Source organism: Cupriavidus necator, from assembly GCF_013141915.1.
Classification (GTDB): Bacteria; Pseudomonadota; Gammaproteobacteria; order Burkholderiales; family Burkholderiaceae; genus Cupriavidus; species Cupriavidus necator_B.
Genome location: NZ_SROX01000009.1, coordinates 111,536 through 222,505, shown reverse-complemented (window position 1 = coordinate 222,505; position 110,970 = coordinate 111,536). Strand labels below are relative to the sequence as shown.

Annotated in this window: 103 protein-coding genes, 1 tRNA gene and 1 riboswitch (2 of these 105 only partly in view); of the genes, 50 read left to right on the top strand and 54 right to left on the bottom strand. The window is 68.3% G+C overall.

Annotation, left to right across the window (positions count from 1 at the left end):
- Positions 1 to 156: the start of a PilW family protein gene (locus E5S69_RS18505; protein ID WP_171516095.1), read on the bottom strand. 783 nt of this gene lie to the left of the window's left edge; 156 of the gene's 939 nt are visible here — the first part of the coding sequence; its start codon is at positions 154 to 156; its stop codon lies off the left edge, out of view.
- Positions 153 to 473, bottom strand: a complete 321-nt coding sequence (locus E5S69_RS18500; RefSeq protein ID WP_171516094.1) for a hypothetical protein — start codon at positions 471 to 473, stop codon at positions 153 to 155. Before E5S69_RS18500 ends, E5S69_RS18505 begins: the two co-directional genes overlap by 4 nt.
- Positions 474 to 987: 514 nt before the next feature.
- On the opposite strand from E5S69_RS18500, the gene E5S69_RS18495 reads away from it, so the two are divergent.
- The 6 genes from E5S69_RS18495 to E5S69_RS18470 are packed head-to-tail and all read left to right on the top strand — an operon-like array spanning position 988 to position 7,351.
- Positions 988 to 1,632, top strand: coding sequence for a GspH/FimT family pseudopilin (locus E5S69_RS18495; RefSeq protein ID WP_171516093.1), 645 nt, complete (start codon positions 988 to 990; stop codon positions 1,630 to 1,632).
- The gene (gene pilV, locus E5S69_RS18490; RefSeq protein WP_171516092.1) at positions 1,623 to 2,183 is read left to right on the top strand and encodes a type IV pilus modification protein PilV; all 561 of its coding nucleotides are present in this window, start codon (positions 1,623 to 1,625) and stop codon (positions 2,181 to 2,183) included. Before E5S69_RS18495 ends, pilV begins: the two co-directional genes overlap by 10 nt.
- 5 nt (positions 2,184 to 2,188) lie before the next feature.
- Positions 2,189 to 2,923, top strand: a complete 735-nt coding sequence (locus E5S69_RS18485) for a PilW family protein (protein ID WP_236901377.1) — start codon at positions 2,189 to 2,191, stop codon at positions 2,921 to 2,923.
- The gene (locus E5S69_RS18480; protein ID WP_171516090.1) at positions 2,920 to 3,507 is read left to right on the top strand and encodes a pilus assembly PilX family protein; all 588 of its coding nucleotides are present in this window, start codon (positions 2,920 to 2,922) and stop codon (positions 3,505 to 3,507) included. The genes E5S69_RS18485 and E5S69_RS18480 overlap by 4 nt, the downstream gene beginning before the upstream one ends.
- Positions 3,504 to 6,881 carry a pilus assembly protein gene (locus E5S69_RS18475; protein WP_171516089.1) on the top strand — a complete coding sequence of 1,126 codons (3,378 nt, stop codon included), beginning with the start codon at positions 3,504 to 3,506 and terminating at the stop codon, positions 6,879 to 6,881. The genes E5S69_RS18480 and E5S69_RS18475 overlap by 4 nt, the downstream gene beginning before the upstream one ends.
- 5 nt (positions 6,882 to 6,886) lie before the next feature.
- A complete protein-coding gene (locus tag E5S69_RS18470; protein ID WP_171516088.1) occupies positions 6,887 to 7,351 on the top strand; it encodes a type IV pilin protein in 465 nt (154 codons plus the stop codon).
- A gap of 21 nt (positions 7,352 to 7,372) precedes the next feature.
- Here E5S69_RS18470 and nrdR read toward each other — a convergent pair whose 3' ends face one another.
- Positions 7,373 to 7,837, bottom strand: coding sequence for a transcriptional regulator NrdR (nrdR, locus tag E5S69_RS18465; protein ID WP_012353559.1), 465 nt, complete (start codon positions 7,835 to 7,837; stop codon positions 7,373 to 7,375).
- Between the two features lie 150 nt (positions 7,838 to 7,987).
- The gene (gene glyA, locus E5S69_RS18460; RefSeq protein ID WP_171516087.1) at positions 7,988 to 9,235 is read right to left on the bottom strand and encodes a serine hydroxymethyltransferase; all 1,248 of its coding nucleotides are present in this window, start codon (positions 9,233 to 9,235) and stop codon (positions 7,988 to 7,990) included.
- Positions 9,236 to 9,362: 127 nt separating this feature from the next.
- A riboswitch (ZMP/ZTP riboswitch) is annotated at positions 9,363 to 9,486 on the bottom strand.
- A gap of 165 nt (positions 9,487 to 9,651) precedes the next feature.
- Here glyA and ybgC point away from each other — a divergent pair.
- From ybgC to E5S69_RS18405, 11 genes are all read left to right on the top strand, one after another.
- Positions 9,652 to 10,056, top strand: a complete 405-nt coding sequence (ybgC, locus tag E5S69_RS18455; protein ID WP_171516086.1) for a tol-pal system-associated acyl-CoA thioesterase — start codon at positions 9,652 to 9,654, stop codon at positions 10,054 to 10,056.
- Positions 10,053 to 10,736, top strand: a complete 684-nt coding sequence (gene tolQ / locus E5S69_RS18450) for a protein TolQ (RefSeq protein ID WP_012353556.1) — start codon at positions 10,053 to 10,055, stop codon at positions 10,734 to 10,736. The genes ybgC and tolQ overlap by 4 nt, the downstream gene beginning before the upstream one ends.
- A gap of 60 nt (positions 10,737 to 10,796) precedes the next feature.
- Complete coding sequence (tolR, locus tag E5S69_RS18445) at positions 10,797 to 11,240, top strand: protein TolR (protein WP_171516085.1); 444 nt, start codon at positions 10,797 to 10,799, stop codon at positions 11,238 to 11,240.
- Between the two features lie 36 nt (positions 11,241 to 11,276).
- The gene (tolA, locus tag E5S69_RS18440; protein ID WP_171516084.1) at positions 11,277 to 12,323 is read left to right on the top strand and encodes a cell envelope integrity protein TolA; all 1,047 of its coding nucleotides are present in this window, start codon (positions 11,277 to 11,279) and stop codon (positions 12,321 to 12,323) included.
- Between the two features lie 205 nt (positions 12,324 to 12,528).
- Positions 12,529 to 13,902 (top strand): Tol-Pal system beta propeller repeat protein TolB, encoded by a 1,374-nt coding sequence (gene tolB, locus E5S69_RS18435; protein ID WP_171516083.1) that lies wholly within the window; start codon positions 12,529 to 12,531, stop codon positions 13,900 to 13,902.
- A 15-nt stretch (positions 13,903 to 13,917) separates the two neighbouring features.
- The gene (gene pal, locus E5S69_RS18430) at positions 13,918 to 14,427 is read left to right on the top strand and encodes a peptidoglycan-associated lipoprotein Pal (protein WP_171516082.1); all 510 of its coding nucleotides are present in this window, start codon (positions 13,918 to 13,920) and stop codon (positions 14,425 to 14,427) included.
- A gap of 15 nt (positions 14,428 to 14,442) precedes the next feature.
- Positions 14,443 to 15,201 (top strand): tol-pal system protein YbgF, encoded by a 759-nt coding sequence (gene ybgF / locus E5S69_RS18425; protein WP_171516081.1) that lies wholly within the window; start codon positions 14,443 to 14,445, stop codon positions 15,199 to 15,201.
- Positions 15,202 to 15,334: 133 nt separating this feature from the next.
- On the top strand, positions 15,335 to 16,018 hold the full coding sequence (gene queC / locus E5S69_RS18420; RefSeq protein ID WP_171516080.1) for a 7-cyano-7-deazaguanine synthase QueC: 684 nt from the start codon (positions 15,335 to 15,337) through the stop codon (positions 16,016 to 16,018).
- 25 nt (positions 16,019 to 16,043) lie between these two features.
- On the top strand, positions 16,044 to 17,159 hold the full coding sequence (locus tag E5S69_RS18415; RefSeq protein WP_171516079.1) for a YeeE/YedE family protein: 1,116 nt from the start codon (positions 16,044 to 16,046) through the stop codon (positions 17,157 to 17,159).
- Positions 17,160 to 17,229: 70 nt separating this feature from the next.
- Positions 17,230 to 17,305, top strand: a tRNA-Lys gene (locus E5S69_RS18410).
- 119 nt (positions 17,306 to 17,424) lie between these two features.
- Entirely contained in the window at positions 17,425 to 20,325 is a 2,901-nt protein-coding gene (locus E5S69_RS18405) for an EAL domain-containing protein (protein WP_171516078.1), read from the top strand.
- A 31-nt stretch (positions 20,326 to 20,356) separates the two neighbouring features.
- Here E5S69_RS18405 and E5S69_RS18400 read toward each other — a convergent pair whose 3' ends face one another.
- From E5S69_RS18400 to E5S69_RS18385, 4 genes are all read right to left on the bottom strand, one after another.
- Positions 20,357 to 20,863: a DUF3318 domain-containing protein gene (locus tag E5S69_RS18400; RefSeq protein ID WP_171516077.1), complete on the bottom strand. Its 507-nt coding sequence runs from the start codon at positions 20,861 to 20,863 to the stop codon at positions 20,357 to 20,359.
- Positions 20,860 to 21,240 carry a phage holin family protein gene (locus E5S69_RS18395; protein WP_171516076.1) on the bottom strand — a complete coding sequence of 127 codons (381 nt, stop codon included), beginning with the start codon at positions 21,238 to 21,240 and terminating at the stop codon, positions 20,860 to 20,862. Before E5S69_RS18395 ends, E5S69_RS18400 begins: the two co-directional genes overlap by 4 nt.
- A gap of 193 nt (positions 21,241 to 21,433) precedes the next feature.
- Entirely contained in the window at positions 21,434 to 21,760 is a 327-nt protein-coding gene (locus E5S69_RS18390) for a DUF883 family protein (protein ID WP_010813729.1), read from the bottom strand.
- Between the two features lie 364 nt (positions 21,761 to 22,124).
- Positions 22,125 to 23,318, bottom strand: coding sequence for an acyl-CoA dehydrogenase (locus E5S69_RS18385; RefSeq protein WP_171516075.1), 1,194 nt, complete (start codon positions 23,316 to 23,318; stop codon positions 22,125 to 22,127).
- A 255-nt stretch (positions 23,319 to 23,573) separates the two neighbouring features.
- On the opposite strand from E5S69_RS18385, the gene E5S69_RS18380 reads away from it, so the two are divergent.
- Positions 23,574 to 24,395 (top strand): IclR family transcriptional regulator, encoded by an 822-nt coding sequence (locus E5S69_RS18380; protein ID WP_171516074.1) that lies wholly within the window; start codon positions 23,574 to 23,576, stop codon positions 24,393 to 24,395.
- Between the two features lie 37 nt (positions 24,396 to 24,432).
- On the opposite strand, the gene kynA is transcribed toward E5S69_RS18380, so the two are convergent.
- Genes kynA through kynB form a run of 3 tightly spaced genes read right to left on the bottom strand, consistent with a single transcriptional unit; the run spans position 24,433 to position 27,264 of the window.
- Entirely contained in the window at positions 24,433 to 25,311 is an 879-nt protein-coding gene (gene kynA, locus E5S69_RS18375; protein ID WP_171516073.1) for a tryptophan 2,3-dioxygenase, read from the bottom strand.
- 13 nt (positions 25,312 to 25,324) lie between these two features.
- Positions 25,325 to 26,581 carry a kynureninase gene (kynU, locus tag E5S69_RS18370; RefSeq protein WP_171516072.1) on the bottom strand — a complete coding sequence of 419 codons (1,257 nt, stop codon included), beginning with the start codon at positions 26,579 to 26,581 and terminating at the stop codon, positions 25,325 to 25,327.
- 32 nt (positions 26,582 to 26,613) lie between these two features.
- Positions 26,614 to 27,264, bottom strand: a complete 651-nt coding sequence (kynB, locus tag E5S69_RS18365; protein ID WP_171516071.1) for an arylformamidase — start codon at positions 27,262 to 27,264, stop codon at positions 26,614 to 26,616.
- Positions 27,265 to 27,420: 156 nt separating this feature from the next.
- Between kynB and E5S69_RS18360 the strand changes: the two genes are divergently transcribed.
- Entirely contained in the window at positions 27,421 to 27,897 is a 477-nt protein-coding gene (locus tag E5S69_RS18360; RefSeq protein ID WP_171516070.1) for an Lrp/AsnC family transcriptional regulator, read from the top strand.
- Here the strand turns inward: E5S69_RS18360 and E5S69_RS18355 are convergent.
- The gene (locus tag E5S69_RS18355) at positions 27,894 to 28,352 is read right to left on the bottom strand and encodes a MarR family winged helix-turn-helix transcriptional regulator (RefSeq protein ID WP_171516069.1); all 459 of its coding nucleotides are present in this window, start codon (positions 28,350 to 28,352) and stop codon (positions 27,894 to 27,896) included. The genes E5S69_RS18360 and E5S69_RS18355 overlap by 4 nt on opposite strands.
- 16 nt (positions 28,353 to 28,368) lie before the next feature.
- The gene (locus E5S69_RS18350) at positions 28,369 to 28,929 is read right to left on the bottom strand and encodes a flavin reductase family protein (protein ID WP_171516068.1); all 561 of its coding nucleotides are present in this window, start codon (positions 28,927 to 28,929) and stop codon (positions 28,369 to 28,371) included.
- Between the two features lie 170 nt (positions 28,930 to 29,099).
- On the opposite strand from E5S69_RS18350, the gene E5S69_RS18345 reads away from it, so the two are divergent.
- From E5S69_RS18345 to msrA, 5 genes are all read left to right on the top strand, one after another.
- Positions 29,100 to 30,170 (top strand): peptidase M29, encoded by a 1,071-nt coding sequence (locus E5S69_RS18345; RefSeq protein WP_171516067.1) that lies wholly within the window; start codon positions 29,100 to 29,102, stop codon positions 30,168 to 30,170.
- Positions 30,167 to 30,988, top strand: coding sequence for an alpha/beta fold hydrolase (locus tag E5S69_RS18340; RefSeq protein WP_171516066.1), 822 nt, complete (start codon positions 30,167 to 30,169; stop codon positions 30,986 to 30,988). The genes E5S69_RS18345 and E5S69_RS18340 overlap by 4 nt, the downstream gene beginning before the upstream one ends.
- A gap of 90 nt (positions 30,989 to 31,078) precedes the next feature.
- Positions 31,079 to 32,332, top strand: a complete 1,254-nt coding sequence (locus E5S69_RS18335; RefSeq protein WP_171516065.1) for an acyl-CoA dehydrogenase family protein — start codon at positions 31,079 to 31,081, stop codon at positions 32,330 to 32,332.
- Positions 32,329 to 33,864, top strand: a complete 1,536-nt coding sequence (locus E5S69_RS18330) for a class I adenylate-forming enzyme family protein (protein WP_171516064.1) — start codon at positions 32,329 to 32,331, stop codon at positions 33,862 to 33,864. The genes E5S69_RS18335 and E5S69_RS18330 overlap by 4 nt, the downstream gene beginning before the upstream one ends.
- A 78-nt stretch (positions 33,865 to 33,942) precedes the next feature.
- Complete coding sequence (msrA, locus tag E5S69_RS18325; RefSeq protein ID WP_171516063.1) at positions 33,943 to 34,485, top strand: peptide-methionine (S)-S-oxide reductase MsrA; 543 nt, start codon at positions 33,943 to 33,945, stop codon at positions 34,483 to 34,485.
- A 33-nt stretch (positions 34,486 to 34,518) separates the two neighbouring features.
- Here msrA and E5S69_RS18320 read toward each other — a convergent pair whose 3' ends face one another.
- The 5 genes from E5S69_RS18320 to E5S69_RS18300 form a co-directional block, all read right to left on the bottom strand.
- The gene (locus E5S69_RS18320; RefSeq protein ID WP_171516062.1) at positions 34,519 to 35,583 is read right to left on the bottom strand and encodes a DUF72 domain-containing protein; all 1,065 of its coding nucleotides are present in this window, start codon (positions 35,581 to 35,583) and stop codon (positions 34,519 to 34,521) included.
- Between the two features lie 15 nt (positions 35,584 to 35,598).
- The gene (locus E5S69_RS18315) at positions 35,599 to 36,840 is read right to left on the bottom strand and encodes an SAM-dependent methyltransferase (protein ID WP_171516061.1); all 1,242 of its coding nucleotides are present in this window, start codon (positions 36,838 to 36,840) and stop codon (positions 35,599 to 35,601) included.
- Positions 36,841 to 37,073: 233 nt separating this feature from the next.
- Complete coding sequence (pdxH, locus tag E5S69_RS18310; protein WP_171516060.1) at positions 37,074 to 37,712, bottom strand: pyridoxamine 5'-phosphate oxidase; 639 nt, start codon at positions 37,710 to 37,712, stop codon at positions 37,074 to 37,076.
- 144 nt (positions 37,713 to 37,856) lie between these two features.
- Positions 37,857 to 39,068 (bottom strand): MFS transporter, encoded by a 1,212-nt coding sequence (locus E5S69_RS18305; protein WP_171516059.1) that lies wholly within the window; start codon positions 39,066 to 39,068, stop codon positions 37,857 to 37,859.
- A gap of 338 nt (positions 39,069 to 39,406) precedes the next feature.
- The gene (locus E5S69_RS18300) at positions 39,407 to 41,749 is read right to left on the bottom strand and encodes an AsmA family protein (RefSeq protein WP_171516058.1); all 2,343 of its coding nucleotides are present in this window, start codon (positions 41,747 to 41,749) and stop codon (positions 39,407 to 39,409) included.
- A gap of 176 nt (positions 41,750 to 41,925) precedes the next feature.
- Between E5S69_RS18300 and tcdA the strand changes: the two genes are divergently transcribed.
- Entirely contained in the window at positions 41,926 to 42,792 is an 867-nt protein-coding gene (gene tcdA / locus E5S69_RS18295) for a tRNA cyclic N6-threonylcarbamoyladenosine(37) synthase TcdA (RefSeq protein ID WP_171516057.1), read from the top strand.
- Between the two features lie 21 nt (positions 42,793 to 42,813).
- Here the strand turns inward: tcdA and E5S69_RS18290 are convergent, their stop codons facing one another.
- Complete coding sequence (locus E5S69_RS18290; RefSeq protein ID WP_171516056.1) at positions 42,814 to 43,392, bottom strand: AAA family ATPase; 579 nt, start codon at positions 43,390 to 43,392, stop codon at positions 42,814 to 42,816.
- Positions 43,393 to 43,530: 138 nt separating this feature from the next.
- Between E5S69_RS18290 and E5S69_RS18285 the strand changes: the two genes are divergently transcribed.
- The gene (locus E5S69_RS18285; protein ID WP_171516055.1) at positions 43,531 to 43,971 is read left to right on the top strand and encodes a bacteriohemerythrin; all 441 of its coding nucleotides are present in this window, start codon (positions 43,531 to 43,533) and stop codon (positions 43,969 to 43,971) included.
- A gap of 18 nt (positions 43,972 to 43,989) precedes the next feature.
- On the opposite strand, the gene E5S69_RS18280 is transcribed toward E5S69_RS18285, so the two are convergent.
- Together E5S69_RS18280 and trxA are read right to left on the bottom strand one after the other, a co-directional pair.
- The gene (locus tag E5S69_RS18280; RefSeq protein WP_171516054.1) at positions 43,990 to 44,367 is read right to left on the bottom strand and encodes a cupin domain-containing protein; all 378 of its coding nucleotides are present in this window, start codon (positions 44,365 to 44,367) and stop codon (positions 43,990 to 43,992) included.
- Between the two features lie 17 nt (positions 44,368 to 44,384).
- Positions 44,385 to 45,230 (bottom strand): thioredoxin, encoded by an 846-nt coding sequence (gene trxA / locus E5S69_RS18275; protein ID WP_171516053.1) that lies wholly within the window; start codon positions 45,228 to 45,230, stop codon positions 44,385 to 44,387.
- Between the two features lie 195 nt (positions 45,231 to 45,425).
- Here trxA and E5S69_RS18270 point away from each other — a divergent pair, with 195 nt between their 5' ends.
- A complete protein-coding gene (locus E5S69_RS18270) occupies positions 45,426 to 47,120 on the top strand; it encodes a long-chain fatty acid--CoA ligase (RefSeq protein ID WP_171516052.1) in 1,695 nt (564 codons plus the stop codon).
- Between the two features lie 77 nt (positions 47,121 to 47,197).
- Here the strand turns inward: E5S69_RS18270 and E5S69_RS18265 are convergent, their stop codons facing one another.
- Both E5S69_RS18265 and E5S69_RS18260 read right to left on the bottom strand, forming a co-directional pair.
- On the bottom strand, positions 47,198 to 47,998 hold the full coding sequence (locus tag E5S69_RS18265; protein WP_171516051.1) for an ankyrin repeat domain-containing protein: 801 nt from the start codon (positions 47,996 to 47,998) through the stop codon (positions 47,198 to 47,200).
- 17 nt (positions 47,999 to 48,015) lie between these two features.
- Positions 48,016 to 48,744 (bottom strand): gamma-glutamylcyclotransferase, encoded by a 729-nt coding sequence (locus tag E5S69_RS18260; protein ID WP_171516050.1) that lies wholly within the window; start codon positions 48,742 to 48,744, stop codon positions 48,016 to 48,018.
- Positions 48,745 to 48,999: 255 nt separating this feature from the next.
- On the opposite strand from E5S69_RS18260, the gene E5S69_RS18255 reads away from it, so the two are divergent.
- Positions 49,000 to 49,320 (top strand): hypothetical protein, encoded by a 321-nt coding sequence (locus tag E5S69_RS18255; protein ID WP_171516049.1) that lies wholly within the window; start codon positions 49,000 to 49,002, stop codon positions 49,318 to 49,320.
- A gap of 81 nt (positions 49,321 to 49,401) precedes the next feature.
- Here E5S69_RS18255 and E5S69_RS18250 read toward each other — a convergent pair whose 3' ends face one another.
- From E5S69_RS18250 to E5S69_RS18220, 7 genes are all read right to left on the bottom strand, one after another.
- Entirely contained in the window at positions 49,402 to 49,749 is a 348-nt protein-coding gene (locus E5S69_RS18250) for an FKBP-type peptidyl-prolyl cis-trans isomerase (protein WP_010813699.1), read from the bottom strand.
- Positions 49,750 to 49,808: 59 nt separating this feature from the next.
- Positions 49,809 to 50,357, bottom strand: a complete 549-nt coding sequence (locus E5S69_RS18245; RefSeq protein WP_171516048.1) for a YaeQ family protein — start codon at positions 50,355 to 50,357, stop codon at positions 49,809 to 49,811.
- Between the two features lie 127 nt (positions 50,358 to 50,484).
- Complete coding sequence (locus E5S69_RS18240; protein WP_171516047.1) at positions 50,485 to 50,793, bottom strand: hypothetical protein; 309 nt, start codon at positions 50,791 to 50,793, stop codon at positions 50,485 to 50,487.
- A 112-nt stretch (positions 50,794 to 50,905) separates the two neighbouring features.
- Entirely contained in the window at positions 50,906 to 51,493 is a 588-nt protein-coding gene (locus tag E5S69_RS18235; RefSeq protein ID WP_171516046.1) for a YceI family protein, read from the bottom strand.
- A 5-nt stretch (positions 51,494 to 51,498) separates the two neighbouring features.
- Positions 51,499 to 51,882, bottom strand: a complete 384-nt coding sequence (locus E5S69_RS18230) for an MAPEG family protein (RefSeq protein ID WP_171516045.1) — start codon at positions 51,880 to 51,882, stop codon at positions 51,499 to 51,501.
- 63 nt (positions 51,883 to 51,945) lie between these two features.
- On the bottom strand, positions 51,946 to 52,188 hold the full coding sequence (locus E5S69_RS18225) for an RNA-binding S4 domain-containing protein (RefSeq protein ID WP_010813694.1): 243 nt from the start codon (positions 52,186 to 52,188) through the stop codon (positions 51,946 to 51,948).
- Complete coding sequence (locus tag E5S69_RS18220) at positions 52,188 to 53,945, bottom strand: glutamine--tRNA ligase/YqeY domain fusion protein (protein ID WP_171516044.1); 1,758 nt, start codon at positions 53,943 to 53,945, stop codon at positions 52,188 to 52,190. Before E5S69_RS18220 ends, E5S69_RS18225 begins: the two co-directional genes overlap by 1 nt.
- A gap of 245 nt (positions 53,946 to 54,190) precedes the next feature.
- Between E5S69_RS18220 and E5S69_RS18215 the strand changes: the two genes are divergently transcribed.
- A complete protein-coding gene (locus E5S69_RS18215) occupies positions 54,191 to 55,627 on the top strand; it encodes a CoA transferase (protein ID WP_171516043.1) in 1,437 nt (478 codons plus the stop codon).
- On the opposite strand, the gene E5S69_RS18210 is transcribed toward E5S69_RS18215, so the two are convergent.
- The 3 genes from E5S69_RS18210 to E5S69_RS18200 form a co-directional block, all read right to left on the bottom strand.
- Entirely contained in the window at positions 55,624 to 56,241 is a 618-nt protein-coding gene (locus tag E5S69_RS18210; RefSeq protein WP_171516042.1) for a pyridoxamine 5'-phosphate oxidase family protein, read from the bottom strand. The genes E5S69_RS18215 and E5S69_RS18210 overlap by 4 nt on opposite strands.
- Before the next feature lie 421 nt (positions 56,242 to 56,662).
- On the bottom strand, positions 56,663 to 58,288 hold the full coding sequence (ggt, locus tag E5S69_RS18205) for a gamma-glutamyltransferase (RefSeq protein ID WP_171516041.1): 1,626 nt from the start codon (positions 58,286 to 58,288) through the stop codon (positions 56,663 to 56,665).
- Between the two features lie 35 nt (positions 58,289 to 58,323).
- Positions 58,324 to 59,301 carry a Bug family tripartite tricarboxylate transporter substrate binding protein gene (locus E5S69_RS18200; protein ID WP_171516040.1) on the bottom strand — a complete coding sequence of 326 codons (978 nt, stop codon included), beginning with the start codon at positions 59,299 to 59,301 and terminating at the stop codon, positions 58,324 to 58,326.
- Positions 59,302 to 59,465: 164 nt separating this feature from the next.
- On the opposite strand from E5S69_RS18200, the gene E5S69_RS18195 reads away from it, so the two are divergent.
- The gene (locus tag E5S69_RS18195) at positions 59,466 to 60,350 is read left to right on the top strand and encodes a LysR substrate-binding domain-containing protein (RefSeq protein ID WP_171516039.1); all 885 of its coding nucleotides are present in this window, start codon (positions 59,466 to 59,468) and stop codon (positions 60,348 to 60,350) included.
- 89 nt (positions 60,351 to 60,439) lie between these two features.
- Here E5S69_RS18195 and E5S69_RS18190 read toward each other — a convergent pair whose 3' ends face one another.
- Entirely contained in the window at positions 60,440 to 61,942 is a 1,503-nt protein-coding gene (locus E5S69_RS18190) for a tripartite tricarboxylate transporter permease (RefSeq protein ID WP_171516038.1), read from the bottom strand.
- A 13-nt stretch (positions 61,943 to 61,955) separates the two neighbouring features.
- Complete coding sequence (locus E5S69_RS18185; protein ID WP_171516037.1) at positions 61,956 to 62,417, bottom strand: tripartite tricarboxylate transporter TctB family protein; 462 nt, start codon at positions 62,415 to 62,417, stop codon at positions 61,956 to 61,958.
- Positions 62,418 to 62,795: 378 nt separating this feature from the next.
- Here E5S69_RS18185 and E5S69_RS18180 point away from each other — a divergent pair, with 378 nt between their 5' ends.
- Positions 62,796 to 64,577 (top strand): potassium/proton antiporter, encoded by a 1,782-nt coding sequence (locus E5S69_RS18180; RefSeq protein WP_171516036.1) that lies wholly within the window; start codon positions 62,796 to 62,798, stop codon positions 64,575 to 64,577.
- A gap of 232 nt (positions 64,578 to 64,809) precedes the next feature.
- Here E5S69_RS18180 and E5S69_RS18175 read toward each other — a convergent pair whose 3' ends face one another.
- The 3 genes from E5S69_RS18175 to E5S69_RS18165 all read right to left on the bottom strand — a co-directional run bounded on the left by E5S69_RS18175 (position 64,810) and on the right by E5S69_RS18165 (position 67,630).
- Positions 64,810 to 65,799: a Bug family tripartite tricarboxylate transporter substrate binding protein gene (locus tag E5S69_RS18175; protein ID WP_171516035.1), complete on the bottom strand. Its 990-nt coding sequence runs from the start codon at positions 65,797 to 65,799 to the stop codon at positions 64,810 to 64,812.
- 28 nt (positions 65,800 to 65,827) lie between these two features.
- Positions 65,828 to 66,283, bottom strand: a complete 456-nt coding sequence (locus E5S69_RS18170) for a DUF2214 family protein (protein WP_171516034.1) — start codon at positions 66,281 to 66,283, stop codon at positions 65,828 to 65,830.
- A gap of 126 nt (positions 66,284 to 66,409) precedes the next feature.
- Positions 66,410 to 67,630, bottom strand: a complete 1,221-nt coding sequence (locus tag E5S69_RS18165) for a CaiB/BaiF CoA transferase family protein (RefSeq protein ID WP_171516033.1) — start codon at positions 67,628 to 67,630, stop codon at positions 66,410 to 66,412.
- A 297-nt stretch (positions 67,631 to 67,927) separates the two neighbouring features.
- Here E5S69_RS18165 and alaS point away from each other — a divergent pair, with 297 nt between their 5' ends.
- Positions 67,928 to 70,552, top strand: coding sequence for an alanine--tRNA ligase (alaS, locus tag E5S69_RS18160; RefSeq protein WP_171516032.1), 2,625 nt, complete (start codon positions 67,928 to 67,930; stop codon positions 70,550 to 70,552).
- A gap of 112 nt (positions 70,553 to 70,664) precedes the next feature.
- On the opposite strand, the gene E5S69_RS18155 is transcribed toward alaS, so the two are convergent.
- The 3 genes from E5S69_RS18155 to E5S69_RS18145 form a co-directional block, all read right to left on the bottom strand.
- Entirely contained in the window at positions 70,665 to 71,429 is a 765-nt protein-coding gene (locus E5S69_RS18155; protein WP_171516031.1) for a slipin family protein, read from the bottom strand.
- Between the two features lie 2 nt (positions 71,430 to 71,431).
- Entirely contained in the window at positions 71,432 to 72,889 is a 1,458-nt protein-coding gene (locus E5S69_RS18150; protein ID WP_171516030.1) for an NfeD family protein, read from the bottom strand.
- A gap of 91 nt (positions 72,890 to 72,980) precedes the next feature.
- Positions 72,981 to 73,880, bottom strand: a complete 900-nt coding sequence (locus E5S69_RS18145) for a LysR family transcriptional regulator (RefSeq protein ID WP_171516029.1) — start codon at positions 73,878 to 73,880, stop codon at positions 72,981 to 72,983.
- A 129-nt stretch (positions 73,881 to 74,009) separates the two neighbouring features.
- Between E5S69_RS18145 and E5S69_RS18140 the strand changes: the two genes are divergently transcribed.
- From E5S69_RS18140 to E5S69_RS18115, 6 genes are all read left to right on the top strand, one after another.
- The gene (locus tag E5S69_RS18140; RefSeq protein WP_171516028.1) at positions 74,010 to 75,257 is read left to right on the top strand and encodes a YbfB/YjiJ family MFS transporter; all 1,248 of its coding nucleotides are present in this window, start codon (positions 74,010 to 74,012) and stop codon (positions 75,255 to 75,257) included.
- A gap of 158 nt (positions 75,258 to 75,415) precedes the next feature.
- Positions 75,416 to 76,189: a class II aldolase/adducin family protein gene (locus E5S69_RS18135; protein ID WP_171516027.1), complete on the top strand. Its 774-nt coding sequence runs from the start codon at positions 75,416 to 75,418 to the stop codon at positions 76,187 to 76,189.
- 57 nt (positions 76,190 to 76,246) lie between these two features.
- Positions 76,247 to 76,435, top strand: coding sequence for a 4-oxalocrotonate tautomerase (locus E5S69_RS18130; RefSeq protein WP_111521985.1), 189 nt, complete (start codon positions 76,247 to 76,249; stop codon positions 76,433 to 76,435).
- Between the two features lie 28 nt (positions 76,436 to 76,463).
- Positions 76,464 to 77,495, top strand: a complete 1,032-nt coding sequence (locus E5S69_RS18125; protein ID WP_171516026.1) for a threonine aldolase family protein — start codon at positions 76,464 to 76,466, stop codon at positions 77,493 to 77,495.
- Between the two features lie 45 nt (positions 77,496 to 77,540).
- Positions 77,541 to 78,125, top strand: a complete 585-nt coding sequence (locus E5S69_RS18120) for an NUDIX domain-containing protein (RefSeq protein WP_171516025.1) — start codon at positions 77,541 to 77,543, stop codon at positions 78,123 to 78,125.
- A gap of 51 nt (positions 78,126 to 78,176) precedes the next feature.
- The gene (locus E5S69_RS18115; RefSeq protein ID WP_010813669.1) at positions 78,177 to 78,404 is read left to right on the top strand and encodes a sulfurtransferase TusA family protein; all 228 of its coding nucleotides are present in this window, start codon (positions 78,177 to 78,179) and stop codon (positions 78,402 to 78,404) included.
- Positions 78,405 to 78,502: 98 nt separating this feature from the next.
- On the opposite strand, the gene galU is transcribed toward E5S69_RS18115, so the two are convergent.
- Positions 78,503 to 79,393, bottom strand: a complete 891-nt coding sequence (galU, locus tag E5S69_RS18110; protein ID WP_171516024.1) for a UTP--glucose-1-phosphate uridylyltransferase GalU — start codon at positions 79,391 to 79,393, stop codon at positions 78,503 to 78,505.
- 138 nt (positions 79,394 to 79,531) lie between these two features.
- Positions 79,532 to 82,399: a valine--tRNA ligase gene (locus E5S69_RS18105; protein ID WP_171516023.1), complete on the bottom strand. Its 2,868-nt coding sequence runs from the start codon at positions 82,397 to 82,399 to the stop codon at positions 79,532 to 79,534.
- A 232-nt stretch (positions 82,400 to 82,631) separates the two neighbouring features.
- Here E5S69_RS18105 and E5S69_RS18100 point away from each other — a divergent pair, with 232 nt between their 5' ends.
- The gene (locus E5S69_RS18100; RefSeq protein ID WP_171516022.1) at positions 82,632 to 84,980 is read left to right on the top strand and encodes a UvrD-helicase domain-containing protein; all 2,349 of its coding nucleotides are present in this window, start codon (positions 82,632 to 82,634) and stop codon (positions 84,978 to 84,980) included.
- A 45-nt stretch (positions 84,981 to 85,025) separates the two neighbouring features.
- Here the strand turns inward: E5S69_RS18100 and E5S69_RS18095 are convergent, their stop codons facing one another.
- From E5S69_RS18095 to sauS, 3 genes are all read right to left on the bottom strand, one after another.
- The gene (locus tag E5S69_RS18095) at positions 85,026 to 86,318 is read right to left on the bottom strand and encodes an MFS transporter (RefSeq protein ID WP_171516021.1); all 1,293 of its coding nucleotides are present in this window, start codon (positions 86,316 to 86,318) and stop codon (positions 85,026 to 85,028) included.
- Between the two features lie 210 nt (positions 86,319 to 86,528).
- Complete coding sequence (locus E5S69_RS18090; RefSeq protein ID WP_171516020.1) at positions 86,529 to 88,055, bottom strand: acyl--CoA ligase; 1,527 nt, start codon at positions 88,053 to 88,055, stop codon at positions 86,529 to 86,531.
- Complete coding sequence (gene sauS, locus E5S69_RS18085) at positions 88,052 to 89,536, bottom strand: acylating sulfoacetaldehyde dehydrogenase (protein ID WP_171516019.1); 1,485 nt, start codon at positions 89,534 to 89,536, stop codon at positions 88,052 to 88,054. Before sauS ends, E5S69_RS18090 begins: the two co-directional genes overlap by 4 nt.
- 208 nt (positions 89,537 to 89,744) lie before the next feature.
- On the opposite strand from sauS, the gene E5S69_RS18080 reads away from it, so the two are divergent.
- Complete coding sequence (locus E5S69_RS18080; protein WP_171516018.1) at positions 89,745 to 90,503, top strand: IclR family transcriptional regulator; 759 nt, start codon at positions 89,745 to 89,747, stop codon at positions 90,501 to 90,503.
- A 69-nt stretch (positions 90,504 to 90,572) separates the two neighbouring features.
- Here E5S69_RS18080 and E5S69_RS18075 read toward each other — a convergent pair whose 3' ends face one another.
- The 4 genes from E5S69_RS18075 to E5S69_RS18060 all read right to left on the bottom strand — a co-directional run bounded on the left by E5S69_RS18075 (position 90,573) and on the right by E5S69_RS18060 (position 94,109).
- Entirely contained in the window at positions 90,573 to 91,385 is an 813-nt protein-coding gene (locus E5S69_RS18075; protein WP_171516017.1) for a BPSS1780 family membrane protein, read from the bottom strand.
- A gap of 5 nt (positions 91,386 to 91,390) precedes the next feature.
- Positions 91,391 to 92,395: a homoserine kinase gene (locus E5S69_RS18070; protein WP_171516016.1), complete on the bottom strand. Its 1,005-nt coding sequence runs from the start codon at positions 92,393 to 92,395 to the stop codon at positions 91,391 to 91,393.
- Between the two features lie 129 nt (positions 92,396 to 92,524).
- Complete coding sequence (locus tag E5S69_RS18065) at positions 92,525 to 92,953, bottom strand: hypothetical protein (RefSeq protein WP_171516015.1); 429 nt, start codon at positions 92,951 to 92,953, stop codon at positions 92,525 to 92,527.
- Between the two features lie 208 nt (positions 92,954 to 93,161).
- On the bottom strand, positions 93,162 to 94,109 hold the full coding sequence (locus E5S69_RS18060; protein ID WP_236901376.1) for a TIGR00730 family Rossman fold protein: 948 nt from the start codon (positions 94,107 to 94,109) through the stop codon (positions 93,162 to 93,164).
- 4 nt (positions 94,110 to 94,113) lie between these two features.
- Between E5S69_RS18060 and polA the strand changes: the two genes are divergently transcribed.
- From polA to E5S69_RS18040, 4 genes are all read left to right on the top strand, one after another.
- Positions 94,114 to 96,942, top strand: coding sequence for a DNA polymerase I (gene polA / locus E5S69_RS18055; protein ID WP_171516014.1), 2,829 nt, complete (start codon positions 94,114 to 94,116; stop codon positions 96,940 to 96,942).
- Positions 96,943 to 97,108: 166 nt separating this feature from the next.
- Positions 97,109 to 98,434, top strand: a complete 1,326-nt coding sequence (locus E5S69_RS18050; protein ID WP_171516013.1) for an NAD(P)/FAD-dependent oxidoreductase — start codon at positions 97,109 to 97,111, stop codon at positions 98,432 to 98,434.
- A gap of 117 nt (positions 98,435 to 98,551) precedes the next feature.
- Positions 98,552 to 99,430, top strand: coding sequence for a dienelactone hydrolase family protein (locus E5S69_RS18045; RefSeq protein WP_171516012.1), 879 nt, complete (start codon positions 98,552 to 98,554; stop codon positions 99,428 to 99,430).
- Between the two features lie 119 nt (positions 99,431 to 99,549).
- On the top strand, positions 99,550 to 100,431 hold the full coding sequence (locus E5S69_RS18040; protein ID WP_171516121.1) for a ZIP family metal transporter: 882 nt from the start codon (positions 99,550 to 99,552) through the stop codon (positions 100,429 to 100,431).
- 5 nt (positions 100,432 to 100,436) lie between these two features.
- Here E5S69_RS18040 and E5S69_RS18035 read toward each other — a convergent pair whose 3' ends face one another.
- From E5S69_RS18035 to E5S69_RS18025, 3 genes are all read right to left on the bottom strand, one after another.
- Positions 100,437 to 101,294: a sulfurtransferase gene (locus tag E5S69_RS18035; protein ID WP_171516011.1), complete on the bottom strand. Its 858-nt coding sequence runs from the start codon at positions 101,292 to 101,294 to the stop codon at positions 100,437 to 100,439.
- A gap of 65 nt (positions 101,295 to 101,359) precedes the next feature.
- Positions 101,360 to 102,283: a DMT family transporter gene (locus E5S69_RS18030; protein WP_171516010.1), complete on the bottom strand. Its 924-nt coding sequence runs from the start codon at positions 102,281 to 102,283 to the stop codon at positions 101,360 to 101,362.
- A gap of 176 nt (positions 102,284 to 102,459) precedes the next feature.
- Entirely contained in the window at positions 102,460 to 103,563 is a 1,104-nt protein-coding gene (locus E5S69_RS18025; protein ID WP_171516009.1) for an aromatic ring-hydroxylating oxygenase subunit alpha, read from the bottom strand.
- 374 nt (positions 103,564 to 103,937) lie between these two features.
- On the opposite strand from E5S69_RS18025, the gene E5S69_RS18020 reads away from it, so the two are divergent.
- From E5S69_RS18020 to folE2, 4 genes are all read left to right on the top strand, one after another.
- On the top strand, positions 103,938 to 104,243 hold the full coding sequence (locus tag E5S69_RS18020) for an exodeoxyribonuclease VII small subunit (RefSeq protein WP_171516008.1): 306 nt from the start codon (positions 103,938 to 103,940) through the stop codon (positions 104,241 to 104,243).
- Positions 104,240 to 105,124, top strand: a complete 885-nt coding sequence (locus E5S69_RS18015; protein WP_171516007.1) for a polyprenyl synthetase family protein — start codon at positions 104,240 to 104,242, stop codon at positions 105,122 to 105,124. Before E5S69_RS18020 ends, E5S69_RS18015 begins: the two co-directional genes overlap by 4 nt.
- Before the next feature lie 25 nt (positions 105,125 to 105,149).
- A complete protein-coding gene (gene dxs, locus E5S69_RS18010) occupies positions 105,150 to 107,066 on the top strand; it encodes a 1-deoxy-D-xylulose-5-phosphate synthase (protein ID WP_171516006.1) in 1,917 nt (638 codons plus the stop codon).
- A gap of 210 nt (positions 107,067 to 107,276) precedes the next feature.
- The gene (gene folE2 / locus E5S69_RS18005; protein WP_171516005.1) at positions 107,277 to 108,080 is read left to right on the top strand and encodes a GTP cyclohydrolase FolE2; all 804 of its coding nucleotides are present in this window, start codon (positions 107,277 to 107,279) and stop codon (positions 108,078 to 108,080) included.
- A gap of 144 nt (positions 108,081 to 108,224) precedes the next feature.
- Here the strand turns inward: folE2 and tsaD are convergent, their stop codons facing one another.
- Positions 108,225 to 109,259, bottom strand: a complete 1,035-nt coding sequence (gene tsaD / locus E5S69_RS18000) for a tRNA (adenosine(37)-N6)-threonylcarbamoyltransferase complex transferase subunit TsaD (protein WP_171516004.1) — start codon at positions 109,257 to 109,259, stop codon at positions 108,225 to 108,227.
- Between the two features lie 157 nt (positions 109,260 to 109,416).
- On the opposite strand from tsaD, the gene E5S69_RS17995 reads away from it, so the two are divergent.
- Positions 109,417 to 110,676: an NAD(P)/FAD-dependent oxidoreductase gene (locus E5S69_RS17995; protein WP_171516003.1), complete on the top strand. Its 1,260-nt coding sequence runs from the start codon at positions 109,417 to 109,419 to the stop codon at positions 110,674 to 110,676.
- Positions 110,677 to 110,818: 142 nt separating this feature from the next.
- On the top strand, positions 110,819 to 110,970 hold the 5' portion of the coding sequence (gene rpsU / locus E5S69_RS17990) for a 30S ribosomal protein S21 (RefSeq protein WP_171516120.1). The gene runs 61 nt beyond the window's last position; only the first 152 of its 213 coding nucleotides appear in the window; it begins with the start codon at positions 110,819 to 110,821; its stop codon lies off the right edge, out of view.

The window sequence follows — 110,970 nt, the reverse complement described above, 5'->3', positions numbered from 1 at the left end:
GTCAGTGGTGGCCAGATACGCCGCGTGTGCGGCCAGCAAGGCGGCGCCGGCCGCGGCAGCGGCGATCAGGCCCAGCGTCATGCCGACCATCAGCTCGACCAGTGAGAAGCCGCGCGTGCGGGCCCACGAGATCCGTGTGCCAATGGGCGCGTTCATAGGGCACCCCCGGTTGCGCCGGCCGGCGGGCAGCCGCCGGCATCCGGCATCGGCACCATGGCGGCGACCACGGTTGCCAGGGACGCCGCGCAGCCGCCCAGTTCGGCATCGTCGGCCGCGCTGCGCGTGGCTTGCGCCAGGCGCTCCAGCTGGCGCAGCCAGCCCAGGCCGGTGGTGCCGATCACCGTCATCGGCAGCAGTCCGGCAAGCACGATCGACAAGGCGCCAAGCGCCTCGATCAAGGCGTAGGCGCGCTGGAGCCGCGGTTGCGGGGTGGTTGGCGGCGGCGTTCGGCGCGGGGTTGCAGGTGAGGGCATGGCACGGGCTGTGAAGGCGACGGACCAAGGTTAGCGAGCCGTCCCGGCCGCGAACGTGCCGAAACGTAAAGCGGGGAAATCCGCACCATTGTGTTAAGCGGGGGCATGCCGCGCCCGATTGCCACGCTTGCTTGCGGGCAGTTGCGGCGGCCCAACGCAGCGCCGCCCGACCGCCGAACCCTGCGCGATGTAATTGACAGGAATTATCAAATTCCCCACTATCGCGGGTGTTGCAAAGTCGTAACGATTTCGCTATTCGCGGCATCCCGTTGCCCGTCTTCTCAGCCGGCAGCGAGGCATAGAACAAGAATTTTCGGGTGCGGGCTGGCCTTTCCGCCGTCAGAGCGGGGTGCCTTGCCCAGGTAACAAAGCCATTTATCGGGGGTCAACATGCATCGGGTCATCCTGGCAGTTCCTTGTCCATCGGCGGCGGCACCTCTGCCCGCGCGCTGACATGCCGGCGACGGTTCGCCTTCGCGAAACCGCGCCCCCCCGCCTTCACCACGATATGGCCATGTCCGGCCCGGGCATGCCTGTGCGCGTGGCTTGCAGCGGCAGCGGCATTCGCGGCAACCTGCATCGGGCCCGGCGCGGCGCGAGCGTCAGCCCGCGGGCATCGCGCCGGCACTGCCGCGGGCTGACGCTGGTCGAGCTGATGGCGGTGGTGGTGATGGTGGCGATCCTCGCCGCGATCGGCACGCCTTCGTTCGTCTCGCTGCTGCGCACCAGCCGGGTGGACAGCGAAATCCAGTCGATGGTCGGCAGCCTGCAGCTTGCGCGCAGCGAGGCCATCAAGCGCGGCTTGCCGGTCAGCGTGTGCCCGTCTGTCAATGGCACCGCCTGCCTGGGGGCCGGCAACTGGGCGCGCGGCTGGATCGCGTTCGTCGACCGCAATGCGTCGGGAACGGTGGACGCGGCGGCGCCGGCCGACGAAGTGCTGCACTACCGCGCCGGCTGGTCCGCCACCGACACCTTCACCACGCCTGCCAACGCGACCTTCCTGACATATAACCGCGATGGCTTCGCCGTGCTGCCCGGCGGCGCGCTGACCATGACCTTGCACACCACTCCGGTGGCCGCCGAAGCCACGCGCTGCATCGCCATCAACATTGCCGGCCGGCAGACGATACAGCGCGCGGGGGAGGGCGCATGCCAGTGACCCGTCACCAAGGCCTGCGCTTGCGGCGCGTGGCACGCGGATTCTCGCTGATCGAGGTGCTGATCACGCTGGTCATCACCTCGGTAGGGCTGCTCGGCCTGGCCAAGATGCAGGCGGCGGCGCTAGCCAATACGCAGATTGCGCGCGGGCGTTCGCTGGTGGCGCTGCAGCTGGAAAGCCTGGCCGCGGCGATGCACGGCAACCGCGGCTTCTGGGCGGCGGGCACGGCGCCGGCGACGTTCACGCTGTCCGGCGCCACGGTGACGGACAGCTCCGGCGCGCTTAGCACCGCTGCACCCGACTGCGCCAGCGTAGCCTGCACGCCAATCCAGGTGGCCGCCTACGACGTGCAGCAGTGGGCCGCGGATATGGCGGCGCACTTTCCCACCTACGCGGCCACGGTCAACTGCACCAACGACATCAGCCGCCCGATCCGTTGCAGCCTGACCGCGACCTGGAGCGAGCATTACGTGGCCTACAACCAGACCACCGCGGCGCAGACCGCAGCCATGGCCGCCACGCAAAGCCTGACGCTGCACGTCCAGCCATGAGAGCCATGCTTCGAACTCCGCGCGGCTTGCCTCGCCGCAGGCAGACCGGTGTCTCGCTGGTCGAGGTGCTGGTGGCGATGGTCATCGCGCTGTTCATGCTGGCGGCGCTGATGACGGCGTTCCTCAACCTGCGCGGCACGGTGCGCGACCAGGAGCGGCTGGCCGCGCTGCAGGACAGCGAGCGCCTGGTGATGACGATGCTGGCCAACACGGTGCAGTCGGCGGGGTACTTCCCCGATCCGCTGAACCAGGTGGCGGCGGACGCTTTGCCGGCGCTGGCGGGCAACGCCTTTGGCGATTTCGCCGCGGGCCAGGCCATTGTCGGGCAGTCCGGCGCCGACGGTGCGAGCGATACGCTGACGGCGCGCTTCGTCACCGCCAGCGGCGACGGCATCATGAACTGCCAGGGCGCGGCCAATGCCTCGGGGGCCAGCGTCGCCTACCTCAATACCTTTGCCGTCAATGCCGCCAACGAGCTGACCTGCGCGGTCAACGGCGGTGCGGCGGTGCCGCTGGCCGGCGGCATCACGGCGCTGCGGGTGCGCTACGGCACCGACACCGGCAATGGCGGCAACGTCGACACCTACCTGAGCGCGAGCGCGGTCGCCGCCGGCGCACTGTGGGGCCAGGTGCGCACCGCGCGCGTGACGCTGACGTTTGCCAATCCCTTTGCGGGGCAGCCCGGCCAGCCGGCCACGCTCGGCTGGACCCAGACCATCAGCCTGATGAACCGCCCATGACCCGCGCCATGCCAGCCAGTTGCCGCGCCGGCGCCGCGCCGCGCGGCTATGTCCTGATCATCGGCCTGCTGTTTCTGCTGATCCTGTCGCTGCTGTCGGTGACGATGTTCCGCGGCTTCGGCCTGCAGGAGAAGATCGCCGGCAACACGCGCGAGAAGCAGCGTGCGTTCGAAGCCGCGCAGGGCGCGCTGCAGTTCGGCGAATGGTGGCTGGGGCAGGGCAACGGCTCGGCCGGCGCCGCCTGCAACACGGTGATCGACGCCAACGATCCGGCCAATCTGCAGGTCTGCGCCAATGCGCTGGCAGACCCGGCCAACCTGCCATGGATGCCGGCGCGGGCCGACTATGTGCCGCCGTCGATGAACGTCGCGAGCGCCGGCCGCCCGGGCGGCATGACTGGCGATGATGTCAATTACACGCGCGCCCCCAGCCTCTACATCCACTATCTGGGCCTGTCGCCGGATGGGCTGTCGATGCTGTTCCGCGTGACCGGCGCCGGCTATGGCGGCAGCGACGGCACCGCCGCGGTGGTGCAGAGCACCTACCAGCTTGGTGCGGGCACCAAGGACCTCGGGAAAGAATGATGAGCCGACCTCTACGCCTTGCCTGCCTTGCCGCCGCCGTAAGCGCCGTCGTGAACGCGGTCCTGGCCGGGCAGGCGCATGCACTGGTGATCCAGGACAACCTGAACGGGGCTTCGTCCTCGTATGACTGGGTGGCGCTGAATGGCGCGTGCCTGACCGCAGGCAACGGCACCGGGTCGATTCCGGGCTGCGCCACGTCGAGTTTCACCTACTATCGGGACCGCAACTCGAAGCTGGTCGGCGGTGCAAGCGGTACCGTGCCGGACGCCGCGGGCTACGGCGCGCTGCGCCTGACCAATGGCGACACGGCCGAGGGCGCCAACGGCGACAACCAGACCGGCGCGGTGGTGTCGAGGTTCACCTTCGGCATGCAGGAAGGGCTGCAGGTGACGTTTTCCACCGTCACCTATGGCGGCGACAACCTGCGCGGCACCGGCGCCGACGGCATCAGCTTCTACCTGGCCGATGGCAGCAGGAGCCCTACGGTGGGCGGACTGGGCGGCAGCCTGGGCTACAGCTGCTCGAACGCCAATGCCGCGTACGACGGCGTGGCGGGCGGCTATATCGGCATCGGCATCGACGAGTTCGGCAATTTCTCGAACAAGGCGGACAACACCGACTCGGGCCCGGCATTCCAGGCCAACCGGATCAGCGTGCGCGGCTCGGGCGACACCAACTGGGCCGGCCTGCGCGCCGCCTATCCGGCCTATTACCCCGACACCCTAAGCAGCAGCAAGCGCGCGCAGGCCGTGCAGAACACCTGTGCGCGCGGCTACGTGCAGGACTGGAGCAGCGGCAAGGACGGCGGCGATATCAAGGCGCGGCGGCTGGCCTACAACTACCGCATCCTCGGCATCAGCGACCTGCCGGACAAGATCGCCAACCAGCAGGCGGTGTCCAGGCCAACGCGGGCCAAGGGCATCCCCATCGTCTATTCGCTCAAGCTGACCCAGAACGGGCTGCTGAGCATGTCCTACAGCTATAACGGCGGCGCGGCCACGCCGGTGATCACCGACCAGGACATCATCCAGGCCAACGGACCGGTGCCGGCAGCGCTGCGCTTCGGCTTCGCGGCCGGCACCGGTAGCGGCAGCAACGTCCACGAGATCACCTGCTTCAAGGCCGAGCCGGTGGGCCAGTCCAGCAGTTCGGCCGGCACCAACGTGCAGCAGTCCGCGCGGGTCGAAGCGGGCTCGCAGGTGTACCTGGCCTACTACCATCCGACCAACTGGTGGGGCGAGCTGAGCGCGCAGAACCTGCTCTACGATCCCGCCACCGATTCGGTGTCGATTGCCACCGTGGCCAACTGGAACGCCCATTGCACCCTGACCGGCGGCAGCTGCGTGGCTACCGGCACCGCGGTGGTAGCGCAGGCGCCGGACAGCCGCAAGATCCTGACCTGGAGCGGCAGCACCGGTATCCCGCTGCGCTGGGATGCCAACCTGCCCGCTGCGCTGAAGTCCAGGCTGACCGCGGGCGATGCCGCACCGGCCGGCGACCGCCTTGACTACCTGCGTGGGGACCGCAGCAAGGAGCTGGCCGCATCCGGTGCCGGCCTGTTCCGCAAGCGCACCGGCGTGCTGGGCGACATCATCGATTCCAGCCCGGCCTGGGTCGGCGCACCATCATCGCCGTACAGCGGGCCCTGGACCGATGCGCTGTACAAGAGCGCCAGCGCGCCCGAGCCGGCCGGCAGCTATGACGCCTTCCGGCAGGCCAGGGCGCAGCGGCTGAACGTGGTCTACGTGGGCGCCAATGATGGACTGCTGCATGGCTTCCGTTCCGGCTACTACAACGCGGCGGGCGCCTTCGTCGGCAACGACGCCAGCAAGCCTAACGACGGCCGAGAGGTGCTGGCGTACATGCCCGGAGCGGTGCTCGACACCATCCATTCGACCAATGCGGCGCTCGCCTACAGTTCGCCGCAATACGTGCACAACCTGTTTGTCGATGCCACGCCCGGCACCGGCGACCTCTATTACGCCGACGCCTGGCATACCTGGCTCGTCGGCGGCCTCGGGCCTGGGGCGAACCGCGGCGGCCCGCTCGCCAGCAAGACCGCAACGGCGACCGGCGGCGCACTCTACGTGCTGGACGTGACCGACCCGGAGCGCTTCAGCGATACCCCGGCAGCGGCCAGCGCCACGGTGATTGGCGAGTGGAACAACACGCTGCAGTGCGCCGGCGATACCGCCTGCGGCGACAACCTTGGCAACACCTATGGCACGCCCGTGATCCGCCGCCTGCACAACGGCCAGTGGGCCGTGCTATTCGGCAACGGGCTGGGCAGCAAGAGCGGTTCGGCCGGCCTGTTCATCATGCTGGTCAACCCGGCCGACGGCTCGCGCACCTTCCGCTATCTTGGCACCGGCTACGGGCCCCAGGAGGATCCTGCGGGCGCCAGCGGCAAGAACGGCATTGCCTATGTCACCCCGGCAGACCTCGACGGCGACCACATCACCGACTATGTCTACGCCGGCGACGTGTTCGGCAACCTGTGGCGCTTCGACCTGACCTCGGACAATCCGGACCACTGGCGCGCCGGCAGCCGCCCGCTGGTGCAGACCGGTGGCAAGCCCATCTCCACGAAGGTGGCGGTGGGCTCGGTGCCGGGCACCGGCACCGGCGCTGCGGCGATGCCGCGCGTGGTGGTGGCGTTCGGCACGGGCCGCCGGCTGGAGCAGACCCAGGGCAGCGAAGCAGTGTTCGAGCCGGGCGGGCAGGCGCTATATGGCGTGTGGGACTGGGACATGGCGGGGTGGAACGCGATCGCCGGCGCCCAGGCCCGCTATGCGTCGCTGGCCAGCGCCACGCGGCCGCTTGCCGGCGCCCACCTGACGCAGCAATCGATTACCGCCGAAGGGCGCGCGGCCGGCAGCACGGTGATGGTGCGCACGGTCAGCGCGAACAAGGTGTGCTGGCAAGGCTCGAACGCCTGCGCGAGCGGCAACAACAAGTACGGCTGGCAATTGCCGCTGCCGTCGGCCACGCGCGAGCAGGTGATCTACAACCCGGTGGTCGCCTACGGCATGGTGATCGTGAACACCACCATCCCGCCAGGTTCGGCCCTATCGCAGGCACTGTCGTGCAATGCCGAGGTGCCGTCCGGCTTCACCATGGGCGTGTCGATGGCCTCCGGCGGCGCGGCCGCGCAGTCGTTCTTCAGCAGCACCAACAGCAGCACCTTCCCGCTGCTGAACAACGGCATCGTCAGCGGCATCGGCCTGAGCGGTACTGGCACGCCGTCGGTGGTGACGGCGAAGAAGCGGCCCTACCTGGTGCAGCAGACCGTGGGCGGCAGCGGCGCTATCACGCAGATCAATCCCGGCGCCAACGGCGCCGGCGCCCGCCTCAACTGGATACGCCTGCGCTGATGACCATGAACCTGCCCCTGCCTGGCTTTGCCCGTACGCGGCGTGCCGCCGCCGGCTTCACGCTGATCGAGCTGATGATCGCGGTGGCGATCGCCGCGGTGCTGGCCGCGATTGCCTATCCGTCATACACCGAGCATGTGCGCAAGTCGCGCCGCACCGACGCCAAGACGGCCTTGCTCGACCTTGCGGCGCGCCAGGAGCGACTATTCAGCACGCAGAACGTGTATGGCGGCACGCCCGCGGCGCTGGGCTATGCCGGCGCGGCGTTCCCCGTGGCGATCCAGTCGGGCGGCCAGGCGTACTACCAACTGACCGTGGTGGCGGGCAATCCGGCGACCAGCTATACCGCGACGGCGACGCCGGTCGGCGTGCAGCTGGGGGACGACTGCGGCAGCTACACCATCAACCACCTGGGGGTGCAGGGAAACACCGGGATGCGCGCCGGCGTGGCCTCGGCCCAGTGCTGGTAGCGCAGGGCTGGCGCGAGAGCGTCAGCGCTTGCCGCTGCCCGCGGTGACTTCCGCGAGCACGTCCGAGAATTCGGACACATCCTCAAAGCTGCGGTACACCGAGGCAAAGCGGATATAGGCGATCTTGTCGAGCTTGCGCAGCTCGCGCATCACCAGTTCGCCGACCTGGCTGCTGGGGATTTCTTTCTCGCCCAGGGCCAGCAGCTTTTCTTCGATGCGGGTGATGGCTTCATCGATGGCCTCGGCCGAGACCGGGCGCTTGCGCAGCGCCAGGCGCATCGAATCCTTCAGCTTGGCGCGAGCGTAGTCCACGCGCGAGCCGTTTTTCTTGACGATGGCGGGGAAGAACAGCTCGATCCGCTCATAGGTGGTGAAGCGGCGGTCGCAGGCTTCGCAGCGGCGGCGCCGGCGCACGGCATCGCCGTCTTCCGACATGCGTGTGTCGAGCACCTGGGTATTGGAATGACCGCAAAAGGGGCATTTCATGCCGGACCACCTTCAGTTGAACCCCATCGCCTTGTCCGTGTTGTGGTTCTGCGGCGGCGGGGCGGGTTGGCGAGGCCCGCAGCCCGCGCCGAGGCGCTGGCTTGCGGAGCCGCCGGCCGCCCATGCACGCGCACGGGCGGCCTCGTACCATCAGCCGTAGACCGGGAAACGCTTGGTCAGGGCCGACACCTGCTCGCGCACCGCGGCGATGTTGGCGGCGTCGTGCGGGTTGTCCAGCACGTCGGCGATCAGGTTGCCGACGATGCGGGCTTCTTCTTCCTTGAAGCCGCGCGTGGTCATGGCCGGTGAGCCGACGCGGATGCCCGAGGTCACGAACGGCTTTTCCGGGTCGTTCGGGATCGCGTTCTTGTTCACGGTCAGGTGTGCCTCGCCCAGGATGCGCTCGGCTTCCTTGCCGGTGATGTTCTTGGCGCGCAGGTCGACCAGCATCACGTGGCTCTCGGTGCGGCCCGAGACGATGCGCAGGCCGCGCGCGATCAGGGTCTCGGCCAGCACGGCGGCGTTCTTCACCACCTGTTGCTGGTATTCCTTGAACTCGGGCGTCAGCGCTTCCTTGAAGGCCACCGCCTTGCCGGCGATCACGTGCATCAGCGGGCCGCCCTGGATGCCAGGGAAGATCGACGAGTTGATCGCCTTCTCGTGCTCGGCCTTCATCAGGATCACGCCGCCGCGCGGGCCGCGCAGGCTCTTGTGCGTGGTGGTGGTGACGAAGTCGGCGTGCGGCACCGGGTTCGGGTAGACGCCCGCGGCGATCAGGCCGGCGTAGTGCGCCATGTCGACCATGAAGTAGGCGCCGATGGAGCGGGCCACCTTGCCGATGCGCTCGAAGTCGATGCGCAGCGCGAACGCCGAGGCGCCGGCGATGATCAGCTTGGGCTTCTTCTCTTGCGCCAGCTTTTCCAGCGCGTCGTAGTCGATGTCTTCCTGGGCGTTAAGGCCGTAGCTGACCACGTTGAACCACTTGCCGCTCATGTTCAGCGCCATGCCATGGGTCAGGTGGCCGCCTTCGGCCAGGCTCATGCCCATGATGGTGTCGCCTGGCTTGAGCACGGCGAAGTACACGCCCTGGTTGGCCTGCGAGCCCGAGTTGGGCTGCACGTTGGCGGCCTCGGCGCCGAACAGCTGCTTGACGCGGTCAATGGCCAGCTGCTCGACGATGTCGACGTACTCGCAACCGCCGTAGTAGCGCTTGCCGGGATAGCCCTCGGCGTACTTGTTGGTCAGTTGCGAACCCTGCGCGGCCATCACGGCCGGCGAGGTGTAGTTCTCGGAGGCGATCAGCTCGATATGGTCTTCCTGGCGCTGGTTTTCCTGCTGGATGGCGGCAAAGACTTCGGGGTCGATCTGGTCGATCGTAAAACGGCTGCGTTCGAACATGGCGAAACTCGTCTGAAAAAAGCGAATCCGATGCGGGCATCGGGGGTAGGGCGCGCGGGGAAGGCTAGCGGCGACCGGCACCGGCGGCGGGTAGGAGCCGTCCGGCGCAGGGCGCACCCTGCTTCCCATTCGCTGCCCAGGCGAGCGGCAGGCATGACTCGCGTCAACGCCATGGCGTGAGGAAATCACGCCAGAGAACTTGCGCTTCCTCGTGGTAGTACCCACTGACTTCGCCAGTCGCGCAAGATGGAATGGTTGCGCGCAGTGTAGCGCGAGGCGGCCGCCCGCCGCAAGCCGTGGACCCGCCAGCCAAGCCCTGGCAAGGGCTGGCGCGGCCCTGGCCAGCAACTTGCTGTTGCAAAGTCGTCCTGCGGGTTTACACGAAACGGGTATCGCTCTCCGTTACAATCGCGGCCATGACAAACTTTGTCTGGACCCTGCGGGTGTACTGGGAAGACACCGATGCAGGCGGCGTAGTGTTCTACGCCAACTACCTCAAGTTCTTCGAGCGGGCCCGCACCGAGTGGCTGCGCTCGCTCGGCATCGAACAGCAGGCGCTCGCCGAGCAGGCCGGCGTGGTCTTTATCGTCCGCAGCACGGCGGTCGACTACAATGCGCCCGCCCGGCTGGACGACCAGCTTGAGATCCGCACGCGCATCGACCGGGTCGGCCCGGCTTCGGTGCAGTTCACCCAGGAAGCCTGGCGTGGCGAGCTGCTGCTCGCGACCGGCGCCATCCGCGTTGGCTGCGTCGACCAAAGCACTTTCCGTCCCGCCCCGATCCCCGACCCCGTTCTAGCCACCATCAAGTCAGCACGATGAATCCCGTGACCGTCACGCAAGACATGTCGATCGTAACGCTGGTGCTCCACGCCAGCGTGCTGGCACAGGCCGTCATGGCGCTGTTGCTCGTCATGTCGCTGTTTTCGTGGACCTATATCTTCCGCAAGCACCTGGCGGTGCGTTCGGCGCGCACCCAGACCGAAGGCTTCGAGCGCGACTTCTGGGCGGGCGGCGACCTGCAGGCGCTATATAACAGTGCCGTCAACAACCGCCACAACACCGGTGCGCTGGAACGGATCTTCGAATCCGGCATGGGTGAATTCCTGAAAGCGCGCGAGCGCGGCAACGAGGCCGGCGCGCTGCTCGACGCCGCCCGCCGCGCCATGCGCGCGGCTTACCAGCGCGAGATGGACGTACTCGAGTCGCACCTGCCGTTCCTGGCGTCGGTCGGCTCGGTGAGCCCCTATATCGGCCTGTTCGGCACGGTGTGGGGGATCATGAACGCCTTCCGCGGTCTGTCCAATGTGCAGCAGGCGACGCTTGCATCGGTGGCACCCGGCATTGCTGAAGCGCTGGTGGCGACCGCGATCGGCCTGTTCGCGGCGATTCCGGCGGTGATCGCCTACAACCGCTATGCGACCGAAATCGATCGCCTCGCGATCCGCTTCGAGAGCTTCATGGAAGAGTTCCTGAACATCCTGCAGCGGCAGACCCGCTAACCGTATTCCCTATCAACGGTCCGGGCGCAAGCCCGGGCCGGTGTCTCCAGGAGTCCTGCAATGGCAGCCATTCAGCGCCGCGGCGGCTCGCGCCGCCGGGCCAGCGCCGAGATCAATGTCGTGCCGTATATCGACGTCATGCTCGTGCTGCTGGTCATCTTCATGGTGGCCGCGCCGATCGTGAGCCCCGCCACCGTCGACCTGCCCACCGTGGCCAATGCCACGCCGCAGCAGAAGGCGCCGCCGATCGTCGTCACCGTGCATGAAAGCGGCCAGCTGACCGCGCGCGGCAAGGACAACGCCGGCAATGCCTTCGAGCGCAAGCTCGACAAGCAGGGCCTGCTGGACTTTGTCCACCAGCGCCAGAACGAGAACCCGGACCAGCCGGTGGTGATCGCCGCCGACCGCGCGGTCAAGTACGAAGCGGTGCTGGACGTGATGTCCATCCTCAAGGCCGATGGCGTCAAGCGCGTGGGCCTGATGGTCAAGTCCAAGACCTCCTGACGCGTTGAAGCGCCTATCCGATTGCCGTTGCGCCTGATGACGACCGCCGCCGCCTATCCCTACCAGCCGGTCAAGGAGCGGGGAACCCTGCGTTCCTTCCTGCTCGCGCTCCTCATGCACCTGATGCTGGCGATCGTGCTGTACTACGGCGTGAGCTGGCAGAGCAGCACCCCGGTCGGGGCCGAGGCCGAACTGTGGGAGGAAATCCCCGCCGCTACCGCACCCCCGCCGCCCCCGCGGCCGGAGCCGGAGCCGGTGGTGCAGCCGCGTCCGGCGCCGCCGCCGCCCCAGGTGAAGAGCAAGGTCGAGGACGACGCCGATATTGCGCTGGAGCAGAAGAAGCGCCGGGCCGAAGCGGCCGCGCGTGAAGAAGCCGAGCGCAAGGAAGCGGCACGCAAGGAGGCCGAGCGCAAGGAGGCCGAGCGCAAGGAAGAAGCGCGCAAGGAAGAAGCGCGCAAGGAAGCCCTGCGCAAGGACGCTGACCGCAAGGAAACCGAGCGGCGCGAGGCCGAGCGCAAGGAAGACGCGAAGAAGAAGGCCGCGCAGCAGGAGCAGGATCGCAAGGAACAGGCCGAGCGGGAGCGCAAGGAAGCCGCCGAGGCCAAGGCCAAGGCCCAGGCGGATGCCAAGGCGAAGGCCCAGGCCGATGCCAAGGCCAAGGCGGACGCCGATGCCAAGGCCAAGCGCGAAGCCGCCGCCAATGCCCAGCGCAAGAGCGAGTTGGCGCGCCTGCAGGCGCTGGCTGGCGGCTCTGGCGCCGGCGGTGGCGGCGTGGGCAATGCGGCCGGCGCCGGTGCCGGCGGTGGCGGCAAGGCTTCGCCTGGCTATGCCGACCGCGTGCGCCGCCGGGTCAAGCCGAACATCGTCTTTACCGAGGACGTGCCGGGCAACCCGACCGCGGTGGTATCGGTGCAGCTGGCGCCGGACGGTTCGCTGCTGTCGGCGCGGCTGTCCAAGTCCAGCGGCAACTCCGGCTGGGATAATGCCGTGCTGCGCGCGGTGGAGCGTTCCGATCCGCTGCCGCGCGACGAGAACGGCAAGGCGCCGGCCAGCTTCACCATTACCTTCCGACCGAAGGACTGAGTGACCGGCACGGCATGATTTGCAACATAATGCAACCTTCATCGCCGGGTTCTGGTCCCAGCGCTAGCATGACAGGTTGCCTGACGCAGCCGACGGTGCGGTACGCACGCGGACGGGGCATGCGCCACGCGCTGCAATGCCGCATTTCCCGTGTTGCCGATTGCCTGTCGTGCCCGACGAAACTTGAAATCGACTGAGGAGCAGCATGCGAAAGCTTTGGGCCCCCAACTGGCTGTCCGCAAGGCGGCACAACGCAAATTCACCCGCATCCCCCCGCGCCAGCCGGCCGGTGCCGCTGGCGGGCCGGCGCGCGCTGATGGCGTGGCTGGCCGCGGCCATGACCATGGCAGCCGGCGCCGCGCACGCGCAGCTCAACGTTGAAATCTCCGGGGTCGGCGCCAGCCAGATCCCGGTGGCTACCGCCAACTTCCAGGGCGAGGCCCAGGCCCCGCAGAACCTGACCGCGATCATCCGCGCGGACCTGGCGCGCAGCGGCCGTCTTCGCAATGTCGACCCCGGCGGCGCCACCGTGGCGGAGTCCGCCAATGTCGACCTGGGCAGCTGGAAGACCCGCGGCGCCGACGCCTTTGTCGCCGGCAGCGTGACCCCGGCCGCGGGCGGCAAGTACGAAGTGCGCTTCCGCCTGTATGACACCGTCAAGGGCCAGAGCCTGGGCGGGCTGGCCTTCACCGTCACCCAGTCGCAGTTGCGCGTGACCGCGCACAAGATCGCCGACTACATCTATGAGAAGCTGCTGGGTGAGCGTGGCGTGTTTGCCACGCGCTTGTCCTACGTGTCGAAGGTGGGCGGCCGCTACCAGCTGCTGATCTCCGATTCGGATGGCCAGAACGCGCAGGTGGCGCTGACCAGCAACGAGCCCATCATCTCGCCGTCGTGGTCGCCGGACGGCGCGCGCGTGGCCTATGTCTCGTTCGAGGCCAAGAAACCGGTGGTGTATGTGCACGACCTGGCCAGCGGCAAGCGCACGCTGGTGTCGAACCAGAAGGGCAACAACAGCGCGCCGTCGTGGTCCCCGGACGGCCGGCACCTGGCGCTGGCGCTGTCGCGCGACGGCAATACCCAGGTCTACCAGGTCAACGCCGATGGCTCGGGCATCCGCCGCCTGTCGCGCAGCAGCGCCATCGACACCGAACCGCAGTATTCGCCCGACGGCAAGAGCATCTACTTCACCAGCGACCGCGGCGGTGCGCCGCAGGTCTACCGCATGCCCGCCTCCGGCGAGGAAGGCGGCGGCGCGCAACGCGTCACCTTCAAGGGCAGCTACAACGTAAGCCCGCGCATTTCGCCGGACGGCAAGTACCTGGCGTACATCTCGCGCGCGGGCGGCTTCAAGCTGCAGCTGCAGGACCTGACCAACGGCGACGTGACGTCGCTGACCGATACCGCCAACGACGAAGCGCCGAGCTTCGCCGCCAACGGCAAGTACATCCTTTATGCCACCCGCGTGGGCGGTCGCGCGGTGCTGGCGGCGGTGTCCACTGACGGGCGTACCCGGCAGGTTCTGTCCCTCCAGTCCGGCGATGTTCGCGAGCCGTCCTGGGGTCCTTTCATGCAATAACAGGAGTCATTCACCATGCCTCAACTGATGACCAAAACCCTTGCCGTTGCCGCACTGCTTGCCCTTGGCGCCTGCAGCTCCGGCGTCAAGCTTGACGATACCGCCAATGCCGGCGCCGGCACCGGCGGCACGGGTGCCGATCCGCGCGCCGTCACCCCGGTGACCGCCGCCGATCCGCTGAACGACCCGAACGGCCCGCTGGCCAAGCGCAGCGTCTACTTCGACTTCGACAGCTACAGCGTCAAGGCCGACTACCAGGGCATGCTGGGCGCGCACGCCAAGTACCTGGGCACCAACCAGGGCCGCAAGATCCTGATCCAGGGCAACACCGACGAGCGCGGCACCAGCGAGTACAACCTCGCGCTGGGGCAGAAGCGCGCCGAAGCCGTGCGCCGCTCGCTGGCCTCGATGGGCGTGCCCGACGCGCAGATGGAAGCCGTCAGCCTGGGCAAGGAAAAGCCCAAGGCCACCGGCCATGATGAAGCCTCTTGGGCCGAGAACCGCCGCGCGGACATCAACTACTGATCTGGACCGCCTTCCATGAAAGCACGCGTTTCCACCCTGTTGTGGCTCGCCGCCGTGGCCGGCGGCGGCATGCTGCCGCTGTCGCAGGCGCATGCCGGAGTGTTCGACGATGACGAGGCCCGCAAGGCCGTCATCGGCCTGCGCGACCAGTTCAATGGTTTCCAGGCGACCGCGACCCAGCGCATCGAGCAAAACAGCCGCACCACGCTCGAGATGCAGAACCAGCTCGAAGGCCTGCGCCAGGAAGTGGCGCGGCTGCGCGGCCAGAACGAAGTGCTGCAGAACACGGTGGACACGCTGCAGAAGCAGCAGAAGGACTACTACGCCGACCTCGATGCGCGCCTGAAGAAATTCGAGCCGCAGCAGGTCACGGTCGAAGGCCGCGAAGGTGTGTCGCAGCCGGGCGAAAAGCCCGAATACGATGCCGCGCTCAAGCAGTTCCAGGCGGGCGATTTCAAGACCGCCGGGAATTCGTTCTCGGCGTTCGTGAAAAAGTACCCGCAGAGCCCGTACCTGCCGCTGGCGCAGTACTGGCTGGGCAACTCGCTATACGCGCAGCGCGACTACAAGGGCTCGACCTTCGTGCTGCAGAACATGGTCAACGCCAACCCGACGCACCCCAAGGTGCCGGACGCGATGATCGCCATCGCCAACAACCAGCTCGAGTCCGGCCAGAAGGCGGCCGCGCGCAAGACGCTGGAGCAGGTGGTGGCCAAGTATCCGGGCACCGAAGGCGCGCAGGCGGCGAGCAACCGGCTCAAGACGCTGAAGTAAGCGTCGGCGGCGACACCGCCCGCCATGTCAGGGCCCGCTTCGGCGGGCCTTTCTCGTTTGTCGCGATAGAATATGCGATTCGCCTGAATTTCTTGCGCGCCGCCCCCGGCACGCCCCCCCCCCCCCCCGCACCATGACCCAACGCGCCATCGTCCTGCTGTCCGGCGGACTCGACTCCGCCACCGTACTTGCCATGGCCCGCGCCCAGGGCTTCGAGACCTATGCGCTGTCGATGCGCTATGGCCAGCGCCATTCCTCGGAACTGGAGGCCGCCAAACGCGTGGCCGCTGCCCTCGGCGCCGTCCGCCACGAGATCGTCGACCTCGACCTGCGCCGCTTCGGCGGCTCGGCGCTGACCGACGACGCGCTCGAAGTGCCGACCGACGGCGCCACCGGCGGCATCCCGGTCACCTATGTGCCGGCGCGCAACACCATCATGCTGTCGCTGGCGCTCGGCTGGGCCGAGGCGGTGGGCGGGCGCGACCTGTTCTTCGGCGCCAACGCGGTCGACTATTCCGGCTACCCGGACTGCCGCCCGGAATACGTCGCGGCCTACGAGACCCTGGCCAACCTGGCCACCAAGGCCGGTGTCGAGGGCGACCGCTTCCGCGTGCATGCGCCCATCATCGACATGACCAAGGGCGAGATCATCCGCGCCGGCATCGCGCTGGGCGTGGACTACAGCCTGACGGTGTCGTGCTACCAGGCCGACGACGAGGGCCGCGCTTGCGGCGTGTGCGATTCCTGTCGCATCCGCCGTGCCGGCTTCGAAGCCGCCGGCGTGCCCGATCCGACCCGCTACCAGGCCGCCGCCTGATCCTGAGCCCGCCGTTCCCGCCCCCATGCCTGAAATCGATCTTGCCGCGCTGTCGCGTTCGGTGCTGCTGAGCACCTTTGTCCTGACCTTCCTGTTCGGAGCCCTGCTGCAACGCACCCACTTCTGCACCATGGGGGCGGTCTCGGACATCGTCAACATGGGCGACTGGAGCCGCATGCGCATGTGGGTGCTGGCGATCGGCGTGGCCATGATCGGCACCGGCGTGCTGGCCTGGAGCGGCGCGATCGACCCGACCAAGACCATCTATGCGGCCAGCAAGCTGGCCTGGCTGTCGGCGCTGGCCGGCGGGCTGATGTTCGGCTTCGGCATGGTGCTGGCCTCCGGCTGCGGCAGCAAGACGCTGGTGCGCATCGGTGCGGGCAACCTCAAGTCGCTGGTGGTGTTCGTGTTCCTGGGGCTGTCGGCCTACATGACGCTGCGCGGGCTGTTCGGCGTGGTACGCGTCAATACCGTCGATGCGGTGGCGCTGGCGCTGCCCACCACGCAGGACCTGCCATCGGTGCTGGCGCAGGGCACCGGCGCCGCGCGCGGCGTGCTGCAGCTGGGCCTGGGTCTGGCGCTGGGCGGCGTGCTGGCAGCGTGGGCGCTGGCGGGCCGCGGCTTCCGTACCTTCGATAACCTGCTGGGCGGCATCGGCGTCGGCCTGATCATCGTGGCGATGTGGTACGTGTCCGGCCACCTGGGCTACGTGGCCGAAGACCCCAACACGCTGGAAGAACTGTTCGTCTCGACCAACAGCGGCCGCATGGAAAGCCTGAGCTTTGTCGCGCCCTATGCCTACACGCTCGACTGGCTGATGCTGTTCAGCGACAAGAGCAAGGTGCTGACCATCGGCATCGTCAGCGTGTTCGGCGTAATCGCCGGCGCCGCCGCGTATGCGCTGGCCACGCGCACATTCCGCTGGGAAGGCTTCGGCAATGCCGAAGACGTGGCCAACCATATGGTCGGCGGCATGCTGATGGGCGCGGGCGGGGTCACCGCGCTGGGCTGCACGGTGGGGCAGGGGCTGTCGGGCGTGTCGACGCTGGCGCTGGGATCATTTATCGCGCTGGCGGGTATCCTGGCCGGGGCCGTGCTGGCATTCCGCTACCAGATGTGGCGCCTGGAACGCATGGTCTGATGGCGATGGCGCGCCCTGCGTCCTTGACACATCGAGAATCGCGTCACTATAATCGCGGTTCTGTTTTTTCGGGTCGTTAGCTCAGTCGGTAGAGCAGCGGACTTTTAATCCGTTGGTCGCGTGTTCGAGTCACGCACGACCCACCAGCATTACGAAGGGCCTGTGGCGCACGCCACAGGCCCTTTTTGCGTCTGGCATGCCCCGATGGTAGGGGGTGGGTTTAACTAGTTCGAGGTAGAGACTTGGGCCCGGCGTGGGCAGCACAATGGCTCAACCGCGGCATGTGGACCGCGGGCCTTCAGAACGGCCGCGAGACACGGCCTTCGAACCAGACCCTATGCGGCAAGCAGGCGTTTCCTTGCCGGCCAGCGGGCACGTGCTGCGCATTATCTGGCCGTTCGTACCGGTGGTCGTTGCGCTGGCGTTGTTCAGCATCGCCAGCCTGGACCTGTTGTCGGCCGCGCGCGCCTTTGTTGCCGGCGAGAGCCAGTGGTCCAAGGGCCAGAAGCACGCCGTGCTGCACCTGCTGCGCTACGGTGCGGACCGTGACCCGGCCGATTTCGACGCCTACCTGTCGTCCATCGGGATCCCGCTGGGGGACCACCGCGCGCGCCTGGAACTGGACCGCGCCGAGCCCGACCTGGAACGCGTGCACGAGGGCCTGCTGGCGGGCGGCAACCACGCGGAAGACATCCCGCGGATGGTGCGCCTGTACCGGAATTTCCGCCGTATCCATGAGGTCGACGCCGCCATCCGCGTGTGGGCGCAGGGGGATCTCGAGATCTTTGCCTTGCATGAGCAGGCGCTGGCGCTGCGGCGGCTGGCCAGCCAGCCTGGCTGCGATGACGCCTGTGTCGCGCCGGTGCTGCGCAATATTGCGCAGATCGACGCCAGGCTGACGCCGCTGGAACGCGCCTTTTCGGGCCACCTGGGCCAGGCGTCGCGCCGGGTCACGCGGCTGCTCACCACCGGCAGCGCGGTGATGGCGGCGGCGCTGCTGATGTCGGCGATCCTGCTGTCGGTGGGGCCGCTGCGGCGCGAGCGCCGGCTGCGCGAGGCCCTCGCGCAGCGCGAAGAGCAGCTGCAGCTGGCGGTCGAAGGCAGCAACGACGGCCTGTGGGACTGGCACCTGGGCCGCGGCGAGCTGTATTTCTCGCCGCGCTGCGCGCAGATGCTGGGCTACCGCGACGACGAGCTGCCGCATGCGCGCGAAACCGTGCTGGGCCTGCTGCATCCGTCCGACCTGTCGGCGTTCGAGGCCAAGCTGGCGCACCACCTGCGCAGCGGCGAACCCTACGATGCCGAATTCCGCTTGCGCAACCGGGCCGGCGACTACCTCTGGGTGCGAGCCCGCGGCCGGCTGGTGCGCGGCGCCGGGCGCCGGCGCGCACGCATGGCGGGCTCGCTGACCGATATTTCCGAGCACAAGCGCTACGAGACCCAGCTGTTTGCGGAAAAGGAGCGTGCCCAGGTCACGCTGCAGGCGATCGGCGACGCGGTGGTGACGGCCGATGTGTGGGGGCGCGTGCAATCGCTCAATCCCGCGGCCGAAGCTCTTACGGGATGGCGCGAAGCCGAAGCCCGGGGCCTGCCGCTGAGCGAGGTCTGCGTGCTGCGCGACGAGGACAGCCTGGCGCCGCTGCCCGATATCGTGACGCTGGCGCTGCGCCAGCGCTGGCACAGCCGCTCGGCGCAACTGGTGCAGCGTGACGGCGCCGGGGAGCCCGGACAGGCGCTGGCGGTCAAGCCATCGGTGGCGCTGATCCGCGACCGTGCCGCGCAGGCCATCGGCGTGGTGGTGGTGCTGCACGACATCACCCAGGAGCGCGCGCATGCCGCGCGGCTGGCGTACGAGGCCAGCCATGACGCGCTGACCGGCCTGGTCAACCGCGCCGAGTTTGAGCGCCGGCTGGCCGCGGCGATCGAGCGCGCGCGCGCGCAAGGCACCCCCCACACCTTGATGTACCTGGACCTGGACCAGTTCAAGGTGGTGAACGACACCTGCGGCCACGCCGCCGGCGACGAGCTGATCCGGCAGATGGCGGAGGTCATGCGGGGCCAGTTGCGCCGCAGCGACACGCTGGCGCGGCTGGGCGGCGACGAGTTCGGCGTGCTGCTCGAGCATTGCGGCACGGCCGACGGCGAGCGCGTGGCCGAGGGCTTGCGCCACGCCATTGCAAGCTTCCGCTTTGCGCACCGGCAGCGCACCTTCGCGGTCGGGGTCAGCATCGGCCTGGTCACGCTGGACCGGCACACCGGCAGCGTGGCCGAGGCGCTGAGCGCGGCCGACGCGGCCTGCTACGTGGCCAAGGAGGGCGGGCGCAATCGCGTGCAGGTCTACCATCCGCTGGACAGCGTGGTACAGGCCCGCCATGGCGAGATGGAATGGGTCAGCCGCGTGCACGCGGCGCTGGCCGCTGGCCGCTTCTGCCTGTTCTCTCAGGAGATCGTGCCGGTGCAGCCGGTTGCGCTGCCCCCGCCCGGACGCCACGTGGAACTGTTGCTGCGCATGGTGGACGAGCGCGGCCGGCTGGTGCCGCCGATGGCGTTCGTGCCCGCCTGCGAGCGCTACAACCTGATGCCCATGATCGACCGCTGGGTGGTCGAGACCGCGTTTGCCACGCTGGCGGGACGTCAGGCCGAGATCGCCACCTGCGCGATCAACCTGTCAGGCTCGTCGCTGGCGGACATCCAGTTCCCGGCCTTCGTGCGCGAGCAGGCGCAGCGCTTCGGCATTGCGCTGGACGGCATCTGCTTCGAGATCACCGAGACCGCAGCCATTGCCAATCTGGCGCAGGCGGGCGCGTTCATCATCCAGTTGCAGCAACTGGGCTGCCGGTTCGCACTGGACGACTTTGGCGCCGGCATGTCGTCGTTCACCTACCTGAAGCACCTGCCTGCGACCTACCTGAAGATCGACGGCAGCTTCGTGCGCGACATGCTGGCCGACCCGGTCAACCTGGTGATGGTGGAGGTGATCCAGCGCCTCGGCCACGCCATGGGCAAGCAGACCATTGCGGAATTTGTCGAGAACGAGGCGATGCTCGAGCGGCTGCGCGAACTGGGCGTGGACTTTGCCCAGGGCTATCACATTGCGCCGCCGATACCGTTCGCACCCGCCGGCCCGGATGCCGGGGCGCGGCCGGCGCTTGCGCTCGCCGGCTGAGCCAGCGCCGAAAAGGCTGGCGCCGGCGCCGTCAGGGGATCAGCGGATCGCGGAAGCCGGTGTCGGCGACGGGCGGGGTGCCTGCCGGGGCCGGCGTCGGCACGTTTGCCGGCGGCACCGCCTGGCCCTTGGCGTCACGCCAGGTGTTGTAGGCCCAGTAGGCCGCGCCCGCGACCATGCCGAGCTTGGACAGTTTCCAGGTCCAGCGCAGCACCGGCGCACGCTTGACCAGCGGCAGCGCCAGCGTCACCGCGGTGCTCAGCAGCGGGTAGTCCTTGGTCAGGCCGACCACCTTCATCCACGAGCCCGGCCTTGCGATCCGCGGCAGCCAGGCACTGAGGGTGCTCAGGCGGTGCACGCCGCCGCGCACCGCGTGCAGCGCCTGCAGGCAATCGTGGCGTTCGAGGGCGGCGCGGGTCAGCAACAGTTCCTTGCGCACCGCCAGCGGCAGGCGCACCTCTTGCGTGAAGCGGGGCGCGCGGGGGTATTCGCCGCGTTCGCGTGCGGGCGTGCTGTCGTCAGGGTCTAGTGTGCTCATCGGCGCAGGATCTCCCGGTCTTTGTCGATTTCGGCGAGCGTGGCTTCCAGCATCGGCGGCGCGTCGCGCAGCACGCTGCGGGCGTACCCGAGGCAGATCGCGCACAGCACCAGGTAGAGCCCGGTCAGCGCGCCCAGCGCCTGCCAGCGGTACGTGTCCCAGAACAGGATCGCGATAAGGGCGGTCAGGGTGACCATGCCGAGCCCGAAGAACGCCAGCCCGAACAAGGCCAGCAGGGCGACCTTCAGCAAGCGCGTGCGCTCCTCGGCCAACTCCACGCTGGCAAGCTCCAGGCGGGTCTGGACCATGGCCACGAGCGAGCCGGCCAGGTTGCGCACGGCGTCGAGGAACTTGGGGGAAGGGGTGGCTTCGCTCATGCGGCTCCGGCGTGAAAGAGCGGTGCGCCGGCATGGCCGTACGCACCTATCCAGCGGGCGAGGCCGGATGCGGCGTCAGAATGTGTCAACAACGATCGTGTCACCAACACCCGGGCGCCCCGGCCATTGGCAACCCGCCTACCGGGTTGCCGCGATGGCGCGGCATGGGCGTGCCGCGCCGGATTGCAACCGCTTACTTGCGATTCAGCAGCAGACCGATCAGCAGGCCCACGCCGGCCGCCACGCCCACGGCGCGCCACGGGTGGTCGTGCACGTAGTCGTCGGTGGCGCGCGCGGCGGCCTTGCTCTTGGTTACGACGGCGTCTTGCAGGTCCTGGGCCTTTTCCTTGGCTTGCTTGAGCAGGCCCATGCCACGCTCGCGCAGTTCGGCGGCCTTTTCCCCGGTGGTCGAGGCGGCTTGCTTCAGCAGTTCCTCGGCGTCGGACAGAACGGTCTTGACATCGCTCATCAGTTTCTCCTGTTTGCGGGCGGTTGGTTCGGTTTGTGCGGATTCTGACATTTTCTTCGCTCCGAGGCTAACGGCATTTGTCGGTCTGATACTTAGCATATGTGGCGACACGTCGCCCTTTCAAGGCAACGCGGCCGGAAGCTGGTCGCGCTGCGGGTCGGACCCAAAGTATTGCCAGCATGCACGAAAGCGGGCGTGATGAATGTCAGAGAATGTCTATATGACTGCGAGTGATTTTGTGGTGACTTTATATTCGTTTGGGTTGGATATCAATCCAGTGACGCCGGTTCCACCGTGAAATCTGGACAACCGGCCCGCTTTAACCCACCGGACCAATGCAAACGGCCCCGCCAGGGCGGGGCCGTTTGCAAGACAGGTGTCGTATCGACGCCTGTGCGCAAGCGCTGGATTGCGTTCAGAAGAAGGCTTGCAGGCCGGTCTGGGCGCGACCGAGGATCAGCGCGTGGATGTCATGGGTGCCTTCATAGGTGTTGACCACCTCCAGGTTCACCACATGGCGGATCACGCCGAACTCGTCCGAGATGCCGTTGCCACCCAGCATGTCGCGCGCCACGCGGGCGATGTCGAGCGACTTGCCGCACGAGTTGCGCTTCATGATCGAGGTGATCTCCACCGCGGCGGTGCCTTCATCCTTCATCCGGCCCAGGCGCAGGCAGCCTTGCAGGCCCAGCGTGATCTCGGTCTGCATGTCGGCCAGCTTCTTCTGCACGAGTTGCGTCTGCGCCAGCGGGCGGCCGAACTGCTTGCGGTCCAGCGTGTACTGGCGCGCGGTGTGCCAGCAGAATTCGGCGGCGCCGAGCGCCCCCCAGGCGATGCCGTAGCGCGCCGAGTTCAGGCAGGTGAACGGGCCCTTCAGGCCCTTCACGCCCGGCATGATGTTCTCTTCCGGCACGAACACCTGGTCCAGCACGATCTCGCCGGTGATCGAGGTGCGCAGGCCCACCTTGCCATGGATGGCGGGCGCGCTCAGGCCCTTCCAGCCCTTTTCCAGGATGAAGCCGCGGATCTCTTCCTTGCCGTCTTCGCCCGCCAGCTTGGCCCAGACCACGAACACATCGGCGATCGGCGAGTTGGTGATCCACATCTTGGCGCCGCTCAGCTCGTAGCCGCCGTCGACCTTTTTGGCGCGGGTGACCATCGAGCCCGGGTCGGAGCCGTGGTTCGGCTCGGTCAGGCCGAAGCAGCCGATCCACTCGCCGGTGGCCAGCTTGGGCAGGTACTTCTGCTTTTGCGCCTCAGTGCCGAATTCATAGATGGGAACCATGACCAGCGACGACTGCACGCTCATCATCGAGCGGTAGCCGGAATCGACGCGCTCCACTTCACGCGCGATCAGGCCGTAGCTGACGTAGTTCAGGCCCGGGCCGCCGTATTGCTCGGGGATGGTCGGCCCCAGCAGGCCCAGTTCGCCCATCTCGCGGAAGATCTCGATGTCGGTCTTCTCGTTGCGGAACGACTGCAGCACCCGCGGCATCAGCTTGTCCTGGCAGTACGCGGCGGCGGCGTCACGCACCATGCGCTCGTCGGCGCTCAGTTGCTGGTCGAGCAGCAGGGGGTCGGCCCAGTGGAATTCGGCGTTGGCAGCCATGCAGGTCTCCTTCGGTAGCGCGGGGAAGCGCCGGGCGGGCGGCTGTATGCCGCTGTCCGCGCGGGCGGATCCAAGATTCGTAACAGGTTCGGTGATCGTGCGGAGGATTTTTTCGGGATCCTGATGGTTCCGCATTGCGGAACTGTGTTCCGTTGAATTAGTATATCGCAATGGTCTTGCCACGCAACAGGCGAAACCCTGAACCCCCGCGCCTTTGTGCGATGAACGGACACGCACCGACTGGAGCAGCGAACCTTGGCCCATCCGAATCCCGATCCGTCACTTTCCCAGGACGCTGTCCCCGCGGCGCCCGTGCGCGACAGCGATCCCAACTTTGTCACCGCGCTGGCGCGCGGCCTGGAGCTGCTGCGTTGCTTCCGCACCGGCGAGGCCATGCTCGGCAACCAGGAGTTCGTGCGCCGCACAGGGTTTCCCAAGGCCACGGTAAGCCGGCTGGCGGGCACGCTGGTGCAGCTTGGCTACCTGCGCTATGACGAGAGCCTGGGCAAGTATGCGCTGGATGCCGGCGTGCTAGCGCTGGGCTACGCCTACCTGTCGGCGTCGGACGTGGTGTCGCTGGCGCGCCCGCATATGCTGGCGTTCGCGCAGTCGTACGGGGTCTCGGTGTCGCTCGGCAAGCGCGAGCGCATGGAGGTGATCTACCTGGAGTCGATCCGCAACGACGCCGGCGTGATGCTCGGGCTGGGGGTCGGCTCGCGGCTGTCGCTGGTGTCCAGTTCGATGGGGCGGGCCTACCTGGCGGCCTTGCCAGCGGCGCGCCGCGAGCGCGTGATGGCGGAATTCAGCCAGGCCTTCCCGGAGCAATGGAAGCAGCAGGAGGCCGCTACCCGCGCCGCACTGGCCGAGGCGCAGCAGCGCGGCTATGCGGCATCGTTCCGCGACTGGCATCCGGCCATCCATGCCTGCGCGGTGGCGTTCCGGCCGGTGGGCGAGAAGGAGCTGCACATGCTGAGCTGCAGCGCTTCCTATGGCGCGGTGGACGAGGCGGTGTTCCACCAGACGCTGGCGCCGGCGTTGCGGGCGCTGGCCGCAAGGTTGTCCGAGCCGGCGGGTTGAGGCCACCCGCCGTCCCTGTGCGCAGGGACGGCGCGGATCACAGGTCGGTGCGCAATTTCCACAGTTCGGGGAACAGCACCACGTCCAGCATCCGGCGCAGATAGCTGACCCCTTCGGTGCCGCCCGTCCCGCGCTTGAAGCCGATCACCCGCTCGACCGTGGTCACATGGCGGAAGCGCCATTGCCGGAACGCGTCTTCCAGGTCGACGAACTTTTCGCCCAGTTCATACAGTTCCCAGTGCGCGTCAGGGTTGCGATAGACCTCCAGCCACGCCGCCTCGACCGATGCGTTGTACGCGGTGGGCTGGGTCCAGTCGCGCTCGACGCAATCGGCGTCGATGGCAAAGCCGCGCCGCGCCATCAGCCGGATCGCCTCGTCGTACAGCGACGGGGTCTTCAGCGCGGTCTCGACCAGCGCCAGGTGTTCGGGCCGGTGCGCATGCGGCCTGAGCATGGCGGCGTTCTTGTTGCCCAGGATGAACTCGATCTCGCGGTACTGGTAGGACTGGAAGCCCGACGACATGCCCAGGAAGGGCCGCATCGCCGAGTATTCCGGCGGCGTCATGGTGGCCAGCACGTTCCACGCCTGCACCAGCTGGTCCATGATGCGCGACACGCGGGTCAGCATCTTGAACGCCGGCGGCAGGCTGTCAGCCTTGACCGACTCGCGCGCGGCGCGCAGCTCGTGCAGCATCAGCTTCATCCACAGCTCGGTGGTCTGGTGCTGGACGATGAACAGCATCTCGTTGTGGTCCGGCGACAGCGGATGCTGCGCGCTCAGGATCTGGTCCAGGCCGAGGTAGTCGCCATAGCTCATGTCCCTGGCGAAATCCATCTGCGCGCCATGCCAGTCGTCGCCTTGCGGCGTGGCGGCCGGCGCCGCGCCGGAGAACGGGCATCCCTTGAATTCACTCATGATGCGCTCCCGATCAGGTCACCTGGCCGCGCGTCTGGAAGCGCGCCTCGCGATAGGCGCCGCGGTCCAGTACGTCGCGCAGGATTTCCACAGCATCCCACACCTCGGCGAAGCTGGTGTAGAGCGGCGTGAAGCCGAAGCGGGCGATGCGCGGCTCGCGGTAGTCGCCGATCACGCCGCGCTCGATCAGGGCCTGCACCAGGGCATAGCCCTCGGGGTGCGCCAGGCTGACCTGGCTGCCGCGGCGCGCATGCTCGCGCGGCGTGACCAGCGTCAGCGGGTGGTGGCCGCAGCGGGCTTCCACCAGCTGGATAAACAGGTCGGTCAGCTGCAGCGACTTGGCACGCAGCGCCTGCATGTCGGTCTGCGCGAACACGTCCAGGCCGCACTCGACCATGGCCAGCGACGTGACTGGCTGGGTGCCGCACAGGAAGCGGCGCACGCCATCGACTGGCCGGTACTGCGGCTCCATCGCGAACGGCGCGGCGTGGCCCCACCAGCCCGACAGCGGCTGCCAGAACGCATCGCGCAGCGCGGGCGCGACCCAGACGAAGGCGGGCGAGCCCGGGCCGCCGTTCAGGTATTTGTAGGTGCAGCCGATGGCGTAGTCGGCGCCGGCTGCCTTAAGGCCGACCGGCACGGCGCCGGCCGAGTGGCACAGATCCCACACCGTCAGCGCGCCGCGGGCATGGGCCAGCTCGGTCAGCGCGGCCATGTCGAGCATTTCGCCGGTCTTGTAGTTGACGTGGGTCAGCATCAGCACCGCGGTGTCTGCGCCCACGGCGGCGTCGAGCTCGGCCGGCGAGTTCACCAGGCGCAGCGAATAGCCCTGCTGCAGCAGGTCGGCCAGGCCTTGCGCGATATACAGATCGGTCGGGAAGTTGCTGGCCTCGGACACGATCACCTTGCGCGCCGGGTCGCGTGTGTGCTGCACGCGCAGCGCCGCGGCCAGCACCTTGAACAGGTTGATCGAGGTGGTGTCGGTGACCACCACTTCATCGTGGCCGGCGCCCACCAGCGGCGCCAGCTTGTTGCCAAGGCGCTGCGGCAGGTCGAACCAGCCGGCGGTGTTCCAGCTACGGATCAGGCCGTCGCCCCATTCCTCGGCCACCACCTGGGCGGCGCGCGCGGCGGCGGCGCGCGGGCGCGCGCCGAGTGAATTGCCGTCGAGGTAAATCACGCCCTGGGGCAGCGCGAACTGGTCGCGCAGCGGGCGCAACGGGTCTTGCTGGTCGAGCCGGATACAGTGCTCGCGGTCAAATGTCGTCATGTGGTGGGATAGGAGTGTGGTTCGGCAGGAGTTCAGTCGAGGCTGCGCAGCACCGCGCGCACCGGGCTGGCATCCAGCGCGGCAAAGCGCAGCGGCAGCGCGATCAGCTCATAGTCGCCGGCATCGACCTGGTCCAGCACGATGCCTTCCAGGATCGCCAGGCCGTGGCGGCGCACGGCGTTGTGCGCGTCCATGGTCTTGGAGTCCTGCGGATCCAGCGACGGCGTGTCGATGCCGACCAGCTGCACGCCGTGCGCGGCCAGCAGCGCGATGGTGTCGGGCGCCACGGCACAGAAGGCCGGGTCCCACTGCGCCAGCGGCGCCTGCCGGTAGGTGCGCAGCAGCACCCGCGGCGGCAGGCCTGCCAGCGCGTGCTCGACATGGCGCGGCTGCACCAGCGGCGCGGCGCCGATGCAGTGGATCACGCGGCAGGGACCAAGGTAGGGCGCCAGCGGCACCGCGCCGATCGGCGCGCCGTCGGCGGCGTAGTGCAGCGGCGCGTCCGCATGCGCGCCGGTGTGCGGCGACAGCGTGATGCGGCCGACGTTGACCGGGCAATGCGCGTCGATCTGCCAGGCTGGCTGCTGCTGGAACGGCGTATCGCCGGGCCACACCGGGGTGGCGGGCGAGAGCGGCGGGCTGATGTCCCACAGCCGGCGCGGGTCGGGATTGGGGGCGGTCATGGGTGCGCGGCGCCGTCTGCTGGCGCCGTTTCTGTGTGCCTCGATGTCGGAAATCATAGTCAAAATCGGCGGCAAGAGGCTTGCTAAATGGCCCATTATTCCGGCTGTCTTTCGCATAGAATGCGAAAAAATGCCGATTTCTCGAAGGAAATTCGAATGAACCTCGATCCCACCGATCTGCGTATCCTGACCTGCCTGCAGGAGAACGGCCGCATCAGCAACCAGGACCTGGCTGAACGCGTGGCGCTGTCGCCGTCGGCGTGCCTGCGCCGGGTACGGCTGCTGGAAGAGTCCGGGGTGATCGGTGGGTATCGCGCGTGGTTCGATGCCGAGCAGCTGGGACTGGAGCTGGAGGCGATCGTGCAGGTGTCGATGCGCCATGACGTCGAGGGCTGGCACGACACGTTCATTGCCGCGGTGCAGTCCTGGCCCGAAGTGCTGTCGGCCTACATCATCACCGGCGACAGCAACTACATCCTGCGCGTGCAGGCGCGCAACCTGAAGCACTACTCCGATTTCATCGTGAACCGGCTGTACCGTACCCCGGGCGTGATGGATATCCGCTCGAATATCGTTTTGCAGCGGCTCAAGGTGGACAGTTCGCCGCTGGCGATCCTGAAGTCCGACGCCTAGCGCTGGGTGTGCAGCGCGATCAGCTGCCGCAGCGTTTCCTTGAGCTGCGCGCCCTGCCGCACGCCGAAGTCATTCAGCACGGCGCGCTCGTGCTGCGCGGCGCGCTCCAGCAGCGGCCGGGCCAAGGCCAGGCCGCGCGGCGTGATCGAGATCAGGGCCTGGCGGCGGTCGGCCTTGCCGGCGCGGCGCCTGACCAGGCCATCCTGCGCCATACGGTCGACCAGCTTGGTCAGCGTGGGCTGCTTGGTCAGCGTGATTTCCGCCAGCATGCCGATGGTGCAGTCGGGGCGGTCGGCGAGCGTGGCCAGCACGCGCCATTCCTGCACCGACAGGCCGCTGGCTTCCACTTCGCGATGGAATTCGCCCGAGACCAGATGGCTGGCGCGGGCCAGCAGGTAGGCCAGGTAGCCGTCGACGAAGGGCAGGGGCGAGGGGTCTGCCGGCAGATCAGCCATGATGGGCCAGCCCTGGTCAGAGATCGAGCGGGGCGGTGGTGGTGAACTGGCCGCCCTGGAACACCAGCGGGCCGTCGTCGCCAGCGAGCACGCCGCAGCGCTCCACTTCGCCGACGAAGATGACGTGGTCGCCCTCGTCGTAGCGGCTGCGGTTGTGGCATTCGAACCAGGCCAGCGCATTGGACAGGATCGGCAGGCCGGTCGCCGAGAGCCGGTAGTCCACGCCGGCGAAGCGGTCCCCCTTGAGCGTGGCGAAGCGCTGGCACAGATCCAGTTGCGAGGCCGACAGCACGTTGATGATGTAGTGGGTGCCGTCGCGGAACATCGGCAGGCTGTTGGCGCGCGTGGCCATGCTCCACAGCACCAGCGGCGGCTCCAGCGACACCGAGTTGAACGAGCTCGCGGTGATGCCGATGAACGGCGGCGCGCCGGCGGCGATCGACTGGTTGCTGGCGCGCGTGGTGATCACCGTAACTCCGGTCGCGAACTGCGACAGGGTATGGCGGAAGTGCATCGCGTCGAAGTCAGGGGCGGCGGCTACGCTGGCGATCCGTGGCCGGGCCTCAGGCATGCCCATGGGGGCTCCACTGGAGTTCATGAAATTTCATATATATTATTCGCGCCAGGGGCGGCGAGTTCAAGTCCGGCGCCGCGCATGACACGCCGCAGATGAGGGCTGGCCCACAAAACCCGGGCAGCCCGCCCCATAGCACCAGCAGCGAACAACAAGCAGCAGGAGACAAGCGCATGCTCATCGAGCAGATCGAACACCGCTGGCTGGCGGCGTTCCGCCGCACGCTGGAACTCTGTGCCCTGCGGCACGGGGATGTCGTCGGAATTGTAACGGAGTCCCAATCCCGCCCCGTCAACGTGGCCTTGGCCGAACTGGCGGTGCAGGCGCTCGGCGCCACGCCGGTGCGTATCCAGGTGCCGACGCCGGCGCTTGCCGCTCCGGCACCGGTGCGCTCCACGGGCGCCAGTGATGCCCTGCAGCAACTCGCTCCCGTGCTGGCGGCGCTGTCGCGCTGCCAACTGGTGCTCGACTGCACCGTCGAAGGCCTGCTGCACGCACCGGAATTGCCGCAGATCCTGCGCGGCGCCGACGGCGTGGTGCCGCGCATGCTGATGGTCAGCAACGAGCACCCCGAGATCCTCGAGCGCTGCCAGCCCGACCCGTCGCTGGAGACCACCGTGCGCGGGGCGATGAAGCGCCTGCGCGGCGCGCGCGAGATGCGCGTGCATTCCGCCGCCGGCACCGAGCTGCGCATCGGCCTGGCCGAGGCGCGCGTGGGCGGCGTCTGGGGCTTCTGCAACAAGCCCGGGCAGGTCTCGCACTGGCCCGGCGGGCTGTGCCTGGCGTTCCCGGCCGGCCGCCAGGTCAACGGCACGCTGGTGCTGGCGCCAGGCGACGTCAACCTGACCTTCAAGACCTACTTGCGCGATACCGTGGTCTGCCATATCGAAGACGACTATATCGTCGCTGTCGAGGGGCAGGGCGTCGACGCCGACATGATGCGCGGCTACTACCAGGCCTGGGCCGACCGCGAAGGCACGCGCGACGCCTACGCGGTCTCGCATGTGGGCTGGGGCCTGAACCGGCTGGCGCGCTGGGACGCGATGACGTTCTACGACAAACGCGATTGCAACGGCACCGAACTGCGCGCGTTCGCCGGCAACTTCCTGTTCTCGACCGGCGCCAACGAGGTCGCCGGGCGGCATACGCTGGGCCACTTCGACCTGCCGCTGCGCAACTGCACGATTTCGCTCGATGGCCGCAACGAGGTCGAGGCGGGCACGCTGGCGGAGGTGGCGGCATGAGCGCGACCGCGATCAACCAGCGCCACGCCAACGGCATCGCCACGCTGGCTTGGGGCGACGGACCGGTGGCGGTGGTGATGCTGCATGGTATCGGCGGCGGCAAGGCCGCCTGGCCCGCGCAAGGCGAGGCGCTGGCGCAGGCTGGATACCGCGCGGTGGCGTGGGACATGCCCGGCTATGGCGACAGCGCCATGATCGATCCCTATGACTTCGACGGCCTGGCCCGGGCGCTGGCACCGGTGCTGCTGGCCGAGCGCGGCGACGGCCGGCGCGTGGTGCTGCTGGGCCACAGCATGGGCGGCATGGTCGCGCAGCAGGCCTGCGCAGCCATGCCCGCGCTGATCGACGGCATGGTGCTGTCCGGCACCTCGCCCGCCTTCGGCAAGGGCGATGGCCCGTGGCAACGCGAGTTCGTCGCGGCGCGCACCGCGCCGCTGGACGCGGGCAAGACCATGGCCGAGATGGCGGCCAGCCTGGTGCGCACCATGGTCGCGCCCGCTGCCGACGCGCAGGCCGTGGCCTTCGCCACGGCGGTGATGGCGGCGGTGCCGGCGCCCACGTATCGCGCCGCGCTGGCTGCGCTGGTGCGCTTCAACCAGCGCGACGCGCTGCCCCGTATCGCGGTGCCGGTGCTGGCGCTGGCCGGCCAGCACGACACCAATGCCGCGCCCGAGGTGATGCAGCGCATGGCGCAACGCATTGCCGGCGCCGAGTACCACTGCCTGCCCGACGTGGGCCATCTGGCCTGCATGGAGCGGCCCGACCCGTTCAACCAGGCGGTACTGGACTTCCTGCGCCGGCACTTTCCCGTGCACTGACGCGCGCGCCGTTCCGGCAACGCCGGCATAAGAACCACCGCCGCGCCGCTCCCGTATCCGGCGCGAGCAGCAAAAACAGGAGACCGCGACATGCCATCCGGCCAGCTCGATTTCATTCCCGCCGTCGGTACGGCGGACTTCACCCCGGAACAGGCGCGCCTGCTGACGCTGGCCAACCGCCTGGGCCGCGAGCGCTTCGCGCCGCGCGCGGCCACCTGGGACCGCGAGGCCAGCTTCCCGTTTGCCAACTACGACGACCTGCGCGAGGCCGGCCTGCTGGCGCTGTGCGTGCCGCAGGCGTTCGGCGGCGCGGGCGCGGACTTTGCCACCTATTGCATGGTCGGCGCCGAGATCGGCCGCTTCTGCGGCGCCACCGCGCTCACGTACAACATGCACATCTGCTCGACCATGTGGACCGGTGTGCTGTCCGACGGCATCGACATGACGCCGGCACAGCGCGCCGAGCACCAGGCCCGGCGCGAGCTGCACTTCGCGCGCGTGGTGCGTGAGGGCGCGGTGTACGCGCAGCCGTTCTCCGAAGGCTCGGCCGCCGCCGCGGGCAAGGCGCCGTTCGGCACCACGGCGCGCAAGGTCGACGGCGGCTGGGTGCTGAATGGGCGCAAGATCTTTGCCTCGCTGTCCGGCGCGGCCAACTACTACGGCATCCTGTGCACCGAGGACCGCGGCGACCAGCATCCGGACATGCGCGACACGCTCTACATTGCCGTGCCCGGCCAGGCGGATGGCCTGACCGTGACCGGCGACTGGGACCCGATGGGCATGCGCGGCACGGTGTCGCGCACGCTGCTGCTCCAGGACGTGTTCGTGCCCGACCACGAGCAACTGATGCCGCGCGGGGTCTACTACCGCGCCGCGCAGAACTGGCCGGCGATGTTCTTCACGCTGTCGCCGACCTACCTCGGCGTGGCACAGGCCGCGTACGACTTTACCGTGCAGTACCTGCGCGGCGAGGTGCCGGGGCAGCCGCCGGTCAAGCGCCGCATGTACCCGACCAAGCAGATCGCGGTGGCGCAGATGCGGATCCAGCTTGAGGCCATGCGTTCGCTGTTCTGGCGCGCAATCCATGAGGCCAGGCCCAATCCGTCCAAGGACGAGCGCCTGCGCTTGTACGCCGCGCACTACACCGTGATGGAAGGCGCCAACGATATCGCCCGGCTGGCGATCCGCACCTGCGGCGGCCAGTCGATGCTCAAGGACCTGCCGCTGGAACGGCTCTACCGCGATTCGCGCTGCGGCGCGCTGATGCTGCCCTGGACCGCCGAGCTGATCCTCGACCGCATGGGCCGCGAAACCCTGTACGAATCCGGCGAGCGCGACGAATGAGCACGCCGCCTCGTGCCACGCGGCCTGGTGCAACCGGGCTGGGCGCGCTGCCGGGCATGCTCCATGGCCATGCCGCCGCGGCGCCGGACCGGCCGGCGCTGCACTACCTCGGCCGGACCTTCACCTACGGCAAGCTGTGGCGGCGCGTCGAGCGTGCCAGCGCTCACCTGGCCGCAACCTGGGGCATCCGCGCCGGCGACCGCGTCGGCACGCTGTGCCTGAACCACGAACTGCAGCTGGTGTTGCTGTTCGCCTGCGCCCGCGTCGGGGCGATGTTTGTGCCGCTGAACTACCGGCTGGCGCCGGCCGAGTTGCGGGCGATTGCCGCCCACGGGCAACTGGCCGCGCTGTTCCATGATGCGGCCCATGAAGCGCTGGCGCGCGACGCCGGCGGCGCTGGCCTGGTGGTGCCGCTAACGCGGCTGGTCGACCCTCCGGCGCCGTTCGGCGTGGTCCATGCTCCGGTGCCGGACCATGCGCCGCTGCTGCTAGCCTATACCTCTGGTACCACCGGCAAGCCCAAGGGCGCGGTGCATACCCAGGCCGGCTTGCTGGCCAACGCGCGCGCCAGCTGGTGGGCGCATGGCATGACGCCGGACGACCACGTGCTGTCGGTGCTGCCGATGTTCCATGTCGGCGGGCTGTGTATCCAGACGCTTCCGGCGCTGCTGGCCGGCGCGCAGGTCACGCTGCATGACCGCTTCGCGCCGCAGGCGTGGCTGGACGCGGTGGCCAAGGTGCGGCCAAGCCTGTCGCTGATGGTGCCGGCGACGCTGCGCGCGGTGCTGGAGCATCCGGGCTGGGCCGATGCCGATCTGGCCGCGCTGCGCGGGGTGATGGCGGGATCGTCGACCATCCCGCGCTCGTATATCGAGGCATTCCACGCCCGTGGCGTGCCGCTGGGGCAGGTCTATGGCGCCACCGAGACCGGCCCGGTGTCGGTGGTGCTGAAGCTGGAAGATGCCATGGCGCGTCCCGGCTATGCCGGCTGGCCGCAGCCCGAGGCCGACGTGCGCCTGGCCGGCCCCGACGGCACCGAGGCGCCGCCGGGCGCGGTCGGCGAGCTATGGGTGCGCGGCGCCAATCTCATGGCCGGCTACTGGAACCAGCCCGACCACGGGCTGCCTGGCGGCTGGTTCCATTCCGGCGACCTGGCGCACCGCGATGCCGACGGCTGCATCGAGGTGGTCGGCCGCAGCAAGGACATGATCATCTCCGGCGGCGAGAACATCTATCCCGCCGAGATCGAGAACGTGCTGGTCGGCCTGCCCGGCGTGCAGGAATGCGCGGTGGTCGGCGTGGCCGATGCGCGCTGGGGCGAAGTGCCGGTGGCGGTGATCGTGCCGGCGCCGGGAGCGCCGCACGGTGCGCTCGCGGCCGAACCGCTGCGCGAGCTGCTGGCCGCGCGCATTGCCCGCTTCAAGCTGCCGCGCGAGGTGGTGCTGATGGACGACCTGCCGCGCAGCGCCCTTGGCAAGGTGCTCAAGCCGCAATTGCGCGCCATGCTCGAGGCCCGGCGCCGATCCGGCTGAATCCGCTGCAAACGCGCCGATCTGCGCTTATGCTTGAGGCCGTGGCACGACAGACCACAACCCAAGGGAGCGGCGCAAATGGAACATGGATTGGAAACCGCCACGCTGGGCGGCGGGTGCTTCTGGTGCCTGGAAGCGGTTTACCAGCAGGTCGACGGGGTCGTCGCGGTCGAGTCCGGGTACACCGGCGGGCATGTCGACCACCCGACCTACCAGCAGGTCTGCGAAGGCGCTACCGGCCATGTCGAAGTGGTGCGCGTCAGCTTTGATCCGTCGGTGATCAACTACCGCGAGATCCTCGAGATCTTCTTCGCCATCCACGACCCGACCACGCCGGACCGGCAGGGCAACGACGTAGGGCCGCAATACCGCTCGGCCATCTTTACGCATTCGGAGGCGCAGCGCGCGACGGCCGAGTACGTGATGCGCGAACTGGCCGCCGCCAAGGTGTTCGATGCGCCGATCGTGACGCAGGTCGAGCCGGAGCAGCCTTACTGGCGCGCCGAGGCCAGCCACCAGAACTACTACCAGGACCATCCCAGCCAGGGCTACTGCGCGTTCGTGATTTCGCCCAAGCTGGCCAAGTTTCGCCAGCAGTTCGGCGCGAAGCTGCGCAAGTAAGGGGCAAGGGCGGGCGCCGGCGCGGCGGCGCGGTCAGCGCTCCAGCCGCGCCGCGATGGCCTCGGCCAGCCGCACGCAGCTCAGCGGTGCGCAGCCTTCGGCGTTGTTGCTGACGATGACGATGGCGGTCTGCCCCGCGCGCAGCGTGCGCGCCACTACGTCTGCGATGGCGTGGCGGGTATCGGGATCGTCGTCGACGATGCGATCGAAGGGCGCATAGCGCTTCTCCGCGTAGGCGTAGGGACGGCCCGCATGCAGCATCCAGCGCAGCACCAGCGGGCCCGTCGCGGCTTCATCCATCAGGGCCTGCGCTGCCGCCTGCCGCGGCACCGGCGGCAGCCGGTCGCGCGCGGACAGGCAGAAGCGCACGCCGTGGCGGCGCAACAAGCGGATGTAGCGCGGCGTCAGCAGGGCCGGATCGCGCAGCTCGACGGCATAGGCGGCGTGCGGGGTCAGCGCGGGATCCAGCGCCGGCAGCGCGCCCAGGAAGGCATCGAGCCGCTCCAGGAATACCGCGCTGTCGGCCAGCGCGCCCATCGGCGACAGCTGGAACAGCAACGGCCCGCACTTGTGGCCCAAGCCGCTGGTGGCCGGCACGATGAAGTCGCGTGCCGCGATCTCTGCGTCCAGGAAGGCGGCGTTGGCCAGCCGGCCTTCGCCGTCGGGGCCGCGCAGCCAGGCGTCGCAGACGCTGGCCGGGGCCTTGACCAGGAAACGGAAGCCCTCCGGCACCTGCGCCGCATAGGACAGGTAGTCGGCCAGCGGGATCGGCCCGTAAAAGCCGCGGTCGATGCCGGCGGCGCGCAGCAGCGGGTGGCGCGAATAGGCGGCAAGGCCCTTGCGCGAGAGCAGGCTGTCGCCGTACTCGCCGTCATAGACCAGCCCGTTCCAGCCGGGATAGGCCCATGACGAGGTGCCGAAATACAGGTGCGGCGGCAGCCGCGCGGCGAGCGCCTGCAGCGCCGGCGATGCCGGCAACGGCTGCACGCTCTTGCCGCGCGCCGGTTTGCCCGGGGATTCGGGTGGGGCGGCCACGCCGCCAGCGGGTGTGGCGGCCGGGGCGGGCAGGGACAGCCCGCCAAAGAGATCTTCAGTCAAGCGCCTGGGTTGCCTTCAGTCGGTGCGGCCGATGGGCTGCTCGTAGATATAGCGGCGCGACCATGGCAGCGAGTCGGCCTGCAGCCCGGACTTGTGGCACACCACTTGGTAGATCGACATCTTCTCGGTCTCGAAGGCGTGCGCGCAGCCGGCCAGGTAGACGCGCCAGATGCGGTATTTCTTCTCGCCGACCAGGCTGCGGATGATGTCGCCGCGCGCTTCGAAGTTGTCGGCCCAGTGGTGCAGCGTGCGCGCGTAGTGGCGGCGCAGCAGCTCGACGTCAAACGCTTCCAGGCCGCCCTGCTGCAGCGTGCGCAGCACCAGCCCGATATGCGGCAGTTCGCCCTGCGGGAACACGTAGCGGTCCATGAACTCGGCGCCATCCATCGGCGTCGCGCCGTTGTCCGGGTCGGGCGAGGTGATGCCGTGGTTCATGGCAAAGCCGTCGTCGGTCAGCAGCTCGCGGATGCGGCTGAAATAGCCCGGCAGGTTGTCCTTGCCCACATGCTCGAACATGCCGACGCTGGTGATGCGGTCGAAGGTGCCGGCGGTGTCGCGGTAGTCCTGCAGCCGGATCTCGATGCGGTCGGACAGGCCCGCGGCCCGGACGCGCTCGGTGGCCAGCTCGAACTGGTTCTGCGACAGCGTGATGCCGACGCAGCGCGCGCCGAACTTCTGCGCCGCGCGCATCACCAGCGCGCCCCAGCCGCAGCCGATATCGAGCAGCGTCTGGCCGGGCTGCAGCCGGATCTTGGTCAGGATGTGGTCGATCTTCTTGAGCTGGGCGGTGGCCAGGTCTTCGTCACCGTGCTCGAAGTAGGCACAGGAGTAGACCATGTTGGGATCCAGCCAAAGCTGGTAGAAGTCGTTGGAGACGTCGTAGTGGTACTGGATCGACTCCTTGTCTTTCTGCTTGGTATGGGTGAAGTGCTGCGCCACCTTGTACAGCGCCCCGCCGGCGCGCCGCGTGGCCGCGGCCGAGAAGCCGTAGCCCACCTTGATGATGTCCGCCAGCCGGCCCTCGAAGTCGATCTTGCCCTGGACGTACGCTTCGCCCAGGTTGTCCAGGCTTGGTGTCAGCAACAGCGGCAGGGCCGCCGCTTCGCGCACGGTCAGCGTCACCACCGGCTTGTCGAATTGCCCGAGCGGGTATTCGGCGCCATTCCACAGCCGCAGGCTGACCGGGAGATTGGCGTTCTCTCGCAGGTCGGCGATCCAGTTGTCGAGTTGCTTTTCCAGGGTTTGCTTGAAAAACATGCGCTTTACCTCCCGATGGTTGCGGCACACGCTTCGGCGGACGCATCAGGCAAGGCGGGAACTGCGCGCAAACCTTGCACGATCCGTCGCGAGCGCTGCAAGAAAAGAGTAGCCAAGCGACGCCTGTCTCACTTTAATCCAATTCCGCAGCCTGTGCAGCGCACCGTCCGGAAGACCCTGCCGGCGTCCCGGCAGGGCGGTAGTGCGGACGCGCGAGGCGTCCGCCGGCCGGCTCAGGGCGACAGCCGCACGATCTGCCAGCCCGTGCCGGGCTGGATCCGGTAGGCGATGCGGTCGTGCAGTCGCGACGGCCGGCCCTGCCAGAATTCCAGTGCGGTCGGCACCAGGCGGTAGCCGCCCCAGTGGGGCGGGCGCGGCGGGTTTTCGCCGAACTTGCTGCGGTATTCCTGCTCGCGCTGTTCCAGAACGTCGCGGCCGGGCACTTCCCGGCTCTGCGCGGAAGCCCAGGCGCCCACCCGCGAGCCCAGCGGCCGCGTGGCGAAATAGGCGTCGCTTTCGTCCTCGGAGACCTTTTCGACGCGACCTTCGACGCGCACCTGGCGTTCCAGCTGCACCCAGTGGAACAGCAGCGCGGCGCGCGGGTTAGCCGCCAGGTCCAGGCCCTTGCGGCTTTCATAGTTGGTGAAGAAGGTGAAGCCGCGCTCGTCGATGCCCTTGAGCAGCACGATGCGCGCCGAAGGCTGGCCATCGGCGTCGACCGTGGCCAGGGTCATGGCGTTGGGTTCGGGCAGCTTGGCCGTGACCGCTTCGTCAAACCAGCGTTTGAACTGGCTCATCGGGTCGGGGGCCACGTCGGATTCGGACAGGGCGCCCAGCACATAGGTTCGGCGCAGGTCGGCAAGTTGGGTCATGTCGCAATCATCTGGGAATCGGTCCGGAAGCGCGGTGCGCCCGGGGGGCGGCGGCCGCAGGTCCAGCTGATTCGAGTATAGCGAATGCGCCGGGGGCCGCATTTGCGCGGCGACAAGCGGTACCGGGCGCAGCATCCGCAGGAATCACCCGCCGGCGCTCGGCTGTGCCGGCGGCGCCAGCGCCTTGCGTCCCTGGCGCCGCGAATAGTAGCCGGCCGCGCCCATCGCGCCCGCCATCGACAGGAAAATCGGCAGCATGCCCAGCGCCGTGCCGACCACGCCGAAGGTAAGCGGCCAGACCACCTGGCTGGTGTTCAGTACCGCCGAGCGCAGTCCCAGCGCCTCGCCCGCGCGGCCGTGCGGCGACGCGCTGTGCAGGATATTCATGACATTGGGCTGGGCGCTGCCCAGCGCCAGGCCCAGCACGAAGGCCAGTCCGCACATCAGCCAGAAGTGCGCGACAAAGGGGTAGGCCAGGTAGGCCAGCGCGCCGACCAGCAAGGCGGCGCGGATGATCTTCCATTCCGATAGCCGGCGCGACACCGCCGGCATCGCCACCCGGATGGCGAAGGTGGCGATGGCGAAGGCACCCAGCACCCAGCCGATCGAAGACGGCGACAGCCCGATGCGCGAGCCCTGGATCGGGATCAGGAACGCGTGCAGGTCCCATGCGGCCGACAGCACCGCGCTGGCGATGAAGACCGCGCGCAGTTCGGGATGCTGCAGCAGGTCCAGGGTGGAGTGGCGGGTGCCGTCCTCGATGGCGATGCGTCCGGCGTTGCCGCCGTGCGCGGGCAGCCGCGGCCGCACCCATTGCAGGCCCGCCTGCCCGGCCAGCGCCACCGCCGCCAGCACCGCGAAGGCAGGGCGGAAGCCCGCATGCTCGATCATGTAGCCCATGGCCACCGGCCCGAGCGTGCCGGACACCGACAGCCCCAGCGCATGCCAGGTGTAGTTGCGCAGCCGGGTGGCATCGGTAGAGACCTGCCCGATCAGCAGCTGCATCGCCACCTGGACCAGCATGAAGCCAACCCCGATCAGCGCGCACGACAGGTACAGCGCGCCCAGCTCGTGCCACAGCGCCGGCAGCAGCGTGCCTGCCACCACCATCAGCGAGCCCGCCGTCATCGGCTTGCGCGGGCCGATCCGGTCGATGCGCTTGCCGGCGCGGATTGCCAGCAGCATCGGCAGCAGCGCGTACAGCGACATCAGCACGCCCAGCGTAATGGTGGAAGCCTTGAGCGAAATCGCGAACAGCGACACCACCACGCGGCTGGCATTGAAAGCCACGTGGTTGCACACCGTCAGTGCGATCAGCCAGGTGATCGGCGGGACGGCGGCATGCGTCAGCGTCATGGGGGCGGGCGAAGGACGTTGGTGGGACCGTTCTCGGTGCCGGCGGAGCGCCGTGCCAAGGCGGCGAATCAGGAAAATGGCCGCAGACCTGCGGCGAAAACAAAGGGCGGCCGCAGCCGCGCCTTTCGAAGGACGCGTACGGGCGAGCCCGCGCCGCGTCCAATGCTTGCCATGCTTAAACTTCTTGTAAATGGCCGTTTAATTATGCGCCTGAGCGCGGCTCGGTACAACGGCAACGTGCGTCAACTTGTCGCAGCAGGGCGAAGTGTTGCGATTTTGTTTAATCCTCGGGCCGTGCGCGCCTTTGCGCGGGGCGGGGGGGCGCGTGGCGAGGCGGTTTATCCGCCCTGGTAGAACGACCGGTCGTTGCCCGGGCGCTGTGGCTGGCGCTGCCCCTGGCCCGCCGGCCGGGTCGGCTCACGCTGGCCGGTGGTGGAAGGCTTGCCGGTGCCGGCCGCAGCGGCCGGCGCACCGGGCCGGCTGGCCGCGGTCGCTGCGCCGCGGGTGTCGGCAGGCGCCGCCGCTGCCTTGGGATCCTGGTAGGTCTTGCCAGGCGGCGGCGCGGTCGGGCGCTTGCGCAGATCGGCCAGCAGCCTGGCGCACTGCGAGTCGTCGCCGCCCGGGGAGATGTCAAGCAGCGGCAGCACCGCGGTGGCCACCGGGGCCAGCAGCGCCAGCGACAGCGCGCCGCCGGCGCGCAGGGCCAGCACGCCGATATCGGGGCTGACCCGCGGGTGCTTCATGGTGCCGCCGACATACAGCGGCGAGCGCAGCGAGAAGATGCGCAGGCCCTTGGAGTCGGGGTGGATGGTCAGCGCCAGCCGCTCGCTGCGCAGGTCGATGCCGCCGGTGGTCTCGATCACCGCGTCGTGCGTGTCCAGCACGAAGGTGCGCGCACGCGCCACACCGTCGGTCATGGCGAAGTCGCTGACGCCGCAGTTGATCTGGACCGGCTTGTCGCCGAACAGCTTCGAGACTACCAGGCTGCCGACGTTCAGGCCGATCGCCTCGAGCAGGAACTTGCTGACCGTGCCGTTCTCGACCAGCAGCCGCGCCTCGCCGTTGGACGAGCCCAGCAGCGCAGCCACCGAATTGCCGGTGGCCGACAGCTTGGCGCTGCCGTTAAGCTCGCCGATGCTGGCGCGCATCAGGTCGACGGTCGGGAACAGTTGCTTGAGCTTCATGCGCCGCGCCGTCATGTCGATCATCGCGCCCATCGGCTCGCGCTTGCCGTCGAGGCGCACGGTCGAAACCAGGTTGCCGCCCGCCACGCCGAAGTTGAGCGGGTCGAGCAGCAGCACGCCGTCCTGCAGCTTCAGGTGCGTGACCAGGTCGGTGATCGGCAGCTCGGCATCGCGGATGATGCGCTTGCCGGTGAAATGCACGTCGGCGTCGATCTCGTCCCAGCGCTCGGTGCGGAACGGCGCCACCGGCAGCGCCTTGTCCGCCGGCTGGGCCACCGGGCTGTCCTTGGCCGGGCGGCCGGGCTTGGCGTCGGCGCCGATCAGCGGGGCCAGGTCGACAAAGCGCAACTGGTTCGACACCAGGTTGCCGGCCAGCAGCGGGCGCGGCTCGCGCTTGGTGAAGGTCAGCGTGCCGGACAGATCGCTGCCGCCGACCCGGCCGGTGAACTTCTGATATTCGTAGATCGAGCCTTCCTTGCGCAGCGTCGCCATCAGCCGGCCGCGGGTCTGGTACGGCGGTGTCGACGGCAACACGACGCCGGTCAGCGCATAGAGCTTGGCCATGCTGTCGCCGGCCAGGGTCAGGTGCACGTCGAGCGCAGCCAGGTGGGCCGGGTTGGTGACGGTGCCTTCGATCTGCGCGCGCGTGGTCCCCACGCGTACATCGGCCTGGATCGGGAAGGGCACGTCGGTATTGCGCAGGCTCAGCACGGTGCCGGCGCGGCCGTTGGCGTTGATGGTGGCGTCGTTGTAGCGTCCGGTGGCTTTCCAGCGCACGCCGTAGCGGCCGTCCGCGCCAGTGGCGGCGGCAGCGGATGCCGCGCTCGGCGCGGGCGCCGATGCCGCCTGCGGCGCGCTGCCCGGCGGCCCGGGCGGCACCGCCGAGGCCTGCGGCCCGACCAGCGCACCGTCGCGCGCCTTCTCGTAGAGCGGCGCATTGCCGATGGTATCGAGTTCGGCCTGCAGCTCGATCTTCTTGAGCTGGTCGGTCAGTGCCAGGTTGCCGCGCGCCAGCACCACCTCGCCGACATCCAGCTGCCATTTGGAGGCGCCTTTCTTCGGACCGGTTTCGAAGGTCCAGTTGTTGCGGGCGTCGGGCAGGCGCTCGAGCCATACCGCGGGGCTGTCGATGACGATCGAGGGCACGGCGATCTCGTGCGCCAGCAGCGGCAGCGGCCGCAGCACGAAGATCAATTCCTGCACCGTCGCCATGTTGGGCTGCTTGGCCCAGTCCGGGTTGCCGACGGTGATGTCGCGCGCCGACAGGCGCGGCCATGGCACCAGCGTACGCCAGCCCCTCTCGCCCTCGCCGCGGCGCCAGGTCACGGTCAGGTCGCCATTGATGGCAAAGGGACGGCCGATGGCTTCGGAGACGCGCTCGTTGAGCCAGGGCTTGATGCGGTTCCAGTCGAAGGTCAGGATCACGATCACCAGCAGCGCGATCAGCGCGACCGGTGTCAGGACACTCCACAGAACGACCTTGCGGCGCACGGGCATGAGGCGGGCTCTCCTGGCTGGCGGGGCGAACGGACCACTGCAGGTCTATTGTATAGTTGCGCGCTTCCCGTCCTTGTCGGGGACTGGCTGACATCGCCGCCGGAAAACGCCGGATTTTTTGCCCTGGCGTGGCCGTGCCCGGCGCGGCCGGCGTCCCGCGATCCAAGCTTTTCCTTATGAACGATGCCGCACACGAGCTGGCCAGCCTGCCTGAACCGCTGACCCATGAAAGCCCGGCCGACGACGATTACCACCGCCGCTTCGGCGGCGTGGCGCGGCTGTACGGCGCCGCTGGCCTGGCCCGCCTGGAGGCGGCGAGCGTGTGCGTGGTCGGCATCGGCGGGGTCGGCAGCTGGGCCGCCGAGGCGCTGGCGCGCAATGCGGTGGGCCGCATCGCGCTGATCGACCTGGACCATATCGCGCTGTCCAACACCAATCGCCAGATCCATGCCCTGGGCGACGCCTACGGGCGTGCCAAGGTCGAGGCCATGGCCGAGCGCATCGTCGCCATCAACCCGCGTTGCCGCGTAACGCAGATCGACGACTTCGTCACCGCCGACAACGTGCCGGACCTGCTTGGCGCCGGCCATGACTATGTGATCGACGCCATCGACGCGGTCCGGGTCAAGATCGCCATGCTCGGCTGGGCACGGCGCCAGGGCGTGCCGGTGATCACCTGCGGCGGCGCCGGTGGCCAGCTCGACCCGACCCGCGTGCGCATTGACGACCTCGCGCGCACGATCCAGGATCCGCTGCTGGCCAAGGTGCGCGCCGGCCTGCGCAAGCAGTGGGGCTTTACCCGCGACCCGAAAAAGAAGTTTGGCATCGCCGCGGTCTATTCGGATGAGCCGCTGCAATACCCGGAGCCCGAGCAGCAGGCCTGCGAGCTCGACGAGGCGCCGCCGGAGGCCACGGCCGGCGAGCCCGCCGCGCGCGGCCCTCATGGGCTGGCCTGCGCGGGCTTCGGCTCGTCGGTGGCGGTGACGGCGGTGTTCGGCTTTGTCGCGGCGTCGGCAGTGATCGGCGCGATCGCGCGCGGCTGAGGCCTTGCGCCACGGGGCCGTTCAGGCGGCCAGCGCGCGCAGCAGCGCGTCGACCTGGGCATCCCCCGGTGCCTGGTTATCAAAAAAGATCAGTTCCGGATAGTCATCGGGCGTGGGCATGAAGCGCCGGGTCCGGTACGCGTCCCAGTGGGCCAGCTTGTACGCGTCGTTGGGGTTGCCGCGCCGGATGATGCGCGCGTGGGCCTCGTCCTCGGGCAGGTGGACCCAGACCGTGCGCACCGTGGTGCCGGCGGGGACGTGCAGCCAGTCCGGGTCGTTCAGCAGGTGGGCCCGGATCTCGCGCGACAGCGGGCCGATCACGATCGCGCTGATGCCCAGCGCCAGGTTCTCGCGCGCGGTGTCGAGCAGGCCCTGGTATTCGGGGTCGCGCAGGTGGTCAAGGTAGGCCGGGCTGTCGCGGTCGTTGGGGTCGCCGGTGATGGCGGCCATGGCCGCGGCGCTGTAGCGGCCGTACAGCGTGTCCTTGTCGAGCAGGCAGAACGGCTCGCCGGTGGCCTGCATCAGCGGGCCGATCAGGCGATGGGCGAGGGTGGTCTTGCCGGTGCCGGCATGGCCGCAGAAGAAGATCAGTCGTGGCATGAGCGAAAGCGGTGGCGCTACGGGTGATGGACGGGGCGCATGGTCCACAGCATACCCCCTCGCTTGCGCCAGATCAGGCCCCGCACGCGCTGATTGGGTATCCTTGCCGTTTTTCTCCCACGCTTGCCGCCGCCTCCCATGGACGCCAAAGACCAGCTTTCCTCCGCCGGCCTGCCGGATCACCTGCATCTGGGCGAACCAGTCACCGATGCCACCCACGCCGAGTTCGTGCAGCTGCTGGCCGCCGTGGCCGGCGCCAGCGATGACGCTTTCCTGCCGGCGATGGACGCCTGGATCGACCACACGCGCCATCATTTCGCCCAGGAAGAGCAGTGGATGGAGGCCATGGCCTTCGGCCCGCGCCATTGCCACGCGGGCGAGCACCAGCAGGTGCTGGCGGTCGCCGTGGCGGTGCGCGACAAGGTGCACAGCGACGCCGAGTTCCAGCTTGGCCGCCGGCTGGTGGCTGAGCTGTCAGGCTGGTTCGACCATCACGTCAAGTCGATGGACGCGATGATGGTGGAGCAAATGCGCGAGCACGGCTTCACGCTGGTCGAGGGCCCCGCCACGGCGGCGTGATCGTGGCGGGCGCGGCGCTCAGGCCTGCCGCGCCGCGTCGCGGTCGATCACCACGAAGTATTTGCGCACCGGGGCCAGCACTTCGAACAGCCCCGTAAAACCGCCCGGTATCACGCAGGCATCGCCGGGGCCGAATTCCCTGGCCTCGCCGCTGTCGTCGCTGATGCGGATGCGGCCGCTGAGCACGTGGAAGAACTCTTCCTTGCCGGCCGGGAAGGCGATGCGCCAGGCGCCCGGCTCGCACGCCCAGATGCCGCAATCGAAATCGCCGTGCTGCGCGCTGTAGTGGGTCCAGGTGGTGCGGTCCGGATTGCCCGATACCAGCCGGTCGGCGCGCGGACGGTCGTGGGTCGGGGCGGGCGCTGACTTGAAATCGATCAGGCGGGGTGCAGACATGGCGATCGGCTTCCCGCTCAGTTCAGCGACGTGCTGAGTTGCCGGCGCCAGCGCGACACCACGTCCGGCCGGTCGGCCAGCATCTCGAACACTGACAGCATGGTCTTGCGGCCGATATCGTCCTCGAAGCCGCGGTCGGCGCGCACGATTTCCAGCAATTGCGCCAGCGCGGGCTCATATTGCTGGCGCGCGATCATCAGCCGCGCCAAGTCCCTGCGCGCGGCGAGGTCGCGCGGATCGTTGTCGATGCGGCTGGCCAGGGTGGCCTCGTCGGGCAGGCCGGCGGCATTCTCCATGGCTTCGATGCGGGTGCGCAGCGCGCCGTAGCCATCTTCCTGCTCGGCGCGCGGCGACAGCGCCGCGAATTCGGCCGTGGCCCGGTCAACGGCGTTGCCGTCCAGCAGGAAGCCGATATAGGCCAGCCGCGCCACGTCGGATTCCGGATCGGCCGCGATCGCATCGGCGAACAGGGTCTCGGCGCCGTCGCGGTTGCCGGCGGCGGCCAGTGCCTGTGCCTCGGCCAGCGGCGAGGGGGCCTGGCCCGGCGCCAGCCGGCCCAGGAACTCGCGCAGGCCCGACTCCGGCAGCACGCCGACGAACTGGTCCACCGCCTGGCCGTCGGCGATTGCCACCACATGCGGGATGCTGCGCACGCCGAAGTGCGCGGCCAGCTCCTGGTTCTCGTCGACATTGACCTTGACCAGCTTCCACTGGCCGTCCGACTCGGCCTCCAGCCGTTCCAGCATAGGGCCCAGCGTGCGGCACGGGCCGCACCACGGGGCCCAGAAATCGACCAGCACAGGCGCCTGGCGCGAGGCGTCGATCACTTCGGTTTCGAAATTCTGCAGGGTGACGTCGCTCATGGGGAATCCTGGACGGGAGAAAGGTGGGGATCAATACCCCTATTGTGAGGGCGAAGGCGCCGAATGCAACGCCCGTTGCCATGGGCCGACCGCGGCGGTTCGGGAAGTCCCCGGTTGAAAATAGAACGATCGTTCGGATATAGTCCTTGACCATACCGAAACACCCGGTCCGCGAGACCGCACAGGAGACCATCCATGCCGACCCCCGCCCGCCCGCATTTCCAGTTCTGGCCAAAGCGCCTGCCGACCGCCATCGTGCTGCCGGAAACGTCGCTGTGGGCCAACCTGGAGGTGTCGGCGCTGCGCTATGCCGACAAGGCCGCGATCCGCTATTTCGGCAACGCCACCAGCTTCCGTGCGCTGCACGAACAGGCCACCGCGCTGGCAGGCTGGCTGCAGCAAAAGGCGGGCGTTAAGAAGGGCGACCGGGTGCTGCTGTACATGCAGAATTGCCCACAGTTCATCGTCAGCTACTACGCCATCCTGCGCGCCGACGCGGTGGTGGTGCCGGTCAACCCGATGAACCGCGCCGAGGAATTCAAGCACTACGTCACCGATGCCCAGGCGCGCGTGGCGATCTTCACCGCCGACCTCGCCGCCGGGGTCGAGCAGGCTCAGGCCGAGCTGGCGCCGGCGGAGCGCCTGCAGCACCTGCTGGTGACGCAATATGCCGACGCGTTGCCGCCGGCCCACGAACATCCCGAAGACGCACCGCCGGCGTGGCTGACCACGCCGCATCCGTTGCCGGCCGGCGCCACCGCATGGGCCGACGCGCTGGGCGCTGGCCTGCAGCCCGGCCCGCATACCGCCGGCCCCGACGACATGGCGGTGATGCCCTACACCTCGGGCACCACTGGCTTCCCCAAGGGCTGCATCCATACCCACCGCTCGGTGATGCACAACATTGTTGGCGGCGCGACCTGGTCGGGTTCGGGCGCGGAATCGGTGGTGCTGTCGGTGCTGCCGCTGTTCCACGTCACCGGCATGCAATACGGCATGAACGGCCCGATCTACAGCGGCGCCACCGTGGTGATGCTGCCGCGCTGGGACCGCGAAGTGGCGGGGCGCCTGATCTCGCGCTACCAGGTCACGCACTGGACCAATATCCCGACCATGGTGATCGACTTCCTGGCCAGCCCCAACCTGGCCGAATTTGACCTGTCGAGCCTGCGCTATATCGGCGGCGGCGGCGCGGCCATGCCGCAGGCGGTGGCCGAGCGCCTGCGCGAGCAGTTCGGGCTGAACTACCTGGAAGGCTACGGCCTGTCCGAGACCATGGCGCCGACCCACAGCAACCCGTCGGACCGGCCCAAGCTGCAGTGCCTGGGCGTGCCGACCTTCAACACCGACGCGCGCGTGGTCGACCCGGTCACGCTCAAGGAGCTGCCGCCCAACGAGATCGGCGAGATCATCGTCAGCGGTCCGCAGGTATTCAAGGGATACTGGGGCAAGGAGGATGCCACCCGCGACGCCTTCATCGAGTTCGAGGGCAAGACCTTTTTCCGCACCGGCGACCTCGGCCGCATGGACGAGGAGGGCTATTACTTCATCACCGACCGCCTCAAGCGCATGATCAATGCGTCGGGCTTCAAGGTCTGGCCGGCCGAGGTGGAGAACCTGCTGTACAAGCACCCGGATGTGCAGGAGGCCTGCATCATCGGTACGCGCGACCCGTACCGCGGCGAAACCGTCAAGGCGGTGGTGGTGCTGCGCGCCCATGCCAAAGGCAAGACCACGCCCGAGCAGATCATCGAATGGGCCAAGGACAACATGGCCGCCTACAAGTATCCGCGCGTGGTCGAGTTCGTCGACGCGCTACCCAAGTCGGGCACCGGCAAGGTGATGTGGCGCCAACTGCAGGAAAGCGAGAACGCGCGCGCGGCAGTCTAAGGCAGAAGACGAAGCCAACGGTTTCGCCCAACCCCTCCCGCGAAACGCGAAGGGGCCCCCCTCGGCAGGCGGGTCGCTCAGTGCCCGCGCACCCGCATCAGCATCTTCACCATGGTCTTGTAGCCGCGCTCGCGCGCATGGCGCGTGGGCGTCACGCCTTCGCGGTCGGCCAGGTTGGCGTCCGCGCCCGCATCCAGCAGCAGCTGTACGGTATCCTCGTAGCGTGCGCTGCCGTCGCCGAGGATCACCGCCTCGAGCAGGGCGGTCCAGCCCAGGTCGTTGACGTGGTCGACGGCGATGCCGGCCTTCAGCAACAGCTTCACCACTTCGACATGGCCGTGCTGGCTGGCGACGATCAGCGCGGTGCCGTCGTAGCGGTCGGTGCTGGCGAGGTCGGCGCCATGCGCCAGCGCCAGCCGCACCACGTCGGCCTGGCCGGTGGCGGCGGCCAGCAGGAATGGGCTGTTGGCATCGGCATCCTTCAGGTTGACGTCGGCGCCGGCCAGCAGCAGCGTGCGCGCGACCTCGGTGCGGCGGTTCTGCACCGCCGCCAGCAGCGCGCTGCGGCCACGTTCATCGGCCGCGCGCGCCGAGGCGCCGGCAGCCAGCAGGCGCACCACCAGTTCCTGGTCGCCGGCGCTGGCGGCCGTGATCAGGTTGCGGTCGAGGGTGCCGATGGCATCGCGGCGGGTCGAGGCGTGGTTGGCCGTGCCGTGCGCGGGGCGCGTGGCGGGCTGGCTGGCGGCACCGCCGGCGGGCCGTGCCGCCAGCGTCTGGCTGCCTTGCGCTGCCAGCAGGCCACCGCCCATCAGCAAGCCCACCAGGCCCAGCAACTCATTGAGTGCTTGTCTGCGGGTGCGGGCGGCGGGGCGCGTCATGGCGGCAGCTCCTGGGCTCAGACAGTTTCGTGAAGGCTGGCCAGCCGCGCGGCGCGTTCGGCGTCGGCGGCATCATCGGCCTGCAACTGGCGCCACAACCGCCCGAGGTAGGGATCGTCGACGCCGTTGGTGGCCAGCCCCAGCAGGGTTTGCTGGAGGTATTCGCGCGCCGGGCCGTAAAGCCCGGCGGCATGGCGCAGCCGTTCCACCACGCTGGCGTCTGGCAGCCGGCCGGCGTAGGCCTCGTGGGAACGGTTCATGACGAAGGCCAGCGCGCGCTGCTCGGGCGCGCCGGCCGCGCCGACGCGCAGGCGCAGCCAGCGCGGATGGTAAGCGCCGGTCAGCATCTCGCGGCGCCACAGCACGCGAAACTCCTGCTCGACCACGTGGCAGGGCACGCGGAACACCATGCCATGGCAGCAGCCGCCGCGGTCCAGGCCCAGCACCAGGCCGGGATTGTCCCAAGTGCCGCGGTTGATGCGGGAATAGAGATAGAAGCCGCGGTGATAGCCGTGCACCGTGGCGCGCTGGCGCTCGGTATGCACCACCATCGGGTTCCAGATCAGCGAGCCGTAGCCGAAAACCCAGACATCGCCGCCCAGCGCGGGATCGTTGGGGCGACGCGCCAGCGTATCGGCCAGCGACTGTTCCAGCGCCGCCTCGGGCAACAGCGAGGACGCGACCGGGGTGCTGCACAGCGAGGTGCGCAGCCGGTCGGATTCGAGGTCCTGTCGCGTGATGGCCATGCTGCAAGCATAAATCAAAGCAGCGTCCCGGGCGGGCAGGGGAAATGCCACAAGTGGCAGTTTGGCTCGGAAATGTCCGAGTCAGCGGGCCGGGTGTGGGTGCCTGACAACGGTCAGGGCCGTGTGCCGCCGCTGCCACGCGCCATGGCCGGGCTGCGCCGCCCTTTGTCGGCGGTCAGGCCGGCGCGAAATGCGCGCCGCTGGCGGCGCCGAGTCCTTACAATGGGATCTCAATCCAACCAGGGGGAACCCGCGATGGCACGTACGCTTACGGTGGTGTTCGGCAGCGGCAAGGCGTTTGACTTCACGATCGGCACGGACGAGCTGGCCGCGGTCACCGAGGATGCCGCCTGGCGCTGGTTCGACCGGGAATACACCGAGCTGGACTGTCAGGCATCGAGCCCGGTGGGCAAGGTGCTGGTGATCGACAAGATCCTGAATGTCGCCAAGTTTTCGGGAGAAGCGCGCTTTTCCGGCGATGCTGCCTGGGCGCAGGATTATGCGCGCCATGCGGCGCGGCTGCTGGACCGCGACAAGGTCCGCGTCGATGTCGGCAACGCCGCCATCGGCTTCTGAGGCGCCCCGGGGCAGGGCGCCGGCACTGAAGACTTCAGCCGGACGCTGCCCCCGCGTGTACGGGAGCAGCGTCGCGCCGTCTTAGACCGCCAGCAGTTCCACTTCAAACAGCAGCGTGGCGTTCGGCGGAATCACGCCGCCTGCGCCGCGCGCGCCGTAGCCCAGGTCGGCCGGGATCACCAGGCGGCGCACGCCGCCCACCTTCATGCCCTGCACGCCCTCGTCCCAGCCGCGAATCACGTGGCCGGCCCCCAGCGGGAACACGAACGGGTCGTTGCGGTCCTTGCTCGAATCGAACTTGCGGCCAGCCTGGCCGTTCTCGTACAGCCAGCCGGTGTAGTGCACGGTGACGTGCTTGCCGGCGGTGGCTTCGGCGCCGGCGCCGACGGTGGTGTCTTCGTATTGCAGGCCAGAGGGCGTGGTTTGCATGGCGTATTTCCTTCCGATGGGAACAGACGTGGAGAGAAGTGAACGCAGCGCGGCTGCGTTCAGGCTTGGGCGCGCTGGAGCACATCCAGCGTCAGTTGCACGTTATGGTCGTCGTCGGCCACCCAGATATCGCCGTCCTGGATGGTCACCGACAGGCGCATGGCGCGCTGCGCCAGCCCGGCCAGCGCGTCGACAGCCTCTGCCGGGACATTGTAGACGGTGACGTTGCGCAGCTTGCCGGCCTTGCCCGCCATGCCCTTCCACCATTCGCGCGCGCTGGCGGCGTTGTAGGTGTAGACGGTCACGCGCTCGGCACGGGACGCGGCGCGTTTCAGGCGGGCTTCGTCGGGCTGGCCCAGCTCGACCCAATGGGCGATGTCGCCGGTCAGGCGCTTGTCCCACAGGTCGGGCTCGTCGGGCTCGTCCAGGCCGCGGGTGAAGGCCAGGGTTTCAGTGGCTTCGCAGGCAAAGGCCAGCAGGCGCACCATCATGCGCGCATCGTTCTCGGACGGGTGCTGGGCAATGGTCAGGCTGTGGCTGCCGTAGTAGGGGCGGTCCATGTCCGAGACGGACAGTTCGGCCTTGAAGATGGTGGATTTGAGCGCCATGAGGTGAAGTGAGCGGCAGGCGCCCCGGGCTGGGGTGCGTACGACGCAAAAGGCCGCATCATACGCGATTCAAAGCGGGCGATTCAAAGCGGGCGATTCAAAGCACGCCATGCTTAAGCCTGGCGGCTCAGCGCTTGCGGTATTCCTTCAGGTAGAAGCGCAGCAGCGCCGAGACCAGCAGGGTGCCGAGGAAGGCCGCGGCCACCAGCAGCGCCTGGCCGGGCGCGGTATCGAGCTGGCCCGCCAGGCCGAGACGGAACAGCCAGGTGGCGACCATCATCGCCAGGAACGGCATCAGCAGCGCGCCGCGCCCGTAGCTACGCACGGCCCACAGCGGGAAGCGGCGCAAAAAGTCGCCCGGAATGCTGCAGGCCAGGCAGGCGCCGGCCGCCGCCAGCGCGGCCGCCACGATGTCGCCGGTATGGATATCGAACATGGTCTCTGTCTCGCGTCGCCGCACACGCGGACGAGCGTGGCAGGAATTTGGCAAAGCGCTGATTCTACAAGAGAAATTTGTGGCGCAGGTGACGAGTAGGGTAAGCGCGGGGTTAGCGCGGAGCGCGCTCGGCGGGCGATGCCTCGACCGCCACTTGCAGCGTCACGGTGTCGCCGACCTCGGGCAGGAAGCGGGTCATGCCAAAGGCACTGCGCGGCACTTCAGCGCGGAAATCGCCACCGCACACCTGACGGCGCACGCCGAACAGCGTGACCTCGCCGCAGCTGAAGCGCTCGGCCACCAGGCGCACGGGCCGGGTCGCGCCATGCAGCGTCAGCTCGCCCTCCACCGCGGCAAGGCGGCCGGATTCCATCGAGAACCGGTCGGCGCGCAGCCGCGCCACCGGGTACTGGGCAATATCGAAGAACTGGGCCGAGCGCAGCACGCCGTCCAGCGTGCGGTTGCCGGTATCGACGGAACCCAGGTCCACGGTCACATCGAGCGCGCCGGCGCCGCTGTCCGCGTCATAGAGCAGGCGCCCGTCGATCTTGCCGAAGCGCCCGCGCACCGAACTGCGCTCGAAATGGCTGGCGGAAAAATAGACGGTGGTATGGGCCGGATCCAGGGTGTATTCAACCGGTGCCGCGTAGGCCCCGGCGGTGCCGGCGGCCGCCAGCAGAGCGAGCACGCGCAGGGCCATGACGCTCAGGGGACGAACACAGGCAGCAGGAAGATCCCCACCACCGTCAGGTAGCCGATGGTCCAGCACAGCGTGCGCAGCGTGGCGCGGTCGGTGATGTAGCACAGGGTGTAGAGCAGGCGTACCGCGATAAAGGCCATCGCCAGTTCGTCGATGCGGGCCTGCGGCGCCTGCAGGTAGGTGGCGCTCAGGACCGCGGCGGCAAAGAAGGGAAAAGCCTCGAAATGGTTGCGGTGCGCCATGTCGGCGCGGCGCGCGCGGCCGGACTGCCGTTCCAGCCAGCCGCGCGGGTCATGGTTGTCGAAACCCGGCGCACCGGCCTTGGCGATGGCGACCGTCGCCACCGGCAGGATGCCGGCCAGCAGCATGCACCAGAAAGCGATCGGCATGGTTTTCCTTTCGGTAGCGGTGCCGGCGCACGCCACACGGGCGGCGCCGGCCGGACCGCATGGTCAGGCCGCGACCACGCGGATCTCGATGCCCGCCAGGCCCACCACCTGCCCGGCGCGGATCTTCGCAGTCTTGCGCGATTCGGGCGCGCCGTCCACCGACACTTCGCCGGCCGCGACCAGCGCCTTGCCGGCGCCACCGCTGTCGCACACGCCCGCCAGCTTGAGCAGGTCGTTGAGGGCGATGAACTCGCCCTCGAGTGGGAAGGTGATGGTCTGCACGGCTGCCTTGCCAGGTTTGGCCATCACTTGCCCCAGCTGTCTTTCAGGCCGACGGTGCGGTTGAACACCGGCTTGCCCGGCGTCGAATCGCTGCGGTCGGCGACAAAGTAGCCATGGCGCTCGAACTGGAAGCGGTCTTCCGGCTGCGCCTCGCGCAGGCCCGGCTCAAGGTAGGCGGTGATCACCTGCTTGGAGTGCGGGTTGAGCGCATCGAGGAAGTTCTTGCCGCCGGCATCCGGATTGGGATCGTTGAACAGGCGGTCGTACAGCCGGACCTCGGCTTCATACGCGTGCGCCGCGCTGACCCAGTGGATCACACCCTTGACCTTGACGCTGTCGGCGCCCGGCGTGCCGCTCTTGGTGTCGGGCAGGTAGCTGGCATGCACGGCCACTACGTTGCCGTCGGCATCCTTGTCCACGCCGGTGCACTCGATTACGTAGCCGTACTTGAGCCGCACCTTGTTGCCCGGGAACAGGCGGAAATAGCCCTTGGGCGGGGTCTCGTTGAAGTCTTCGCGCTCGATCCACAGCTCGCGCGACAACGGGAACACCCGCTTGCCCAGTTCCGGCTTCTTCGGATGGACCGGGGCCGAGCATTCCTCGCTCTGGCCTGCGGGGTAGTTGTCGAGGATCAGCTTGAGCGGGTCGAGCACCGCCACGCCCCGCGCGGCGCGGCCGTCGAGGTCGTCGCGCACCGAGCCTTCGAGCGTGCTCATGTCGATCCAGCTGTCGGCCTTGGCCACGCCGACGCGGTCGCAGAACAGCTGGATCGATTCGGGCGTATAGCCGCGGCGGCGCACGCCCACCAGCGTGGGCATGCGCGGATCGTCCCAGCCGTCGACACGCTGTTCGTCGACCAGTTGCTTCAGCTTGCGCTTGCTGGTGATGGCGTAGGTCAGGTTCAGCCGCGCGAACTCATACTGGTGCGGCAGCGGGTCGCGGAACACGCCGCTGTCGCGCAGGTGCTCCAGCACCCAGTCGTACAGCGGGCGGTTGTTCTCGAACTCCAGCGTGCACAGCGAGTGGGTGATGTTCTCCAGCGCGTCCGAGATGCAGTGCGTGAAGTCGTACATCGGGTAGATGCACCACTTGTCGCCGGTGCGGTGATGGTGCGCGTGGCGGATGCGGTAGAGCACCGGGTCGCGCATGACGATATTGGGTGCGGCCATGTCGATCTTCGCGCGCAGCACGTGCTCGCCGTCGGCGTACTTGCCGGCGCGCATGTCGCGGAACAGCTGCAGGTTTTCCTCGACAGTACGGTCGCGGTACGGCGACGGCTTGCCCGGCTCGGAGAAGTTGCCGCGGCTGGCGGCGATCTGCTCGGCCGACTGGCTGTCGACATAGGCCGCGCCGCGCTCGATCAGGGTTTCGGCAAAGGCGTAGAGCTGGTCGAAGTAGTCGCTGGCGTAGTACAGGTGCGGCTGCTTCTGGCCGTCCTTGCCTGCGCTGTCCCAGGAGAAGCCGAGCCAGTGCACCGCGTCGATGATGGAATCGACGTATTCAGTGTCTTCCTTGACCGGGTTGGTGTCGTCGAAGCGCAGGTGGCAGCGGCCGCCGTAGTCGCGCGCCAGCCCGAAGTTCAGGCAGATGCTCTTGGCATGGCCGATATGCAGGTAGCCGTTGGGCTCCGGCGGGAAGCGGGTGATGACGGTTGGCAGCGGCTCGCCGGCCTTGTCCTGGCGGCCGGCGTAGGTGCCGGCGGCGAGATCCTGGTCAATGATGCTGCGCAGGAAGTTGGAAGCGGCGGGGGTGCTGTCGGTAGGCTTGTTGTCGTGGCTCATGATGGCGCCGGTTGGCCGGCCGCAAGCGCCTGGAGGCGTCGGGCCGGGTCGTCAGATTGCGTGGCGGAATGCCAATAGCGGGATTTTACCGTGCCGGCGGCGCCGCATGCCGTGCGCGCCGGTGCATTTGTGGACTTGTCCGTTGCCGACGCCGCCGGGCGCAGCGGAAAGTGATGTGCCGGAGTAGCATGGAGGCCCGTGCCGGCCGGCCGCGGCCGCGCGTCATCCATTGCAGCAGGAACGCCATGAACGCCCCCACCGAAGCGGCACAAGTGCCGCCCATGCCCCACGATGTCGTTGCCGCGCTGTGGCGCGATGCCGGCCTGCCGGCCGAGGCGCTGGCCCACCTGCGCCTGGACGGTGCCGAACCGGTACTGCCGTCGAGCTTTGCCGTGGGCACCGCGGCGCAGGCCAGCCTGGCCGCCTCGGCGCTGGCCGCCGCCGCGCTGTGGCAAGCGCGCGGCGGCGCCTGGCAGGAGGTCAACGTCGACATGCGCCACGCCATCACCGAGTTCCGCAGCGAGCGCTACCTGCGCGTCGACGGCGGCCCGGCGCCCGAGCTATGGGACCAGATCGCCGGCGTCTACCGTTGCGGCGATGGCCGCTGGATCCGCCTGCACACCAATTTCCCGCATCACCGCGACGGCGTGCTGCGCCTGCTGGGATGCGCCTATGACAAGGCGGCGGTGCAGGCGGCGCTGGAAAAATGGGAGGCCGAGGCGTTCGAAGCGGCGGCGTCCGACGCCGGCCTGGTGGTGGCCGCGCTGCGCAGCTTCGACGAATGGGACCGCCATGCGCAAGCCGCGGCGCTGCGCGGCCTGCCGCCGGTAACGCTGGAGCGGATCGGCGACGCCCCGCCGCAGCCGCTGCCGGCGCCGGTGTCCGCGCAGGCGCAGCCGCTGTCGGGCGTGCGCGTGCTCGATTTCACCCGCATCATCGCCGGCCCGGTGGCGGGCCGCACGCTGGCCGCGCATGGCGCCGACGTGCTGCTGGTCACCGCGTCGCACCTGCCCTCGATCGCACCGCTGGTGATCGACACCGGCCGCGGCAAGCGCAGTTGCCAACTGGACCTGCGCGATCCGGACGACAAGCGCACGCTGCACAAGCTGCTGCACGGCGCCGACGTGCTGGTGCAAGGCTACCGCCCCGGCGGCCTGTCCGATCTTGGCGTGGGCCCCGAGGCCGCGGCGCGCGCCCGTCCCGGCATCGTCTACGTGTCGCTGAGCGCTTATGGCCATGTCGGGCCGTGGTCGGCCAAGCGCGGCTTCGATTCGCTGGTCCAGACCGCCACCGGCTTCAACGCCGCCGAGGCGCAAGCGGCCGGCACTGATACGCCCCGCCCGTTGCCGGCCCAGGTGCTGGACCACGCCGCGGGCTACCTGCTGGCTTTCGGCGCGATGGCGGCGTTGCACCGGCGCGCGGTGGAAGGCGGCAGCTGGCACGTGCGCGTGTCGCTGGCGCAAGTGGGGCAGTGGCTGCGCGGGCTGGGGCGCGTCCCCGACGGGCTCAAGGCGCCCGAGCAGAAGATCGACGACGTGGCCGACTTGCTCGAGGCGGTGCCGTCGGGCTTCGGCATGCTGACCGTGGTGCGCCATGCGGCGCAGCTGTCGCAGACGCCGGCGCGCTGGACGCTGCCGTCCGAGCCGCTCGGCACGCATGCGCCGGAATGGCTGCCGCGCTAGTAGAGCGTGTTGCGCTGCCGCTCGGGCAGCTCGCGGTCATAGGCGGCGCCGTCGATGGCGTTCTGGCTCAGCGTGGCCAGGATCTCGCCGTTGCTCGGCAGCGTCTGCCGCGCGACCTGCGCCTGGGCGGCCCACAGGCGCGAGCGGATGAGTGCGCGGGCGCACTGGAAGAACACCGCCTGCACCGTGATCACCAGCACCGTGGTCGGCGCCTTGCCGTCGACCACGCAGCGCGCGATCAGCGCGGGGTCGACGCTGAGCTGCGCGGTGCCGTTGACGCGGATGGTCTCATTGATGCCGGGGATCACGAACAGCAGGCCCACGCGCGGATCGGCAACGATATTGCGCAGGCTGTCGATGCGGTTGTTGCCGCGCCGGTCTGGCAGCAGCAGCGTGCGGTCGTCCAGCACCTGCACGAAGCCCGGCGCATCGCCGCGCGGCGAGCATTCGGCCCAGTCCTGGCCGACCGTCGACAGCAGGCAGAAGGGCGCCGCCTCGATAAAGGTCCGGTAGTGCGGGTGCAGGTAATCGACTTCCTTGGATAGCGAGGGCGCCGCCGGTTGCGCGTAGAGCGCTTCCAGTTCGGCCAGCGTGGTGATGGCGTGCGGGGTCATGGCAGGCTGGGCGTTGGGGGCGAAAGCGTCAATGTAGCGCACAAGCGCAGCGGGGGCTTCGGCCCAGGCTGCTTGGCGGCCAGAGGTCGAGCCGCGCGCTGTCCGGATGGGCGCGGCGCACGGCGTCGACACTGCGGCGGACACGCCGTGCACACTTGAGCCAATCGCGGGCGGGCCAGTTGAGTATCCGCTTCTGCCGGTTTGCTCCCCTCTCCCGCTTGCGGGCGAGGGGCAGGGGGTGAGGGCGGGGGCGTCAAAGGCTGAAGGTAGTGGGCGAAAACCGTTGGCTCCGCTGGATGTGGCGCCTGGCCAGAACACCCCTCACCCCGGCCCTCTCCCCATGAGGGGAGAGGGAGAACACCTTGCTTGGGCTAGCTCGGGCGGTCTTGGAGCACCCAAAACCGCGTTCCTTTTTTAGGCTTCAGAAGCCCACCGCCTGCCCGTCGCGCCGGCTGTCGCTGGCCGCGACGTAGCCCTGTTCCGGATCATCCGACAGGCGCCAGATGAATTGCCCGGAGCCGAAGTCCATGTACGGGTCGTCCACCGACTTGAGCTGGTGGCCGCGCGCCTTCAGGCCCGCGACCGTGGCCGGGTCCATGGTGCCTTCGACGTCCAGCGTGAAGTCGCGATTGACCTTCCAGCGCGGCGCGCAGCAGGCGGCCTGCGGCTGCTGGTTGTAGTCCAGCATGCGCACCACGGTCTGCACATGGCCCTGTGGCTGCATGTCGCCGCCCATCACGCCGAAGCTCATCACCGGCTCGCCGTTCCTGGTCAGGAAGGCCGGGATGATGGTGTGGAACGGACGCTTGCCGCCCGCGACCACGTTGGCGGACCTGGGATCCATCGAGAAGCCCACGCCGCGGTTCTGCAGGCTGATGCCGGTGCCGGGCACCACCACGCCGGAGCCGAAGCCCATGTAGTTCGACTGGATGAACGAGATCATCATGCCGTTCTCGTCCGCCGCGGTCAGGTAGATGGTGCCGCCAACCTTGGGCATGCCGAAGTTGAAATGGGTGGCGCGCTGCATGTCGATCAGCTTGGCGCGTGACTTCAGGTAGGCGTCGTCCAGCATCTGTTCGGGCGTGACCGCCATGCTGCGCGGATCGGCCACGTACTGGTAGAGGTCGGCGAAGGCCAGCTTCATCGCCTCGATCTGCAGGTGCTGCGAGTCGACCGAATCGACCGGGATCGAGGCCAGGTCGAACTGGTCGAGGATGCCCAGCGCGATCAGCGCGGCGATGCCCTGGCCATTGGGCGGGATCTCGTGCAACTCGTAGCCGCGGTAGGACTTGCTGATCGGCTTGACCCAGTCGGGACGGTAGTTGCGCAGGTCGTCGAGCGTCATCGCGCCGCCGCACTGCTGGCTGAAGGCGGCGATCTTCTCGGCGATCGCGCCTTCGTAGTACGCGCGGCCACGCGTGGCGCCGATCTGGCGCAGGGTCTCGGCAGCGTCCTTCATGGTGAATTTCTCGCCGACCGCCGGCGCGCGGCCGTTGGGCATGAAGGTCTCGGCGTAGCCCGGCTGGTCCTTCAGTTCCGGCACGGCGGCGGCCCACTTGTGCGCCACCACCGGCGGCACGGCATAACCGCGCTCGGCGATCTCGATCGCCGGTTCCATCAGGTCGGCGAACGGCAGCTTGCCGAAGCGCTCATGCAGCGCGGCCCAGCCGGCGACCACGCCGGGGACGGTGACCGAATCCCAGCCGCGGACCGGCCGGTTGGCGAGGCCGTTGGCGTCGGTGCCGTATTTAGCCTTGAAGTATTCCGGGCTCCATGCGGCCGGAGCCACGCCCGACGAGTTCAGGCCGTGCAGGGACTTGCCGTCCCACAGGATGGCAAAGGCATCGCTGCCCAGGCCGCACGACACCGGCTCGACGATGGTGATGGCGGCGGCCGCGGCGATGGCGGCGTCGACGGCATTGCCGCCCTTGAGCAGCATGCGCAGGCCGGCCTGCGCGGCCAGCGGATGCGAGGTCGACACCACGTTGCGCGCAAACAGCGGAATGCGCACGGACGGATAGGGGTTGGTCCAGTTGAAGTTCTGCATGGCTATGTCCTTTGTGTTCGGTGCGGCCGTGGCGCTTATTCTGCCGTGATCTTGCGATCCTTGATCAGCTTGCCCCAGCGCGCGCTGTCTTGCTTCACCATGGCGGCGAACTGGGCGGGCGTGCCGCCAACCGGTTCGGCCCCCAGCTTGCCCAGCCGTTCTTTGACCTCGGGCGACTGGATCGCCTTGTTGAACTCGGCGTTGAGGCGGTTGACGATCTCCGCCGGCATGCCCTTGGGCCCGTAGATGCCGAACCAGGTATCGGAGACGAAGCCCGGCAGGCCGGACTCGCTGGCGGTGGGGATTTCCGGCGCCAGCGGCGAGCGCTTCGCGCTGGTAACGGCCAGCGCCTTGAGTTTGCCGTCCTTCACATGCGGCAGCCCCGACACGATGCTGTCGAACAGCACCTGCACCTTGCCCGAGATCAGGTCAGGCACAGCCAGCGCGGTGCCGCGGTAGGGGATGTGGGTGATGAACACGCCCGCTTGCGCCTTGAAGGCCTCGGCGGTCAGGTGCACCACGGTGCCGTTGCCGCTGGAGGCGTAGTTCAGTTCGCCAGGGTGCTTCTTGGCGTAGTCGATCAGTTCGCGCACGTTCTTGACCGGCAGGCTGTTCGGCACCACCAGCAGGTTGGTGGCGATCGCCACCTGGCCGACCGGCGTGAAATCAGCCTCGGTGTTGTACGGCAGCCGGGTGTTGATATACGGCCCGATCGAATGCGTGCTGGTGGTGGCGATCAGCAACGTATAGCCGTCGGGCGCTGCCTTGGCGGCCATGTCTGAGCCGATTGCGCCGCCCGCGCCGGGGCGGTTGTCGACCACGATCTGCTGGCCCATGTTGCTGCCCACCTTCTGCGCGATGGCGCGGGCCAGCAGGTCGGTCGCGCCGCTGGCGGGGAAGGGCACGATCAGGCGGATCGGCTTGCTCGGGTAGGTATCGGCCATTGCGGTGGTGGCGGCCAGGCACAGGCCGATGCCGAGGCCCGTGCCGACGCGGCGCAGCCAGGATGTCATACGTATCTCCGAGATCAGGCGCAGGGCCTTCATTGATGATCGGCCTTCATTATTCCGCGCCTCCGGTCACAAAGAAAGCTAATATTCCTTGCCGATGTCTCAAGAAATTTTTAAGTATCCAACGCCCGCCGGCAGGACGTTTCCCGCCGCATTGGGATGCACCGATGAGCACTGTCCGCTTCCTTCGTACCTTTGTCGCCGTGGCCGAGCACGGCTCTTTCGCCGCCGCGGCCGGGCAGGTGGCGCTGACCCAGGCCGCGGTCAGCTTGCAGATGCGCGCGCTGGAGACCGAGTTGCGCCGGGCGCTGTTCGACCGCAATGGCCGCGTGGCGGTGCTCAATGCGGACGGCCGCGCACTGCTGCCGCAGGCGCGCAGGCTGCTGGCGCTGTATGAAGAGATGCGGCTGCCGCTGGCTTCGGCCGAAGCCATGGCGGGCGCGGTCGCGGTGGGCGCGGTGGTGTCGGTGATGGGCGGGCTGTCGCACGCGGTGGCGCGCATGAAGCGCACCTATCCGGCGCTCGATGTGCGGCTGGTCGGCGCCAAGTCGATCGAACTGGCGGCGCAGGTGGAAGCCGGCGAACTCGACGCCGCCATCCTGGTGGAAGGCTCGGCGCGCGTGCCGGGCACGCTGCGCTGGACGCCGCTGTACCAGGAGCCGCTGGTGGCCATCGCCGCGCGCGGCAGCCCCGGCCGCGATGCGCGCGAGGCGCTGGCGGCCAACCCCTACCTGCGCTTCGACCGCAGCCAGCGCACCGGCGTGCTGGTGGAGCGCGCGCTGCGCCGCGCGCACCTGAAGGTCAATGAATTCCTGGAATTGAACGCGATCGAGGCGCTGGTCGAACTGGTGCGGCAGGAAGTGGGGGTGACCGTGGTGCCGCTGCTGCGGCGCGCGCGCTGGCGCGACGATGACGCATTGCGCGTGCTGCCGCTGCTGGTCAACGGCGAGCCGGTGATGCGCAATATCGGCATGCTGGAGCGGCGCGACCATGCCCGTGGCCAGGTGACGGCGGCGGTGCGGGCGGCCTGCGGCGAACTGTTCGGGGCCTGACTGGTCCCGGCGCCGGACGAAAAAAAGGGCACCTCGCGGTGCCCTTCGTACGGGTTGCCTGCCGGCGCGAGGCCGGCGATATTTCCTGCTTATTCTTCTTGGAAGGCTTCTTCGCGCTTGGCCTTGATCGACGGCAGCGCCACGATCACCACCAGCACCGCGGCGGCGATCAGCAGGCCCATCGACAGCGGCCGCGTCACGAACACGCTGAAGTCACCGCGCGACAGCAGCAGCGAGCGGCGGAAGTTCTCTTCCATCATCGGCCCCAGCACAAAGCCGAGCAGCAGCGGTGCCGGTTCGCAGCGCAGCTTGATGAACAGGTAGCCGATCACGCCGAAGGCGGCGGTCTGGAACACGTCGAAGGTGGTGTTCTGGACCGAGTACACGCCGATGCAGCAGAACGTCAGGATGGCCGGGTACAGGTAGCGGTAGGGCACCTTCAGCAGCTTCACCCAGATGCCGATCAGCGGCAGGTTCAGCACGATCAGCATCAGGTTGCCGATCCACATCGAGGCGATCAGGCCCCAGAACAGGGCCGGGTTGCTGGTCATCACCTGCGGACCCGGCTGGATGTTGTGGATGGTCATCGCACCGACCATCAGCGCCATCACCGCATTGGGCGGGATGCCCAGCGTCAGCAGCGGGATGAACGAGGTCTGCGAGGCCGCGTTGTTGGCCGACTCCGGACCGGCCACGCCTTCGATCGCGCCCTTGCCGAATTCGTGCGAATACTTGGAGGTCTTCTTCTCCAGCGAATACGCAGCAAACGAGGCCAGCGACGCGCCGCCGCCCGGCAAGATGCCCAGCGCCGAGCCCAGCAGGGTGCCACGCAGCACCGCGGGGATCATGCGCTTGAAATCTTCCTTGGTCGGGAACAGGTTGGTGATGTGGTCGGTGAAGGTCTCGCGGTGTTCCTTCTGCTCCAGGTTGGCGATGATTTCGGCAAAGCCGAACACACCCATTGCCACCGAGACGAAGTTCAGGCCGTCGGTCAGTTCCGGCACGTCGAACGAGAAGCGCGCGGCGCCCGAGTTGACGTCGGTGCCGACCAGGCCCAGCAGCAGGCCCAGCACGATCATGGCGATAGCCTTGACCAGCGAACCCGACGCCAGCACCACGGCGCCGATCAGGCCCAGCACCATCAGCGAGAAGTACTCGGCGGGACCGAACTTGAACGCCAGTTCCGACAGCGGCGCGGCAAACGCGGCCAGGATCATGGTGGCGACGCAGCCGGCGAAGAACGAGCCTAGGCCGGCTGTCGCCAGCGCCACCCCCGCTCGCCCTCGTCTTGCCATCTGGTAGCCATCGATGGTGGTCACCACCGACGACGATTCACCAGGCAGGTTCACCAGGATGGCGGTGGTCGAGCCACCATACTGGGCGCCGTAGTAGATACCGGCCAGCATGATCAGCGCGGCCACCGGCGGCAGCGTGTAGGTGACCGGCAGCAGCATGGCGATGGTGGCCAGCGGCCCCAGGCCCGGCAGCACGCCGATCAGGGTACCCAGCACGCAGCCCAGGAAGGCGTACGCGAGGTTCTGGAAGGTCAGGGCGGTGGAGAAGCCCAGGCCCAGGTTGGCGAGTAGTTCCATGTTGGCGGCCTCCTTAGCTTGCCAGGAAAGCCGGCCACACCGGCATCTGCAGGTTGATGCCGTACACGAACGCGCCCAGGCTGATCAGCACCAGGATGATCGAGTTCAGGATGGCACCCTTCCAGCTGAATTCATGGCTGGCCATCGACGACACCAGCACCAGCACCAGCACCGACAGCACCATGCCCAGCGGCTTGAGCAGCAGGCCGAACAGCACCACCGAACCGAGGATCCACAGCAGCGTCTTGATGTCCCAGCGGGCCAGGCTGTCTTCTTCCGCTTTGGAAGACAGCGAGCCAAACAGCACCAGCGCGCCCAGCAGGGCGAGCACGATGCCGAGCCAGAACGGGAAGTATCCCGGTCCCATTTTTGCGGCGGTTCCCATGGAATAACCGCGTGCGACCCAGGAAAAGCCGAATCCGACCAGGATGAACATCAGGCCGGAGGCAAAGTCCTTTTGGCTACGTATGCGCAAAGTGAATCTCCTCGATAAGACAGCTTGAAATCTGCGGCAGGCCTCTTTCTTGCCTCTGTTGCGACGCAACATTACGGCGTTTTCCGACGGCCTGCCGGCGGGCAGGGTGGAAGGTAAGGGTGCGACCTTTCAGCTACCTTTCAGATGTCTGCAAATGGGGTCATGGTTCGGGTATCCCCTAGTGAAAGTGCGCTGAAAAGTGCTGCTGTGCCAGGCTGCAGGCGGCCTGGCGGGTGGCAGCCCAGGGCCGTGCGCTATCATCGGGAACCGTCTTGCGCGCGGCGGCGGCCGCCACGGCCCAAGGGGCCTGAAAGGTTCCGAAAGCCTCTGAAAACGAAAGCTTCCGCAAGCGAATTCCCAGGCAACACAAGGAGCGGTTTGGAAAGCATCGACCATGTCATCCTGCTTGGCGCCGTCGTGATGTCGCTGGGCATCGTGCTGGGCGCGTTCTCGGCGCGTTTCGGCGTGCCGTTCCTGCTGGTGTTCCTGGCCGTGGGCATGCTGGCCGGCGTGGACGGCCCGGGCGGCATCCGCTTTTCCGATACCTGGCTCAGCTTCCTGGTGGGCAACCTGGCGCTGGCCATCATCCTCCTCGACGGCGGGCTGCGCACGCGTCTGGCCACCTTCCGCGTGGCGCTCAAGCCCTCGCTGTCGCTGGCCACGGTCGGGGTGCTGGTGACCGCCGCGCTGGTGGGGATCTTCGCCGCCTGGCTGCTCGGCATCGACTGGCGGCTGGGGCTGCTGCTGGGCGCCATCGTCGGCTCGACCGATGCCGCTGCGGTGTTCTCGACGCTCAACAGCAGCGGCATCCGGCTCAAGGACCGGGTCGCCAGCGTGCTCGAGATCGAATCCGGCATCAACGACCCGATGGCCATCTTCCTGACGCTGACGCTGATCGAATGGCTGACCGCGCCCGGCGGCCTGACGCCGCTGGGGCTGGTGCTGCGCCTGCTGGTGCAGTTCGGCGTGGGTGGCGTGCTGGGCCTGGCGCTCGGCTATTGCCTGGCCAATGTGCTGGAGCGCACGCGGGTGGCCGAGGGGCTGCAGTCGATCCTGCTGTGCTCGGGCGGCGCGATGGTGTTTGCGATCGTGCAGACCGCCGGGGGCAGCGGCTTCCTGGCGGTGTACCTGACCGGCATGCTGATCGGCAACCGCGAGCGCGCCGTCACCGCCGACACCATGCGCGCCATGGACGGCATGGCGTGGCTGGCGCAGTCGGCCATGTTTTTGTTGCTGGGGCTGCTGGTAGCTCCGCACCGGATCTGGGAAGTCGCCGGCCCCGGGGTGGCGGTGGCAGCGTTCCTGATCCTGGTGGCGCGGCCAGTGGCGGTGTGGCTGGCGCTGCTGCCGTTCCGCTTCAATGCGCGCGAGACCGGCTTTATCGCCTGGATGGGGCTGCGCGGCGCGGTGCCGATCGTGCTGGCGCTGTTCCCGCTGCTGCGCGAGGTGCCGCAGTCAGGCCTGCTGTTCCGCATTGCCTTTGCGGTGGTGCTGGCCAGCCTGCTGATCCAGGGCACCACCGTGTCGGTGGCGGCACGGCTGGCGCGCGTGCTGCGCCCCGGCTACCCGGAGCCGCTGGCGCGTTCGCGCCTGCGCGGCACGCGCGCGCCGATACTCGAGGTGATGCAGTTCGAGGTTGGCCCCAATGCGCCGGTCGAGAACGTGCGCGCCGACCAACTGGAACTGCCGCCGCGCTGCCGGCTGATGACGGTGGCGCGCGAAGATGCGCTGGCCGACCCCGGCCAGACCGTATTGCGCGCAGGCGACTCGGTCTGCGTGCTGGGGCCGACCACCTCCTTGGCGGTGCTGTCGGCGTTGTTCCAGACGCCGGGCCGGGCGCCCACTTGGGAACAGGCGTCGCACGATTTCCTGCTGTCCGGCGACGCGCCGCTGCGCGACGTGGCCGCGCTCTACGGCACGCGCGAGCTGACCCCAGAGGAGGCGCCATTGACGCTGGAAAGCGCGATGCAGCGCGTGTTCACGTCACCGCCGGTGGAGGGCGACAGCATCGAGATCGCCGGCCTGCCACTGACGGTAACGCGCATGGAAGGCGCGCAGATCCTGCAGGTGGGACTGCTGCTGCCACGGCTGGAGGGGGATTCGGGCGGGAAGTTGTGGCTGCGGCGGCGCCGGGAGGAAGCGCGCCGCGAGCGCGTTTGACCCGCGCGGTTTGCTCACCTCTGCCGCTTGCGGGAGCGGTGCAGCCGGTGAGGGTGGAGGGTCAAAGGCTGGGGGCGGCGGGTAATACCGTTGCCCTTGCTTGATGGGGGGCCTGGCTGAACCACCCCTCACCCCGGCCCTCTCCCCGTGAGGGGAGAGGGAGAACACCTTGCCTGGGCCAGTTCGGGCGGCTTGGGAGCACCAAAAGCGTTGGGGCTGCGTGGGTTTGTGGTTAGTCGACCTTTGCGCCCGACACCTTCACGATCTGCGCGTACTTCTTCAGTTCCTTCTGGATCAGCGCCGCGAACTGCTCCGGCGTGGTCGGCGCTGGCTGCGCCCCGATGCGGGCCAGGCGGGCCTTCATGTCGTCGGTCTTCAGGATCGCGACGATCTCGTGGTTCAGTTTCTCCACGATCTCGCGCGGCGTGTTGGCCGGGGCGAACACGCCGAACCACGTCGAGATGTCGAAGCCTTCCAGCCCCAGCCCCTTGCCGGCCTCGGCAATGGTCGGCAGGTCCGGGAAGGACGCGGCGCGGCCGGCGGTGGTGACGGCGAAGGCCTTGAGCTTGCCCGCCTTGATATTGGCCGACGCCGAGGCCAGGTTGTCGAAGATCAGGTCGGTCTGGCCCGACAGCACCGACAGCTGCGCCGGCGAGGCCCCGTTGTAGGGGATATGGACCATGCTGACCTTCGCCATGCTCTTGAACAGCTCGCCCGACAGGTGGCCGGCGCTGCCGTTGCCGCCCGAGGCGTAGTCCAGCTTGCCTGGGTTCTTGCGCGCGTACGCGACCAGGTCGCGCACGTTGTTGATATGCAGCTCGGCGGCCTTGCCCGGATGCATCACCAGCACGTTGGGCACGTCGGCAACCAGCGTGATCGGCGCAAAATCCTTGACCGGGTCGTACGGCATCTTGCTGAACAGCGTCGGGTTGATGGCATGCGTGGCCACCGCCCCCATGACGATGGTGTAGCCGTCGGCGGGCTGCTTGGCGACATAGTCTGCACCCAGGTTGCCGCCGGCCCCCGGCTTGTTTTCCACCACCACGGGCTGGCCCAGGCTGTCGCGCAGCTTGTCGCCGATGGCGCGCGCAACGGTGTCGAGCGGGCCGCCGGCGGGGTACGGCACCACGAAGCGGACGGGCTTGGTGGGATAAGCGTTAGTGGCCGCCATGGCGGGCATCAGCGCCGCGGTCAGCGCGGCGGCAAGCAGTTTCTTCAGCATGTTGCGGATGGCAGAGGGATTGGGATTCTTAGCGGGCCCCGATGCCGCGCGCCATCATCACGGCGCACAGCGGCAGCAGGATCACCAGGTGCGATTCGATCATGACCCAGCGCCGCGCCGCCTTGATCTCGGACGGCGGCGGCACGTAATCGGGCAGCTTGCGCGCCTGCTTGCGCCAGCGCGTGATGGCAAAGGTCGGCGGCAGCGAGCACAGCGCGATCAGCACGAACACGCCCATCTTGGCGTGGAACCACGGGTTGTGCAGGTAAAAGTCGACGCCCTTGGCGCCGTAGAACAGACGCAGCAGGCCGGTCGCCAGCGCCAGCATCGCCGAGAGGAAATAGAACAGGTCGTACAGCGACAGGCGCCGCACCGTGGCCGGGTTGAGGTCCGGGCGCAGCGCCACGGCCTCGGCGGCCATCAGCGTGATCAGGACAAAGATCGCAAGGAAATGCAGGAAGGCCAGGATGGCGTCGGTCAGCATGGGTTCTCCTTTGCTTTGCGCAGGCCCGCGCGGGTGGCGCGAGCCCGGGGAAAGTACTTCAGTCGGGACTGAACTTCCGGAAAGCGCCTGCGGCAAGGCATGCCTGCAGCAGGCAGGAGGAGAATCTTACAGCACACCTTTTGCGCGAAGTGCGGCGATCTGCGCGGCGCTGTAGCCCAAGGCCCCGGCCAGCACCGCGTCGGTGTGCTCGCCCAGCAGCGGCGGGTGGCGCAGCGCCTGCGGCGGCGTCGCGCTCATCTTGATCGGGCTGCCGACCAGCTTGACTTCGCCCGCGCTGGGGTGCGGCAGGTCCACGCGCAACCCGCGCGCCTTGACCTGGTCGTCTTCGAACACGTCGTCCAGCGTGTTGATCGGTCCGCACGGCACGCCGGCCGCTTCCAGGTCGCGGATCCATTGCGCGCGGGTGCGTGGGCGCACCATCTCGGCCAGGATCGGCACCAGCACGTCGCGGTTGGCCACGCGCTGCGGATTTTTGGCAAAGCGCGGGTCGTCAGCCAGTTCGGGCTTGCCGCCGTCGGTGACGAACTTGCGGAACTGCCCGTCGTTGCCCACCGCGACGATGATCCAGCCGTCGGCGGCCTGGAAGGTCTGGTACGGCACGATGTTGGGATGCGCATTGCCCCAGCGGCGCGGCGCCTCGCCGCTGGCCAGGTAGTTGGTGTTCATGTTGGCCAGCATCGCCACCTGCACGTCGAGCAGCGCCATGTCGATGTACTGGCCCTCGCCGGTGCGGTCGCGGTGCGCCAGCGCCGCCAGCACGGCGATGGTGGCGTACTGGCCGGTCATCAGGTCGGAAATCGCCACGCCGGCCTTCTGCGGGCCGCCGCCGGGCAGGTCGTCGCGCTCGCCGGTCAGGCTCATGAAGCCGCCCATGCCCTGGATGATGAAGTCATAGCCAGGGCGCGCGGCGTACGGGCCGGTCTGGCCGAAACCAGTGACCGAGCAGTAGATCAGGTCGGGCTTGACCTGCCTGAGCGAGTCATAGTCCAGGCCATATTTCTTCAGTTGGCCGACCTTGTAGTTCTCCAGCACCACGTCGCTCTGCGCGGCCAGGTCGCGCACGATCTGCTGGCCTTCCGGCGTGCTGATGTCGCACGTGACCGAGCGCTTGTTGCGGTTGGCGGCCAGATAATAGGCGGCCTCGGCGGTGTCGCGGCCGTCTTCGTCCTTGAGCCAGGGCGGACCCCAGGTGCGGGTGTCGTCGCCGGCGCCGGGACGCTCGATCTTGATCACGTCGGCGCCGAAGTCGGCAAGGTTCTGGGCGCACCACGGCCCGGCGAGGACGCGGGTCAGGTCGAGGACGCGGAGATGGCTTAAGGCTCCCATGGCGGTATTCGAGGCAGAGGGTGAGGCGGGAATCGGGTCCGGAATGCGGGCGCTCGGGGGCGCCCCCCCGAAAGGGGAGCGCGGGTTGGCTGCACTGTACCACCGGCAAAGCGCTGGCGCTGTTATAAGTGCTTTATGCTGCTCTCGAAGTGACGGGATTCAGGGCGATAGCCGGCCGCTTCCCGGGCGCCTTGGCTGACGTGCCCGACGACCTGCCTTGCCCGTATAATCAACGGTTTGCAAATCCCATACTGATTCGTCGCGCCCGGCCACGCCAGGGCAAGCGTCCGCCATCCCATGAAAGTCTCAGACATTCGCAGCAAGTTCCTGCAGTTCTTCGAATCGAAGGGCCATACCGTGGTCCGCTCGTCCAGCCTGGTGCCGGCGAACGACCCGACGCTGCTGTTCACCAATTCCGGCATGGTGCAGTTCAAGGACGTGTTCCTGGGCACCGACAAGCGACCGTACACCCGCGCCACGTCGTCGCAGCGCTCGGTGCGCGCCGGCGGCAAGCACAATGATCTGGAGAACGTCGGCTACACCGCGCGCCACCATACGTTCTTCGAGATGCTGGGCAACTTCTCGTTTGGCGACTACTTCAAGCGCGAGGCGATCCAGTACGCATGGGAACTGCTGACCAAGACCTACCAGCTGCCGGCCGAGAAACTGTGGGTGACGGTCTACGCGGAAGACGACGAGGCCTACGACATCTGGGCCAAGGAAGTGGGCGTGCCGACCGAGCGCATCGTGCGCATCGGCGACAACAAGGGCGCGCGCTACGCCTCGGACAACTTCTGGCAGATGGCCGACACCGGCCCGTGCGGCCCGTGCTCGGAAATCTTCTACGACCACGGCCCGGACGTGTGGGGCGGCCCGCCGGGATCGCCCGAGGAAGACGGCGACCGCTACATCGAGATCTGGAACCTGGTGTTCATGCAGTTCAACCGCGACGAGCAGGGCAACATGACGCCGCTGCCCAAGCCGTGCGTGGACACCGGCATGGGCCTGGAGCGCATCGCCGCGGTGCTGCAGCACGTGCACAGCAACTATGAGATCGACCTGTTCCAGGCACTGATCAAGGCCGCCGCGCGCGAGACCCATATCGACAACCTGAACCAGAACTCGCTGAAGGTCATCGCCGACCATATCCGCGCGTGCGCGTTCCTGATCGTCGACGGCGTGATCCCGGGCAACGAAGGCCGCGGCTATGTGCTGCGCCGGATCATCCGCCGCGCCATCCGCCACGGCTACAAGCTGGGCCGGAAGACCCCGTTCTTCCACAAGCTGGTGCCGGACCTGGTCGCGCAGATGGGCCAGGCCTATCCGGAACTGGCCGACGCCCAGTCGCGCGTGACCGAAGTGCTGAAGGCCGAGGAAGAGCGCTTCTTCGAGACCATCGAGAACGGCATGTCCATCCTCGATGCCGCGCTGGCCGAGCTCAAGCTCAAGGGCGGCAAGACGCTCGATGGCGAGCTCGCCTTCAAGCTGCACGATACCTTCGGCTTCCCGCTGGACCTGACCCAGGACGTGTGCCGCGAGCAGGAAATCGCCGTCGACGAGGCTGCCTTCGACGCCGCCATGAACCGCCAGCGCGAGCAGGCGCGCGCCGCCGGCAAGTTCAAGATGGCCGCCGGCCTGGAATACTCGGGCGACAAGACCGTGTTCCACGGCTATGAGAAGCTGGAACTGCCGCAGGCCAAGGTCACCGCGCTGTATGTGGACGGTGCCGCGGTCGACGCCATGCAGCCGGGCCAGACCGGCGTGGTGGTGCTGGACCACACCCCGTTCTACGCCGAGTCCGGCGGCCAGGCCGGCGACCAGGGCCTGCTGAAGTCTGGCAGCGCGGTGTTTGCCGTGGCCGACACCACCAAGATCCAGGCCGACGTGTTCGGCCACCAGGGCACGCTGCAGGGCGGCGCGCTCAAGGTCGGCGATGCGGTCTCGGCGCAGGTGGATGCGCTGCGCCGTGCGCGCACCGTGCGCAACCACTCGGCCACCCACCTGATGCACAAGGCGCTGCGCGAAGTGCTGGGCAGCCACGTGCAGCAGAAGGGCTCGCTGGTCGATGCGGACAAGACCCGCTTCGACTTCTCGCACAACGCCGCGCTGACCGACGCACAGATCCGCCAGGTCGAAGAGATCGTCAACGCCGAGATCCTGCGTAACGAAGACACGCACGCGGAAGTCATGCCGTTCGACGACGCGGTCAAGAGCGGCGCGATGGCGCTGTTCGGCGAGAAGTACGCCGACGACGTGCGCGTGCTGTCGATCGGCACCTCGAAGGAACTGTGCGGCGGCACCCATGTGCACCGCACCGGCGATATCGGCCTGTTCAAGATCGTGATGGAAGGCGGCGTCGCCGCCGGCATCCGCCGCGTCGAAGCCATCACCGGCGACAACGCGCTGCATTACCTGCAGGGCCTGGATGCGAAGCTGAACGAAGCCGCCGCCGTGCTCAAGGCGCAGCCGTCGGAACTGGTGCCGCGCATCGGCCAGGTGCAGGACCAGGTGCGCGCGCTGGAGAAGGAGCTGGAGCGCCTGAAGAGCAAGCTGGCCGCGTCGCAGGGCGACGAGCTGGCGGCGCAGGCGGTCGACGTGAAGGGCCTGAAGGTGCTGGCCGCGCAGCTGGATGGCGCCGACGTCAAGACCCTGCGCGAGACCATGGACAAGCTCAAGGACAAGCTGCAGAGCGCCGCCATCGTGCTGGGTGCGGTGGCCGACGGCAAGGTCAGCCTGATCGCCGGCGTCACCGCCGATGCCACGGCCAGGGTCAAGGCCGGCGAGCTGGTCAACTTTGTCGCCCAGCAGGTGGGCGGCAAGGGCGGCGGCCGTCCCGACATGGCGCAGGCCGGCGGCACCGAGCCGGCCAAGCTGCCGCAGGCGCTGGCGGGTGTCAGCGAATGGGTGGCAGGCAAGGTCTGATCGGCCGAGGGTTTGCTTCCCTCTCCCGCTTGCGGGAGAGGGAAGCAAACATCAGGCCGGCTTGACGTTGTCACCAGAGCAAAAAGGGCGCCGCGGCGCCCTTTTTGCTTTTTTACTTTTCCGGCGTGCCCTTGCCGCTGCCCAGCACCGTCAGTAACTCCATCGGCAGCGGAAACACGATCGTCGAACTCTTGTCGCCGGCGATCTGCGTCAACGTCTGCATATAGCGCAACTGCATCGCCTGCGGCTGGCGCGCCAGCATCTGCGCGGCTTCCAGCAGTTTCTCGGAAGCCTGCAGTTCGCCCTCGGCATGGATCACCTTGGCGCGCCGCTCGCGTTCGGCCTCGGCCTGGCGGGCAATCGCGCGGATCATGGTCTCGTTCAGGTCGACGTGCTTGATCTCGACGTTCGAGACCTTGATGCCCCAGCCGTCGGTCTGCGCGTCCAGCGCCTGCTGGATATCGAGGTTGAGCTTCTCGCGCTCGGCCAGCATCTCGTCCAGTTCATGCTTGCCCAGCACCGAGCGCAGCGTGGTCTGCGCCAGCTGGCTGGTGGCTTCGAGGAAGTTCGCCACCTGGATGATGGCGCGCTCCGGATCGACCACGCGGAAATACACCACCGCATTGACCTTGACCGAGACGTTGTCGCGCGAGATCACGTCCTGCGGCGGCACGTCCATCACCACTGTGCGCAGGTCGACCCTGACCATCTGCTGCACCGCCGGGATCAGCAGCACCAGGCCCGGGCCCTTGACCCGCCAGAAGCGCCCGAGCATGAACACCACGCCGCGTTCGTATTCGCGCAACACGCGGAACGACATGATGACCAGCAGTGCCAGCAGGAAGATCACGCCGCCGAAGCTGAATCCGTAGACCATGGTCAGGCTCCCTTGTCTGGAGTCGGTTGGGATGGAGAGGCAGGAACCAGCGGGGCGCTGCCGGCGGCGACCACGTCAAGCACCAGCCCATGGCGGGCGGTAACCACCACCGGCGTGCCGCGCGCCAGCGGGGTGGCGCTGCGCACGCGCCAGGTTTCTCCGCGCAACGTGGCCCAGCCTTCCTCGCGCAGGTCGTCCAGCAGTTCGCCGCGGGCGCCGACCAGCGTGTCGGCACCGCTGACCACCGGGCGCCTGCGCGAGCGCACCAGCATCGCCGACATGCCGAACACGAACACCGCCGACAGCGCCGACATCGCCGCCACCATCGGCAGCGGCACACCGAAGCCGGGCACGTCGGTGTCGATCAGCATCACCGCGCCGAAGGCGAAGGCGATGATGCCGCCGACCCCGAGCGCGCCGAAGGTCGGCAGGAACAGCTCCGCCACCATGCAGCCGATGCCCAGCGCGACCAGCGCCAGCCCGGCGTAGTTCACCGGCAGCATGTGCAGCGCGAACAGCGCCACCAGCAGGCAGATCGCGCCGGCAATGCCGGGCACCACCATGCCTGGCGTGGAGAACTCGAAGATCAGTCCGTAGATGCCGATCATCATCAGCAGCAGCGCCACGCTGGGCTCGGTGATCACCGCCAGGAAACGGCTGCGCCAGTCGGGCTCCAGCGTCACTACCGGCGCATTGGCGGTATGCAGCACGCTGGCCTTGCCGCCAGCGGCGGTGAGCTTGCGGCCCTCGGCCTGTCGCAGCAGCGCGGGCAGGTCGGGGGCGACCAGGTCGACCACGCGCTGGGCCAGTGCTTCGTCCGCCGACAGGCTGACCGATTCGCGTACCGCGCGCTCGGCCCATTCGGCATTGCGTCCGCGCAGCTGCGCCAGGCCGCGGATATAGGCCGAGGCATCGTGCACCTGCTTGCGCGCCATGGTATCGCCTGACGCGGGCTCGCTGGCCGGCGCCGAGGCGGGGCGGGCGCCAGGCACGGACTCAGGCTTCTGCGGCCCGCCGATGCCGACTTGCACCGGCGTGGCCGCGCCCAGATTGGTGCCGGGCGCCATCGCCGCGATATGGCTGGCGTAGAGGATGTAGGTGCCCGCGCTGGCCGCGCGCGCCCCGCCGGGATAGACATAGCTGGCCACCGGCACCGGCGAGGCCAGGATCGCCTGGATGATCTCGCGCATCGACGCGTCGAGCCCGCCGGGGGTGTCCATCTCGAGCACCACCAGCTGCGCGCCGGCCTCGCGGGCCCGTGCCATGCCGCGCAGGATAAAGCTGGCGCTGGCGGGGCCGACTGCCCCCTTCAAGGGGATCACGTAGACCGGCGCGGTGGCAGTGGCGGTGCCCTTGGGCGGCGCCGCGATGCCGCTGCCGCCGACGGCGAGCGCGCAGCATGCCAGCGCCAGGCTGGACAGCAGCCGGAAGACCCGCAGCAACGCGGTGGCAGGGTTCATGGCAGGGCGAGGCACGCAAGGTGCCGTGGTGGCGCCACTTCAAGTGTAGGCCACCGGGCACATCTTGCACGCTGTGTGCCCGACCGGCAGCTCAGGCCGCCGCCAGCGCGGGACCGGTGGTACCGGGAGACCCCGGCGACAGGTTGGGCAGGGCATCGACCAGCGCATGCAGCGCGGCGCTGGCCATCGACGGCTGCCAGGCCAGCAGCGTGCGCACGCGGCCCGCCGCGCCCAGGCCGTGCTGGCGGATCGCGGGCAAGTCCCGGTACAGGCCCAGCACCGAGCGCGGCACGATCGCCGCGCCGATGCCGGCCGCCACGCAGGTGACGATGGCATGGTAAGAGCTGAGCTGCAGCACGCGCGGCGTCGGCGCCACGCCGGTCCCGTACCAGCTTTCCAGCCGCGCACGGTAGTTGCAGCCGGGCTCGAACGCCAGCAGTGTCGGCACTTCCAGGTCCGCCGCGGCGCGCACCGGGCGATGGTGCGCGCGCGTGATCACCACCAGTTCTTCCTCGAACACCGGCACCGCGCGCAGCGCCGGGTCGGCCAGCGGCTCGGCCACGAAGGCGCAATCGACCTCGAAGCGCGCCAGCGCATCGAAGGCCTGCCGCGTGGCCAGCGTCACCAGTTCCAGCTGCACCTCGGGCCACGCCTGGTGATACGCGGCCAGCACCTCGGGCAGGCGGCTCGCGGCGGTGCTTTCCATCGAGGCAATGCGCAGCCGGCCGTGCGGGCGCGCCGGCAACACCGCCTGGCGCGCTTCGTCGGTCAGGGTCAGGATGCGGCAGGCGTAGTCGAACAAGGTCTGGCCGGAAGGCGTCAGCACCATGCGCCGGCCGTCGCGCACGAACAGGTCGACGCCGAGCGACTGTTCCAGCTGGCGGATGCGGGTGGTCACATTGGACTGGACCCGGTGCAGCCGCTCGGCCGCGCGGGTGATGCCGCCGGCTTCGACCACGGCGCGAAAAATCTCGAGGGCGGCAAGATCCATGAGGGGCCTCCGGTTATTTCCATCTCAAGACAAGATGCATGGCATCTTGATAATTCATTTTTCGGGATGTCGGTGCCAGCGTAGCATACAGGGATCGCAATGCAACGGCTGCCCCCGCGGCCCCTCATCATGCCGACGCCCCAAAGCCTGGAGCCCGATCACCCTGTCGCGCCGGTGGCCGCCGCCACGCCTGCGCGCCGGCAAGCCGGCCCGGTTGCGGTGGCGATGGGCGGCCTGGTGTCGCTGGCGGTGGTGATGGGCATTGGCCGTTTCGCCTTTACACCGCTGCTGCCGATGATGTTGCGTGACGGCACCGTCACGCTGCAGCAGGGCGGCTGTCTGGCCACGGTGAACTACATCGGCTATTTCCTCGGTGCCGCGGCGTGCATGTTTATCCGGCCTGATCCGGTACGCATGGTGCGCTGGGGCCTGGTGGCCACGGTACTGCTGACGCTGGGCATGGCCTTGCCGGGCGGCATGCCGGCGTGGTCGCTGTGGCGCGCCGCCGCGGGCGTGGCCAGCGCCGTGGTGATGGTCTACACCGCCGGCTGGTGCCTGCAGCGGCTGGCCGAGCAGGGCCAGCCCGAACTGGCCGGGCTGATCTTCTGCGGCCCGGGCCTGGGCATCGTGGTCACCGGGCTGGGCGCGTCGGGCATGGTCGGCGCGGGCTGGCATGCGGACCATGGCTGGCTGGCATTCACCGCGCTGGCGGTGGTGCTGGTGGCGGCGGTCTGGCGCGTCTTCATCGCGCGGCCCGCCGTGGCGGCTTCGGCATCGGCACCGTCCCCGGAGACCGCCGCTGCCGGCGCCGCGCGGCTCGACGCCCAGACCTGGGTGCTGACCCTTGCCTATGGCCTGGCCGGTTTTGGCTACATCATCACGGCGACCTTCCTGCCCGTGATCGCGCGTGAAGCGTTACCCGGCACGGTGTGGGCCGACCTGTTCTGGCCGATCTTCGGCGCGGGCGTGGCGGTGGGCGCGTTCCTGGCGACGCGGATCGGCATGGCGCACGACAACCGCAAACTGCTGGCGCTGCTGTACGGCATGCAGGCGCTGGGCGTGGCGATCGCGGTGGTGTTTCCGAGCGTGGCCGGCTTCGCCGTCAGCAGCCTGCTGGCGGGGCTGCCCTTCACCGCGCTGGTGGCGTTTGCGATGCGCGAGGCGCGGCGGCTGTGGGGACCGCATGCACCGCGCCTGATGGGCCTGATGACTGCGTCCTACGGCCTCGGCCAGATCGCCGGCCCGCCGCTGGCAACCGCGCTGGTGGCGCGCACCGGCGGCTTTGCCGCATCCCTGGCATGCGCCGCGGCGGCGCTGGCGCTGGGGGCGCTGGTGTTCGCGTGGATGCGCCGGGCCTGGCCGCTGGCAGCACCCTGAGCGCCACCGTGAGGCCGGGCGCCAAGGTGCGCTAAAGTATTGCCTTTGCCGCCCGGCGCCACGCGCGCGGTTGCGCGCCCGCCGTGCAGCCCGCGGCGCCGCACAGAAGGCCGGGGCCGTACCCGGCACGCCAGACCGGGCGGCGCAGGAGCGACCCCATGTCTTTTGCCTTGCAGCCCGCGCGCGCCGCGGGCGCTTCCCATCCCGTGTCCGCCGAAGAGCAGCGCGTGCGCGTCGACCTGGCGGCCGCCTATCGCCTGGCCGCGCGCGAGGGATGGGATGACCTGATCTACACCCATATCTCGGCCACGGTGCCGGGCGAGCCGGATCACTTCCTGATCAATCCGTTCGGCTTTGCCTTCGACGAGATCCGCGCCAGCGACCTGGTCAAAATCAACGGCCGCGGCGAAGTCGTCGGCGACACCGTGCACCCGGTCAACGTGACCGGCTTTGCGCTGCACGCCGCGGTGCATGCGGCACGCTCCGACGCGATGTGCGTGATGCACCTGCATAACACCGCCGGCATTGCGGTCTCGGCACAGGCGGCGGGGCTGCTGCCGCTGTCGCAGCACGCCATGCGTTTCCATGGGCGCATCGCCTACCACGATTACGAGGGCCTGGCCTTCACCCCGCCCGAGGGCGCGCGGCTGACCGCATCGCTGGGCACGCATCCGGCCATGCTGTTGCGCAACCACGGCACGCTGACGGTCGGTCGCACCGTGGCCGAGGCCTATGTGCTGATGGCGACCCTGATCAAGGCCTGCGAAGTCCAGATCGCGGCGCAGGCTGGCGGCGCACTGGTGCAGCCTGGCGCCGCCGTGGCGGACAAGACTTCCGAGCAGCTCTATGACGATGGCGCCGTCGAGGGCGTGCTGGAATGGCCCGCGCTGCTGCGCAAACTGGATAGAATCGATCCTTCCTACCGGGACTGAAGGGGGTAAAGGTATCCCCACCGGACGACAACAATCAACACAGCACAGGAGCAATGTATGCCGACTTTCCACGTCGAAATGTTCGAAGGCCGCACCATCGAGCAGAAGCGCAAGTTTGTCGAGGCAGTGACCCGCGTCAGCTGCGAAACGCTGGGCTGCTCGCCGTCGGCGGTCGACATCATCATCACCGACATCAAGCGCGAAAACTGGGCCACCGGCGGCGAGCTGTGGGCCGACAAGAAGTAAAGCACCCGGCCGCCTCATACTGAACACCATGCAGCACTTCGCCTCCGACAACTACGCCGGCTTCTGCCCGGAATCGCTCAAGTATTTCCTGGAAGCCAACGGCAGTGGCCATGAACAGGCCTACGGCGACGATAGCTGGACGCAGAAGGTGTGCGACCGCATCCGCGACCTGTTCCAGACCGATTGCGAAGTGTTCTTCGTGTTCAACGGCACCGCGGCCAACTCGCTGGCCCTGTCGGCGCTGTGCCAGTCGTACCACTCGGTGATCTGCCACGAACTGGCGCATATCGAGACCGATGAATGCGGCGGGCCGGAGTTCTTTTCCAACGGCTCCAAGCTGCTCACCGCACCCGGCGAGCACGGCAAGCTTACGCCCGACGCGGTCGAGGCGCTGGTCACGCGCCGCGCCGACATCCATTACCCCAAGCCCAAGGTGGTGTCGCTGACGCAGTCGACCGAAGTCGGCACCGTCTACAGCGTGGAAGAGGTGCGCGCGATCGCCGCCATCGCCAAGCGCCGGCAGTTGCGCGTGCATATGGACGGCGCGCGCTTTGCCAACGCGGTGGCGTCGCTGGGTGTGCATCCTTCCGAAATCACCTGGCGCGCGGGCGTCGACGTGCTGTGCTTTGGCGGCACCAAGAACGGGCTGCCGGTGGGCGAGGCGGTGGTGTTCTTCGATCGCCGCCTGGCCGAGGACTTTGCCTACCGCGTCAAGCAGGCCGGGCAGCTGGCGTCGAAGATGCGCTTTATCTCGGCGCCGTGGCTGGGCTTGCTCGAGAACGACGTGTGGCTCGCCAACGCGCGCCATGCCAATGCGATGGCGCAGCTGCTGCAGCAGCGCATCCGTGAGATTCCGGGCGTTCGCATCATGTTCCCGACACAGTCCAATGCCGTGTTCGCCGAACTGCCGCTGCCGGCGATCGAAGCGCTGCGCGCCAGGGGCTGGCGCTTCTATACCTTTATCGGCGCTGGCGGCTGCCGTTTCATGTGTTCATGGGACCTGCAGCCGCAGACGGTCGAGGCGCTGGCCGCCGACATGCGCGCCGCGTGCGGCGCCTGACCGGCGCACCATACCTATAACGACGAGACACCATCAGGAGCCCCCATGCCATACCGATTCTGCCCGCAGTGCGGCGCGCCGCTCGAGGTGCTGCCGCTGTCCGGGCGCGAACGCCATGCCTGCGTGCAGCAGGAATGCGGCTTCGTGCACTGGAACAACCCGCTGCCGGTGCTGGCGGCGGTGGTCGAGTACCAGGACAAGCTGCTGCTGGCGCGCAACGCGGCGTGGCCCGAGAAGATGTTTGCGCTGGTGACGGGCTTCCTGGAGCGCGACGAGCCGCCCGAGCTGGGCGTGGCGCGCGAACTGAAGGAAGAGACCAACCTCGATACCGAGTCGGTCGCGCTGATCGGCGTCTACGAATTCATGCGCAAGAACGAGCTGATCATCGCCTATCACGTCAAGGCGACCGGTACCGTCGAACTGTCCGAGGAACTGGCCGAGTACAAGCTGGTGGCGCCCGAGGACGTGCGCGTATGGACGGCCGGCACCGGCTTTGCGGTGGCCGACTGGCTGGCCGCGCGCGGCTACCCGGTGCGCTTCTTCGACCGCCAGAGCGGCGCCGACATTCCGGACCCGCGCCGCCCCCATGACTTCAGCCAGGTCGGGGCTTCGCTACAATACCGCTGGTAAGGCCGGTGTTCCCACCGGCCTCCCGCCCCCAGGCATCAAAGGAAGAGACGAATGGAGTTCCAGAAAGAAGTGGATGCGCGCGGCCTGAACTGCCCGCTGCCGATCCTGCGCACCAAGAAGGCCCTGGCCGACATGGCCAGCGGCGACGTGCTCAAGGTGCTGGCCACCGATCCCGGCGCCACGCGCGATTTCCAGGCCTTTGCCAAGCAGACCGGCAATGAGCTGCTGTCGCACTCGGAAGTGGACAAGGTGTTCGTGTTCTATATGCGCCGCCGCTAAGGCGCGGCCATCGGGCTCCGCACCGGGCGGGCCCGGACGAAGAAAAAGCCGCTTGAAGCGGCTTTTTCTTCGTCCGGCATGTGCCGGTCAGCGGGCGGTCAACGGCCGATGCCGGTCAGGTGCTCGCGCGATTCCAGGTAGGCGCTGAAATCGGTGCCGACTTCGGGGTGCTTCAGCGCGAACTCCACGGTTGCCTTCAGGTAGCCCAGCTTGCTGCCGCAGTCATAGCGGCGGCCCTGGTAGCGGTACGCCAGCACCTGTTCCTGGCCGAGCAGTGACTGGATTGCGTCGGTCAGCTGCAGCTCGCCGCCGGCGCCGGGCTTCAGTTCGCGCAGGTGGTCGAAGATGCGTGGCGTCAGGATGTAGCGCCCGACCACGCCGAGGTTGGACGGCGCGTCTTCCGGTGCCGGCTTCTCGACGATGCCCGAGACCTTGATCACATCCTCGTCCCACTCGCGGCCATCGATCACACCGTAGGAGCGGCTCTGGTCGGGGGTGATTTCCTCGACGCCCAGCACTGAGCAGTTGTAGTGGTTGAAGGCATCGACCATCTGCTTCATCACCGGCGGCTTGCCGTCGATCAGGTCATCGGCCAGCATCACCGCGAACGGGGTATCGCCGACCAGCTTGGCCGCGCACAGCACCGCGTGGCCCAGGCCCAGCGCTTCAGGCTGGCGCACGTAGTAGCACTCCACGTTGGCCGGCTTGATCGAGCGCACCACGTCCAGCAGCGCCTGCTTGTTCTTGGCCTCGAGTTCGACCTCCAGTTCGAAGGCCTTGTCGAAATGGTCCTCGATCGCGCGCTTGGAGCGGCCGGTGACAAAGATCATCTCGGTAATGCCGGCGGCCATGGCTTCTTCCACGGCGTACTGGATCAGCGGCTTGTCCACCACCGGAAGCATTTCCTTGGGGCTGGCCTTGGTGGCTGGCAGGAAGCGGGTGCCCAGGCCCGCAACCGGGAACACAGCCTTGGTGACGCGATTTTCCATATCAGGTGTACCTCTCAGATTCCAGTCCATAACCCTGCCAGCCAGCATGGGCGCCGTCTGTCCGGTTCTGTCCGACGATGTCGCACAGAACCCCGCGGCTGGCGGGGACGTGATGCAGGCCGCCTGACTGACCCTGGGTCAGGCCGGCAGCCGCTGCAGCTGGCCCTGCAGCTTGGCCAGCGTCTGCTCGAAATCGGACAGGCGCTGCGTCTCTTGCGCCACCACCGCGGGCGGTGCCTTGGCGACAAAGCTCTCGTTCGACAGCTTGGCGCGGCACTTGCCGATTTCGCCACCGATGCGTTCGACCTCCTTCGACAGGCGCACGCGCTCGGCGGCGATATCGATCTCGATCTTCAGCAGCAGGTGGTTGCCCCCGGCAATGGCGACCGGCGCACCGGCGCCTTCCGCTTGCAGGGTGGCTTCATCTTCGAAGACGCGCACCTCTGAAAGTTTCGCCAGCGCCTGGATATGTGCGCTCGCCGCCTTCAGGAAGGCGCTGTCGCCCTGCGCGTACAGCGGGATGCGCTGCGCCGGCGAGATGTTCATTTCGCCGCGCAGGTTGCGGCAGGCGTCGATGACTTCCTTCAGGCGCGCGACCCATTGCTCCGCATTCTCGTCGATCTTGGCGACGGCGGGCAGCGGATACGGCTGCAATGCGATCGTTTCCGCACCATCGGCGCTGGCGCGGCCGGCCAGCGGGGCCACCTTCTGCCACAGTTCCTCGGTGATGAACGGGATGATCGGATGCGCCAGGCGCAGCACGGTCTCGAGCACGCGCAGCAGCGTGCGGCGGGTGGCGCGCTGCTGCGCCGGGGTGCCGTTCTGGATCTGCACCTTGGCCAGTTCCAGGTACCAGTCGCAATACTCGTCCCAGACGAACTTGTAGATGGCGTTGGCGATATTGTCGAAGCGGTACTCGGCAAAGCCCTTCTCGACGTCCGCCTCCACGCGCTGCAGCAGCGACACGATCCAGCGGTCGGCCTGCGAGAAATCGAGATAGCCGTCCGGGCCGCAGTCCTGGTTGCACGGGCCCATGCCGCAGTCATGGCCCTCGGTGTTCATCAGCACAAAGCGGGTGGCGTTCCACAGCTTGTTGCAGAAGTTGCGGTAGCCCTCGCAGCGGCCGGTATCGAAATTGATGTTGCGGCCGAGCGTAGCCAGCGACGCAAAGGTGAAGCGCAGCGCGTCGGCGCCGAAGGCCGGAATGCCGTCGGGGAACTCCTTCTTGGTCTTCTTCTCGATCTTGGGCGCGTCCTTGGGCCGGCGCAGCCCGGTGGTGCGCTTCTTCAGCAGCGTGTCGAGGTCGATGCCATCGATCAGGTCGACCGGGTCGAGCGTGTTGCCCTCGGACTTGCTCATCTTCTTGCCTTCCGAATCGCGCACCAGGCCGTGCACGTAGACGGTATGGAAGGGCACCTTGCCGGTGAAGTGCTTGGTCATCATGACCATGCGCGCCACCCAGAAGAAGATGATGTCGTAGCCGGTGACCAGCACCGACGACGGCAGGAAGTGCTTCAGCTCAGGCGTCTCCGCGGGCCAACCCAGCGACGAGAACGGCACCAGCGCCGACGAGAACCAGGTGTCGAGCACGTCTTCCTCGCGGCGCAGCGTGCCGGTGCTGCCGGCGGCGCGCGCCTTGGCGAGCGCTTCTTCTTCGGTGCGGCCGACGAAGCAATTGCCGGCATCGTCGTACCATGCCGGGATCTGGTGGCCCCACCACAGCTGGCGCGAGATGCACCAGTCCTGGATATTGCCCAGCCACTGGTTGTAGGTGCTGATCCAGTTCTCCGGTACCAGCTTGATCTCGCCGCCCTGCACGGCTTCGAGCGCCACCTCGGCGATCGAGCGGCCCGGGTAGAAGGTGCCTTCCGGCGCCGGCTTGCTCATGGCGACGAACCACTGGTCGGTCAGCATCGGCTCGATCGCGCTGCCGGTGCGCTCGCTGCGCGGGGTCATCAGCTTGTGCTTCTTGACGTCTTCCAGCAGGCCTTGCTTGTCGAGATCGTCGACGATGGCCTTGCGCGCGTCGAAGCGGTCCAGGCCGGCGTAGGCGGCGGGTGCGTCGGCGACGATCTTCGCGTCCAGCGTCAGGATCGACAGCTGCGGCAGGTTGTGGCGCAGGCCCACCGCATAGTCGTTGAAATCATGGCCCGGCGTCACCTTGACCACGCCGGTGCCGAACTCGCGGTCGACATACTCGTCGGCGATCACCGGGATCTGGCGGCCGGTCAGCGGCAGGTGCACCGACTTGCCGATCAGGTGCGCATAGCGCTCGTCTTCCGGATGCACCATCACCGCGACGTCGCCCAGCATGGTCTCGGGACGGGTGGTGGCCACGGTCAGGTGGGTCAGGCCGCCTTTGGCGTCAGCCTCGACCAGCGGATAGCGGATGTGCCACAGCGAGCCTTCTTCCTCGACGCTGTCGACTTCCAGGTCGGACACCGCGGTGCCCAGCACCGGATCCCAGTTGACCAGGCGCTTGCCGCGATAGATCAGCCCCTGTTCGTATAGCCGAACGAACACTTCGGTGACCGCCGTCGACATCTCCGGCGACATCGTGAAGTACTCGCGGCTCCAGTCGATCGACGCGCCCATGCGCCGCACCTGGCGGGTGATGGTCGAGCCCGACTCTTCCTTCCAGGCCCACACCTTCTCGGTAAACTTCTCGCGGCCCAGGTCATGGCGCGACACCCCTTGGCCCTCCAGCTGGCGCTCCACCACGATCTGCGTGGCGATGCCGGCGTGGTCGGTGCCCGGCACCCACAGCGTGTTGGCGCCGGTCATGCGCGCATGGCGCGCCAGGCCGTCCATGATGGTCTGGTTGAACGCATGGCCCATATGCAGCGTGCCGGTCACATTGGGCGGCGGCAGCTGGATCGCGAAGTCCGGACGGGCGGGATCGAAGGTGGGCTGGGCGATGCCGCGCTTCTCCCACTCGGGGCCCCACTTTGCCTCGATGGCGGCGGGTTCGAAGCTCTTGGCAAGCGATTGGTCTTGGGCGGTCATGCTGGGATGTCGAGGTTGGCGTCTAGATGCGTGGCAGGTGCGGTGCCCTGCGCCTGGCGGTCGCTGGCGGCCTGCGATGGCCGGCCTGGCGCCAGTGAAACGACAAATTATACGGGGGCGGGCCGCCTGTGCCTATTTCGTGGCCGGGCGGGCGCCCCCCGGCGGCGCGCGGCCGGGAGTTATGGAACAGGGCCCCCCGGTATAATTGCGGCGACTCCACTAGGCCCTTCCGATGTCCGACCTGCTCGCCAACCTGAACGCCGAACAACTAGCCGCCGTCACCCTGCCCGACGAACCGGCGCTGATCCTGGCGGGCGCGGGCAGCGGCAAGACCCGCGTGCTGACCACGCGCATCGCGTGGCTGATCCAGAACGGCCATGTCTCGCCGGCCGGCATCCTGGCGGTGACCTTTACCAACAAGGCCGCCAAGGAAATGCAGACACGGCTGGCGTCGATGCTGCCGATCAACACCCGCGGCATGTGGATCGGCACCTTCCACGGCCTGTGCAACCGCATGCTGCGCGCGCATTTCCGCGATGCGGGGCTGCCGCAGACCTTTGCCATCCTCGACAGCCAGGACCAGCTCTCGGCGCTCAAGCGGCTGCTCAAGTCGCTCAACGTCGACGACGAGAAGTACCCGGCCAAGAACCTGCAGTACTTCATCAACAACGCCAAGGAGCAGGGCCTGCGCCCGGCCGACGTCGAGGCCAACGACGACTTCAACAAGCGTTTCGTCGACCTCTACGCCGCCTACGACATGCAGTGCCAGCGCGAAGGCGTGGTCGACTTCGCCGAGCTGCTGCTGCGCTGCTACGAACTGCTGCGCTACAACGACGCCATCCGCCAGCACTACCAGCACCGCTTCCGCCATGTGCTGGTCGACGAGTTCCAGGACACCAACGTGCTGCAGTACCAGTGGCTCAAGCTGCTGGCCGGCCACGGCACGCAGAACCCGGCGGCGGTTTTCGCCGTGGGCGACGACGACCAGAGCATCTATGCGTTCCGCGGCGCCAACGTCGGCAACATGCGCGACTTCGAGCACGAGTTCCGCGTGCGCCGGATGATCAAGCTGGAGCAGAACTACCGCTCGCACGGGCATATCCTCGATTCGGCCAACCACCTGATCTCGCACAACGCGCGCCGCCTGGGCAAGAACCTGCGCACCGACGCCGGCCACGGCGAGCCGGTGCGCGTGTTCCAGGGCGGCACCGACGGCCAGGAAGCGGCCTGGATCATCGAAGAGATCCGCGACCAGATCGCGCAGGGCGCGAGCCGCGCCGAGATCGCCATCCTGTACCGCAGCAACGCGCAGTCGCGCGTGATCGAGCACGCGCTGTTTTCGGCCGGCATCCCGTATCGCGTCTATGGCGGCCTGCGCTTCTTCGAGCGCGCCGAAATCAAGCACGCGCTGGCCTACATGCAGCTGCTGGAGAACCCGCGCAACGACGCCGCCTTCGGCCGCGTGGTCAACTTCCCGGCGCGCGGCATCGGCGCGCGCTCGCTGGAAGTGCTGCAGGACATGGCGCGCCAGTACGACTGTGCCTTGTCCGAGGCGGTGGCTTACGTGCCCGGCGCGGCCGGCAGCAAGCTGGCGGCGTTCGCGCGGCTGATCGACGCGATGCGCGAGGAAACGCGCCGCCTGACGCTGCCCGAGACCGTCGAGTATGTGATCAACAACAGCGGCCTGATCACCTACTACCAAGGCGAGAAGGAAGGCCAGGACCGCATCGAGAACTTGCAGGAACTGGTGACCGCCGCGCAGGCCTTCGTGACGGAGGAGGGCTACGGGCTCGACGCGCTCGCCGCGGTGATTCCGGCCGACCGCACGCCCGCCGCGCCGGCGCTGGCCGCGGGCGACCAGGCCCAGCAACTGCTCGACCCCGAGGCGTTGCCGGTGGTGATGACGCCGCTGGTCGCGTTCCTGACCCACGCCTCGCTCGAGGCCGGCGACAACCAGGCCCAGGCCGGCCAGGACGCGGTGCAGATGATGACCGTGCACGCGGCCAAGGGGCTGGAGTTCGACGTGGTCTTCATCAGCGGGATGGAAGAAGGGCTGTTCCCGCACGAGAACAGCATGATGGACCCCGACGGGCTGGAGGAGGAACGCCGGCTGATGTACGTCGCCATTACGCGCGCGCGCAAGCGGCTCTACATGTCGTTCGCGCAAAGCCGCATGCTGCACGGCCAGACCCGCTACCACGTGCGTTCGCGCTTCTTCGAGGAACTGCCCGAGCCCTCGCTCAAGTGGCTGACGCCGCCGGCGCAGAGCTACGGCGGCGTGCGCCGCCAGGAACGCGACAACGCCTGGGGCCGCGACTGGTTCCGCAAGCCCGAGGACGTGCCCTATACCGGTACCAGGCCGACCGGCGGCATGGACAACGGCAACGGCTACGCCGATGCCAAACGCGAGGCCGGCACCGGCTTCCGCGTCGGCCAGTCGGTGTTCCACAACAAGTTCGGCGAAGGCGTGATCACGGCGCTGGAAGGCGAGGGCGCCGATGCCCGCGCCAATATCAACTTCAAGCGCCACGGCGCCAAGTGGCTGGCGCTGTCGGTGGCCAAGCTGGACGCGATCGACTGAGCGCGGTCCGGCTGCGCCGGCCGCCAGGAGGCGGCCAGGGCTGGCTCAGGACAACGCGTGCCGCACCTCGCCGGGTTTCGGGTCCGGGCTGTCCACCGTCAGCAGCGGATTGATGAACAGCGAGGCCAGCGCGCCAACCCCGAGCAGTGCCGCCGAGATCATGAACGGCAGGTCATAGCTGCCGGTCCGCTCGATCAGGTAGCCGAACACCACCGGCGAGACCATGCCGGCCAGCCCGAAGCCGGTGTTCATCATGCCGCCCGCGGTGCCGGCGTACTTGCCGGCGATGTCCAGCGGCAGGCTCCACAGCACGGCGTTGGTCAGCTCCAGGAAGAAGAACGACAGCGACAGCAGGATCACGGCGTTGACGGCATCGGCGGTGTAGGTCATCGGCACGATGAACATCAGCGATCCGGCCAGCCCGACGAACAGGATCGCGCCGCGCGCGAGGCGCAGGTTGCCGGTGCGGCGGTAGAGCCGGTCCGACAGCACGCCGCCGAGCGTGTCGCCGACCACGCCCGCCATCAGCGGCAACGCGGTGAACAGCGCCAGTTGCTTCAGGTCGAAGCCGCGCGCTTCCTTCAGGTACGAAGGCAGCCAGGTCAGGTAAACCCACAGCGACCAGCCATAGCAGAAGTCCACGAAGGTCACCAGCCACATGCGCCGGAACAGACGGCGCCAGGGCGTGGGCGCTTTCGCGGCCTGCTGGCAATCGCCGCGCCGGTAGCCGATCTCCTGCAATTCCGCCGCGCTGACGCGACGGTGCTGGTCAGGCGAGTCCTTGAACACGAAGGCGTACAGCAGGGTCCAGCCTAGGCTGACCGCGCCCAGCACGATAAAGGCCTCGCGCCAGCCGGCGGTGGCGACGATGGCCAGCACCACCGGCGGCGTGATCGCGCCGCCCAGCCGCGCGAAACTGTGGGTGATGCCCTGCGCAAAGCCGCGCTCCGCCACCGGCATCCAGTAGGTGAAGGCGCGCGTCGCGGTCGGGAACGCCCCGCCTTCGCCGATCCCCAGCGCGAAGCGCAACGCCACCAGCATCAGCACACTGCCGGCAAAGCCGGTCAGCACCGTGGCCACGCCCCAGATCAGCGACAGCACGATCAGCACCTTCTTGGGCCCGAACTTGTCCGACATCCAGCCGCCCAGGATCTGCATGGCGGCATAGGGGTAGGCAAAGGCCGAGAACACCAGCCCGAGTTGCGATGCGGTGAGCCCCATTTCCTCGCGGATCAGGGGCGCGGCGACCGAGATATTGACGCGGTCGATATAGGCGATGAAATACATCAGGCACATGACGCCGAGGATCATGTGCCGGGTCTTGATGCGTTGCTTCATACCACCTCCTGTGCGCGGCGAGCGCGCGTGGCGTCGACGGGGCGGCGGCCGGCGCATGGTCTGTCGCCATGCGCTTGCGGCGCGCCGGGGCGCGGCACCGGCCGCGCTGCCCCGTCCTTGAGCATCTGTCTGTCGAAGCGTGTCTCCAGGTGTCGTGAATGCGGGTCCGGCAGGCTCCTTGGCGATCGTTGTGGAAGAAGAGGGGAAGCGTCAGGCGCGGTCGAGCAGCTTGAGCCGCTGCACCTTGCCCGACGGCCCGCGCGGCAGCTCGGCGATAAAGCGGAACTCCTTCGGCGTCTTGTAGCGGCCCAGCTCGCGCAGGCAATGCGCGCGCAGCGCGGCGTCATCGCAGCGCGCCGCCTCGCGCATGACCACGTAGGCGACGATCTCCTGCCCGTAGGCGGGGTCGGGCACGCCGACCGCCGCGGCCTCGAGCACGGCCGGGTGGCGCAGCAGCGCCTCGTCGATCTCGCGCGGGGCAATGTTCTCCCCGCCCTTGATGATCAGTTCCTTGGCGCGCCCGGTGATGTAGAAATAGCCATCGGCGTCGCGGTAGCCAAGGTCCCCCGTGCGCAGCCAGCCGTCCGGCGTAAAGGCCTCGCGCGTGGCCTCCGGCGCCTTGTAGTAGCCAGCCATCACGTTCTCGCCCTGCAGCACGATCTCGCCGACCTGTCCGTCCGCCACCGGCTTGCCGTCGCGCCCGAGCACGCGGGCGCGCGTGCCCGAGGGCCGGCCGATGCTGCCGATGCGCCGCCGGCCCGGATCGAGCGGATTGCTGAACGCGGGGGCGGCGGTCTCGGTCATGCCCATGGTCTCGATCACGCCGATGCCGAAGCGCGCTTCGAAGGCGCGGTGATGCTCGGGCGGCAGCGCGGCCGAGGCCGAGCGGCAGAAGCGCACGCCGGCGGGCGCCTGGCCGTGCGGGTCGTTCAGCAGGTAGGCGATGATGGTCGGCACCACGTTCAGCCAGGTGCAGCCGTGGCGGGCGCTGTCCTGCCAGAACGCGCTGGCCGAGAAGCGCATCGGCATCACCACCGAGCCGCCGTGCACCAGCGGCGCGATCGCGGTCACGACCAGGCCATTGATGTGGTACAGCGGCAGCGTCGCCAGCACCCGGTCGGCCGGCCCCAGCGCATGCTCGCGGCTGACGTTGGCGCCATTGGCCACCAGGTTGCGCTGCGTCAGCAGCACGCCCTTGGGCGTGCCGGTGGTGCCGGACGTATACATCAGCAGCGCGGGCGCGTCCGGCCGCGGCGCGGGCCATGGCGGCGCTTCCTGCCGCACGGGCAGGGCCGGCACGCTGCTGGCGTCGGGCGTGGTGACGATCACCGGCACGTCCAGTCCGGCTTCGCGCAGCGCCGCGCGGATGGCCGCTTCGCCGTCCGGCCAGGTGAACACCAGCCGCGTATCCGCATGCGCGACGATGTAGCGCAGCTGCGCCGGCTGGCACAGCAGGTTGATCGGATTGACCACCAGCCCGCAGGCCATGGTGCCGAGCAGCAGGCGCGCGGTCTGCTCGCCGTTGGGCAGGTACACCGAGACCGTCTGCCCGCTGCCCAGCCCGGCGGCCGCATAGCGGCGCGCCAGCATGCCGGCATCGGCCGCCAGTGCGCCGAAGGTCAGCACCTTGCCGCTGTCCGGGGACAGCAGGTAGGGCTTGTCGGGCCACTGCGCCGCGCGCATGGCCACCAGCGCGGCGAGGGTGTCGAACACCTGGGGTTCCGCGCGCGCGTTCATCGGCCGACCCTCGCGAAGTAGTCGCCCAGCAGGTCCGCTTCGTCGGGCACGTGTTCGGCGATGGGCATGGCGATGCGGGTGAGGTTGAGGTACTGGCGCCAGCCGAGGTTGTCCGAGAAGTTGTTGCCGCCCCAGGTGCCGCAACCCATCGACAGCGAGAACGGCAGGCCGTTGTCGAAATTGCCGCCGGTGGCGAAACAGTGCGCCTGGTTCACGATCACTCGCGCCACCGGCAGTTGCTGCCCCAGTTGCAGCGCCTGGCGCGGGTCGGACGAATGCAGGCCGACTGAATGCCCGGCGCCCATATAGGCGTACAGGCCCGCTACCCGCTCGAGCGCCGCCGCGAAGTCGGCGGCGCGGTACAGCGTCAGCACCGGCGAGAGCTTTTCGCCGGAGAAGGGGAAGTCGCTGCCGACGCCGGTTTCTTCCACCAGCAGCATGGCGGGCCGCAGCGCGCGCACGCGCTCCAGCCCGGCAAGTTCGGCAATGCGCGTCGCGCTCTGCCCGGTGAAGGTGCCGGCGAGCTTGCCGTCGTGCCACATCAGCGCCTGCAGGCGCGCCTTCTCCGCAGCCGTGAGCAGCACGCCTCCGACCGACGCCAGCGCGTCGAGCATGGGCAGGTAGACGGCGTCGAGCACGACCAGGCTGTTTTCGGACGAGCAACTGGTGGCGTTGTCGAAGGTCTTGGAGCGCGCGACCTTGGCCGCCGCGTCAGCCAGCGCGGCGCTGGCGTCGATGATCGAGGCCACGTTGCCTGCGCCCACGCCAAAGGCCGGCGTGCCGCAGGTATAGGCCATGCGGACATTGGCTTGCGAGCCGGTCGCGACGACCAGGTCGGCCTGCTGCATCAGTGCTGCCGTCGCGGCCTTCGAGACCGGCGCGGGCAGCATCTGCACCAGGTCCGCCGGCAGGCCGGCGCGGGCCAGCTCGGCGTGGATGAACGACAGCAGCAGCGCGCACGTGTCCTGTCCCTTCGGCGACGGCGCCACGACCACGCTGTTGCCGCACTTGAGCGCGTTGATGATCTTGTTGGCCGGCGTCGCCGCCGGATTGGTCGACGGCGTAATCGCCGCCACCACGCCCACCGGCCGCGCGATCTCGGTGATGCCGGTTGCCGCGTCGTGCGCGATCACACCCACGGTCTTGCGGCCGTGCAGGTCGCGCAGCAGCCCGAGCGTCTTGCGGTGGTTCTTGCGGATCTTGTCGTCGACATTGCCCAGGCCGGTGTCGGCGACGGCACGCTCGGCCAGCTGGCGGTTGCGCGCGGGCTCCATGATGGCCCACGCCGCGGCGGCGACGGCGATGTCGACGGTGGCCTGGTCGGCGCGCGCGAAGTCGCGTTGCGCCTGCCTGGCCCGGGCCACGACTGCGGCCACGGCTTCGCTTGCGCAAGGGCTGGCTGCCTGCGTCGGCAGCGACGGCGCCGCTAGGGACAAATCGGAATTGTTGGACTGCCGGCGATGCAGTAATTGCACACTCATGGATTCGACTCCGCGGTTTGAACGGTGCGGGCCGCCGCGCTTTGCCGTGCAGTTCGCGGCACCGGCCGGCGGCCCTGGATCGAATCTAGTGAAGCGCGGCAGGCGCTCCGTCCCAATTTGTGCGCTTTCGCGAGCGCACCGTGCGGGTGCGAATCAGAATTCAGTTTTCGGGACGCCCAGGCGTCCCGGAATCCCTTAAATTTGATCCATGAGCAATCACTCGAATGCCGCCGCAGTGCGCGCCTTCCGCATCCTCGAGATCCTGTCGGCGGCCGACGGGCCCTTGTCGCTGGCGGCCATCGTGCAGGCGATCGAACTGCCGAAGCAGACGGTCCACCGCATCCTCAAGCAGCTGGAAAGCACCTGGCTGGTGTCGCGCACCGCGGGCAACCGCCACTACGAGTGTTCTTCGCGCGTGCGGCAACTGGCGGTCAATGTGCTGATGCAGGCGGGGCCGGCGGCGGCGCGGCATGCGATCCTGCAGCAACTGGTCGACAAGATCGGGGAGACCTGCAACCTGACCATGCTGTCGGGGGATGACGTGGTCTACCTGGACCGGGTAGAGACGCAATGGCCGCTGCGCATGCATTTGCAGCCGGGCTCGCGGGTGCCGCTGCATTGCACCGCCAGCGGCAAGCTGCTGCTGGCATTCCTGCCGAGCGCGCAGCGCCTGCGCCTGGTCGCCACCCTGCCGCTGCGCGCGCACTCGGCACGCACCATCACCAATGCCGAGGCACTGCATGCGGAGTTGGCCGAGACGCGGCGGCGGCGCCTGGGCGTCAACAATCAGGAAAACCTTGAGGGGATGATCGCGGTCGCGGTACCGGTCATGCGCAACCGGCACCGCGCCTGCGCGGCGATTGCCGTGCAGGTGCCCATGGCACGCATGACGATGGACCAGCTGATGGCGTTCGTGCCGGACCTGCGCCTGGCCGCGGCGGAAATGGTGAAGACGTTCTGCGAATAACCGTGAGGGCGGTCTGCTCCCTCTCCCGCAAGCGGGGCAGGGAGCAAACAATCGGCATTCGGGAGGCTCTCAGGTGCCAGCGCCTGGCGCCATCGGCGCGGCCGGCTCGACTCCCGGCGGCGTCACGTTGAAGCAGCCGCGGTAGGTGGCATAGAACGAGCAGTACAGGATCGCCAGCATCAGCAGCGAATACGGCGTCACCAGAAAGGACAGCACGGTCTCGGCGCCGAACGCGCTGAACACCGCCTCCAGGAAGAACGGAATCGCCACCAGCAGCATCGCAAACAGCACCGCATAGGTGAAGAACGCGCCGCGGTTGCGCCAGCACGCGGTCCAGCTGAAGAACAGCGCCTTGACCGGCGGCACGCCGTGCCACGCCGCCAGCAACGGTGCGAACCAGAACATCATCGCGATCGGCGTGTACAGCAGCGCGCCGATCAGCATGGCGTAGTACAGCTGGCGCACCGCCTCGGCGGTCGGCGCCTCTTCTTTCAGCACGATCGGCACCAGCGCGCTCATGTCGACCACCGCGCCGGCGATCAGGCCCAGCACGAATACCAGCCCGGCGTAAATGCCGCCCAGCACCAGCAGGTTGCGCGTGGCTTCCTTGCCGTTGGCGCGAAAGCCTGCCAGCAGCACGGTGGGCAGCACCCGCTTGTTCTGGATCACGTCGCGGCACGCGGTCATCACGCCGACCGACAGGCCCGGGGTGACCACCAGCAGCGCGATGATGCCGATCAGCGGCACCACGATGGCCAACTGCGCGGCGATCAGGTAGACGAACAGCAGCATCAGGAAGGTCAGCGGGTTCTTGCGAAACAGCCAGATGCCCTGGCGGAACCAGGTGTAGCCTTCCTTGGCGGGGACTTCCAGTAGTTGCATACGGGTCAGATCCAGGGGAGCGGGGCGCTCGCGGGGTTCGCGGGGTGGGCGTCCAGGCGCCGGCGCAGGATGCGTTCGAAATGGGTCGGATCGTGCGGCTGCAGCATGTCGGCCTCGCGCGGCAGGTAGAAGTCCCACAGTCGCGACACCCAGAAGCGCAGCGCGCCCGCGCGCAGCATGTCCTGCCAGTGCGCGGCCTCGGTCCCGGTCAGCGGCCTGACCGCATGATAAGCCCGCAGCAGCGCCTGCGCGCGCGCGGGGTCGAGTTCGCCGCTGGCCAGGTCGATGCACCAGTCGTTGACAGTGACCGCCACGTCGAACAGCCACTTGTCGTGGCCGGCAAAGTAGAAATCGAAAAAGCCGCCCAGCCGGTGGCGCCCGCTGCCGTCTTCCTCGAACAGCGCGTTGTCGCGGAACAGGTCGCAGTGGCACGGGCCTTCGCCCAGGCTGGCGTACGCCGGGCTGGCAAAGAACGCTGCCTGGTGCGCGATTTCCCGTTGCAGCAGCGCGCGTTGGCCGGCATCGAGGAACGGCAGGATCTCGCGCTCGGTCTGCTGCCACCAGGGCAGGCTGCGCAGGTTGGGCTGGCGGCGCGGGTAATCGACGCCCGCCAGGTGCATGCGCGCCAGCATGTCGCCGACCTCGGCGCAGTGCTGCGCGTCGGGCGCCAGCTGCGACGCGCCGGGCAGGCGCGTGACGATGGTGGCGGGCTTGCCCTTGAGCGGGCGCAGGATCTCGCCGTCGCGCGCCGGGATCGGCGCGGGCACGCGGATGCCGCGCCCGGCCAGGTGCGCCATCAGGTGCAGGTAATAGGGCAGCTGCGCGAACGAGAGCCGCTCGAAGATGGTCAGCACGTACTGGCGCGTCTGGCCCTTGTGCTCCATGGTGAGGAAGAAATTGCTGTTCTCGATGCCCGAGGCGATGCCGCGCAGTTCGCGCACTTCGCCAAGGTCGAAATCCAGCAGCCAGCGGGCGATCTCGTCCTGCGAGACCGTGGTGAATACGGCCATACTCGTTGTGTGAAGCGAATCGGAAAGCGGCGGGGGCCGGTTTCGGACAAAGTCCGGGCCGCCGCCGCGGCATGACTGCCGGAGGGCCGGCGCGGCCTGGCGCTCATGCCAGGCCGTGGGCAAGCGGGCTCAGAACTTCAGGTTGACCGAAGGCACGCGGTTGACGTCGTGCTCGCGGATCTTGGGCGAGCTGTCTTCCGGCTTGCTCATCTCGTACCTGGTGCCGAAGCCGGACCGGACCTGGATATCTGTGGCCCGGCCCTTGTCGCGGTACTCGCGCACCTGGGTGCCATCGCGTTCATTGAGCTGGAAGCTCGGTTCGCGCGGCTGGTTCAGTTGCGACTTGGCGGCCGGGGCGATCGGCCGGTTATTGATCTGGTTCAGCTCCTGCTGGGTCAGCGCGCTGCTTTCCTGCGCAAGCGCCCAGCCGGATGCCAGCGCCAGCGCCGCCGCCACGGCAAGGCCGGACACTGAGCGCCTGGCAGGCAGTTCAGGCTCGCCGGCCACGGCGGCTGACCGCGTGGACCGGACCGGGCGGACGGAAGAGGGGGAGGTCATCAGGTGCTCCTGTGCGGGCTGCGGCATGACAGGCGCGCAGCGCCGCGGCGTGCGGCGGTTGGACTGCAACCCGGCGGCGCCGGGCTTGGCAGACGGACAGGTTCCATTCTAGCAATTCCTGCCCTGCGCAGGCCGCCGCCGTGCACCGCGGGGCACCCGCGCCCCGGTGCCGGGTGGCGCATGCGTTGCCGCGGCGCCCCGGCGGCCCTTAAAGGTAGAACATCTCTTCCTTTGGCGGAATCGGCTTGTCGCCGCCGCGCTGCTCGTAGTAGTCGTAGACCGCTTCCAGCACTTCGTGGGGCTCGTCGACGATCTTCATCAGGTCCAGGTCGTGCTCGGCGATCAGGCCCATCGGCAGCAGCGTGAAGCGGAACCAGTCCAGCAGGCCCTTCCAGAAGCGGCTGCCGAACATGATCACCGGCACCGAGCGCGACTTGCCGGTCTGCACCAGTGTCAGCACCTCGGCCAGTTCGTCGAGCGTGCCGAAGCCGCCCGGCATCACGATAAAGGCGTCGGAATTCTTGACGAAGGTGACCTTGCGCGTGAAGAAGTGGCGAAAGCGCATGGCAATGTCCTGGTACGGATTGCCCTGCTGCTCGTGCGGCAGTTCGATGTTAAGGCCGACGCTGGCCGACTTGCCGGCATGCGCGCCCTTGTTGGCCGCTTCCATGATGCCGGGGCCGCCGCCGGAGATCACGGCAAAGCCCGCATCCGAGAACAGCCGGGCGATCTCGATGGTGCGCTGGTAGTACGGCGAATCCTCGCGCAGGCGCGCGCTGCCGTAGATCGACACCGCCGGTCGGATCTCGGACAGGTACTCGGTGGCCTCGATGAACTCTGCCATAATCGTGAACATTTGCCACGAGGCGCGCGCCTTCTTAGCGGTAGCGCGGTCTTCGTCGGCCAGCGCACGCAGGCTGGGGATCATCTTGCGCGGGTTGGCGCGCGCCGCCGCCGCCGCAGCCTTTTCAGCAGCAACTTCTGGCGGATTGCCCGCGGCGGCGGCGTCGGCCGCGGCGGCGATCGCCGCGGCGTGCTCGGCGGCAGCCTCCGGCGGGGGTTGTACGGTATCGCCGGAGATATCAGAAACATCCGGGTCAGCAAGGGGGGCGGTCGAGGCACCGCCTGCAGCGGCACCAGTCAATTTTGAGTCCATGGGAATGTCGGATAGTCCAAAAACACTCTTGCTCGTCGATGGATCGAGCTATCTGTATCGCGCTTATCACGCTTTGCCGGACCTGAGGAATGGGGAGGGTCTGCCCACAGGGGCAATCTACGGCATGATCAACATGCTGCGCAAGTTGCGCAACGACTACCCGGCAGAGTATAGCGCGTGCGTATTCGACGCCAAGGGCAAGACCTTCCGCGACGACCTGTATCCGGCCTACAAGGAGCACCGGCCGTCGATGCCCGAGGACCTGGCGCGCCAGATCGAGCCGATCCACGAGGCCGTGCGCGCGCTGGGCTGGCCGATCGTGGTGGTCGACGGCGTCGAAGCCGACGACGTGATCGGCACCTTGTCGCGCCAGGCCATGGCGCAGGGCGTGCGCACGGTGGTGTCCACCGGCGACAAGGACCTGGCGCAGCTGGTCAACGAACACGTCACGCTGGTCAATACCATGAGCGGCGAGGTGCTCGATCCGCCCGGCGTGGTGACCAAGTTCGGCGTGCCGCCCGAGCGCATCATCGACTATCTGTCGCTGATCGGCGATGCCGTGGACAACGTGCCGGGCGTGCCCAAGGTCGGCCCCAAAACCGCCGTCAAATGGCTGGCCGAGCATGGCTCGCTTGACGGCGTGATGGCGGCTGCGCCAGGCATCAAGGGCGTGGTTGGCGAGAACCTGCGCAACACGCTGGAATGGCTGCCGATGGCGCGCCGGCTGGTAACGGTCAAGACCGACTGCGACCTGAGCAAGTCGGTCGCCGATTTCCACGCGCTGCGCGAGACCGGCGAGGACAAGGACCAGCTGGTGGCGTTCTTCCAGCGCTATGGCTTCAAGACGTGGCTGCGCGAGGCCACCGGCGAAAGCCTGCCCGATGCGCGCGCCCAGGCCCGTGCCCGCGCCGCGGCCAGCGCGCCCGCGCAGGGCGGCCTGTTCGATGCGCCCGCCGCCGCGCCTGCCACCGCGCCTGACACCGGTGCGGCGCCCGAGGACGTGGCGCCCACCGAAATTCGCTACGAGACCGTCACCACCGAGGGCATGCTGGAAGACTGGCTGCGGCGTATCGAAGCCGCGCCGCTGGTGGCGATCGACACCGAGACCACCTCGCTGGATCCGATGCAGGCGCAACTGGTCGGCATCTCGCTGTCGGCGGCGCCGGGCGAGGCCTGCTACATCCCGGTGGCGCACCGCGGCCCCGACGTGGCCGGCCTGCCCGACCACGGCCAGCTGTCGCGCGAGTTCGTGCTGGAACGGATGCGCGCCTGGCTGGAAGATGCCAGCCGCGCCAAGCTCGGCCAGAACCTGAAGTACGACGTCCATGTGTTTGCCAACCACGGCGTCCAGCTGCGCGGCGTGGCGCATGACACCATGCTGCAGAGCTACGTACTGGCCTCGCACCGCAACCATGGCATGGATAGCCTGGCCGAGCGCCTGCTGAGCCTGAAGACCATCACCTATGAGGAAGTGTGCGGCAAGGGTGCCAGCCAGATCGGCTTTGACCAGATCGACCTGGCCCGCGCCACCGAGTACGCCGCCGAGGATGCCGACGTAACGCTGCGCCTGCATCGCAAGATGTTTGCGCAGGTGGAAGCCGCGGCGGGGCTGCGCCGCGTCTATGAAGAGATCGAGATGCCGGTCTCGGTGGTGCTGCAGAAAGTCGAGCGCAACGGCGTGCTGATCGACGCCGAGCGCCTGGCCGCGCAGAGCGCCGAGCTGGGCCAGCGCATGCTGGCGCTGGAGCAGTCCGCCTACGAGGCCGCGGGGCAGCCCTTCAACCTGGGCTCGCCCAAGCAGATCGGCGAGATCCTGTTCAACCAGATGAAGCTGCCGGTGGTGAAGAAGACTGCCAGCGGCGCGCCCTCGACCGACGAGGAGGTGCTGCAGAAGCTGGCCGAGGACTACCCGCTGCCCAAGCTGCTGCTGGACTATCGCGGCCTGTCCAAGCTCAAGTCCACCTACACCGACAAGCTGCCGAAGATGGTCAATTCGCGCACCGGCCGCGTGCACACCAGCTACGGCCAGGCCACCGCGGTGACCGGGCGGCTGGCGTCGACCGAGCCCAACCTGCAGAACATCCCGGTGCGCACCGAGGAAGGCCGGCGCATCCGCGAGGCCTTTATCGCCGAGCCCGGCAGCGTGATCGTCTCGGCCGACTATTCGCAGATCGAGCTGCGCATCATGGCCCATATCTCGGGCGACGAGAACCTGCTGCGCGCCTTCGCCAACGGCGAGGACATCCACCGCGCCACCGCCGCGGAGATCTTCGGCGTCGAGCGTGACGCCGTCAGCAGCGAGCAGCGCCGCTATGCCAAGGTGATCAACTTCGGCCTGATCTACGGCATGAGCGCGTTCGGGCTGGCCAGCAACCTGGGCATCGAGCGCGACGCCGCCAGGCACTACATCGACCGCTACTTCATGCGCTACCCGGGCGTGGCCCATTACATGGAAGAGACCCGGCAGACCGCGCGCGAGCAGGGCTATGTCGAGACCGTGTTCGGCCGGCGGCTATGGTTGCCCGATATCAACGGTGGCAGCGGCCCGCGCCGCCAGGCCGCCGAGCGCGCCGCCATCAACGCGCCGATGCAGGGCACCGCGGCCGACCTGATCAAGCTGTCGATGATCGCGGTGCAGGACTGGCTGGAGCGCGATGCCCTGCAGACCCGCCAGATCATGCAGGTGCACGATGAACTGGTGCTGGAAGTGCCCGAGCATGAGCTGGACCTGGTCAAGGCGCGCCTGCCGGAGCTGATGTGCACGGTGGCGCAGCTGCGCGTGCCGCTGGTGGCCGAAGTCGGCAGCGGCGCGAACTGGGAAGAGGCTCACTGAAGCCTTGACATGACGAGCCGGCGCGTCCGGCTCGTTGCCCCCTGCGTGGTGGTATCGAATGAAGCGACTGCTGAGTCGGCGTGCCCCGCTTGCCAGCAATGCTGCAATGCAGCAGACTGTGGAAAACGCCTCAGGCAAGCATTCACAAAAACGCATCAGGTAGACCATGACAGAAACAAGGACGCACCGCATCGTTGTCGTCGGCGGAGGGGCAGGAGGGCTAGAACTAGTGACCAGGCTGGGCGACAAGCTTGGCCGCAAGGGCGCGGCGCAGGTGGTGCTGGTGGACCGCCTGCCCACGCATATCTGGAAGCCGCTGCTGCACGAAGTGGCCGCCGGCAGCATGGATCCCAACACGCACCAGCTGGAATACGCGGCGCAGGCACGCTGGCATCATTTCGAGTTCCAGCAGGGCGAGCTGACCGGGGTCGATCGCAGCCGCAAGACCATTGCGGTATCGGCCTGCCTGGACCAGGACGGCGCCGAGCTGCTGCCTGCGCGCGAACTGCCGTATGACACGCTGGTGCTGGCGATCGGCTGCGTCACGCATTTCTTTGGCGTGCCGGGCGCCGCCGAGCACGCCATCGCGCTCGACACCGTGGCGCAGGCCGAGCGCTTCCGCAAGCGGCTGATCGCGGCCTGCGTGCGCGCCCAGAACGGGCGCGGCCGCATGGGCGAGGACGGCCGTCCGCGCGTGGACGTGGCCATCATCGGCGCCGGTGCCACCGGCGTGGAACTGTCGGCCGAGCTGCGCAATACCGCGCACGTGCTCAGCGCCTATGGCCTGCATCGCCTCGACCCGCGCCGCGACGTGCGCATCCACGTGGTCGAGGCCGGCCCGCGCATCCTGCCGGCACTGTCCGAGCGGGTTTCGGCCGAGACCGCCAAGCTGCTCAGCAAGCTGGACGTCGGCGTCTTTACCAGCGAGCGCGTGACCGAGGTCACGCCGCAAGCCGTGCTGACCGCCAGCGGCAAGACCATCGATGCGGACCTGACGGTGTGGGCCGCCGGCATCACCGCGCCCGCGGTGCTGGCCAGCCTGGGCCTGCCGGTCAGCCGCCAGGGGCAGATCATGGTCGGCCCCACGCTGCAGAGCGAGGGCGACCCGGACATCTTCGCCTTTGGCGATTGCGCCAGCTGCCCGTGGCCGGAAAAGCAGACCGCGGTGCCGCCGCGCGCGCAGGCCGCGCACCAGCAGGCCACCTTCCTCTACGAGGCGCTGTGCGCGCGGCTGGCGGGGCGGCCGCTGCCGCAGTTCGCCTTCAAGGACTTGGGTTCGCTGGTGTCGCTGGGGCACTTCAGCGCGGTGGGCAGCCTGATGGGCGGGCTGATCGGCGGCTCGATGTTTATCGAAGGGCTGATGGCGCGCTTCATGTACACCTCGCTGTACCGGATGCACGTGATGGCGCTGCACGGCGCGGTAGGGATGGCGCTGGATACCGTCTCGCACTGGCTGCGCAGCAAGACCAGTCCGCGCGTCAAGCTGCACTGACGCACCGCCCGCCCGCTCCGATCGGGGCGTCGGCGCGCATGTTTTCTCCATGTCTGCTTAAAATCTGCGCTGGCGCCGCGTGGCGGCCCAGCCACCAACGATCCTGGAGACATGCGCATGCTCAAACCAGAAGTGGATAGCCTGGTCCCCGGCCAGACCTTCGACCGCCGCGGTTTCGTCAAGACTGCACTGGGTTCCGCCTTTGCGGCCGCCGCGCTGCCGGTGATGGCGCAGCAGGCCATCAAGACCGATTTTGCCGGCCTGAGCGCGGGCGAGGTCACCATCCCCTCGGGCGGCTTCAGCATGCCGGCCTATCGTGCCCAGCCCGAAGGAAAGAAGAGCCTGCCGGTGGTGCTGGTGGTCAGCGAGATCTTCGGCGTGCACGAATATATCGCCGACGTGTGCCGGCGCTTAGCCAAGCTGGGCTACCTGGCGATCGCGCCGGAACTGTTCGCGCGCCAGGGCGATCCGCAGAGCTTCGGCTCGATCCAGGAACTGCAGCGCGAAGTCGTCAACAAGGTGTCCGACGCGCAGGTAATGGGCGACCTGGATGCCGCCGCAGCCTGGGCCGGTGCCAACGGCGGCGACCTGTCGCGGCTGGCGATCACCGGCTTTTGCTGGGGCGGGCGCCTGGTCTGGCTCTACGCCGCGCACAGCAAGCGGCTGAAGGCGGCCGTGGCGTGGTACGGGCAACTGGTGGGCGAGTCGACCCCGCTCAAGCCGAAGAACCCGCTGGATATCGCCGCCCAGCTCCATGCGCCGGTGCTGGGCCTCTACGGCGGCAAGGACACCGGCATCACCCACGCGCACATCGAGAAGATGAAGGCGGCGCTGGCGGCGGCGGCCAACCCCAACGCCAGGGGCTCGCGCTTCATCGTCTATCCCGAGTCTGGCCACGCCTTCCATGCGGACTACCGGCCCAGCTACCGCGAGGCCGATGCGAAGGACGGCTGGCAGAAGTGCCTGGACTGGTTGCGACAGCACGGCGTGGGCTGAGACCGGCAGCGCCATCTTCGCGGTGCCTGCCACCCCATGCAGGATTGCAAAGTCCCGGCGGATACGTACAATGCGGCCTTTGAGTTATTGCAACATTGTTGCGTTTGCCGCCCGGCGCGATGCGGGCGGAACGGCGGCGCCGCCCGGCGCCGCCACCCCGGGAGCCCATCATCCATTCGACGCTTTTGTACATCCTGCTCGCCGCCACGATCTCGGGGGTGGGCAGCATCTTCGGGGCGGCGCTGCTGTCGCTGACGGTGGCGTCCCGCGTGGTCGAGCGCATGGTGAGCTTCTCGGTGGGCGTGCTGCTGGCTACCGCGCTGCTGCATTCGCTGCCCGAGGCGTTCGAGTCCGGCGCCGATCCGCGCGCGCTGTTCGGCACCTTGCTGGCGGGGCTGCTGGGGTTCTTCCTGCTGGAAAAGCTCTCGCTGCTGCGCCATTCGCACCATCACGAGGGCGACGGGCACCACCACCACCATGGCCATGACCGCGAGGAAGCGGGCCGCAGTGGCCTGACCATCCTGGTCGGCGACACCTTCCACAATTTTGCCGACGGCATCGTGATCGCGGCGGCGTTCCTGGCGGACCCGCATATCGGCGTGGTTACCGCGCTGGCGATCGCGGCACACGAGATTCCGCAGGAGGTCGGCGACTTTATCGTGCTGCTCAACGCCGGCTTCTCCAAGGCGCGCGCCTTCGCCTTCAACCTGCTGTCGAGCCTGGCGGCGATTGCCGGCGGGGTGGTCGGGTACTTCCTGCTCGACCAGCTGAGCGGGTGGATCCCCTACGTGCTGGTGATCGCGGCCAGCAGCTTTATCTATATCGCCGTCAGCGACCTGATGCCGCAGATGCAGCGCAAGCCGCGCTGGCGCGAGTCGGCGATCCAGGTGGTGCTGGTGGCCGCGGGCATCGCCGGCATCGTCTTCATCACCAACGGCGTGCACGAACGGCACAGCCACCTCGGGCACGGCCACGCCGCGCCCGTCGCAGCGTCACACTAGCCCGTTCAGGCCGCGCCGGTGGCCACCGGCCGTGCCGGATCGGCGCACCACTCGCTCCACGATCCCGGATACAGCGCCGCGCCGCCCAGACCGGCGACTTCCAGCGCCAGCAGGTTGTGGCAGGCCGTCACGCCCGAGCCGCACTGCATCACCGCTTGCCCGGCGGCGTGCGTGCCCAGTATGGCCCCGAATTCGGCGCGCAGCGTCCCGGCCGGCTTGAAGCGGCCATCCGCCTCCAGGTTGTCCTTGAAGAACCGGTTGACCGCGCCCGGGATATGGCCGCCGACCGGGTCCAGCGTCTCGTTCTCGCCGCGGAAGCGGTCGGCCGCGCGCGCATCCACCACCAGCAGCCGGCCGCTGTCGAGATTGGCGACCAGCGCATCCGCATCGACGGTCGGCACCAGCGACTTGCCGCGGCGGATCTTGCCCGGGAATTCCGGCTCTTCGGCTGCATCGTGCTCCAGTGGCAGGCCGGCCTTGACCCAGGCATCCTTGCCGCCATCGAGCACCGCCACGGCGTCGTGGCCGATCCAGCGCAGCAGCCACCACAGCCGCGCGGCGAACATGCCGCCCTGGGCGTCATAGGCGACTACGGGGGTGTCGTCGTCGATGCCAAGCGCCTGCAGGCGCGCGACCAGGTCGTCGGCATCCGGCAGCGGATGGCGGCCGTTGCGACCGGTGCGGGGACCGGACAACTCGTTGTCCAGGTGCAGGTAGAAGGCGCCGGGCAGGTGGCCGGTGCGGTACGCCTCGCGGCCGGCGGCCGGGTCGGCCAGGTCGAAGCCGCAGTCGATGACGACGCCGCGGCGGGGCCCGGCCAGCAGAGACTGCAGTGCGGTGACGGAAATCAGCGGTTTCTGCATGGGAATCCTGTGCGATCGAAGGAAGACATCTAAGGCAGTTCGGCTTTCCGAATGCTACACCGCGGCTACACCTCGGGGTGGACTTCCGCCTCCGGCGACTTGACCGGCGTGGCGGGCGTGGGCTTGGCGTCGGTGCCCTGGCGCGCGCGCATCAGCGTGGTGGCGATGCCGCTGGCGATGATCAGCCCCATGCCCAGCCACGACAGCCAGTTCAGCCGATCGGACCAGATCATCATGCCCCAGACGCTGGAGAAGACGATGCCGGCGTATTGCAGGTTGGCGGTCAGCAGGGTGTTGCCGCGCTTGTAGGCACGGGTCATCGCGGTCTGGCCCAGCGTGGCCAGGATGCCGATCGCCAGCAGCAGGCCGGCGCCGTACCAGGTGTGCGGGCTGGTGCCGCCCAGCAGCATCCAGGCCAGCCCGGCGATCATGCCGACCAGCGAGAAATAGAACACGATGCGGCCCTCGGGCTCGCCCAGCTGGCCCAGCTGGCGCACCTCGACATAGGCCAGCGCGGTGAACATGCCCGAGATCAGCCCGACCAGGCCGCCGGTCAGCTGGTCCTTGCCCACCGATGGCTGCAGCAGGCAGATCACCCCGGCAAACGACAGCAGGATGGCCAGCACCAGCCGGCGGTCGGCGTTGCCGGCGGTGCCGGCCAGCGCCGCGCTGGCGCCCAGGATCAGCGCGATCCACACCGGCGACATGTAGTTCAGCGTCATCGCGGTGGCCAGCGGCAGCAGCGAGATCGACGTGAACCACAGCATCAGCGAAGTCACGCCGAACACACTGCGCTTGATATGCGACAGCATGTAAGGCGTGCGCACCGGGATCCCGCGCGAGGACAGCAGCATCCACATGATCACCACGCTGATCAGGCCGCGGTAGAAGACGATCTCGCCGGTGGTGTACAGATCGGACGCCAGCTTGACGCCAACCCCCATCAGCGAAAAGGCGAAGGCGGCGAACAGCATCCAGAGCGATTGCATGGCGAGGGCGCGGTGAAGCGGGCAGGGAGCGAAAAGAGGGGGGCGGCGCGCGGCGGCATGTGCTGCCGGCACCGGACAATGATTCTAGCAGCGCACATCGCGTCCCAAAACAAAACGGACCGCGGTGGCGGTCCGTTGTGGCTGGCGCTGTGCGGTGATCGCGCACGCGTCGCGGTTTACCCGGCGTAGGCCATGGCGCGGCGGTACCACTCATGGAAGTGCTGCATGCCGTCTTCCATCGGCGACTGGTACGGGCCAACCTCGCTGGTGCCGCGCTTGAGCAGCGCCAGCCGGCCGGCATCCATGCGCTCGGCGATCTCGTCGTCCTCGATGCAGGTTTCCATGTAGGCGGCGCGCTCGGCCTCGACGAACTCGCGCTCGAACAGCGCGATTTCCTCGGGGTAGTAGAACTCCACCACATTGCGCGTCTTGCGCGGACCGACCGGATGCAGCGTCGAGATCACCAGCACGTTCGGGTACCACTCCACCATGATGTTGGGGTAGTAGGTCAGCCAGATCGCGCCGTGCTTGGGCAGCACGCCGTTGTTGAAGCGCAGCACGGCGTCGTGCCATTTCTGGTACGTCGGGCTGCCGGGGCGCTTCAGGCCGGCGTGCAGGCCCACGGTCTGCACGCTGTGCCATTCGCCGAACTCCCACTTGAGGTCGTCGCACGAGACGAAGCTGCCCAGCCCCGGGTGGAACGGCACCACGTGGTAGTCCTCGAGGTAGACCTCGATGAAGGTCTTCCAGTTGTAGTCGCACTCGTGCACCTCGACGTGGTCGAGCATGTAGCCGTCGAAGTTCAGGTCCTGCGCCACGCCCAGCCGGGCCAGGTCGGCGCGCACGTCGCGCGGGCCCTCAAACAGCAGGCCGTTCCAGTTCTGCAGCGGCGAGCGCTTCAGGTGCAGGCAGGGCTGCTGGTCAAAATGCGGTGCGCCTAGCAGTTCGCCCTTGAGGTCGTAGGTCCAGCGGTGCAGGGGGCAGACGATGTTCTGCTTGTTGCCGCGGCCGTTCAGCATGATGGCCTGGCGATGGCGGCAGACGTTGGACATGAGCTCGACGCCGGCGGCGTTGCGCACCAGCATGCGGCCTTCGTCCTCGGCCTTGAGCGTGTGGTAGTCGCCGGTTTCCGGAACCATCAGTTCATGGCCGACATAGCCCGGACCATGCCTGAACAGCCGTTCGAGTTCTTGTTGATGCAGCGCTTCGTCGAAGTAGACGCCGACGGGCAGTTGCGAATCAGCCGGCGCCAGGTTGAGCGCGGTGCTGAGATTGGACATTATCCCCACTCCCAGATGAACAGGTGAAAGCAGTGAACAACCCAACCATCGAAAATGGAATCGATTTGGGAAAGACTGCCGCCCGGGAACGCTCTCGCGACCCCTGGCGGCGAACGAAAGATTGTACCCGACCCAAAAAGTTAAGGGACTGATTTTTTTGCCTTTTTAGCGAAAAAGTCGACCCGGGTCGTCATCGGGGTGCCGTAGCGGCCGCATTCGGAAAGACGACCCGAGCGCACAAGTCACTTATGCAACGATGGCACCCGATGGGGGCACGGCAGACGGCTGCAAGATGGGGGCAGTCCCGCGCTTTGGCGTAAAATCCGGGCTTCCCCATCCGGGTTTCCCCCGGGTTCCAGATTCCAGGGCCTGATATGCCAAAAACGATGACCGATCCGGTCCAGACCGACAACACCGCCGACGCCGCCGCGGCGCCGCCCGCCTCCTACGAGGCGGCGATGGCCGAACTGGAAACGCTGGTGGCCAGCATGGAAAGCGGCGAGCTGCCGCTCGAGGCCTCGCTGGCGGCATACCGCCGCGGCGCTGAACTGGTGCGCTACTGCCAGCAGAAGCTGGAGCGGGTCGAGCAGCAGGTGCGGGTGCTGGAGGGCGACGCGCTCAAGCCGCTGGCGGGCGACGGCAACGGTGCCAACGGTGCACAGGGGACGGACCAGGCATGAGCGACTTCGCACAATGGATGCAGGCGCAGGGCGCGCGCACCGAGGCGGCCCTGCAGGCCGCGCTGCCCGATGCTGGCACGGTGCCGCACACCCTGCACGAAGCGATGCGCTATGCTGCGCTGAGCGGGGGCAAGCGCGTGCGCCCGCTGCTGGTGCATGCCGCCGGCGAAGTCAGCGGTGCAGCCCCGGCGGCTTGCGACGCGGCCGCCTGCGCGGTGGAGATGATCCATGCGTACTCGCTGGTCCACGACGACATGCCGTGCATGGACGACGACGACCTGCGCCGCGGCCGGCCGACCGTGCACAAGGCCTATGACGAGGCCACCGCGCTGCTGGTCGGCGATGCGCTGCAGACCCAGGCGTTCATCGTGCTGGCCGAGGCCGGGCCGATTGCGCCCGCGGTGCGGCTGCAGCTGGTGGCGGAATTGGCGCGGGCGTCGGGATCGGCAGGCATGGCCGGCGGCCAGGCGATCGATCTGCAGCACGTGGGCCGGGCCATGACGCGCGACGCGCTCGAGGCCATGCACCGCATGAAGACCGGCGCGCTGTTGCGCGCCAGCGTGCGCATGGGCGCCCTGTGTGGCGAGATCGATGCCCAGGGCCTGGCCGCGCTGGACCGCTATGCGGCGGCGATGGGATTGGCGTTCCAGGTGGTTGACGATATTCTGGACGTCACCGCGGATACCGCGACGCTGGGCAAGACCGCCGGCAAGGACGCCGCCCATGACAAGCCGACCTACGTGTCGCTGCTGGGCCTGGACGCGGCACGCGAACTGGCCGGGTCGCTGCGCGCCGAGGCGTACGAGGCGCTGGCCGGCTTTGGCGAGCGCGCCGCGCGCCTGCGCGACCTGGCAGACCTGATCGTGCTGCGCACGCATTAAACTGAGAGCCGGCCGAACGGACATCATGACCTACGCACTCCTCAACAAGATTGACGCCCCCGCGGACCTGCGCAAGCTCGACCGGCGCGAGCTGCAGACCCTGGCCGACGAACTGCGCGCCTATGTGCTGGAGTCGGTCTCGCAGACCGGCGGCCACCTGTCATCCAACCTGGGCACAGTCGAACTGACCATCGCGCTGCACTATGTCTTCAACACCCCGGACGACCGGCTGGTGTGGGACGTGGGCCACCAGAGCTATCCGCACAAGATCCTGACCGGCCGCCGCGAACGCATGCATACGCTGCGCCAGTGGGGCGGCATCTCGGGCTTCCCGCGCCGCAGCGAGAGCGAATACGACACCTTTGGCACCGCGCACTCGTCGACCTCGATCTCGGCCGCGCTGGGCATGGCGCTGGGCGCGCGCACGCTGGGCCAGCAGCGCGTCTCGGTGGCAGTGATCGGCGACGGCGCCATGACCGCGGGCATGGCCTTCGAGGCGCTGAACAATGCCGGCGTCTACAAGGACCTGCCGCTGCTGGTGGTGCTCAACGACAACGACATGTCGATCTCGCCGCCGGTGGGCGCGCTCAACCGTCACCTGGCGCGGCTGCTGAGCGGCCAGTTCTACGCGGCCACCAAGAAGGGCATCGAAAAGGTGCTGTCGGTGGCGCCGCCGGTGCTGGAGTTCGCCAAGCGCTTCGAGGAACACGCCAAGGGCATGATGGTGCCGGCCACGCTGTTCGAGGAATTCGGCTTCAACTACATCGGCCCGATCGACGGCCACGACCTGAATTCGCTGGTGCCGACGCTGCAGAACATCCGCCAGCGCGCGCTCGAAGGCGGCGGCCCGCAGTTCCTGCACGTGGTCACCAAGAAGGGCCAGGGCTACAAGCTGGCCGAGGCCGACCCGATCCTGTACCACGGCCCCGGCAAGTTCAATCCCGCCGAAGGCATCCGCCCGGCTGCCAAGCCCGCGCGCAAGACCTACACCCAGGTGTTCGGCGACTGGCTGTGCGACATGGCCGCGGCCGACAAGCGCCTGGTCGGCATCACCCCGGCGATGCGCGAGGGCTCGGGCATGGTCGAGTTCGAGCAGCGCTTCCCGGAGCGCTACTACGACGTCGGCATCGCCGAGCAGCATGCGGTGACCTTTGCCGGCGGCCTCGCCTGCGAAGGGCTGAAACCGGTGGTGGCGATCTACTCGACCTTCCTGCAGCGCGGCTACGACCAGCTGATCCACGACGTGGCGCTGCAGAACCTGCCGGTGCTGTTCGCGCTGGACCGCGCCGGCCTGGTCGGCGCCGACGGCGCGACGCACGCGGGCGCCTACGATATCGCCTACCTGCGCTGCATCCCCAACATGATGGTGATGACGCCGTCCGACGAGAACGAGTGCCGCCAGCTGCTGACCACGGCGTTCCAGCAGGACGGCCCGAGCGCGGTGCGCTATCCGCGGGGCTCCGGCCCGGGCGCGGCAATTGCCGCCGACCTGGCCCCGGTGCCGGTCGGCAAGGGGGTGGTGCGCCGCGAGGGCGGCGCGCGCGCCGGGCAGCGCGTCGGCTTCCTGGCGTTCGGCTCGATGGTGCAGCCCGCGCTGGGTGCGGCCGGGGCGCTGGACGCCACGGTGGCCGACATGCGCTTCGTCAAGCCGCTCGACGTGGCGCTGGTCAAGCGCCTGGCAGCCGACAACGACTACCTGGTGACGGTGGAAGAGGGCAGCGTGATGGGCGGCGCGGGCAGCGCCGTGCTCGAAGCGCTGGCCGAGGCCGGCATCGACAAGCCGGTGCTGACGCTTGGCCTGCCCGACCGCTTCGTCGACCATGGCGATCCGGCCTACCTGCTGCAGCAATGCGGCCTCGACGCGGCCGGCATCGAACGCTCGGTGCGCGAGCGTTTCGGGCTGGACCAGCCCAAGGTCACGGTCGCCTCGCGCGTGGCCTGACCCCCTGCCAGACCGAGGGAATTCGGGACCCCGCACGACGGGTGCGTCCGAATTCCCTTAAACTCCGTTTTTTGTGTTCGCAGCTGCGGGTCGGCACGCCAGTGCCGGGTCCCGTGGTTTCACACTCGTTGCGCGGCATGGAGGGACTGCGAAAATGCCGCGACCGTAAGGGCTGGCGCTGTGCTGGCGCCGCCCTGGAGGAAACCGTAGATGAATGACATCAACCCCGCCTTCGTGATGCCCGACGTCCAGTCGAGCCCCGACACTCGCCAGATCCCGATCCAGCGTGTCGGCGTGAAGGGCGTGCGCTATCCCGTGACCCTGAAGACCCCGGCCGGCACCATGCCGACCGTCGGCACCTTCAACCTCGACGTGCACCTGCCCGCCGACCAGAAGGGCACGCATATGTCGCGTTTCGTGGCGCTGCTGGAAGAAGAGCGCGCGCCGCTGGAACTGGCCAGCTTCCGGCTGATGCTGGACAAGATGCTGGAGAAGCTCGAAGCCGAGGCCGGCCGCATCGAGGTTACGTTCCCGTACTTCATCAGCAAGATCGCGCCGGTGTCCGGCGTGGAGTCGCTGCTGGACTACGAGGTCACGCTGACCGGCGAGGTGCGCGACGGCGCCACGCGGGTGTTCCTGAAGGCGCTGGTGCCGGTGACCAGCCTGTGCCCGTGCTCGAAGAAGATCTCGCAGTACGGCGCGCACAACCAGCGCTCGCATATCACCATGAACGTGGAGCTCGCCGGCGAACTGCCGGTGGAAGCGCTGGTGCGCATGGCCGAGGAAGAGGCGTCGTGCGAGCTGTGGGGGCTGCTCAAGCGGCCTGACGAAAAATTCGTAACCGAGCGTGCCTACGAGAACCCCAAGTTCGTCGAGGACCTGGTGCGCGACATCGCCATGCGGCTGAACGCGGATGATCGCATCGTGGCTTATGTGCTGGAGGCTGAGAACTTCGAGTCGATCCACAACCACAGTGCGTATGCGGTGATCGAGCGGGACAAGCGCATCGACTGACCGCGTTGTCGCTGCTATGGAAAGAGCCACCGCATGCGGTGGCTCTTTCTTTGGGCGTTTCGTTGCCTAGTGTTTGCTTCCCTCTCCCGCTTGCGGGAGAGGGAGCACCCAAGCGCTCATGCGACACACTGGGGTATGCAACGGTCAGGCCGCCGACGGCAACCGGATATCCGCCAGATCCCACCGCGGCGTCACCCCATAGCCATACTCATGCCGCGCCAGCCCCGGCGCTGCCTGCAATCGCATCGCGCCGGCGAACGCGATCATCGCGCCGTTATCCGTGCAGAACGCCAGGTCGGGGTAATACACCTCGAGCTTGCGCTGCCTGCCCAACTGGTCCAGCCGGTCGCGCAGTTGCCGGTTGGCCCCGACGCCGCCCGCCACCACCAGCCGCTTGTGCCCGGTCTGCTTGAGCGCCGCCATCGACTTGGCCGCCAGCACATCGACGATCGCCTCGACAAAGGCACGCGCCAGGTTGGCGCGATCCTGCTCGCAGGTGTTGGCCAGCTTGCGGGTTTGCGTCAGCACGGCGGTCTTCAGGCCGGCGAAGGAAAAATCCAGGTTGCCCGAATGCAGCATCGGCCGCGGCAAATCGAATGCGCCGGGCAGCCCGAACTCGGCCAGGCGCGACACTTCCGGCCCGCCCGGATAGCCGAGGCCCAGCAGCTTCGCGGTCTTGTCGAACGCCTCGCCGGCGGCGTCGTCCAGGGTTTCGCCCAGCAGCGTGTAGTCGCCGATGCCGCGCACTTCCATCAGCTGCGTATGTCCGCCCGACACCAGCAGCGCCACGAACGGGAACGGCGGCGGCTCGCGCGTCAGCAGCGGCGACAGCAGGTGCCCTTCCAGGTGATGCACGCCCACCATCGGCACGTTCAGCGCGAAGCCCAGCGCATTGGCCACCGAGGCACCGACCAGCAGCGCGCCGGCCAGCCCGGGGCCCTGGGTGAAGGCGATCGCGTCGATGTCCTGGCGGGTGCGGCCGGCCTCGGCCAGCACCTGCTCCAGCAGCGGCAGCACGCGCCGGATATGGTCGCGCGATGCCAGCTCGGGAACCACGCCGCCGTAGTCGCGGTGCATGGCGATCTGCGAGTGCAGCGCGTGCGCGAGCAGGCCGGCGCCGGTGTCATAAAGGGCGAGGCCGGTTTCGTCGCAGGAAGATTCGATGCCGAGGACAAGCATGGGAGGCGGACGACGCCGTCTCCGATGTCGGAAACAGCTGTCGAAACAAGGGTTTGCAGGAAGCGCGCAGGGTAGCACAGCGGCGCGCGGCGCGCTTTTCGCTACAATCTGCCCTTTCTCAGGCGGTGGCAAGACACATGGATTCGCGAGGCGTGCAATGAGCGGGGCAGCCCAGGCCCGGACCGGCCGGTATGACGTGGCGGTGCTGGGCGCCGGCGCCGCGGGCATGATGTGCGCAGCCGTGGCGGGGCAGAACGGCGCGCGCGTGGTGCTGATCGACCATGCCACCCGGCTTGCCGAGAAGATCCGCATCTCCGGCGGCGGCCGCTGCAATTTCACCAACCTGCAGGCCGGTCCCGCCAATTACCTGTCGTCCAATCCGCACTTCTGCCGCTCGGCGCTGGCGCGCTACACGCCGCAGGATTTCCTCGGCCTGATGCGCCGCTACGGCATCGACTGGCACGAGAAGCATCGCGGCCAGTTGTTCTGCAACGACAGCGCCGAAGACGTTATCGCCATGCTGCGCGCCGAATGCGACGCAGGGCAGGTGCGCTGGCAGACCGGCTGCGCGGTGGCGGAAGTCCGGCGCGAGGGGGATGACTTCTTGTTGCTCACCGCCGCCGGCACGGTCCGCGCGGGAGCATTGGTAGTGGCCACCGGCGGCCTGTCCATTCCCAAGATCGGCGCGACGGACTTTGGCTACCGCATTGCGCGGCAGTTCGGGCTGGGCATCGTCGAAACCCGCCCGGCGCTGGTGCCGCTGACCTTCGATGGCAAGGACTGGGCCCCGTTCGCGCCGCTGGCGGGGGTGTCGGTGGAAGTGGATATCGCCAGCGGCAACGGCAAGGCCGCCGGCGCGTTCCGCGAGGACCTGCTGTGGACGCACCGCGGCCTGTCGGGGCCCGCGGTGCTGCAGATCTCCAGCTACTGGCGTGCCGGCACGCCGATCGCCATCGACCTGTTTGACGGCGAGGACGCCGCCGCGTGGCTGCTGGCGCAAAAGGCCGGCAGCCGCAAGCACCTGGGCAACCTGCTGGCGCAGCGGCTGCCCTCGAGGCTGGCCGATGCGTGGTGTACCGCCGCCGGCGTCGCGGCGACGATGCCGCTGCACGATGTGACCGACAAGGCCCTGCGCAAGCTGGGCGCCGCGCTCAACGACTGGCGCATCGTGCCGTCCGGCACCGAGGGTTACCGCAAGGCCGAGGTCACGCTGGGCGGGGTCGATACGCGCGCGTTGTCGTCGGCCACCATGATGGCGCGCGAGGTGCCGGGCCTGTATTTCATTGGCGAAGTGGTCGACGTGACCGGCTGGCTGGGTGGCTATAACTTCCAGTGGGCCTGGGCGTCGGCGGTGGCGGCGGGGCAGGCTGCGGCGGAGTCGGCACGGATGGCGCGGGCGGGTCAGTCGATGGCGTGAGGCGGAGCCCTGGTGTCCCGCATGCGCCCTAGGCGTCACGTGCGCGGTGTCCATTTCGCGCCACTTCCGCGCCGAATTGTTGGTGCTACAATTCCGAACTTCGTATCGCCGCCATCCCGAGAATCCATTCATTTCCGGCCAAATGACTACGATCCGTCTCAAGGATAACGAGCCTTTCGAAGTTGCCCTGCGCCGTTTCAAGCGCACCATCGAGAAGAACGGGCTGCTCCCGGAGTTGCGGGCCCGCGAGTTTTACGAAAAACCCACCGCCGCGCGCAAGCGCAAGAAGGCTGC

Excerpts from the sequence above, each read along its gene's own strand:
- E5S69_RS18500 (WP_171516094.1), bottom strand. The coding sequence starts at position 473 with ATGCCCTCACCTGCAACCCCGCGCCGAACGCCGCCGCCAACCACCCCG.
- E5S69_RS18495 (WP_171516093.1), top strand. The coding sequence starts at position 988 with ATGTCCGGCCCGGGCATGCCTGTGCGCGTGGCTTGCAGCGGCAGCGGC.
- pilV (WP_171516092.1), top strand. The coding sequence starts at position 1,623 with ATGCCAGTGACCCGTCACCAAGGCCTGCGCTTGCGGCGCGTGGCACGC.
- E5S69_RS18485 (WP_236901377.1), top strand. The coding sequence starts at position 2,189 with ATGCTTCGAACTCCGCGCGGCTTGCCTCGCCGCAGGCAGACCGGTGTC.
- E5S69_RS18480 (WP_171516090.1), top strand. The coding sequence starts at position 2,920 with ATGACCCGCGCCATGCCAGCCAGTTGCCGCGCCGGCGCCGCGCCGCGC.
- E5S69_RS18475 (WP_171516089.1), top strand. The coding sequence starts at position 3,504 with ATGATGAGCCGACCTCTACGCCTTGCCTGCCTTGCCGCCGCCGTAAGC.
- E5S69_RS18470 (WP_171516088.1), top strand. The coding sequence starts at position 6,887 with ATGAACCTGCCCCTGCCTGGCTTTGCCCGTACGCGGCGTGCCGCCGCC.
- nrdR (WP_012353559.1), bottom strand. The coding sequence starts at position 7,837 with ATGAAATGCCCCTTTTGCGGTCATTCCAATACCCAGGTGCTCGACACA.
- glyA (WP_171516087.1), bottom strand. The coding sequence starts at position 9,235 with ATGTTCGAACGCAGCCGTTTTACGATCGACCAGATCGACCCCGAAGTC.
- ybgC (WP_171516086.1), top strand. The coding sequence starts at position 9,652 with ATGACAAACTTTGTCTGGACCCTGCGGGTGTACTGGGAAGACACCGAT.
- tolQ (WP_012353556.1), top strand. The coding sequence starts at position 10,053 with ATGAATCCCGTGACCGTCACGCAAGACATGTCGATCGTAACGCTGGTG.
- tolR (WP_171516085.1), top strand. The coding sequence starts at position 10,797 with ATGGCAGCCATTCAGCGCCGCGGCGGCTCGCGCCGCCGGGCCAGCGCC.
- tolA (WP_171516084.1), top strand. The coding sequence starts at position 11,277 with ATGACGACCGCCGCCGCCTATCCCTACCAGCCGGTCAAGGAGCGGGGA.
- tolB (WP_171516083.1), top strand. The coding sequence starts at position 12,529 with ATGCGAAAGCTTTGGGCCCCCAACTGGCTGTCCGCAAGGCGGCACAAC.
- pal (WP_171516082.1), top strand. The coding sequence starts at position 13,918 with ATGCCTCAACTGATGACCAAAACCCTTGCCGTTGCCGCACTGCTTGCC.
- ybgF (WP_171516081.1), top strand. The coding sequence starts at position 14,443 with ATGAAAGCACGCGTTTCCACCCTGTTGTGGCTCGCCGCCGTGGCCGGC.
- queC (WP_171516080.1), top strand. The coding sequence starts at position 15,335 with ATGACCCAACGCGCCATCGTCCTGCTGTCCGGCGGACTCGACTCCGCC.
- E5S69_RS18415 (WP_171516079.1), top strand. The coding sequence starts at position 16,044 with ATGCCTGAAATCGATCTTGCCGCGCTGTCGCGTTCGGTGCTGCTGAGC.
- E5S69_RS18405 (WP_171516078.1), top strand. The coding sequence starts at position 17,425 with ATGGCTCAACCGCGGCATGTGGACCGCGGGCCTTCAGAACGGCCGCGA.
- E5S69_RS18400 (WP_171516077.1), bottom strand. The coding sequence starts at position 20,863 with ATGAGCACACTAGACCCTGACGACAGCACGCCCGCACGCGAACGCGGC.
- E5S69_RS18395 (WP_171516076.1), bottom strand. The coding sequence starts at position 21,240 with ATGAGCGAAGCCACCCCTTCCCCCAAGTTCCTCGACGCCGTGCGCAAC.
- E5S69_RS18390 (WP_010813729.1), bottom strand. The coding sequence starts at position 21,760 with ATGTCAGAATCCGCACAAACCGAACCAACCGCCCGCAAACAGGAGAAA.
- E5S69_RS18385 (WP_171516075.1), bottom strand. The coding sequence starts at position 23,318 with ATGGCTGCCAACGCCGAATTCCACTGGGCCGACCCCCTGCTGCTCGAC.
- kynA (WP_171516073.1), bottom strand. The coding sequence starts at position 25,311 with ATGAGTGAATTCAAGGGATGCCCGTTCTCCGGCGCGGCGCCGGCCGCC.
- kynU (WP_171516072.1), bottom strand. The coding sequence starts at position 26,581 with ATGACGACATTTGACCGCGAGCACTGTATCCGGCTCGACCAGCAAGAC.
- kynB (WP_171516071.1), bottom strand. The coding sequence starts at position 27,264 with ATGACCGCCCCCAATCCCGACCCGCGCCGGCTGTGGGACATCAGCCCG.
- E5S69_RS18360 (WP_171516070.1), top strand. The coding sequence starts at position 27,421 with ATGAACCTCGATCCCACCGATCTGCGTATCCTGACCTGCCTGCAGGAG.
- E5S69_RS18355 (WP_171516069.1), bottom strand. The coding sequence starts at position 28,352 with ATGGCTGATCTGCCGGCAGACCCCTCGCCCCTGCCCTTCGTCGACGGC.
- E5S69_RS18350 (WP_171516068.1), bottom strand. The coding sequence starts at position 28,929 with ATGGGCATGCCTGAGGCCCGGCCACGGATCGCCAGCGTAGCCGCCGCC.
- E5S69_RS18345 (WP_171516067.1), top strand. The coding sequence starts at position 29,100 with ATGCTCATCGAGCAGATCGAACACCGCTGGCTGGCGGCGTTCCGCCGC.
- E5S69_RS18340 (WP_171516066.1), top strand. The coding sequence starts at position 30,167 with ATGAGCGCGACCGCGATCAACCAGCGCCACGCCAACGGCATCGCCACG.
- E5S69_RS18335 (WP_171516065.1), top strand. The coding sequence starts at position 31,079 with ATGCCATCCGGCCAGCTCGATTTCATTCCCGCCGTCGGTACGGCGGAC.
- E5S69_RS18330 (WP_171516064.1), top strand. The coding sequence starts at position 32,329 with ATGAGCACGCCGCCTCGTGCCACGCGGCCTGGTGCAACCGGGCTGGGC.
- msrA (WP_171516063.1), top strand. The coding sequence starts at position 33,943 with ATGGAACATGGATTGGAAACCGCCACGCTGGGCGGCGGGTGCTTCTGG.
- E5S69_RS18315 (WP_171516061.1), bottom strand. The coding sequence starts at position 36,840 with ATGTTTTTCAAGCAAACCCTGGAAAAGCAACTCGACAACTGGATCGCC.
- pdxH (WP_171516060.1), bottom strand. The coding sequence starts at position 37,712 with ATGACCCAACTTGCCGACCTGCGCCGAACCTATGTGCTGGGCGCCCTG.
- E5S69_RS18305 (WP_171516059.1), bottom strand. The coding sequence starts at position 39,068 with ATGACGCTGACGCATGCCGCCGTCCCGCCGATCACCTGGCTGATCGCA.
- E5S69_RS18300 (WP_171516058.1), bottom strand. The coding sequence starts at position 41,749 with ATGCCCGTGCGCCGCAAGGTCGTTCTGTGGAGTGTCCTGACACCGGTC.
- tcdA (WP_171516057.1), top strand. The coding sequence starts at position 41,926 with ATGAACGATGCCGCACACGAGCTGGCCAGCCTGCCTGAACCGCTGACC.
- E5S69_RS18290 (WP_171516056.1), bottom strand. The coding sequence starts at position 43,392 with ATGCCACGACTGATCTTCTTCTGCGGCCATGCCGGCACCGGCAAGACC.
- E5S69_RS18285 (WP_171516055.1), top strand. The coding sequence starts at position 43,531 with ATGGACGCCAAAGACCAGCTTTCCTCCGCCGGCCTGCCGGATCACCTG.
- E5S69_RS18280 (WP_171516054.1), bottom strand. The coding sequence starts at position 44,367 with ATGTCTGCACCCCGCCTGATCGATTTCAAGTCAGCGCCCGCCCCGACC.
- trxA (WP_171516053.1), bottom strand. The coding sequence starts at position 45,230 with ATGAGCGACGTCACCCTGCAGAATTTCGAAACCGAAGTGATCGACGCC.
- E5S69_RS18270 (WP_171516052.1), top strand. The coding sequence starts at position 45,426 with ATGCCGACCCCCGCCCGCCCGCATTTCCAGTTCTGGCCAAAGCGCCTG.
- E5S69_RS18265 (WP_171516051.1), bottom strand. The coding sequence starts at position 47,998 with ATGACGCGCCCCGCCGCCCGCACCCGCAGACAAGCACTCAATGAGTTG.
- E5S69_RS18260 (WP_171516050.1), bottom strand. The coding sequence starts at position 48,744 with ATGGCCATCACGCGACAGGACCTCGAATCCGACCGGCTGCGCACCTCG.
- E5S69_RS18255 (WP_171516049.1), top strand. The coding sequence starts at position 49,000 with ATGGCACGTACGCTTACGGTGGTGTTCGGCAGCGGCAAGGCGTTTGAC.
- E5S69_RS18250 (WP_010813699.1), bottom strand. The coding sequence starts at position 49,749 with ATGCAAACCACGCCCTCTGGCCTGCAATACGAAGACACCACCGTCGGC.
- E5S69_RS18245 (WP_171516048.1), bottom strand. The coding sequence starts at position 50,357 with ATGGCGCTCAAATCCACCATCTTCAAGGCCGAACTGTCCGTCTCGGAC.
- E5S69_RS18240 (WP_171516047.1), bottom strand. The coding sequence starts at position 50,793 with ATGTTCGATATCCATACCGGCGACATCGTGGCGGCCGCGCTGGCGGCG.
- E5S69_RS18235 (WP_171516046.1), bottom strand. The coding sequence starts at position 51,493 with ATGGCCCTGCGCGTGCTCGCTCTGCTGGCGGCCGCCGGCACCGCCGGG.
- E5S69_RS18230 (WP_171516045.1), bottom strand. The coding sequence starts at position 51,882 with ATGCCGATCGCTTTCTGGTGCATGCTGCTGGCCGGCATCCTGCCGGTG.
- E5S69_RS18225 (WP_010813694.1), bottom strand. The coding sequence starts at position 52,188 with ATGGCCAAACCTGGCAAGGCAGCCGTGCAGACCATCACCTTCCCACTC.
- E5S69_RS18220 (WP_171516044.1), bottom strand. The coding sequence starts at position 53,945 with ATGAGCCACGACAACAAGCCTACCGACAGCACCCCCGCCGCTTCCAAC.
- E5S69_RS18215 (WP_171516043.1), top strand. The coding sequence starts at position 54,191 with ATGAACGCCCCCACCGAAGCGGCACAAGTGCCGCCCATGCCCCACGAT.
- E5S69_RS18210 (WP_171516042.1), bottom strand. The coding sequence starts at position 56,241 with ATGACCCCGCACGCCATCACCACGCTGGCCGAACTGGAAGCGCTCTAC.
- ggt (WP_171516041.1), bottom strand. The coding sequence starts at position 58,288 with ATGCAGAACTTCAACTGGACCAACCCCTATCCGTCCGTGCGCATTCCG.
- E5S69_RS18200 (WP_171516040.1), bottom strand. The coding sequence starts at position 59,301 with ATGACATCCTGGCTGCGCCGCGTCGGCACGGGCCTCGGCATCGGCCTG.
- E5S69_RS18195 (WP_171516039.1), top strand. The coding sequence starts at position 59,466 with ATGAGCACTGTCCGCTTCCTTCGTACCTTTGTCGCCGTGGCCGAGCAC.
- E5S69_RS18190 (WP_171516038.1), bottom strand. The coding sequence starts at position 61,942 with ATGGAACTACTCGCCAACCTGGGCCTGGGCTTCTCCACCGCCCTGACC.
- E5S69_RS18175 (WP_171516035.1), bottom strand. The coding sequence starts at position 65,799 with ATGCTGAAGAAACTGCTTGCCGCCGCGCTGACCGCGGCGCTGATGCCC.
- E5S69_RS18170 (WP_171516034.1), bottom strand. The coding sequence starts at position 66,283 with ATGCTGACCGACGCCATCCTGGCCTTCCTGCATTTCCTTGCGATCTTT.
- E5S69_RS18165 (WP_171516033.1), bottom strand. The coding sequence starts at position 67,630 with ATGGGAGCCTTAAGCCATCTCCGCGTCCTCGACCTGACCCGCGTCCTC.
- alaS (WP_171516032.1), top strand. The coding sequence starts at position 67,928 with ATGAAAGTCTCAGACATTCGCAGCAAGTTCCTGCAGTTCTTCGAATCG.
- E5S69_RS18155 (WP_171516031.1), bottom strand. The coding sequence starts at position 71,429 with ATGGTCTACGGATTCAGCTTCGGCGGCGTGATCTTCCTGCTGGCACTG.
- E5S69_RS18150 (WP_171516030.1), bottom strand. The coding sequence starts at position 72,889 with ATGAACCCTGCCACCGCGTTGCTGCGGGTCTTCCGGCTGCTGTCCAGC.
- E5S69_RS18145 (WP_171516029.1), bottom strand. The coding sequence starts at position 73,880 with ATGGATCTTGCCGCCCTCGAGATTTTTCGCGCCGTGGTCGAAGCCGGC.
- E5S69_RS18140 (WP_171516028.1), top strand. The coding sequence starts at position 74,010 with ATGCCGACGCCCCAAAGCCTGGAGCCCGATCACCCTGTCGCGCCGGTG.
- E5S69_RS18135 (WP_171516027.1), top strand. The coding sequence starts at position 75,416 with ATGTCTTTTGCCTTGCAGCCCGCGCGCGCCGCGGGCGCTTCCCATCCC.
- E5S69_RS18130 (WP_111521985.1), top strand. The coding sequence starts at position 76,247 with ATGCCGACTTTCCACGTCGAAATGTTCGAAGGCCGCACCATCGAGCAG.
- E5S69_RS18125 (WP_171516026.1), top strand. The coding sequence starts at position 76,464 with ATGCAGCACTTCGCCTCCGACAACTACGCCGGCTTCTGCCCGGAATCG.
- E5S69_RS18120 (WP_171516025.1), top strand. The coding sequence starts at position 77,541 with ATGCCATACCGATTCTGCCCGCAGTGCGGCGCGCCGCTCGAGGTGCTG.
- E5S69_RS18115 (WP_010813669.1), top strand. The coding sequence starts at position 78,177 with ATGGAGTTCCAGAAAGAAGTGGATGCGCGCGGCCTGAACTGCCCGCTG.
- galU (WP_171516024.1), bottom strand. The coding sequence starts at position 79,393 with ATGGAAAATCGCGTCACCAAGGCTGTGTTCCCGGTTGCGGGCCTGGGC.
- E5S69_RS18105 (WP_171516023.1), bottom strand. The coding sequence starts at position 82,399 with ATGACCGCCCAAGACCAATCGCTTGCCAAGAGCTTCGAACCCGCCGCC.
- E5S69_RS18100 (WP_171516022.1), top strand. The coding sequence starts at position 82,632 with ATGTCCGACCTGCTCGCCAACCTGAACGCCGAACAACTAGCCGCCGTC.
- E5S69_RS18095 (WP_171516021.1), bottom strand. The coding sequence starts at position 86,318 with ATGAAGCAACGCATCAAGACCCGGCACATGATCCTCGGCGTCATGTGC.
- E5S69_RS18090 (WP_171516020.1), bottom strand. The coding sequence starts at position 88,055 with ATGAACGCGCGCGCGGAACCCCAGGTGTTCGACACCCTCGCCGCGCTG.
- sauS (WP_171516019.1), bottom strand. The coding sequence starts at position 89,536 with ATGAGTGTGCAATTACTGCATCGCCGGCAGTCCAACAATTCCGATTTG.
- E5S69_RS18080 (WP_171516018.1), top strand. The coding sequence starts at position 89,745 with ATGAGCAATCACTCGAATGCCGCCGCAGTGCGCGCCTTCCGCATCCTC.
- E5S69_RS18075 (WP_171516017.1), bottom strand. The coding sequence starts at position 91,385 with ATGCAACTACTGGAAGTCCCCGCCAAGGAAGGCTACACCTGGTTCCGC.
- E5S69_RS18070 (WP_171516016.1), bottom strand. The coding sequence starts at position 92,395 with ATGGCCGTATTCACCACGGTCTCGCAGGACGAGATCGCCCGCTGGCTG.
- E5S69_RS18065 (WP_171516015.1), bottom strand. The coding sequence starts at position 92,953 with ATGACCTCCCCCTCTTCCGTCCGCCCGGTCCGGTCCACGCGGTCAGCC.
- E5S69_RS18060 (WP_236901376.1), bottom strand. The coding sequence starts at position 94,109 with ATGGACTCAAAATTGACTGGTGCCGCTGCAGGCGGTGCCTCGACCGCC.
- polA (WP_171516014.1), top strand. The coding sequence starts at position 94,114 with ATGTCGGATAGTCCAAAAACACTCTTGCTCGTCGATGGATCGAGCTAT.
- E5S69_RS18050 (WP_171516013.1), top strand. The coding sequence starts at position 97,109 with ATGACAGAAACAAGGACGCACCGCATCGTTGTCGTCGGCGGAGGGGCA.
- E5S69_RS18045 (WP_171516012.1), top strand. The coding sequence starts at position 98,552 with ATGCTCAAACCAGAAGTGGATAGCCTGGTCCCCGGCCAGACCTTCGAC.
- E5S69_RS18040 (WP_171516121.1), top strand. The coding sequence starts at position 99,550 with ATGCGGGCGGAACGGCGGCGCCGCCCGGCGCCGCCACCCCGGGAGCCC.
- E5S69_RS18035 (WP_171516011.1), bottom strand. The coding sequence starts at position 101,294 with ATGCAGAAACCGCTGATTTCCGTCACCGCACTGCAGTCTCTGCTGGCC.
- E5S69_RS18030 (WP_171516010.1), bottom strand. The coding sequence starts at position 102,283 with ATGCAATCGCTCTGGATGCTGTTCGCCGCCTTCGCCTTTTCGCTGATG.
- E5S69_RS18025 (WP_171516009.1), bottom strand. The coding sequence starts at position 103,563 with ATGTCCAATCTCAGCACCGCGCTCAACCTGGCGCCGGCTGATTCGCAA.
- E5S69_RS18020 (WP_171516008.1), top strand. The coding sequence starts at position 103,938 with ATGCCAAAAACGATGACCGATCCGGTCCAGACCGACAACACCGCCGAC.
- E5S69_RS18015 (WP_171516007.1), top strand. The coding sequence starts at position 104,240 with ATGAGCGACTTCGCACAATGGATGCAGGCGCAGGGCGCGCGCACCGAG.
- dxs (WP_171516006.1), top strand. The coding sequence starts at position 105,150 with ATGACCTACGCACTCCTCAACAAGATTGACGCCCCCGCGGACCTGCGC.
- folE2 (WP_171516005.1), top strand. The coding sequence starts at position 107,277 with ATGAATGACATCAACCCCGCCTTCGTGATGCCCGACGTCCAGTCGAGC.
- tsaD (WP_171516004.1), bottom strand. The coding sequence starts at position 109,259 with ATGCTTGTCCTCGGCATCGAATCTTCCTGCGACGAAACCGGCCTCGCC.
- E5S69_RS17995 (WP_171516003.1), top strand. The coding sequence starts at position 109,417 with ATGAGCGGGGCAGCCCAGGCCCGGACCGGCCGGTATGACGTGGCGGTG.